This is a genomic window from Pseudomonas sp. MPB23, assembly GCF_046605395.1.
GTDB lineage: Bacteria > Pseudomonadota > Gammaproteobacteria > Pseudomonadales > Pseudomonadaceae > Aquipseudomonas.
This window is the reverse complement of the sequence record NZ_CP176771.1, coordinates 2,733,559-2,846,612: the sequence shown is the minus strand read 5'-3', so window position 1 is coordinate 2,846,612 and position 113,054 is coordinate 2,733,559. Positions and strand designations below refer to the sequence as shown.

Genomic DNA, 113,054 nt, shown 5'->3' with positions numbered 1-113,054 from the left:
CTATCGCCTGGCGGTGAACGCTGACGTTCAGGACATCGCCGTCAGCGTGCTGGAGAACGATTGCCTGCACGCCAACGGCCTCGACATCAGCCACCTCGCCACCGACGGTCGCTGGGCCACGCGGGTGATCAATGGCATTCGTCGGCGCATCGCTTATCACCTTGAAGGCACCCAGTTGTGGTTGCCCGGCGTGACGGTGATCAACTGCACCCAGTCAGTCGCCGCGCGCCAGGCCGACGTCGGCAGCGGCACCGTCAAGGCGCCGATGGACGGCGCGATCGTCGACGTGCGGGTCAGTACCGGTGACCGTGTCACCCAAGGCCAACTGCTGTTGGTGCTCGAAGCGATGAAAATGGAGCATCCGCTGAAGGCCGGCATGGACGGTGTGGTCAAGGGCGTGCAGGTCATTACGGGCGACCAGGTGCGAAATCGCCAGGTTTTGCTGGAGATCGAATAACCGCCTGGGCGGAACTACGCGGCCGGGCTACGCTCTATCCCCAACAGAAAAGGAAGAGTACGGGAACCTGCGCGATGCCTCATTGGCTGATTATTGACCTTGAAGCCACCACGGATGACGGCGGCTGGCCCGTAACGGAGATGGAAGTCATCGAGATCGGCGCCAGTCTGGTGAACCGCGAAGGCCGCGAACTGGATCACTTCCAGCGCTTTGTACGGCCGCTGCGCCGTCCGCTGCTGACGCCTTTTTGTCGCAAGCTGACGCACATCACCCAGGCGAATATGGACGGCGCCGCGCCCTTCACCGAAGTGTGGCCGCTGTTCGAGCGCTGGCTGGGCCAGCACCAGCCGCGCCTGGAAGGCTGGGCCAGTTGGGGCGACTATGACCGCCATCAGTTGGAGCTGGAGTGGCAGCGCCACGGCCTGGCCAGCGCCCTCGCCCACACGCCCCATGTGAACCTCAAGCAACGCTTCGCCAAGGCGCGGCGCCTGGACAAGCCCCCGGGGCTCAATGGCGCGCTGCAATTGGCAGGGATGCAGTTCCAAGGCCAGCAACACCGGGCGCTGGAAGATGCGCGCAACACCGCGCGCCTGCTGCCGCTGATTTTGCCGGTCTAGGCAGCTTCTCTTCGCTTGGGCATACTGACCGACCTTTTTCCGTAGTTCTTCCTGTAGGAGCGAGCAAGCTCGCTCCTACAGGAAGCCTCAACCCTTTTCCGAGGAATCGCCCATGTTTAAAGTCAACGAGTACTTCGACGGCACCGTCAAGTCGATCGCTTTCGGCACCGCAGAAGGTCCGGCGACCATCGGCGTGATGGCCCCGGGTGAATACGAATTCGGCACCGCCCAGCGCGAAATCATGCACGTGGTGTCCGGCGCCCTGAGCGTCAAGCTGCCCGATGCCAACGCCTGGGAAACCTTCGCCGCCGGCAGCCAGTTCAACGTACCGGCCAACAGCAAGTTCCAGCTCAAGGTCGCCGTGGACACCGCTTACCTGTGCGAATACCGCGGCTGATCCACGCTGCGCAAAAAAATGCCCGTCTCGCAGGAGACGGGCATTTTTATGGGCGTGTGCATTATTCGAGGATCGTCACCGGCATGCCCACCTCAAGGTGGCCGACGCCATCGTTGACCAGGTTCTGGCCAAAAATCGCCCCCTCTTGCGTCTTACGATAAGCCTCGAGGGTTACGAACGGCTCGCGGTCGGCACTGCGTTCGCCGGTTTGCGGGTCGATGGTGGTGAGGATGCAGCGTGAACACGGCTTGACCGCACGAAACTCCACATCACCGATGCGCAAGCGCTTCCAGCCGTCCTCGGCAAAGGGCTCGCCCCCTTCGATGACAAGGTTGGGCCGAAAACGCAGCATCTCCATGGGACGGCCGATGCGTTGGGAAAGGTCGTCCAGGGACGCCTGACCGATCACCAGCAATGGATAACCGTCGGCAAATGCCACCTGATCGTCATCCTTGCCGAAACCGGCCTGGGTCGTGCGGGCGCGCTCCAGGGGCATCTGCACGAGCCGCGTGGGCTTGCCGATAAATTCACTGACCCAGGCGGCGGCCTCGTCGCCAGCGTCCGGTACGCGCAAGGTGTCGCGCCAGATGGTCACCCCGCGCAACTCGGCGTCGCTGCCTGGCAGCGCCACCTCGAGCGGTGTGTAGCCGGGCGCGCTCAAGGTCAGCCCGCCGCTGCTGTTCCACAGCGCCGACAACTGGCTCATCTTCGCCACGGCACGCTGCGTGAGAAAACGCCCGCTGGCCTCGTCCACCAGCATCCAGCGTCGATCCCCGTCCAGGCCGAGTTTATCCAGGCCGATTCGCTGAAGCACTTCGGCCTTGCCGGACTTCAAGGGGTAACGGTACAGCGCGCTGAGACGAAGCATGGGCCTGCATTCCTGAGGGGGCAAAGATGCCACCCTAAAGTCAAGCCGGCACTTCGTCCAGCATCAGTCGCTCACGCACCACATCCACCAGCTTGTCGGGCTGGAACTTGGACAGGAAATTGTCGCACCCGACTTTCTTCACCATCGACTCGTTGAAGCTGCCCGACAGCGAGGTGTGCAGCACCACATACAGTTTGCGCAGGCGCGGGTCGTTGCGGATCTCGGTGGTCAGGCGGTAGCCGTCCATTTCGGGCATTTCGGCGTCGGTGAAGATCATCAGCAGCTTGTCGGTCATCACCTGGCCGCTGTCGGCCCAGGCTTTGAGCATGTTCAGGGCTTTGAGGCCATCGCTGGCGATATGCATCTTGACCCCCAACTGGCCCAGCGTGTCGCGCAACTGCGACAACGCCACGTTGGAGTCATCCACCAGCAGCACTTCGCGGCCACGGGCACGTTCCAGCACCGGGTCGTCGAGTTTTTCGCGGGAAACCTTGGCGTTGTACGGCACGATCTCGGCCAAGACTTTTTCCACATCGATGATTTCCACCAACTGGTCGTCGACCTTGCTGATGGCGGTGAGGTAATGCTGGCGCCCGGCGCTGGTCGGTGGCGGCAGGATCGCTTCCCAGTTCATGTTGACGATACGGTCCACGCCGCCCACCAGGAACGCCTGCACCGAACGGTTGTACTCGGTGACGATAATCGTGCTGTTGGGACCCGGTACCAATGGGCGCATGCCGATGGCCTGGGACAGGTCGATCACCGGCAGCGTCTGGCCGCGCAGGTTGACGACGCCGCACACAAAGGGGTGACGCTGGGGCATCAAGGTCAACTTGGGCAATTGCAGGACTTCCTGCACCTTGAACACGTTGATCGCGAACAATTGGCGCCCGGCCAGGCGAAACATGAGGATCTCCAGGCGATTCTCACCCACCAGTTGTGTGCGTTGATCTACCGTGTCGAGAATGCCGGCCATTGAGAGCTCCTGTTTTGCGCTGGAAAGTGTTGCGCGAAGGTTTGTTCACTTAAGCCAGTTATCGGCGGCGAATGCCAGATCTTGACCCTTGTAAAATGCCATGCAAATCCATTGATGTCACACTGACATCATGCTTTACTGGGTTGGCCTCTTCAGACGGCGGTGAAGCGACGTTGCGCGACATTCAAATCGACGCAAGGTTCCGCCACATAAGGGATTCCCCTATGCACAATCAGGCAAAACCTGATATTCGCAATATCTAATAGCCATTAATGTGATGCCATTCTCATTGCATGAATGGAGTCAGGCTTTTGTTTGCCATCCCAAGCCCTCGGTCCACGGGCCTTCCGGACCTACACGTCGCGGCAACCAAAGGTGTGCAACTGACCTCGCTCATGAGGGCTACGCACCGTCGTCGCCGTCATTTAAATAAACGTCCTACTGAACACTCAGAAGCGACCTACAGACTTCAGTCAAATTTCAGCGCTAGTTTTAAGCCATTCACCCGGTGCGACATCTCATCACCCGACCTTATGTTGCGGAGGCTTGCATGATGAACGACGGTAACGAGTGGCAAATGGCACTTCCAGAGTTCTTGCGCCAGGCTGAAAAGCTGCTGGTCAAGTCCGAAGAATGCCTCAGTCATCTGCATCTGATTCGCAATGACAGCGACGCGATCGACTGCATGAAGATCAGCTTGATCAACCTCGCCGAAAAAGCCGACGCCCTGGCGTTGCAGGCGATCAGCGAATTCTCGCGGCATATCCAATACTTGATCGCCAATGCCGAAAACCCTTTGCAACTGCATGACCAGGCCCTGGATGCCTTGCACGATTGCCTGACCTTGCTGGCCTGGCAGTTGGAGCTGATCGACATAAAGACAGGCCAGTTGGCACTGGATGAAACCGAACAAACCACGTTGATTGCCACGGTGGCCCTGCAGATTCCGCAAAAGGACTTCAGTGCCAAACCGCAGCAACACCTGCATCATGCGTCCTGAGCCACTGTCCGGTCGCATTCACTCGATGGGTTATCTAGAAACGACAAAAACAAATATCAAATAGCCACTAAGGGGCACACTGATACAACCAACTTAGATAATACAATTTCCCATTCTTCAAACTCTGAGACTCTCTTCAGGGTATTGACGCGGGTAATGGCGCGGCGATGCAAAGTGTCAGGCGACCAACGGTTACAGGGGTGCTACTATGTGCCTCGCTCGAAGTAACTCAACTTCATCATGTTTAAAAACGATTTGGCCACGCACTTCACACAAAGCCCCGTCAGCTGCCGTGACCGGTCTTCCCGCAGCGAACCCTCATTGGCTCCATCCGCTATGTACGCCAACTTCAAGTCACTCCTCGCCAGGTCCGTGTCCCGCAGCCATGCACGCCGCTTGATATTTGCCCTGTGCCTGGTCTCGTTGCTGCTCAGCCTGCTCGCGTATGCCAGCGCAAAGCCCTTGCCCCTGGCGGTGTTGCTGCTCAACCTGGTGACGCTGGCGTTGGTTGGCCTGCAACAGTGGCGTTCACGCAAATCCATCAAGTTTCAGCCCCAGGAACTGGCCGAGCGTCTGCTGCAAGTGCAGGAAAACGAACGCCACCGCCTCAGCCGCGAGTTGCATGACGATATCGGCCAATTGCTGACCGCCGCCAAGCTGCAAGGCGAATGGCTCAAGCGCCGCCTGCCGCAAGACCTGCAAGGCCAATGCACGGTGCTGTGCAACACGCTCGATGAAACCCTGGCCAAGGTGCGCGACGTCTCTGCCATCCTCAACCCTCGCCAGTTGGCCAGCCTGGGCCTGGAAGCCAGTCTGCGCGCGCATTTGATCAAGACCCTGGAAAACACACCGATTCACTGGAGCCTGGAATGCCAGCAACGGCTGACCGGAATTCCCGAAGAAATGGCCGTGGCGGCCTTTCGCATCACCCAGGAAGCCGTGACCAACATGCTCCGCCACGCCCAGGCACACAACTTGCTTATACGTCTTCAACGCGTGCCCGATGGCCTGTCGCTGAGTATCAGCGATGACGGCCAGGGCTTTTCGCCTGCCATCGACCCCGGCCTGGAAGGTCAACGGGGCATGGCCGGCATGTTCGAGCGGATTGATCAACTGGGGGGCACCTTGTCCGTCAGCAGCCAGCCAGGCAAAGGGACACGGATCGAAGCGCTTTTCCCCTGGGCGCCCCGCGCCCTCGAACGGGCCAGTTCCCCTAAGGTTTTCGAGTGACCTGCAAATTACTCCTAGTGGATGACCATGCACTGATTAGGGCCGGCGTACGTGCGCTGGTCCAGGACATACCCGGCTACACGGTAATCGGCGAAGCCACTGATGGCGCGCAGTTGCTGGAGCAGTTTTGCGCCCTGCAACCCGATATCGTGCTGCTGGACCTGTCGATGAAGCACACCGGCGGCCTGGATGCATTGCAACAACTGCGCCGCGCCTACCCCAAGAGCAAGGTGCTGATCCTGTCGATGCACACCGACCCGGAACTGATCATGTGCGCGCTGGAGTCCGGCGCCCACGGTTACCTGCTCAAGGACACCACCGCCACCGAGCTGGAGCACGCGCTGCTGGCGTTGCGCAACAACGAACGCTACCTGAGCCCGGCGATCGCCCACACCGTGATCAACCAGGCGCTGGTGCGCGGCCAGAGCCCGACCACCCCGGCCGGCCACAGTCATAACCTCACGGCCCGCCAGCTCGAGATCCTGCGCCTGATCGTACGCGGCAAGTCCACTCGGGAAATCGCCCACGGGCTGGGCCTTAGCGTCAAGACCGTGGAAGCGCACCGCTCGCAGATCATGAAGCGCCTGCAGATTTTCGACGTGGCAGGCCTGGTGTTATTCGCCGTGCGCGAGCAGATCATCAGCCTGGACGACTAGGGGCGAATTCACCGGCAGGTGCACGCGCAAGGCCTTGGGCAAGGCTTTGAAGTGCAGGTCGTCGCCCTCCAGCGGCTCGCCATCCAGATTGATATACAGGCCCTGCGCGACCTTGATGTCGACCCACGGCAGGCGGGCGCGCACAAACATGGCGTCCAGGCCCCAGCCATTGTTCATCAGCTCAAGCAAGGTACCGACCACCTCCTGGGGCGCCGGCAGGATGCTGACATCCAGCAGGCCGTCATCGGCCAACGCCTCCGGGCACAGCACATGCCCGCCGCCGGCCTGGCGCCCGTTGCCGATCCCCAGCGCGAGCAACTCACCCTTCCAATGGAAATCCGGCCCTTCCAACTCACCGTAGGCAGCCTTCAATTCGCTGAAACGCGTCAAGCCGGTGAACAGATAGGCGGCGCCGCCCAGGACCTTCTTCAGCTCCTCGGAAGTGTTCGCGGTGACCTGGCTGCCGAAGCCGCCGGTGGCCATGTTGAGGAAGATTTGCCCACCCACCTGGCCGAGGTCGATAGCCTTGGGCGGCACGTCCAGCAACGCCAGGGCCTGCGCCGGCTCCATCGGCACACCGGCGGCCTTGGCAAAGTCGTTGGCGGTGCCCAGCGGCATCAGCACCAGGCTGGCGTCGGTCTTGGCCAGCGCCATCGCCTCGGCCACATCGCGCAACGTGCCGTCGCCGCCGCCGGCAATGAGATGCGTGTACCCGTCGTCCAGCGCCTCGTGTACCAGGCGCTGAGCATCACCGCCCTCCCACGTCACCCGCACCGCCAGTTCCCAGCCCAGTGCACGCCGGGCCTGCACGGCCGAGCGTACGTCCTCGTTGAGGGCTTGCTTGCCGTGGAGGATCAACAGTGCCTTAGGGATGGTCATCGGGGGGGAATCTCCTGGGTTCAAAGGTGCTTGAAGGATGTTGACCTTTGGGGAGGAGAAAAAAGCCATGAGCTTGGAAATTATTTGAGGACGGGGGAAAACTGCAATCAGCGGGGTGCAACGCTTGCCCCGCGCCATCCGCGCACATGGCAAAAAGTTGCACAGTAAAAAGCTAAAAAGCCACCCCTAAATCCTCTACAGCCTTTGGTTTACAAGGGCTTCAGCCAAGTGCGCAAGAAGTTGCACAGCACTGTGCAACTTCTTGCGCACTTTTTCCCCGTTTCGCCTCCAAAAAAGCTGTTCTGCCCGCCTACTCGTCACTAAGCCACTGTTTTATATAGAAATTATTTAATTGGCATGCGGTTTGAATCGAAGACGCCCCCCAACGGTGCACTTCGCCCTCTGGGCGCCTTCATTTTTCAAGCAAGAACGGGCCGAAAGCCTGCCAAGGAACCCGGTATGAAAAAAAACCCCAACCACGTCAATGCAAGCCGCGACGACGCCAAAAGCTCCATGGCCACCTGCCCGCTGATGAAAAGTACGATGCAGTTGGTGCCCCTGAGCTATGGCCTGGTCGATGACCCAGCCCTGGACCCTTCGAGTGAAATTCCCGTCCCTTACCCACTCGCCACTCGCCCGCTCGGCATTCGTCTGCTGCGCAATGGTTGGCTCTATGTGATCGACGCGCAAAAGGGCGAACTCTCGGAATACCGCGTCCTCGATGGCGTGGTCAGCGCGATGCTCTGGCAGGGCACGGACGTCCACAGTGATCGGCGCGAAACGCCCATCAACAAACCGGTGTTGATCTATCCCGCGCGCGCTGAGCTGTATGTCTGCTACTCCGAAATACCGTGGACCGCAAAAAAGTGCCGCCAGGTCCTCAACAGCCCATCCGAGCGCGACTACTTCATGCAGGCCGTCGATCTGGGGCAGGCCGATTGTGAAACCGGCGGGCCCGGTTTATTAACGCCCTACCAGGCCGAACGCTGGTTGGCCGAGGTCGCCTCCAGCGGCGATGACGACGCCGATTCCGACAATGAACACACCCCGTATGCGTGGGAAATGCCTGCACGTTTTCGTGAAATTTCGATGCGCCACCTCAGCAATTGCGTCGAGGCGGGGTACCACTATGACGTCATGTATGTGCTGGTGAAGGATGATATTGGCGTGCTGCGCGACCTCGCCAACTACCAGGATCAGGTCGCCGAGTGGATCGACGCGTGGGCCAACGGCGGATCGCAAGCACGCGGCAACGAACGTGACTACCTGCTGGCCTGCTATATCGAATCGCTGACCCAATTGACCCAGGCGGATATCGGCGGACTGGCCGATGCCAGTAACCACCCGGCCATCAAGCGCATGCTCGGCGACCTGGAGGCCATGCCGGCGCCGCAGCAAGGTACGACGCGCCAGGCTCTGGTCGACTACCTCAACAAAGGCGGATTGCCTACACCGCCGAAGGGCAGTCCCGTGCCGCGAGAACTGGCGCGCTTGCACAAGGAGGCCCTGGAAGACGCGCTGTACATGGTCCGTTACCAGGGGGCCTCTGCAGACTACGCCGCCGCGACTCACGACATCGAAGACACGGATCGGCGCTATTACACCCGGGAACACTTCAAGACGTCGCCCCAGGACTTCGTCGAGGAACATTTCGAGGCCCTGATCAAGCTTGGTAAAGAGCAGGACCGCCGCATCAAGGAGGCCCTCAATGGCGCAAAGATGGGCCAACGCGGCATCAATGACCTGATCGACCGTGAGGCGATGGACAACGCACTGCTCGCTCACCGCCAATCGCTCAAGCGTTGGCACACCCTGCTCGACCACATCACGGCGGATCGCACGACGCTGTTTTGCGCCGGACTTTTCCATAAAAGCGCGTGGTACTACGACCCCCAGGATGACAGACAGATCGGCCAGGGTTTTACGACCGAATACGCCTGCCTGAAGGACATTTGCCGAAGCGACGAAGCCTGCGAGCGGGTGCTCACGTACCTGGAGAAAGAGCCGCAATTCAGCCGCCCCCTGTTTTACACGCTGCCCTACAGCGAACAGACCACGCTGTGGGCGCAGTATGCATTCGTGCCGGCGGCGGGCATGACGCTGTTCAACAACATGCCCGAGCTTTTGAAAAAACTTCAGGACCTCGAGAACAACCGGTTACCGGCCCTCGACAGGCTCCCGGACGACACCCGCGCGGTTGCCGACGCCACCCAACAGACCATGACCCCGGCGCTCAATCGCGGCCTGGAAAAAGCCCTGGCGGACTTTGATCAGGTGTTCAAGGGCCAGCCGATGCCGACGCTCGATCAGCTCTTCAGTCGCTTGCCCAAGGCCTTGCTGATCCGCATTCTGGACGCGGCGAAGCACGAGGGCGTGACCTTTACCTTTGCATCGGCGGACGAGAAGGACTCACTCCGGCGCGAACTCCGGGACTGGTTCAGAGAACAGGACTATCTGCAAAGGCTCAAGCGTGAGCGGGTCTGGTCAAAACAGACGGCGGGTCACAAATCGCCCAGAGCGCGAGAGCTTCAGGTTGAAATCGCGAACACCCGCTATCGACTGGGCATCGCCGAAGCGCGCCTGGCCAATGCACTCAGCCCGATTGGCGACTTGCCGGGCAACCACGTCCAGTTTTTCGGGGCCACGCCCGCGCGGGCGGGGATAACGGTGGTCTTTGCGCCGGCGGGCCGGCAGGAAATAGCCGAGTTGATGGGGAGCTTTCGGCAGGGTGTAAAGGCCGCGCCGATACCGAATCTGGTGGGGGATGGGGCGGCGTTGTTGGTGTTTGTGGTGCAGGCGTTGAATCTTTGGCAAGTGGTGATAGAGACTTCAGCGACAAGTAATACCCCACCGACTTTGCGACCTCTTTTTAGTGCTTTGATGGCGACGGGCGCCGCCGGTTTTGCTGCGGCGCAAGGTGTATTCGATACGGCGCTGACTGCTCGCAGCGCAGTGTTGGCCAAAGGGTTGCAGAATCACGCCGTCGCCCATGTGCACGTGCAAATGGGCAAGTTGCACATAGGTCTGGGAGGGATGACTTATGTGTTGGGGGCAATCGCTGCTAGTACCAGCCTCTACAGTTATCAAAGCAACTGGGAGCAAGCCGTCCGCAGCGGCAGCGGCGGGGCTCAGGCCGGGGCAATCATGTCGATGGCCGGTTCAGGCGGTTTGCTGGCAAGCAATCTGTATGGCCTGAGCAGTACGGTCTCCGCGGCCTATGCCGTCCTTATGGCTGAGCATGGGGCCGCCAGAACCGCCGCATGGGCCGCCGCTGGTGTGCGGCTCTCAAGCGTTTTTTTCCGTGTAAACCTGGCTGGCGCGCTGTTTACGGCGTTGGAGTTGGGCGGCAACTATCTCTACAACCACTACAACACCAGTGCCCATGACCAATGGCTACAAAGCACGCCGTGGGGACGGGACGCGAGCAAACGCAAATCCTCGAGCCTGGCTGACTACCAGAACGCCTTGATCGCGATCATGCAGGCACCCTCCGTGCAGGTCGGCCCTGTCGAACACGACACCTGGTGGAAAAACCTGCTGCTGGAAGCCAAGGTCGGCGATATGCATTTGCTGTTGCCCGGGCTGGATATCGGCGCATTTACGGCGCCGATGGGCGGCAGGCCCAGCCATCAGTTAAGCATCGCTGCGTACCGCATCAGCACGATTCGCAAGGAAAGAGGGCTACCCCACGAACGCTGGGAAATACTCAGCGAGGCCGTCGAGGCCCGGCTACGTCGCGTCGATGGCCATCAGATGATTCTCTGCATCGGCTACCCCGTGCCCGATGAACTGATACCAAACAGGTCCCGCGAAGAGCTAATGCTGGTGGTGGTCATTCAAAGCCCCAACGCCAACGGGCAGCCGCATCAGCGAACGTACTCTCTCCGCTTTGAGCCAAGGGGTAGCGGCGCCTTCCCGCCAGTTGATCAGGAACCCCTTCTCCCCAACGCACCGCTGCTGCAGATAGAGCCCCTGATGCTGGAGTTGATCTCGCATGACTAAACCCATTGATACCCCCTCGACCGATCCGGCGGCAATGAAGGTATACCGAGCCGGAGACATCGAATCGTTTGCTTCTGGCTACACGACGTACCTGGCACCGCTACCGCTGCCGACAGAGGCATCGCCCTACAGCCCCTACGTTAGCGATCTCAACGACACGTACTTGGACTTTGGCGGCGGTAAGCCCCAAGTATTTTCATGGCAGATGACATTGGGTCTTCCTTTTACCGGTGCGGTCTTAGCGCTTTTGGGTGGCCCCGTTGTCGGCGCTCTTATGTTTGCAACCCTCGGTCATGATTGGGATTATCTGTGGAATGCGATGCTAGGCATCTTTCTAGCGGGTTATGAAATTGTCTTCTGGGTATCTTTGTGCAACCTCGGCGTATGCCTCGCAGCATGGCTCAAAGCCCACAGCCTATACACAGAAGTCATCCCCACCCGCTTCAACCGCCAACGCCGCGAAGTCTGCTTCATGCCCAGGGGTGCGACAGTTCCTCTGTTCGTCCCCTGGGAATCCCTCTGCGCCTGGGTCGTCCAGGCGCAAGGCGGCTCACAGTATGGCGTGACTCGCCAGTACGGCATGGGCATGGGCTTTTATCACGAAGGGGAACTGGTCCGCGTTGAGTTCATGTGCGCCGGGATGCCACTGGCGATTGCCCACTGGGAAGCCGTGCGCGCCTACATGGAATACGAAGTCCACGACCTCAAAAGCATCCAGGACCCGCTGGACCTGCAAGGCCCAAACGATCCGCCCCATGAAGGCCTGCACACCTTCCGCAACGCCCGCGCCCGTCTGCACCGGCGGATTCGCGAAAAGGAAGTCGGCTGGGTGTATGGGTTTTTCTGGTACCTCTACCACGTCATGACCTTCTGGACCTTGCCCAACCGCCTCGTCGAATGGGAAGTCAAACGCATCGCCAAGGTCGGTCGCAAAAAATTGCCGGATGCCATGCGAGCCTGGTCGGAGGCGATTCCTGAGGAGCAGTGGGCCAAGCCCAGTGAGGCGTTGATTCGGTTGGGACAGCGCGTCAAAGAACTCAAGCAACGCAGACCGCAGCGCTCGATCACCGACATTTTTGCCGAGGTTTACCGACGCGAACATGAGCCGGTGGGTGGCTCTGAACGCACGTTCAAGCGGTGGCGTAAATGATGCTGGAGTTGATTTCGCATGACTAGACCCATTGATACCCCCTCGACCGATCCGGCGGCAATGAAGGTATACCGAGCCGGAGACATCGAATCGTTTGCTTCTGGCTACACGACGTACCTGGCACCGCTACCGCTGCCGACAGAGGCATCGCCCTACAGCCCCTACGTGAGCGATCTCAATGACACGTACTTGGACTTTGGCGGCGGTAAGCCCCAAGTATTTTCATGGCAGATGACATTGGGTCTTCCTTTTACCGGCGCCGTCTTCGCACTTTTGGGCAGCCCGATTGTTCTTGCTTTGTTTGGCGTAGGCTTCGGATATGGATGGGTTGATATCTGGGACGCGATGCAAGGCGTATTTTTAGAGGCTTATGAAATTGTCTTCTGGGTATCTTTGTGCAACCTAGGCGTCTGCCTCGCAGCATGGCTCAAAGCCCACAGCCTATACACAGAAGTCATCCCCACCCGCTTCAACCGCCAACGCCGCGAAGTCTGCTTCATGCCCCAGGGCGCACAAGCCCCCCTGTTCGTCCCCTGGGAATCCCTCTGCGCCTGGGTCGTCCAGGCGCAAGGCGGCTCACAGTATGGCGTGACTCGCCAGTACGGCATGGGCATGGGCTTTTATCACGAAGGGGAACTGGTCCGCGTTGAGTTCATGTGCGCCGGGATGCCGCTGGCGATTGCCCACTGGGAAGCCGTGCGCGCCTACATGGAATACGAAGTCCACGACCTCAAAAGCATCCAGGACCCGATGGACCTGCAAGGCCCAAACGATCCGCCCCATGAAGGCCTGCACACCTTCCGCAACGCCCGCGCCCGTCTGCACCGGCGGATTCGCGAAAAGGAAGTCGGCTGGGTGTATGGGTTTTTCTGGTACCTCTACCACGTCATGACCTTCTGGACCTTGCCCAACCGCCTGGTCGAATGGGAGGTGAAACGCATCGCCAAGGTCGGTCGCAAAAAATTGCCGGAGGCCATGCAAGCCTGGTCGGAGGCGATTCCTGAGGAGCAGTGGGCCAAGCCCAGTGAGGCGTTGATTCGGCTGGGACAGCGCGTCAAAGAACTCAGGCAACGCAGACCGCAGCGCTCGATCACCGACATTTTTGCCGAGGTTTACCGACGCGAACATGAGCCAGAGGGTGGCTCTGAACGCACGTTCAAGCGGTGGCGCACTTAGGTGCTTCGCGAGCACGCTTGCGCCTGGCGAGGGCTGCTGTCAGGCCGCCCACGATCAGCTCTTGTGCAACTTACTCATCAACTGCGCCTCAGCCTGGGTCAAGCCGCACGACTGGGTCAACTCATCCACCGTCGCGCCCATGCCCACCAGCTTCGCCGCCTGGGCGAAGGACAGGCTGGAGGGATCACGCTGCTCCAGCTGCGTCAGCTTGTCCGGCAGCGGTGCGAGGATCGCGCGCAGTTCATGCACCTCATCCCCGACCCTTACCGCGCTTTGCTGGAAATGATCCACCCGCTTGACCAGCTCCAGGACGCGCCGGTCGCGCAATGCGTCCTGCTCGGCCTGTTGCAACGCCAATTCGCGCTGCTGGCGCACATGGCGCAGCAGCAATGCCAACATCCCGGCCCATAACAGGGCCAGGACAATCACTGCGGCCTCGAGGAACAATCAGATGCTCTCCAGTTCCGACCATTCTTCTTCGCTCATCATCTTGTCCAGCTCAACCAGAATCAGCAGTTCGCCGTTCTTGTTGCACACGCCCTGGATGAACTTGGCCGACTCTTCGTTACCCACGTTGGGTGCGGTTTCCACTTCCGATTGGCGCAGGTAAACCACTTCCGCCACGCTGTCGACCATGATCCCGACCACTTGCTTGTCGGCTTCGATGATGACGATACGCGTGTTGTCGTTGACCTCGGTCGGCACCAGGCCGAAACGCTGGCGGGTGTCGATCACCGTCACCACATTGCCGCGCAGGTTGATGATGCCCAGCACGTAGCTCGGCGCGCCCGGTACCGGGGCGATTTCGGTGTAGCGCAACACTTCCTGTACGCGCATGACGTTGATGCCATAGGACTCGTTGTCCAGTTTGAAGGTAACCCATTGCAGGATCGGATCATCCAAACCTTGTGCGGACGCTGACTTATTCATACCCCTGACCCCTTCAAATGCCGTTGGACACGGCGTGCGTGCTTCTATGGCCGCACAACCGTGCGACCCTTGTTGTTCAATCAATTTCGGGTGTTGGCCGGCATCGTCTTGACGGCACCGCTGGCGATCAACTCAGCCAGTTCGGCGACGTCGAGCAACGCGCACATATGTTCGATCACGGTGCCCGCCAGCCAAGGCCGTTGGCCCCGGTGGCTGCGCCATTTGATTTCATTCGGGTCCAGGCGCAACGAGCGGCTGACCTGATGCACCGCCAGCCCCCACTCGTAGCCCTGCACCGATATCACGTACTGCAAACCCTGGCGGAAATCGTCGCGGTAGCGGTCGGGCATGACCCAGCGCGCGGTGTCCAGCACCTTGAGGTTACCGGCCTGGCTGGGCAGGATGCCGAGGAACCATTCCGGTTGCCCGAACAGCGGCGTCAGCTCCTGGCCCTCCAGCGAGTAGATCGAGCCCAGGCACACCAGCGGCACCGCCAGGGTCAAGCCGGCGACGTCGAACAGCAGGCATTCGAACGGCTCGGCAGCCCAGGCCGGGCGACCGTCACCGGTCTGCGGCGGTGGCGTGATGCTTGGGGGCAGGTGCACGTCCACCACCGGCTCGACCACGACCGGTGCCACCACCACGGGCGCCACCACGGCCGGAGTGATCGGCACGGCGACGGGGGCGGCGACAAGCTTTGCATCACGGGCCTGTTCTTCCAGGACGGCCAACTGGAACTCATCCAGCGTGCTTTCTGGCGCCAGGGCCGGTTCCAATACGAGTATCGGTTGTTCTTCCTCGGTCGCATCCTGCAGCAAGGCATCCAGGTAGGATTCCAGCGCCAGTTGCGGCCTTGTCTTGACCTTCAGTTCGACGGGACGGTTCATCACGCCACCTGCGCCAACTGTTGGGACAACAGGTGCTTGAGCAACGCGCGGTAGGCCAGTACGCCTCGACTTTTCGGGTCGAACTGCGACGGCGCCAGGCCTGCGCGACTGGCATCGCGCAGGCGCGTATCCACCGGAATGTAGCCATTCCAGATCGTCTCCGGGTAGGCATCGCGCAACACGCGTAACGTCCCCAGCGACGCCTGGGTGCGGCGGTCGAACAAGGTCGGCACGATGCTGTAAGGCAGCGCCTGTTTGCGCGAGCGGTTGATCATTGCCAGGGTGCTGACCATGCGTTCCAGGCCCTTGACCGCCAGGTGCTCGGTCTGCACCGGAATCACCAGTTGCTGGCTGGCCGCCAAGGCGTTGACCATCAGCACACCGAGCAACGGCGGGCTGTCGATGATCGCGTAGTCGAAGTCCTGCCACAGCTGCGCCAGGGTCTTGGCGATCACCAGGCCCAGGCCGCTCTGCCCCGGCGACTGGCGCTCAAGGGTGGCGAGGGCGGTGCTGGATGGCAGCAGGGAAATGCTTTCGTTGCTGGTGGGCAGCAGCAGTTGCCCAGGCAGATCGCTCGGCACGCTGCCCTTGTGCAGGAACAGGTCGTAGCTGCTGTGCTCCAGCGCGTCCGGATCGTAGCCGAAATAGCTGGTCATCGAGCCGTGGGGGTCCAGGTCGACCACGACCACGCGCTTGCCCGCCTCGGCCAGCAAGCCGGCTAAGGCGATGGAGGTGGTGGTCTTGCCGACTCCACCTTTTTGATTGGCAACTGCCCAGACTCTCATTCGGTTGGTTCCTCCCGGCGGGCATTGGCGCGACCGAGACATTGCATGGGGTTATTGAGCCGGCGACGGAGAATTGACGGCACTCTGACGCACCGGCGGCTTTGCAGGGGACGGTGCAGTTTGTGTGCCAGCCCGCTTCAAGGCCGCGTCCGGTGTTGCATTGGCGGTGCCGGTACCGGTCAGGCTACGGCGCACATCCAGGTTGCGCGACACCACCAGCACCACCCGACGATTGCGCGCGCGGCCTTCCACCGTGGCGTTATTGGCCACTGGCTGGAACTCGCCATAACCCACCGACGCCAGGCGTCCGGGGTTCACGCCCTGCATCGCCAGCATGCGCACGATGCTCGCCGCCCGCGCCGACGACAGCTCCCAGTTGGTCGGGTACTGCGCGGTGCTGATCGGCACGTTGTCGGTAAAGCCTTCCACGTGGATCGGGTTCTCGAACGGTCTGAGGATCGCCGCCACCTTGTCGATGATGGTGAACGCCTGGTCGCTGGGCATCGCATCGGCGCTGGCGAACAGCAGGCTGGAGTTGAGTTCGATCTCCACCCATAACTCGTTGCCGCGCACAGTCATCTGGTTGGAGCTGATCAGGTCGCCAAACGCGGCGCTGATGTCGTCGGCGATGCTTTTCAGTGGGTCGCTGGTACCGCCCACGCCGGCGGCGGTTTCGTCGCTGTCGTTGACCAACGGCTTGGCCGGGGTCACGGTCCTGGGCCGCTCTTCACCGATGGGGATCGGCTTGAGAGAGCGGTCGGCATCGTTGAACACACCGATCAACGCCTGGGAAATGACTTTGTACTTGCCTTCGTTGATCGACGAGATCGAGTACATCACCACGAAAAACGCGAACAGCAAGGTGATGAAGTCCGCGTAGGACACCAGCCAGCGTTCGTGGTTGACATGTTCTTCAGGCTCGCGACGGCGACGGCTCACAACCAATACCTCCCATCAGTCCATGAAGCCCTGGAGCTTCAATTCGATGGAGCGCGGGTTCTCACCCTCGGCAATCGACAGAATGCCTTCAAGCAGCATCTCGCGATAACGCGACTGGCGCAGGGCGACCGACTTGAGCTTGCTGGCCACCGGCAACAGCACCAGGTTGGCACTGGCCACACCGTAGATGGTGGCGACGAACGCCACGGCAATGCCGCTGCCCAACTGCGAAGGATCGGCGAGGTTGCCCATCACGTGGATCAGGCCCATCACCGCACCGATGATGCCGATGGTCGGCGCGTAGCCGCCCATGCTTTCAAAGACTTTGGCGGCGTTGATATCGCGGCTTTCCTGGGTGTAGAAGTCCACCTCCAGGATGCTGCGGATCGCTTCCGGCTCGGCGCCATCCACCAGCAATTGCAGGCCTTTGCGCGCGTAGTCGTCAGGCTCGGCATCGGCCACGCCTTCCAGGCCCAGCAGGCCTTCCTTGCGCGCCGTGAGGCTCCAATTGACCACGCGATCGATGCCGCCGGCCAGGTCGACACGCGGTGGGAAAATGATCCAGATCAGAATCTGCATGGCGCGTTTGAACGAACTCAGCGGCGACTGCAGCAATGCCGCCCCCACCGTACCGCCAATCACGATCAGCGCCGCCGGACCATTGGCCAGCGCGCCGAGGTGGCCGCCTTCGAGGTAGTTGCCGCCGATGATCGCGACAAACGCCATGGTGATGCCGATCAGACTCAGTACATCCATCAGAGGCAGGCCTCCACCAGATGCTTGCCGATGTCATCCAGGCTGTAGACGGCGTCGGCCAGGTCAGCCTTGACGATGGCCATGGGCATGCCATAGATCACGCAACTGGCTTCGTCCTGCGCCCAGATCGAGCTGCCGCCCTGCTTGAGCAGGCGCGCGCCTTCACGGCCGTCGGCGCCCATGCCGGTGAGGACCACCGCCAGAACTTTGTCGCCGTAGGACTTGGCCGCCGAACCGAAGGTGATATCCACACACGGCTTGTAGTTCAGGCGCTCATCGCCGGGCAGGATTTTGATCGCGCCACGGCCGTCAACCATCATCTGCTTGCCGCCAGGGGCCAGCAGCGCCAGGCCGGGGCGCAGGATGTCGCCATCCTCGGCTTCCTTGACGCTGATGCGGCACAGTTTGTCCAGGCGTTCGGCAAAGGCCTTGGTGAACGCGGCCGGCATGTGCTGGATCAGCACGATCGGTGCCGGAAAGTTGGCCGGCAATTGGGTCAACACGCGCTGCAGGGCGACCGGGCCGCCGGTGGAAGTACCGATGGCCACCAGTTTGTAGGCCTTGCGCTTGGGCGCCGGCGAATGGGCTGCGGCGGGTGCAGGCGTACGTACCGGCGGCGCCGCAGGCCGTGCAACCGGCGCAGGCGCCTGGCGCCCGAACGAAGAACCGGCAGGCGCAGCGGGTGCGGGTGTGGTAGCAGGCGCCGGGGCACTGAACAGGCTGCGACGGTTACTGCGGGAAATGCTGTGGACTTTCTCGCACAGCATCTGCTTGACCTTCTCGGGGTTGCGCGAGATGTCTTCGAAATTCTTCGGCAGGAAATCCACCGCGCCGGCGTCCAGCGCATCGAGGGTCACTCGAGCGCCTTCGTGGGTCAGCGAGGAGAACATCAACACCGGAGTCGGGCAGCGCTGCATGATGTGGCGGACTGCGGTGATGCCATCCATCATCGGCATCTCGTAGTCCATGGTGATCACGTCCGGCTTCAACGCAATGGCTTGATCAATCGCCTCTTTACCGTTGGTGGCCGTGCCGACCACCTGGATCGTTGGATCGGCGGAAAGAATTTCCGAGACGCGGCGGCGGAAGAAACCCGAATCGTCCACCACCAGGACCTTGACTACCATAAACACTCCGTTAGACGGGGCAGGCATTACCGCCCTGCCCCACCAGAATCAAATACGCCGAGCGGCGTAACGCTTGAGCATGCTCGGAACATCGAGAATCAGCGCGATCCGACCGTCACCGGTAATGGTCGCACCCGACATGCCCGGGGTTCCCTGCAGCATTTTGCCCAAAGGCTTGATGACCACTTCTTCCTGGCCCACCAGTTGATCGACCACGAAGCCGATACGCTGGGTGCCCACGGAGAGAATCACCACATGACCTTCGCGCTGCTCTTCATAGGCAGCCGAGGCGACCAGCCAGCGCTTGAGGTAGAACAGGGGCAACGCCTTGTCACGCACGATCACCACTTCCTGGCCGTCCACCACGTTGGTGCGCGACAGGTCGAGGTGGAAGATTTCGTTGACGTTGACCAACGGGAAGGCGAAGGCCTGGTTGCCCAGCATCACCATCAGGGTCGGCATGATCGCCAGGGTCAACGGCACCTTGATGACGATCTTCGAACCCAAGCCCTTGGTCGAGTAGATATTGATCGAACCATTGAGCTGGCTGATCTTGGTCTTCACCACGTCCATGCCCACGCCACGGCCCGACACGTCGGAAATCTCGGTCTTGGTCGAGAAGCCCGGGGCGAAGATCAGGTTGTAGCACTCGGTGTCGGTCAGGCGGTCGGCGGCGTCCTTGTCCATCACGCCACGCTTGACCGCAATACCGCGCAGGATCGCCGGGTCCATGCCCTTGCCGTCATCGCTGATCGACAGCAGGATGTGGTCGCCTTCCTGTTCCGCCGCCAGAATCACCTTGCCGTTCCGGGACTTGCCCGCGGCTTCGCGTTCTTCCGGGGTTTCGACGCCATGGTCGACGGCGTTGCGCACCAAGTGGACCAGCGGGTCGGCCAGGGCCTCGACAAGGTTTTTGTCGAGGTCGGTTTCTTCACCCACCAGTTCCAGGTTGATCTCTTTCTTGAGCTGGCGTGCCAGGTCGCGAACCAGGCGCGGGAAACGGCCGAAGACTTTCTTGATCGGCTGCATCCGGGTTTTCATCACCGCGGTTTGCAGGTCGGCGGTGACCACGTCGAGGTTCGACACCGCCTTTTGCATGGTTTCATCGCCGCTGCTCAGGCCCAGGCGCACCAGGCGGTTACGCACCAGCACCAGTTCACCGACCATGTTCATGATGTCGTCCAGACGCGCGGTGTCGACCCGCACGGTGGTTTCCGCTTCGCTGGCCGGTTTGTCGGCAGCCGCCGGCGCGGCGGCACGCGCTGGAGCAGCGGCAGCAGGTGCCGGTGCCGGTGCCGCTTTGGCGGCGGGAGCAGCGGCCTTGGCGGCTTTGGCGGCCACCGGTGCTGCCGTGGCGGTCGCTGCGCTCGCACCCACCTCGGTGAACTTGCCCTTGCCGTGTAACTCATCCAGCAGGGACTCGAACTCGTGATCGGTGATCAGCCCATCGGCGCCAGGTTTTTCCGCGGCGGCGGCGGCGGGGGTGGCGGTCGCGGCAGCCGTAGCGGCGACTTCCGGCAAGGCATCGGCCGCAAAGGTCCCTTTGCCATGCAGTTGGTCCAGCAGCGACTCGAATTCGTCGTCGGTGATGTCAGTGCTGGCGGTGGCTTCCGGCGCTGGCGGCGCAGCCGTTGGCGGGACGGCGTCGGCGGCGAACTGGCCTTTGCCGTGCAACTGATCGAGCAGGGATTCGAATTCTGCGTCGGTAATATCTTCGCTGGTCGGCGCGGCGGGCGCGGCGACTGCTTGTGGCGCTTCGGCCTCGGCCTTGACCGCATTGAGGGAGTCGAGCAGTTGCTCGAACTCGCTGTCGGTGACATCCGCTTCCGGCTCCGCTACAGGCTCCGGCGCGGCCTCAACCACCGGCGCCGCCGAGGTGTCGGCAGGCTCTGCCAGACGCGCCAGGGCGGCCAGCAGTTCCGGGGTCGCCGGGGTGATCGGGGCACGTTCGCGCACTTCGCTGAACATGCCGTTGACCGCATCCAGCGCTTCGAGAATCACGTCCATTAATTCCGAGTCAACGTGACGCTCACCCTTGCGCAGGATGTCGAACACGTTCTCGGCGATGTGACAGCACTCCACCAGCTCATGGAGCTGGAGGAAGCCGGCGCCCCCTTTTACAGTGTGAAAACCGCGAAAAATTGCATTGAGCAGGTTCGCATCATCCGGTCGGCTTTCCAGCTCGACCAGTTGCTCGGACAGTTGCTCTAAAATTTCGCCGGCCTCTACAAGGAAATCCTGAAGGATTTCTTCATCGGCGCCGAAGCTCATGGGTGTGCTCCTTAGAAGCCTAAACTGGATAACAGGTCATCTACGTCATCCTGACCTGACATAACGTCTTCACGTTTATCGGCATGAATCTGCGGACCTTCACCCTTGGCGAGATGTTTTTGTGGATCTTTTTCCGAGAGGATCGCTTCGCGGTCATGTTCGATGCCGGCGAAACGATCGACTTGGCCTGCCATAAGCACCAATTTGAGCAAGTTGCTTTCCACTTCGGTGACCAATTGGGTCACGCGCTTGATCACCTGACCAGTGAGGTCCTGGTAGTCCTGGGCCAGCAGAATGTCGTTGAGGTTGCTGGACACCGTGTGGTTGTCCTGCTCGCTGCGCGACAGAAACCCGTCGACCCGACGTGCCAGCTCGCGAAACTCTTCGGCACCGACTTCCCGACGCATGAAGCGGCCCCAGTCGTGGCTGAGGGCCTGGGCTTCGGTGGCCATGCCGTTGACCAGAGGCGTGGCGTTTTCCACCAGATCCATGGTGCGATTGGCCGCCGCCTCAGTCAGCCTGACCACATAGGACAGGCGTTCGGTGGCATCGGTGATTTGCGAGATTTCTTCGGCCTGGGGCATGTGTGGGTCAATCTGGAAATTGACGATCGCGCTGTGCAGCTCGCGTGTGAGCTTGCCCACTTCCTGGTACAGGCCTCGGTCACGGGTCTGGTTGAGCTCATGGATTAACTGCACCGCGTCGCCGAAATGACCTTTTTCAAGGCTGTCGACCAACTGGTGAGCATGCTTTTTCAGGGTCGACTCAAAGTCGCCCTGTGACTTTTCTTTATGCTCCATAGCTCCCCCGCGATGGCATTAGCCGTGGATGCGTTCGAAGATTTTTTCAATCTTCTCTTTCAAGGCTTGTGCAGTGAAAGGCTTGACCACGTAACCGTTAACCCCAGCCTGAGCGGCTTCGATGATCTGCTCACGCTTGGCCTCGGCGGTCACCATCAACACCGGAAGGCTGCGCAGTTTTTCATCGGCGCGCACGTGACGCAGCAAGTCGATACCGGTCATGCCAGGCATGTTCCAATCCGTCACCAGAAAGTCGATGCTGCCGCTATTGAGGATCGGAATCGCCGTAAGGCCATCATCCGCCTCGACCGTGTTTGTGAACCCAAGGTCACGCAACAGGTTTTTTATGATCCGCCGCATCGTTGAGAAGTCATCAACGATGAGGATTTTCATGTTCTTGTCCAATTCGACCTCCAAGCAGTCTTAAACGCGCCCAGCACCTGGACGCGCCATTTCAATCAACAGGCATTACACAAAAAGGACTGCAGGACGCACCACGGGTCGACCCCGCGAAGGACAACTGCCCTCGCGGCCTCGTACTGCAGTGCTCCCCACACTGCCTGTCAGCGCGCTCGCCACTCTCCCAAACGCCCCCGCAAGCGGGCTGCGCACTGGCTATGCAACTGGCTGACCCGCGATTCGCTGACCCCCAGGACCTCACCGATTTCCTTGAGGTTCAGCTCTTCGTCGTAGTACAGCGCCAGCACCAGTCGTTCACGCTCCGGCAAATTGGCAATCGCGTCCGCCAACGCGCCCTGGAAGCGTTCATCTTCCAGGTCCCGCGAAGGCTCCATATGAGCACTCGCGCCGTCCTCGTGCAGCCCTTCGTGTTCGCCGTCCTGCAACAGGTCGTCGAAACTGAACAGGCGGCTGCCCAAGGTGTCGTTCAAAATCCCGTAATAATCGTCGAGACTCAATTGGAGTTCGGCCGCAACCTCGTGATCTTTAGCGTCGCGGCCGGTTTTTGCTTCAATTGCACGAATTGCGTCGCTGACCATGCGTGTATTGCGATGCACCGACCGCGGCGCCCAGTCACCCTTGCGCACTTCATCGAGCATCGCGCCACGGATACGGATACCCGCATACGTCTCGAAACTCGCGCCCTTGCTCGCGTCGTATTTGGTCGACACTTCGAGCAGGCCGATCATGCCGGCCTGGATCAAGTCCTCGACCTGGACGCTGGCGGGCAGGCGTGCCAGCAAGTGGTAGGCGATGCGTTTGACCAGGGGCGCGTAGCGCTCGATCAAGTCGCCTTGGCTGTCACGTGCCGACTTCTTGTAAAGGTTGTAGCCGCTGGCTGTCATAGCACTGGTCCTGCGCTCGTCTGATGCACCAATCGCTCGACGAAAAACTCCAGATGCCCCCGCGGGTTGGCAGGCAACGGCCAGGTATCGACCTTCTGGGCAATAGCCTTGAACGCCAATGCACATTTGGAACGAGGGAACGCTTCATAGACTGCACGCTGCTTTTGCACAGCCTTGCGCACGCACTCGTCGTAGGGAACTGCGCCGACGTATTGTAAGGCGACATCGAGAAAACGATCTGTGACCTTGGTCAACTTGGCGAACAGGTTGCGCCCTTCCTGCGGGCTCTGGGCCATGTTCGCCAGCACGCGGAAGCGATTCATCCCGTAGTCGCGGTTAAGCAGTTTGATCAGGGCGTAGGCGTCGGTGATCGAGGTGGGTTCATCGCAGACCACCAGCAGCACTTCCTGCGCGGCGCGCACGAAGCTGACCACGGACTCGCCAATCCCGGCGGCGGTGTCGATCACCAGCACGTCGAGGTTGTCGCCGATATCGCTGAACGCCTGGATCAGGCCGGCATGCTGCGCCGGGCTCAGGTGCACCATGCTCTGGGTGCCGGAGGCGGCCGGCACGATGCGGATGCCTCCAGGGCCCTGCAGCAGCACATCGCGCAACTCGCAACGGCCCTCGATCACATCGGCAAGGGTATGTTTGGGCGTCAACCCCAGCAGAACGTCGACGTTCGCCAGCCCCAGGTCAGCATCCAGCAGCATGACGCGACGGCCAAGCTCTGCCAGGGCCAGGGACAAATTCACTGACACGTTAGTTTTCCCGACGCCACCTTTGCCGCCGGTCACCGCGATCACCTGTACGGGATGCATGCTGCCCATTTTATTTCTTTACCTTGTCTTGCTTAGACGCAGGCTACATGGCTTGGCCGCGGGAATCGCTTGCAGACCATCGATGTAGGTACATTTCACGGTGTTCATCCTGCCCTCAACCCACCCGCTTCGCGGGGGTGTGGTAGAGGTCGGCGAACATATCGGCCATCGCTTCCTCGCTAGGCTCTTCTTGCATTTGCACGCTGACCGCACGGCTGACCAACTGATGACGGCGCGGTAGATGCAGATCATCTGGAATCCGCGGCCCGTCGGTCAGGTAGGCGACCGGCAATTCATGGCTGATGGCCAGGCTCAGCACTTCGCCCAGGCTCGCAGTTTCATCGAGCTTGGTGAGGATGCAGCCAGCCAGGCCGCAGCGCTTGTAGCTATGGTACGCAGCGGTAAGCACTTGTTTTTGACTGGTGGTTGCCAGCACCAGGTAGTTTTTTGACTTGATACCGCGCCCGGCAAGGCTTTCCAGTTGCATGCGCAACGCCGGGTCGCTGGCTTGCAGGCCGGCGGTGTCGATCAGCACTACACGCTTGCGCAACAACGGGTCGAGGGCGTTGGCCAGGGACTGGCCCGGGTCGACGTGGGTCACCGACACATTGAGGATGCGCCCCAAGGTCTTGAGTTGCTCCTGGGCGCCGATGCGGTAGCTGTCCATGCTCACCAGCGCGATGTTCTGCGCGCCGTACTTGAGCACGTAGCGGGCCGCGAGCTTGGCCAGGGTGGTGGTCTTGCCCATGCCGGCAGGGCCGACCATAGCAATGACGCCGCCCTCTTCCAGGGGTTCGATTTCCGGGGTCACGATCATCCGCGCCAAATGGGCCAGCAACATGCGCCAGGCCTGGCGGGGTTCTTCGATTTCCGTGGTCAACGCCAGCAGATCGCGGGACAACGGACCGGACAGGCCGATGCGTTGCAGACGCCGCCAGAGGTTGGCCTGTTGCGGCTTGCTGCCTTGTAGCTGGGTCCAGGCCAGCGAGCCCAGTTGCACTTCCAGCAGCTCGCGCAGGCCGTTGAGTTCAAAGCGCATCGAGTCGAACACACGCTGGTCGATGGCTTGGGCCTGGGCCGGCGCGGCAGGACGAGGCGGCTCAACGAACGTTGGCTCGAACAGCGGCTCGGCGGCCGTCAGCGGCAAACCGGCGAACAGTTGGCGATTGGTCGTGGTGTCGCTGTCGCCACGCATGCCCAGTTCGGCCTGGGCCGAGACAATGCGCGAAGCGGTCTTGCGCAGCTCGTCTTCGAGCTCCATGTTCGGCACACGCGGCGCCAAGGCCTGCGGGGTGTAATCCAGGGCAGCCGTCAGCTCGACACCGCCGGCAATGCGACGGTTACCGATAATCGCGGCGTCGGCGCCCAACTCATCACGAACCAGTTTCATGGCCTGACGCATATCGGCGGCGAAAAAACGCTTCACTTGCATAACCCACTACCCTCAGCCGTTGGGCCCTACTGTCGCGACGATGGTCACTTGCTTATTGTCAGGAATTTCCTGATAAGCCAAAACGTGCAAATTCGGCACTGCCAGACGTCCAAACCGCGACAACATCGCCCGGACCGGGCCTGCCACCAGCAAAATCACCGGTTGCCCCTGCATCTCCTGACGCTGTGCGGCTTCAATCAACGAACGCTGCAGTTTTTCAGCCATGCTTGGCTCCAGCAGAACGCCCTCTTCCTGGCCTTGTCCTGCCTTCTGAATACTGTTGAGCAATATTTGTTCCAACCTGGGTTCCAAGGTGATCACAGGCAGCTCGGAGTCAAGCCCCACAATGCTTTGCACGATTGCACGAGACAACCCGACGCGCACCGCAGCCACCAGAGCGGCGGTATCTTGACTCTTGGCGGCATTGTTGGCGATAGCCTCGGCAATGCTGCGAATATCGCGCACTGGCACCTGTTCGGCCAGCAGCGCCTGCAACACTTTGAGCAGTTGCGACAGCGACAGTACGCCGGGCACCAGCTCTTCGGCCAGTTTTGGCGAGGCCTTGCCCAGCAATCCCATCAGTTGCTGAACTTCTTCGTGGCCAATCAGCTCGTGGGAGTGCTTGTAGAGAATCTGGTTGAGGTGAGTCGCGACCACCGTGCTGGCGTCCACCACGGTATAGCCGAGGGATTGCGCCTGGCTGCGCTGACTGACCTCGATCCATACCGCCTCCAGGCCGAAAGCCGGATCTTTGGCGGTAATCCCGTTGAGGCTGCCGAACACCTGCCCTGGGTTGATCGCCAGTTCGCGATCGGGGTAGATCTCCGCTTCGGCGAGGATCACGCCCATGAGGGTCAGGCGGTAAGCGCTGGGAGCCAGGTCGAGGTTGTCGCGGATATGCACGGTGGGCATCAAAAAGCCCAGGTCCTGGGACAGCTTCTTGCGCACGCCCTTGATCCGCGCGAGCAGTTGGCCACCCTGGTTGCGGTCCACCAGCGGAATCAGGCGGTAGCCGACTTCCAGGCCGATCATGTCGATCGGGGTCACGTCGTCCCAGCCCAACTCCTTGGTTTCCTGGGCGCGGGCCGGTGACGGCAGCAACTCCTGCTGGCGGGCGATCTCTTGCTGGGCCTGCACCTTGACCGCGTTCTGCTTTTTCCAGAACAGGTAGGCACCGCCCCCCGCCATGGCTGCCATGCTCAGAAACGACACGTGCGGCATGCCCGGCACGAGCCCCATGATCGCCATGATGCCCGCCGCCACGGCCAGGGCCTTGGGCGAAGCGAACATCTGCCGGCTGATCTGCTTGCCCATGTCTTCGGAGCCCGAAGCACGGGTCACCATGATCGCCGCAGCTGTGGATAACAACAGTGATGGCAATTGCGCCACTAAACCGTCACCAATGGTCAGCAAGGCGTAGACCTTGCCCGCATCGCTGAAGCTCATGCCGTGCTGGAACATGCCCACGGCCACGCCGCCGATCAGGTTGATGAACAGGATCAACAGGCCGGCGATGGCGTCACCGCGCACGAATTTGCTCGCACCGTCCATGGAGCCGTAGAACTCGGCTTCCTGGGCCACTTCCAGACGGCGGGACTTGGCCTGGTTCTGGTCGATCAGGCCGGCGTTGAGGTCGGCGTCGATGGCCATCTGTTTGCCGGGCATCGCATCGAGGGTGAAGCGCGCGCTCACCTCGGAAATCCGCCCGGCACCTTTGGTCACCACGACGAAGTTGATGATCATCAGGATCGCGAACACCACGATACCGACCACGTAGTTCCCGCCGATGACCACCTCACCGAAGGCCTGGATCACCTTACCGGCGGCGGCGTGACCGTCCTGGCCGTGGAGCATCACCACCCGCGTCGACGCCACGTTGAGCGCCAGGCGCAACAGGGTCGCCACCAGCAGAATCGTCGGGAACACCGCGAAATCCAAAGGCCGCAGCGCATACACGCACACCAGCAAGACCACGACGGACAGGGCGATGTTGAAGGTGAAGAACACGTCCAGCAGGAACGGTGGCATCGGCAACATCATCATTGCCAGCATCACCAGCAACAACAACGGCACACCCAGATTGCCCCGCGAGAGGTCAGTCAGGGTGCTACGGGCCGTGCTGAGCAGTTGAGAACGTTCCACCGATATCCCTCGTAACCTTGAAGCAAACTTTTGACGCCAGTCGGCGTCCTGAAGGCGGTATTGCAAGAAGCCTTCCAACTTTTGCTTTCAACTTCATATCGTTGGCGCATGGGTCTGCGGCGGCTTGCCAGGCGCCAACGCTCATCAGGGATGCCTGCGAGAGGGAAGCGATAGTTACAGGGGACAGACGTTTTCGGCCTGCGGCCCTTTTTTACCTTCGGTGATATCGAATTGGACTTTTTTTCCCTCCTCGAGGGTTTTGAATCCGTCAGTCTTGATCGCCGAAAAATGCACGAAAACATCGGCACCGCCGTCGTCCTGCGTGATGAAACCAAAGCCCTTCTCCGCGTTGAACCACTTCACCTTACCCGTTGCCATGGCCGTTCTCCGTACACGTCAATTAACTACCTGCACACGTGCTGTCACATCAGCGAGATATCGCAGGCGTAGATGCCATCTGGTCGATGGATCTTGCGAAACACCACTTTTTGCCCTTCCGTCAGCAGCACTCCCCCCGAACCGAGCAGATCCACCGCCACGTCCTCCCCGCCACTGTCCGGCACAATAAAGCCCTCTCCGGTCTGTTGGTCATAGGATTTAACCCGGCCTGTAAATAGCTGCATCGTCCCACCCCCTGCATCTTGCTGCGCAGTACCTGAGGCAATAGAACCGCGAGAACGCGACACTGCCTACTGTCAAAGTTGACAGGTAGACAGCGGTTGGCGACGAGTGGTAGGGGTCGTTGACGGTTCAAGCGAGATAAGCGCGCTAGCGCTTTGCGGGCCGCGAATGCGGTCAGGCGTCGCGGCGCAATTCCGGCGGAATCGGCAGGTCCTTGAGCGGCTCCGGGCGTTTGCCCTTGCCGGCGCGGTATTGGCGAATCTGATAGACATACGCCAACACCTGGGCCACGGCCAGGTAAAGCCCGGCAGGGATTTCCTGATCGAGATCGGTGGAGTAGAAGATCGACCGCGCCAGCTCCGGCGATTCCAGCAGCAGGATGTCGTGAGCCACGGCGATTTCGCGGATTTTCAAGGCCGTGAAGTCGCTGCCCTTGGCCAGCAGCATCGGCGCCCCGCCTTTTTCCGGGTCGTATTTGAGGGCCACGGCGTAGTGGGTCGGGTTGGTGATGACCACGTCGGCGTCGGGCACCGAAGCCATCATCTTGCGCTGGGACATTTCCCGCTGCAGCTGACGAATACGCTGCTTGACCTCGGGCCGGCCTTCCTGGTCCTTGTGCTCGTCGCGCACTTCCTGCTTGGTCATCAGCAGCTTCTTGTGGCTTTCCCACAGCTGGATCGGCGCATCCACCGCCGCAATGATGATCAGCCCGGCCGCCATCCATAAAGCGCTCCACCCCACCACCTGCACGCTGTGGATGATCGCCGACTCCACCGGCTCATGGGCGATGCGCAGCAGGTCGTCGATGTCGGCCGACAACACCATCAGCGCCACGAATAAAATCAGGATGAACTTGGCCAGAGCCTTGAGCAGCTCCACCAGGGCCTTGGGCGAAAACATACGCTTGAGTCCGGCGGCGGGGTTCATGCGGCTGAATTTAGGCGCCATGCTACCGGCGGCGAACAGCCAGCCGCCCAGGGCGACCGGGCCGATCAGTGCCGCCAGGAGCAAGGTGATCAGGATCGGCTGCACCGCCAGGATCGCGATTTTCCCCGAGTGCAGCAGGTACTGCCCCATGGCACCGGGGCTGAGCAGCACCTCGCGGGGCAAGCTGAAGTTGAGTTTCATCAGCTCCATGAGGTCCAGCGCCAAGCCACCGCCGTAGATCAACAGGGCGCCGGCGCCGGCCATCATGGTGGCAACGGTGTTGAGCTCCTTGGAGCGCGCGATCTCGCCCTTTTCCCTGGAGTCCTTTTTACGTTTCTCCGTGGGGTCTTCTGTTTTGTCCTGACCACTCTCGCTCTCGGCCATGGCTCAGCGCGCCCGTGCCAGATCACGCAAGAACTGCAGGGCGTCAGTCGCCAGCGGTTGATACTGATTGAGAATGTCGGCCAGGCCGATCCAGAAAATCCCCATGCCCAACACCAGGGTAAGGGGGAAACCAATGGAGAAGATGTTCAATTGGGGCGCCGCGCGAGTCATGACGCCAAAGGCGATGTTAACCACCAGCAAGGCAGTAATCGCCGGCAACACCAGCAACAGTGAGGCACCGAGCACCCAACTGAGGCGCCCCACCAATTCCCAGAAGTGATTGACCACCAGGCCCGAGCCCACCGGCAAGGTGGTGAAGCTTTCGGTCAGCACCTCGAACACCACCAGGTGGCCATTCATCGCCAGGAACAGCAAGGTCACCAACATGGTCAGGAACTGCCCGATCACCGCCGCCGACACACCGTTGGTGGGGTCGACCATGGACGCGAAGCCCATGCCCATCTGGATCGAAATGATTTGCCCGGCGATCACAAAGGCCTGGAAGAACAGTTGCAGGGAAAAGCCCAGCAGCGAGCCGATCAGGATCTGCTCGGCGATCAGCATCAAGGCACTGAGGTCCAGCGCATTGACCGGCGGCATCGGCGGCAAGCCGGGGACAAGCACCACCGTGATCGCCACCGCGAAGTACAGGCGCACACGCCGCGGCACCAGGGTCGTGCCGAACACCGGCATGCTCATCAGCACCGCCGTCACGCGAAACAGCGGCAGGATGAAGGAAGCCACCCAGGTGCTGATCTGGGTGTCGGTCAATGCCAGCAAAGACTGCATCGGGTCAGCCGATCACATGCGGAATACTGCCGTACAACTGCAGGATGTATTCCATGAAGGTCTGCACCAGCCACGGGCCGGCGACGATCAGCGTAATCAGCATCACCAGCAGGCGCGGCAGGAAGCTCAGGGTTTGTTCGTTGATCTGTGTCGCGGCCTGGAACATCGCCACCAGCAGGCCCACCAACAGGCTCGGCACCACCAGCACAGCCACCATCATGGTGGTCAGCCACAGCGCTTCACGGAACAGGTCGACGGCGACTTCTGGCGTCATGGCGCTATACCCCTCCGAAGCTGCCGGCCAGGGTGCCGATAATCAGCGCCCAGCCGTCCACGAGTACAAACAGCATGATCTTGAACGGCAACGAGATGATCAGAGGCGACAGCATCATCATCCCCATGGCCATCAGCACGCTCGCCACCACCAGGTCGATGATCAGGAACGGGATAAAGATCATGAAGCCGATCTGGAACGCAGTCTTCAGTTCCGAGGTCACGAACGCCGGCACCAGGATGGTCAGCGGTGCCTGGTCCGGGCTGGCGATATCGGTGCGCTTGGACAGGCGCACGAACAGCTCGAGGTCGCTGGAGCGGGTCTGCGACAGCATGAAGTCCTTGATCGGGCCCTGGGCCTTGTCGATCGCATCCTGGGCAGTCATTTTCTCGGCGAGGTAGGGTTGCAGCGCTTGCTGGTTCACCTTGTCGAACACCGGCGCCATGATAAACAGGGTCAGGAACAGCGCCATGCCGGTCAGGATCTGGTTCGACGGCGTCTGCTGCAGGCCCAGGGCCTGGCGCAGGATCGAGAACACAATGATGATCCGCGTGAAGCTGGTCATCAGCATGACGAACGCCGGGATAAAACTCAGCGCGGTCATGATCAGCAGGATCTGCAGGCTGACCGAATACTCCTGGGCCCCGGCGGCGTTGGTACCCAGCGTAATGGCCGGGATCGTCAACGGGTCGGCGGCAAATGCCATGGGCGCCGCGAGCAACAGCATGAGCGTCAATAAAACGCGCATTACTTCTTATCCTTCTGATCCTTGCCCAGCAACTCCATCAGGCGCTGGGCGAATTCCGGCGTAGCGGTCTGGGTCTGGGCGACGTTCACGGGCGTCTTGAGCACATGCAGCGGGGTGATGCGACCGGGGGTGATGCCCAGCAGAATCTGTTCCTCACCCACCTGCACCAGCACCAGCCGATCACGCGTACCCAAGGCACGGGAACCGATCATCTCGATGACCTGGCCGTTGCCCGGTCCCACGCGCTGCACGCGGCGCATCAGCCAGGCGAGCACGAAGATCAGGCCCACCACCAGCAACAGGCCCAGTACCAACTGAGTCAATTGCCCGCCAAGACTGCTGCCCACCGGCGCGGCGGCCACCGCCTGCGCCACCGGTTCCGCCGCCAGGGCGTGCAAGGGCAGCGCGACTAACAGTCCCACCATCCGCCGCTTCATATCAGCGCAACTTCCTGATGCGCTCGCTCGGGCTGATCACGTCTGTCAGGCGGATACCGAACTTTTCGTTGACCACGACCACTTCGCCATGGGCGATCAGCGTGCCGTTGACCAATACGTCCAAAGGCTCGCCGGCCAGGCGGTCCAGCTCGATCACCGAACCCTGGTTGAGTTGCAGCAGGTTGCGGATGTTGATGTCGGTGCTGCCCACTTCCATGGAGATCGACACCGGAATATCGAGGATCACGTCCAGGTTCGGCCCATCGAGGCTCACCGGTTCGTGGTTCTTCGGCACACTGCCGAATTCTTCCATCGGCAGGCGACTGCCCACCGGCGCAGTGGCCGCATCGGCAGCCAGCAGCGCGTCGATATCGTCCTGGCCGACATCGCCGGTTTCTTCCAGGGCAGCCGCCCATTCGTCAGCCAGGGCCTGGTCGTCGGCAGCAGTGTTTTCGTGTTCGGTAGCCATTACATGTCCTCGGCGAAGCAAACATTCATAAAAAGAGAGGGTGGATCAGCGCCGGTTGATCGGCTCGACCACCTGCAATGCCAGGTTGCCCTTGTGGGACCCCAGCTTGACCTTGAACGATGGCACGCCGTTGGCGCGCATGATCATTTCGTCCGGCAACTCCACAGGGATCACGTCCCCCGGCTGCATGTGCAAAATATCGCGCAGGCGCAGTTGGCGCCGCGCCACGGTGGCGCTCAAAGGAACATCAACGTCCAACAGGTCTTCGCGCAGGGCCTTGACCCAGCGTTCGTCCTGGTCGTCGAGATCGGACTGGAAGCCGGCGTCGAGCATCTCGCGCACCGGTTCGATCATCGAGTACGGCATGGTCACGTGCAGGTCGCCGCCGCCGCCATCGAGCTCGATGTGGAAGGTGGACACCACAACGGCTTCGCTGGGGCCGACGATGTTGGCCATCGCCGGGTTCACTTCCGAGTTGATGTACTCGAAATTGACTTGCATGATCGCCTGCCAGGCCTCCTTCAGATCGATGAACGCCTGCTCCAGCACCATGCGCACCACGCGCAATTCGGTGGGGGTGAATTCACGTCCTTCGATCTTGGCGTGACGGCCGTCGCCGCCGAAGAAGTTGTCCACCAGTTTGAACACCAGTTTGGCGTCGAGGATGAACAGCGCGGTACCGCGCAGCGGCTTGATCTTGACCAGGTTGAGGCTGGTGGGTACGTACAGCGAGTGCACGTATTCACCGAACTTCATCACCTGCACGCCGCCCACCGCCACGTCCGCCGAACGGCGCAGCATGTTGAACATGCTGATACGGGTATAGCGGGCGAAGCGCTCGTTGATCATTTCCAGGGTCGGCATGCGTCCACGGACGATGCGATCCTGGCTGGTGAGGTCATAACTTTTGACGCTGCCGGGCTCGGCAGGCAATTCGGTCTGTACCAAACCATCGTCGACACCATGCAGCAGTGCGTCGATTTCATCCTGGGACAGCAGGTCTTGCACGGCCATGTCGTGATCCTACTGCAATACGAAGTTAGTGAAGAGCGCCTGCTCGACCACGACTTTGCCGAGCTCTTTCTGGGCCACTTCCTGCACGCTGGCAGTGACCTTCTGGCGCAGCATTTCCTGGCCCACCGGCGTGGCCAGGGAGTCGAAGCTCTGCCCGGAGAACAGCATCACCAGGTTGTTGCGGATCACCGGCATATGCACCTTGAGGGCATCCAGGTCCGACTGGTTACGCGCCAGCAAGGTGATGCTCACCTGCAGGTAGCGTTGACGACCGTTCTGATTGAAGTTGGCGACAAAGGCCGGAAGCATCGGCTCGAAGATTGCCGGTTGCTTGACGTTGGTGGCGGTTTCGGCCGCGGGGGCCGGTTTGCTGGCACCGCTGTGCATGATGTACCAAGTGCCGCCCACCGAAGCGCCGATGGCCAGGAGCAGGCCCACGACTATCATCAGGATAAGCTTGAGCTTGCCTTTGCCTTTGCCAGTGTTTGCTGCTGCGTCGTCGCTCTTCGCCATGCCAATAATCCGTCACTATTCGGGGATTCATAGATCTACGGAAAGGCAAGAGCAAGTGTTATGCCAGAGTTGTCTGCAACCGCAAGAGCCGGCTTGCCGGCGATGGCGTCCTCGAGGGCCTCATCGCCGGCAAGCCGGCTCCTACAGGGGGTCAGGCGTAGTAGTCGACGGCGCTGGAGCCGATCACGGTGGCGGTCACCGGCGCCACGGCTTCAGCTACGTCGACATGGCCGCCACTGTCGCCGCCGTCACTGCGCCCGCCGCTGCCACTGACGCCACGGGTCTGGGCCTGCTGTTGTTGCTGCTCCTGGCCACGGGACTGATCGGAGACGTTGACGTCCACCTGTCCCATGCCCTGCTGGGCAAACATCTCTCGCAGCCGGCCGGACTGGCTTTCCAGGGCTTCACGCACGACCGGGTGGGCGCTCATGAAGTTGACCTGGGCCTGCTGGTCGGCCGTCATGTTGACTTTGATATCCAGGCGTCCGAGCTCGGCCGGTTGCAGCTGGATTTCCGCCGACTTGAGATTGCCGCTGGACAGGTACATCACCCGATTGACGATCTCGTCCGTCCAGCCACTCTGATGCATGGCCAGCGGTGCGTTCGCGACCGGCGGCAGGGCGTTCGCGGTTTTCGGTGTAGCGGCCTGGGTCAGTGCGGCCAGGCGGTTGGCGAAGTCATCGACGCGGGTGTCGCTACTGGCATCCTTCAGGTCCTTGAGGCCGCCTTCGATCAACCCGCCGAAGGCCTTGTCACCACCTGGATCGCTGCTGTCCTTGGAAGCCTGCTGGTCAACCATAATGGCCATCCCGGCGGCGAAGTTCTGGGCAGCGGTCGGCTGGTCCTGCGTCGGCGCGGCAGTGGTTTTTGCCGGTGCCTGGCTGCTGGCCGACACATGCCCGCCCTGCTCCATCGCCAGGCGCACGGCCGGCATGGCATCCAGTGGGTCGGCTTCAGGGTCGAAGGCCGGCTTGGCCGCCTCGGTGGCGGCAATGGGTGCAGCCGCCACCGGCTGGGCTTTGTCATCCTGGGTGGCGGCAGCGGGTGCCGGGGTTTCCACCGGCGTGACCACCGGCGTGACCGTGGCCATCAACGCCGGATCAACGACCGGGTCCACCGGCGGCTGCTGCGCCAGCGTCGGATCGGCCGGCGCTTGGTCGCCCTGGCTGGCGCTGTCATCGGTTTTCGCCGGCGGGTCGGCAGGCAAGGTATTGCCGCTATCGGCAACCGCTGGCGCACTGGCGGAAGGTTTGCTACTACCGGCGGACGGCTTGTCGTTACCGGCGGCGGGCTTGGCACTGGCGTCGGTCGGCTTGTCCCGCGCGGGCTTGGCCGTGTTGTCGTCGGCCTTGACGGAGGGCTTGGCGCCCTGGCTGGCGAACACCTGTGCGAAGCCAGGGCCCTTGTCCCGTGGGTCCGCAGCCACTGCCGGTTGATTGGCGGCGGGCGCCTGAGGCTTGGCCGCGGGGGCAGCCTGAAGAAGCGAATTCGGGGCGACGGGCATAGGTAAAAGTCTCCACTGCATGGGGATCGGGGATGCAGTACCAGGAGATATAGCAAGAGTCGGGCCAAGTTTTGCGGCAATCGCCAGCGGCGGTTAAAAAGCGATCTGAGTGAGACTGACGTGACAGCACCGACTCAAAGACTGAAGCGCTGGCGCTCCGACTCGTACAGCGGCTTGACCAGCGTAAATTCATGGTCGATCTGATCGACCAGCGCCCCAAGGTCCGCCGCGGCCTGGGCCGACTCGGATTCCAGCCGCTGACACAACTGCGCCAACCGCACCGCCCCAAGGTTGCCGCTGCTGCCCTTGAAGCTGTGGGCAATCCGCCCCAGCGCCTTGGCGTCGTCCCGCGCCATGCGCAGCGCTTCGACACGTTTTTGCGAATCGTCGAGGAAGGTGTCGAGCAACTTGGGATACTCGCCTTCCATGACTTCCTGCAAACCCGATAACACTTGCGGGTCCAGATGAATATCAACCACCACTTGCTCGCTCCTTGATCAAGAATCGGCGGATTATGCCAGAGCCCCCCAGGAAAACTCTACGCAGACACTCCGCCCGCCGTCGGACCAGCGTACCGCGCTGCTCAACTGGCGCACCAGGCTCAGGCCCCGACCAGACAGACGGTCGATATCCAGTGGCCGGGCCAGCACCTGCTCCACGTCGAACCCGGCCCCGCTGTCTTCCAGGCACAGGGTCATTTTGCCGCCCGCCTCGGTGGGCACCACCTGCACATGCACCCGCACGCAACCGCTGCTCAACTGCGCCAGCCGGTCGCCGCGCTGACGATAATATTCGGCAAAACCCTGGGCATCGCGCTTGAGCTGCGAATCCAGACCCAGCACGCCGTGCTCCAGGGCGTTGGAGTACAACTCGGCCATGACGCTGTAGAGCGCGCCGCTCTGCTCACGCAGGCCCTGGACCTCCAGCAGCAGTTGCAGCAAGTACGGCAAGGGGTTGTAGCGTTTGAGGGTCTCGGCGCGGAACTCGAAACTCACCGACCAATCCAGCGGGCACGACTGGCCGCTGTCGGCATGCAACGGTCCGGTCGCGCGCAGTGACTGGCCGGGTTGCAGGGTGATTTCCACCATGCTCACGTCATCGCGCGCCACCCCCCGAAACGCCGCCAGGGCCTGCTCGAGCTCCTCGAACAATCGATCGGGCTCACGGTTGGCGGCGAAGACCTGCTGCAAACGCTCGGCACCGAACAGTTGGTCGTTGGCATCGGAGGTATCCAGCACGCCATCGGACAGCAGGAACACGCGGTCGCCCAGCGCCAGGGGCCAGACGTCGGTGCGATCATCAAAAGCGTCCGCCGACAGTACGCCCAACGGCAAATGCCGTGACTGCAACGGCGTACGCTTGCCGCTGGCGACGTCATGCACATAACCATCGGGCATGCCGCCGTTCCACACCTCCACCATTCGCCGCTGTGCGCTCAGGCATAACAAGGCCGCGCAGCAAAACATGTCCACCGGCAGGATGCGCTTGAGCTTGGCATTCATCTCGCGAAGGATCTGCGCCAGCCCGTAGCCCTTGGCGGTCATGCCGTAAAACACCTCGGCCAACGGCATGGCGCCTACCGCCGCCGGCAACCCATGACCGGTGAAGTCACCGAGCAGCACATGCATGTCACCGGAAGGCGTATAGGCCGCCAGCAGCAAATCACCGTTGAACAGCGCATAGGGCGACTGCAAGTAGCGGATGTTCGGCGCGGCATTGATACAGCCCGAATGGGCCACCTTGTCGAACACCGCCTTGGCCACTCGTTGTTCATGCAACAGGTAGTCATGGTGCTTGGCGATCAGGTCGCGCTGCTGCAACACCGTGGCGTGCAAGCGGCGCAGGCGGTCCATGGCGTTGATCTTCGCGGCGAGGATCACCTGGTTGTAGGGCTTGGGCAAAAAATCGTCACCGCCGGCATCCAGGCACTGGGCCAGGGCTTCGCTCTCGCGCAGGGAGGTGAGAAAGATGATGGGGACCAGTGCCTCTCCGGCAAGCTGCTTGATCCGTCGCGCCGCTTCAAAGCCGTCCATCACCGGCATCAGCGCATCCATCAACACCAGTTGCGGACGCGCGCGCGCGAACACCTGCACCGCTTCCTCGCCGTGGCTGGCGGTGAGCACCTGGTGCCCCTGGCGTCGCACGATAGTCGACAGCAACAGCAGGTCGGCGGCGCTGTCTTCGGCGATCAGGATCGTCAGGGGCTCAAGGACCGGGGCCAAGGCGCTCAACTGATGTCGAACAGTTTGTCGAAGTTGGAAATGGCGAGGATCTTGCGCACGTCACTGTTGCTGTTGATCACCTGGACTTGTGCCCGCTCACCGCCGGCATGATCCCTGAGCAGCAAGAGCATGCCCAGGGCGGAGCTGTCCATGTACGTGGCGTCTTTCAGATCGACGACATACACCTGGGATTTTTTGTAGTGACGCTCGTAGGTTTCACGAAAGGTCTGGTGACTGCCGAAATCGAATCGGCCTTTGATGGTGATCGTCAACGTTTTCCCGTCCTGGGATACTTCTGACTCAATTGACATACGACGGCTTCCTTGTCATGGACAGTACACACAAGGTGTAGCAGGTGATGGAGCCCTGGGCAACATTTAGAATTGCCCTTGACGCGGCAGCCGCTGAGACAACTCATCCAGCAGCTTCTGCTCGCGCTTGTCCTCTATCGCCCGCGCCTCATCAATGTAGCGCTGCACCAGCTTGCGCAAGCCTTCGACACGGGCGAAGGCTTGCTGCCAGCTCTCACGGGCCTTGTCGAGGTTGTTCTGGTGCCAGGCCAGGCTTTGGCGCTGCTGGCCGACGGCGGTTTCGAGTTGGTTGAGAAAGCCCTGGTAGCCCATCAACCACTGGCCCGACACGCCCTTCGTCCCCCGCTCGATCCACTGCTGCTGGTACTCGCCACGAAAGCGCTCCAGGTCGCCCAGTTTGCTTTCCGCCAGGCGCACCTGGCCCTGGAAATACCCCAGACGCTGGACGGCGGTTTTTTCGGCTTTCTCGGCCATGTCCACCACCGGGGCCAGGCGCGCGGCGCGGCTGTTGGCCATGGCTTAACCGCCCGGCGCGGGAGCGAAGATCGAGCCCAGGTGCGCTTCGCTTTCACCCATGCTGATCTTGTCGTTGAGACCTTGGCGCAGGTAGGTCACCAGTTGCGGTTGCAGGGCAATCGCCAGGTCGGTCTCACGGTCGCCACCGGCGACATAGGCGCCGACGCTGATCAGGTCGCGGCTCTGTTGATAGCGCGACCACAGCTGCTTGAACTGTTGCGCACGGGCCAAATGCTCGGGCGTGACCACCGACGGCATTACCCGGCTGATGGAGGCTTCGATGTCGATGGCCGGGTAGTGCCCCTCCTCCGCCAAACGCCGCGACAGCACGATATGGCCATCGAGCACGCCCCGCGCCGAGTCGGCAATCGGGTCCTGCTGGTCGTCGCCTTCGGACAATACGGTGTAGAACGCGGTGATCGAACCACCGCCGGCCTCGGCGTTACCGGCGCGTTCCACCAGCTTGGGCAGCTTGGCGAACACCGACGGCGGATAGCCTTTGGTGGCCGGCGGCTCGCCGATGGCCAGGGCGATTTCCCGCTGGGCCTGGGCGAAACGCGTGAGCGAATCCATCAGCAACAGGACGTTCTTGCCCTTGTCGCGAAAATATTCGGCGATGCGCGTGCAATACATGGCCGCGCGCAAGCGCATAAGTGGCGCATCGTCGGCGGGCGACGCGACCACCACCGAGCGCTTGAGACCTTCAGCGCCCAGGCTGTGCTCGATGAACTCCTTGACCTCGCGGCCCCGTTCACCGATCAGCCCCACCACGATGATGTCGGCCTCGGTAAAGCGGGTCATCATGCCCAGCAACACCGACTTACCCACGCCGGTACCGGCGAACAGGCCCAGACGCTGGCCGCGACCGACCGTCAATAATCCGTTGATGCAACGAATGCCCACGTCCAGCGGCTGGCTGATGGGGTTGCGCTTGAGCGGGTTGATCGTGGGGCCGTCCATCGGCACCCAGTCTTCGGCCTTCATGCCGCCCTTGCCGTCCAATGCACGACCGGCGCCGTCGAGCACGCGGCCGAGCATGCTCATACCCATGGGCAGGCGACCAGTATCGGCCAGCGGCACCACGCGGGCGCCGGGGGCGATGCCGGCCAGGCTACCGACGGGCATGAGGAAAATCTTGTTGCCGGAAAAGCCCATCACTTCGGCTTCGACCTGCACCGGGTGATAGCTGTCGTCGTTGATCACCAGGCAGCGACTGCCCATGGCCGCGCGCAGACCTTCGGCTTCGAGGGTCAGGCCGACCATGCGCAGCAGGCGCCCTTCGAGGATCGGCTGGCCGGGCAATTCGGTGGCTTCGACATAGCCGCCCAGGCGCTTGGCGAAACTGGTGCGATCAAGGCGCATCGGCGGTGTCCAGGTCCACGCTCAGGTCCGGCTCGGCCGGATTCAGCGCCTGCTCGTGCTGTTGGTCCAGCAACTGGGCCATGATCTGGCTGATGCGGGTTTCCACCGTGGCGTCGATGCGGCTGAATTCGGTCTCGACGCGGCAACCACCGGGCTGCAACTCGGCATCTTCGACGATGCGCCAGGTTTCTTCATGGCGCTCGCGCAGGGCTTTGACCTGTTCAAAATCCTGCGGATTGATGTGCAGCCGCACGTTGCCGACGCCCAGGGGCAGCAGCTTGAGGGCTTCGCGCATGACGCTTTCGATCTGGCTGGAGTCCAGCATCAGTTCACGCTGGATCACCTGCCGGGCGATGTGCTCGACCAGCCCGACCATGGCTTTTTCAATCTGCGAATCCTGCTCGGCGATCGGCTCGAACAGGCCCTTCATCAAGCGCTCCAGACTGGCCAGCTTGACGCCGAGCGCGACCTCGGCCTCCTGGCGCACCTTGAGGGTGGCGCTGCGAAAACCGTCTTTTTCACCGGCCACCAAGCCTTCGTTGTAGGCCTCCTGGCGAATGCTTTCCAACTCTTCCAGGGTCAGCGGCTGGACTTCATCCAGCGGCACTTCCTCCATTTCCGCCGGTGGCTCTTCCACGGGTTCCGGCTCAGGCTCCGGCACATGGGGGTCGAAGCTGGGCAACGACCAGATGTCGAACCCGCCGACATCCCGTGCGCGAATCAGATCGCTGGGAGCCTCATCTTTGTTCGACATGAGTGGCGCCTTAGATCATTTCTTCGCCGCCCTTCCCGCCGAGAACGATTTCTCCGGCTTCGGCCATACGGCGGGCAATGGTGAGGATTTCTTTCTGCGCGGTTTCCACATCGCTGACGCGCACCGGGCCTTTGGCTTCCAGGTCGTCGCGCAACAGTTCGGAGGCACGCTTGGACATGTTCTTGAAGATCTTTTCCTTGACGCCTTCGTCCGACCCCTTGAGGGCCAGCACCAGCACGTCGGAGGACACTTCGCGCAGCAACGCCTGGATGCCACGGTCGTCGACATCGGAGAGGTTGTTGAACACGAACATAAGGTCTTCGATCTGGCCGGACAGGGTGTCGTCGATCTCGCGGATCGAGTCCATCAACTGGCCTTCGACCGAGCTGTCGAGGAAGTTCATGATGTCGGCCGCGCGCTTGATACCGCCCAGGGTGGTACGCGAAGCGTTCGAGTTGCCGGAGAATTGCTTCTCGAGAATCGTATTGAGTTCTTTCAAGGCCGCTGGTTGCACGGTGTTCAGCGACGACACGCGCAGGATGATGTCCAGGCGCACTTTATGGTCGAAATGGCCGAGCACTTCGCCAGCCTGGTCGGGGTCGAGGTATGCCACCACGATGGCCTGGATCTGCGGGTGCTCGAAACGGATCACGTCGGCCACGGCGCGCGGCTCCATCCACTTGAGGCTGTCCAGGCCGCTGGTGTTGCCGCCCAGCAGGATGCGGTCGATCAGGCCGTTGGCTTTGTCTTCGCCCAGGGCCGAGGTGAGCATCTTGCGGATGTAACTGTCGGAGCCGACGCCCAGGCTGGTCTGGTCGCCGACGATCTCGACGAACTCGCTCATCACCTGTTCGACTTGCTCACGGTGCACATTGCGCATTTGCGCCATGGCCACGCCGACCCGTTGAACCTCTTTGGGACCCATGTGACGCAGCACTTGGGCGGCGTCGGTTTCACCCAGCGACAGCAGCAGGACTGCGGCTTTGTCGACCTTGGTGAGTTTGGCAACAGCGGCTCGATTATCACTCATCTGCGTTAATCCACTCTTTCACGACCTGGGCCACACGGCCCGGGTCTTCTGCCACCAGACTCTTGATTGCATTCAGCTGAGCGTCATAGCCTTCGCTCGGGCTTGGCAACAGGATGCTTTGCGGACCGCCGAGGCTGACGCGGTCGTTGGCCAGTTCGCCGTCCAGGCCGCCCATGCCACCCAACTCCACGTCGCCACCGGCCAGGGCCAGTTGTTTCTTGCCATTGCCGGTGATGTTGTTGAGCACCGGACGCAGCACGCCGAACACCAGCACCAGGATGAACAACACACCCAGCACTTGCTTGACGATGTCCCAGAACCACGGTTGCGAGTAGAACGCCGGTTCGGCGAACACTTCCCCACGCTCGGCGGAGAACGGCATGTTGATCACGCTGACGCTGTCGCCACGGCTGGCGTCGAAACCGACCGCGTCCTGTACCAGGCGAGTGAAGCGCGCCAATTCGTCGGCGCTCCACGGGGCACGGGTCACCGCGCCGTCAGCCGCATTGACCTTGACCTGGTCATCGACCACCACCGACACCGACAGGCGATTGATACGGCCTTGCTGCTGCTTGGTGTGGCTGATGGAACGGTCGAGTTCGAAGTTCTTGGTGGACTGGTTACGTTTGTCCGCCGGGTAAGGGGCGAGCATCGGCTGGCCGGTGGCCGGGTCCATGATCTGCTGGCCGTTGGCGTCCAACAGTGGCTGCCCAGGAGCGATGGCGCCCGCGGTCGCGGCAGCGCCACCGGTGGTTTGCGGCGCCGAGGCCGGGGCCGGCGGCTGGTTGCTCAGGGCGCCCGGCACACCTTGCGGGCCGTTGCTGGCAGTGCGCTGTTCACTGGTGGACTGCTCGCTGCGCAGGGCCGGCTGGTCCGGGTTGAATTGCTCGGAGGTCGACTCGACGGCACTGAAATCCACATCGGCGGACACTTCAGCCTTGTAGCGATCGTTGCCCAGTACCGGTTGCAGGATGTTGTGGACACGCTGGGTCAGCATGCTTTCCATGCGGCGGCTGTAGTCGAACTGCTTGCCGGCCTGGGTCAGCGAGGAGTTCTCGGCCTGGTCGGACAGAAGGTTGCCCTTCTGGTCCACCACGGTGATTTGCGACTTGCTCAATTCGGGAACGCTGGTGGCCACCAGATTGATGATCGCCAACACTTGGCCAGGCTCCAGGGAGCGGCCGGAAAACAGTTCCACCAATACCGAAGCGCTGGGCTTGCGTTCGTCGCGCACGAACACCGAGCTTTTCGGAATGGCCAGGTGCACGCGGGCACCCTTGACGTTGTTCAAGCTGGAGATGGTGCGTGCCAGTTCTCCTTCCAGGCCACGACGGTAGCGGGTGGCTTCCATGAACTGGCTGGTCCCCAGGCCCTGGTCCTTGTCGAGGATTTCAAAACCGATGTTGCTGTCGGACGGGGTCACACCGGCTGCCGCGAGCTTCATGCGCGCACGGGCGACATCGTCAGCCTTGACCAACAGCGCGCCGGAGTTAGGCTCCACGGTGTAGGCGATGTCGGCGGCGGCGAGGGTTTCCATGATCTGCTTGGAGTCCATGCCCGCCAGGCTGCCGTACAGCGGCCGATAGTCGGGTTGCTGCGACCACAGCACCACGGCAAATCCAATCGCCACGCTGGCAGCCAGGCCGACCATCAGGCCCACCTGACGCAACATGGTCATTTCCGAGAGGTTTTCCAGGAACGACAGGCCAAACAGCGGCGGCTTGCCGTCTGCCTTGGCGGGTAGGTTGTCGGAGACTGCTTCTGCCATGACTTAAATCTCGCCCTTAAACCGGCATCTGCATGATGTCTTGATAGGCCTGAACCAGCTTGTTACGCACTTGGGTCAGGGCCTGGAACGACACGCTGGCCTTTTGCGAGGCGACCATCACATCGGTGAGGTCCACGCCGCTTTTACCGATCTCGAACGCATTGGCCAGTTGGTTGGAGGCTTGCTGAGTGTCGCTGACTTTGTTGATGGCCTGGCCGAGCATGTCGGCGAAATTGCTTTGGCCCAATTCCGGCGCTGGCGCGACGGATTTCGGTTGAGCCATGGCATCCATTTGCATGGAGCGCATATCCAACATCAACCGATTGAACTCGATACCCTGGCTCATGACCTTCTCTCTCCGGCGACTCGCAATTTTTTGACACTACGTAGCGATTACTAGGGGAGGTAGCAACAAGGGTGCCAGCTCTGTATCAACTCGTAAGAAAAGGCGACAAACCTTGTCGACCTTGTTACCGGTCAGGTAGCAAACAGATACGCTTCCACGTCCATCCCCGCGTCACGCATCTGCGCCAATTTGTAGCGCAGGGTGCGTGGGCTGATGCCCAGGCGTTCGGCCGCTTCCTTGCGGCGGCCCCGTTCGGCGCGCAGCGTGTCGATGATCATCTGGAATTCGCGGCGACGCAGATCGTCGCCCAGCGCCCCGGCGGCCTGCGCCTCGACGGCCACCGGCGCGGGCGCGGGCGCCAGTGTCGGCAACGGCGCGGCACCGTTGCCCATGGCCAGGCAGAAATCCTGGGGCTGGATCAGCCCGCCCTGCTGCAGGATCAGCGCGCGCTGGATGGCGTTGTCCAATTCGCGGACATTGCCGGGCCACGGATAGCCGATCAGGCAGGCCTGCGCCTCGGCCGACAGCCGCGCCTGGGCGTGCTTCATTTTTTTGACGTGGTTGCCAAGCAGGCGCTCGGCCAATGGAATGATATCCGCCGGACGCTCGCGCAACGGGCGCCAAGCCAGGGGGAACACCGAGAGCCGGTAGAACAGGTCCTCACGAAAGCGCCCCGCCGCGACTTCGCCGGCCAGGTCGCGGTTGGTGGTGGCCACCACGCGAATATCCAGCTGGATCGGCTTGCGTGCGCCCACGCGCTCCACTTCACGCTCCTGCAGCACACGCAGCAATTTGGCCTGCAGGCCCAGGGGCATTTCCGAGATTTCATCGAGCAGAATAGTGCCGCCGTCGGCCTGCTCGAACTTGCCGGCCTGGGCCGCGATGGCGCCGGTGAACGAGCCTTTTTCGTGACCGAACAGGGTGGCCTCGAGCATGTTGTCGGGGATCGCCGCGCAGTTGATGGCGATAAAGGGTTGCTCGGCACGGGTGGACTGCTGGTGGATATAGCGCGCCAGCACCTCCTTGCCGGTACCGGACTCACCGGAAATCAACACGGTGGAATCACTGCGCGCCACGCGAGCGGCCAACTCCAGCAATTGGGCACTGGCCGGCTCGAAGGCAATCGGGCCCTGGCTCTCCCCGCTCGGGACCACGCCCAGGGCATGCCGCGCCACCAGCTCGATCAGCGCCTTGGGCTCGAAAGGCTTGACCAGGTAATCCGCCGCGCCCTGGCGCATGGCATCCACCGCACGCTCGACGGCGCCGTGGGCGGTCATCAGCAAGACCGGCAATTGCGGCTGACGCGCACGCAACAGGCCGAGCAACTGATGGCCGTCCATGCCCGGCATGTTCACATCGCTGACCACCAGGCTGAAGGGCTCCTGCTCCACGGCTTCCAAGGCGTCCTCGGCAGAACCGACCGCCCGATAGTCATGGCCCGCCAGCAGCAGCGTGTCAGCCAATGCTTCCCGCAGGGCGCGGTCGTCTTCCACCAACAGAACCTTGATAGCCATTACGTCTTACTCCGTGTCTGCCGCGCACAAAAACAGCGGCAAAGTCATCAATGCACAGGTGCCGCGCCCCAACCGGGAATGCAGCTGCAGCTCGCCCTGATGAGCGCGCGCCACGGCCTTGACCACGGTGAGGCCCAGGCCGGTGCCATTGGTCTTGGTGGTGAAAAAAGGCTCGCCCAGGCGACGCAACACCGCAGGGTCAATCCCGCTGCCGCTGTCGCTGATGCACAGGCGCAGGGTTTGCTCGCGGTTGTACAGGTGCACTTTGAGCCGCGCGTCCGGGCCGCTGGCCTGGATGGCGTTCTCGATCAGATTGAGCAGTGCGCCCACCAGGGTGTCGCGATTGCACAGCAGCTCGCCGAGGCGACTGTCGCATTGCCAGCGCACCTGGGTGTCCTGAATATGGGTGGCCGCAGCGGCTTGCAGCGCCTGCATCAGCTCGGCCGGCGTAAGGCGGTCGGTCATCGGCAACTCGCCGCGGGCAAACACCAGCATGTCGCGCACCTGGTGCTCCAACTCGTGCAGGCGCTCCTTGAGCCGACCGGCGAATCGTTGCTGGGTGGCGGCAGGCAATTGCTCATCAGTCAAATGACTGGCGTAAATCAGCGCAGCCGACAACGGGGTGCGGATCTGATGCGCCAAAGAAGCGACCATCCGCCCGAGGGACGACAAACGCTCATGGCGCGCCAACTGGTCTTGCAGGTGACGGGTTTCAGTCAGGTCGTTGAGCAGCACCAACTGGCCAGGCTCCGCATCCAGGGAACGGGTGGCGATGGACAAGCGGCGCCCGTCTTTCAGGGAGATCTCGTGACCGTCATCTTCACGCGGCGCAAAGCAACGGCTGATGACATGGCGCCACAGCTCGCCTTCCAGCGGCAGGCCAAGCAGGTCGCAGGCGGCCGGGTTGGCTTCGCGCACGCGGCCCTGGTCGTCGATGACGATCACGCCACCGGGCAGCAGCGACAGCAGGTTTTGCAGGCGGTTGGCCAAACGCTCTTTTTCGGCCAACTCCTCCATGCGCTGGGCGCTGACCACGGCCAGCTCGCCCTTGAGCTCGGACACCCGGGCTTCCAGCAGGCTGTAGGAGTCGGTCAATTGGCTCGACATCTGACTGAACAACGAAAAGGCCTGTTCCAGGCCATTACGGCTGATCTGTTCTACAGTCGGGGCAGGTCCCTGGAGATCAGGGACCGGAGATAGTTGGGCGGCGTGGGGCATCATGCTCTCTCGCTTGGCTGACCGTCAGTTAAACGGAACGTTGCGAGGGTTGTAGCAATACCCGTGCCTAAAAAAATAGGCTTGTTTTTCAGTCAGTTAGAAAACAGGCGTCAATCATCCGCCTGTTCATCACCTTCACGACGGCTCATACCGTACTTGCGCATCTTCTCCACCAGGGTGGTGCGGCGGATGCGCAGACGCTCGGCGGCACGGGCGACGATGCCATTGGCGTCGTCCAGGGCTTGTTGGATCAAGCCTTGTTCGAGGTTGCCGAGGTAATCCTTCAAGTCCAGACCTTCGGGCGGCAGCATCGCGGTGGAACCGAAGTCCGGGGTATGGCCGTTGATGGCCACCCGTTCTTCCAGATCGCTGCGCAGGCTGTCCACCAATTGCTCGTCGTCATCGTCGACGTAGCGGAATTTCTTCGGCAACTCGACCACACCGATCACGCCGTAGGGGTGCATGATCGCCATGCGCTCGACCAGGTTGGCCAGCTCGCGGACGTTGCCCGGCCAGCCGTGACGGCACAGGGACATGATCGCGGCCGAGTTGAAGCGAATCGAGCCGCGCTTTTCGTGCTCCATGCGCGAGATCAGTTCGTTCATCAGCAGCGGGATGTCTTCCACGCGTTCACGCAGCGGAGCCATCTCGATGGGGAATACGTTGAGGCGGTAGTACAGGTCTTCGCGGAAGCTGCCGACCTCGATCATGCTCTCGAGGTTTTTGTGGGTAGCGGCGATGATGCGCACGTCGACGCTCTGGGTCTTGTTGCTGCCCACGCGCTCGAAGGTGCGCTCCTGCAGGACGCGCAACAGCTTGACCTGCATCGGCAGCGGCATGTCGCCGATTTCGTCGAGGAACAGGGTGCCGCCGTTGGCCAGTTCGAAACGCCCGGCACGGCTGGTGATCGCCCCGGTAAAGGCGCCCTTCTCGTGACCGAACAGTTCGCTTTCCAGCAGTTCTGCCGGGATCGCCCCGCAGTTGACCGGCACAAATGGCCCGTCGCGACGCTTGGAGTGGTAATGCAAGTTGCGCGCAACCACTTCCTTACCGGTACCCGATTCGCCGAGGATCAGCACGCTGGCGTCGGTATCGGCCACTTGCTGCATCATCTGGCGCACGTGCTGGATGGCGCGGCTGGTGCCGACCAGGCTGCGGAACAGATTGGGTTCGCGGTGACGGCCGCGCTCGCGGGCCTGGTCGTACATCTCGCGATAGACCTGGGCACGGTGCAGGGAGTCGAGCAATTTGCTGTAGCTGGGGGGCATTTCCAGGGTGGAAAGCACGCGACGGCGCTGGTCTTCCGGCAGATCGAGCGAAGAAATATCGCCCATCAGCAAAACAGGAAGGAACTCATCCCAGGTAGACAGTGTCTTTAACAAGCCCAGAACTGCACCAGGAGCGTTTACCGTCCCGATCAGCACACAAATGACTTCACGGCTCGATGACAACGAGCTGACCGCCTGCTGCCAATCATGGCTGCCGCAGGGCAGATTTTCTTCGCCGAGAAAATTCAAAATCACCGCTAAATCGCGGCGGCGGACGCTATCGTCATCAATCAGCAGAATTTTGGTTTCACGCCACATGCAATAGCAACTTCCCTAGTAAAACTTCCTGCCCCAGAGCGAGGGCGATCGAGACGGCTGTAGGACTTCTTACTCTATAGACGTCTGAAATCTGAAAACAGCACTAGTTAAGTCAAAAATGCTGGCACAGTCAAATATATGACGCGCCGGTCGGATTAACTGCGCCCGTTCAACCGAACAGATGGTAAACCTTTGACGCACTTTTCGCTTGGTTGATCTGCGACATCTCTTCGAAAATCGCCTGGCGCTCGCCCGTCGTCACTTCGAGCAATTGCTGATAAACCACCAGCAGGCTCTCCAACTTTTCACGCAACGCATCTTCATCCACCGGCGCCTCATTGAGCACCTGCTCGATCACGTCGCGACAGCCCATATCGAGTTCGCCAATGGCATCCCAGTTACGGTCTGCCAACGCGCCCATCAGCGCCTCACGGGTTTCATCAATGCGTTGCAGTGCATGGCTCATGACATATTCCTCAGGGCCGTCAGGCCCTTCTCTGCTGCGCCTTATTCGGTGACAGCTTGTGGCGCGGCGATAGCATCCCAGCCTTCTTTCACGGTAATCAGCAAACGAGCGACTTCGTCGATCATGTCGGCATCGTTGTGCAGGTTCGCTTCCATCAGACGGTTGGTCATGTATGCATACAGGCTTTCCAACTGCTGGACATAAGCCGGGTTATCGCTCTTTTGCGCATCCAGGCCGTCACGCAAGCCGATCACGATGTCGATGGCCTTGCCGAGCATCAAGCCCTTCTGGGCGATGTCGCCACGCGCCAGTGCGCCCTTGGCTTGGGCCATACGGTCAAGCCCGCCCTCCATCAGCATCTGCACCAGACGATGTGGGCTGGCTTCGGAGATCTGAGCATGGGAATTGACCTTCTGATATTGGCGAAGGGCTCTCATGGGATTCATGTTTCTACCTCGTGACAGGCGACAGCAAAAAGGATTTCAGTAACCAATATGTCGACTGGGTCGCAAAAAGCTTTAGCCCCAGTCATCCCGCGATAAAAAAGCCAGGCAGGTTGCCTGGCCCTTTCTATCACATAGGGATCAACTATCGGACTTGACGTTGTTCAACGCATTGAGCGTGGTCATGACACTGGTGCTTTGCTGGCGCAATTGAGCGACCAGAGTATCCATGGCGTTGTATTTGGCCGACAGGCTATTGGTGAGCAGAGTCATGCGCTCATCCAGGGAAGACTGTTGCTTGGTCAGGTCCTTCAACGTGTCGGACAGCGTGGTGGAACGCGTCGCCAGAATACCGGTGCTCGCCTTGGCGTAATCATCAGTGGCGTTTTTCATGCGCGCCAATATGCCCTTGTCACCGGTAAACATGCTGTTGATATCGGCCGAGTTGGTTTTGACCGCGGCATCCCACTTCTTGTCATTGATCGACAGCAGACCGGTGGAGGAGTCGGTGGTGACACCAAACTGAGCAAGGGACTTGAATGTGCCGGTACCCGACAGGGCGTTGAACTCATTACGGATCGCGCTTTGCAGCGAACGCATAGTCGAGTCACTGGTCAGTGCCGCCGCAGTGATGGAGCCGTCAGCGTTGGTCGTTACCTTTGTCTCGGCGTTCATCGCAGTGATCAAGGCGTTGTAGGTGTCGACAAACCCCTTCACGCCCGACTTGAGCGCGGTGTTGTTGGTACTGACCGTAATGAGCGTGGCGCTTCTCTCGGGGTTGGTGCTGGTATCGCCAGCCGTCTTGAGCGCCGAGACCGATACCAGCTTGATATCTACACCACTGAGGGCGCCGGTAATCGTGTTGGACTTGGAGACCGCAGCAATACCGTCGATGCTGTATTTCGCATCCTGAGGCGTGTCGACCACCGTGGCGCCGACATCCAGCCCGGACGTACCCGATAGCGTCAAGTCGGAGCCTACGCCCATCGTGGTGGACGTCAGAATCAAACGCGAGCCATTGGAGTCGGTCAGGATGTTGGCGCTGAGCCCGGAGGTTGAAAACTGCGTGTTGATCGAATCACGCACCTGCTGCAGCGTCGCGCCGGAAGGAATGCTTACATCGTAGTTCTTGCCGGACTGACTGATGGTCAGCGTGGTGGGCTTGTCCGTGGTATTCACCACGGTCGACGTGCCACCCGCGAACGTTGCGCTCGATAACTTCGACGGTTGGGCCAATTGGTTGACCACCAGACGGAAGCTGCCATTGGAAGCCGTGTTACTGGCGGTCATGGTGGCGACTTTTTCATCCGAAGACGAACCGGTGAGACCGGTGAAACTGCTGTCTGCGGACATACTGTCCAGCGCGCCGCGAAAGGCATCCAGCGCCGCCTGAATCTTGCCGATCGAAGACAGCGTGGTGGTCGCCTTCTGGGACGCGGTATTGATCTGCGTTTGCTTGGGCACCTTCTCGGCGTTGACCAAGGATGTCACGATCGATTGCGTATCGATGTTTGAACCGATACCACTTACCGTTGAACCCGCCATCATCTATCTCCTGTTCGGTGGCTGCCGTTATCTTGACTGGTTACGCTTCAAGTCATGACAGCAACAAGTTTCATGCCAGCTCAGGCCTTGTCGTCAAACAATACGTGACTTGCGCTGGATAGGCTCTGAGCCAGTTTCAATGCCGTTTCCGACGGAATCTGGCGAATCACTTCACCATTGTCGGTATTGATGACCTTGACCACCACGCGATGGGTGGAGTCATCAATGGAAAAATCCAGGCTGCGCTGGGCAGCTTGTACGAATTCGCGAATATCGGTTACCGCTTTTTCCAGGTCCGCACGCTCAGGCTGCTTGCCTATGGCCGGGGTTTCCTGGACTTTGGTGGCGCTTTTGTCGGTCGCCACTTGAGCAGGTGCGCTTTGAGGTGCAACCGGCGGATAAGACTGGTTCAGCTTTACACTCAGGTCCATGTCCAATCTCCTCGAAACCGAAAAACGGAAGGGCACGTAAACGCGCCCTTCCGTTAGTTACCAAGCGCGCTGATTACTGAAGCAGTTTCAGTACAGCGGATGGCAGTTGGTTAGCCTGCGACAGGATCGCAGTGGAAGCCGACTGCAGGGTTTGTTGCTTGGTCAGTTCGGCGGTTTCGGAAGCGAAGTCGACGTCCTGAACGGTGGAACGTGCAGCGGTGGAGTTCTTCTGAATGTTCTGCAGGTTGTCTGCAGTGGTAGTCAGACGGTTCTGGGTAGCACCCAGGCCCGAACGAACGCCGTCGATGGTACCGATGGCCTTGTCGATGACAGCCAGCGCGTTTTGGGCGTTGGTCGCGTCGGTGACGTCAGTGTCGGAGATAGCGGTTTTCTTCGACGATACCGATGCAGCGCCAAACAGTTGAGTAACACCGTCAGCGGTACCAGCACCCAGGGAGTAGCCCTTGGCGGAGTCCAGGGAGATCTGACCGGTAACAACCATGGTGTCAGCGATGCTGGTTGCGCTGCCAGCATAGGCGCCAGCACCATCTTTAACGTCAACACCGATCGCAGCTTGTGCACCGGCGTCAGTACCGGAGAACACCAGGTTTTCACCCGAGTCGGATTTCACTTCCAGGGTGTTGTTGACTTCGTCGTAGTTGACGCTGATGCCCAGCTTCGCGGAGTTGGACTTCAGTTGGTCAGCCAGGCTGGCGGTGTCAGTCACACCAACAAACTTGACGGCGGAACCGCCACCTACAGCCAGGGAGAAGTTGGCTGGAGTGGTCGCAGCAGCGGCAGCAACCGAGAACTTCACTTCGGTGCTTGCGGTAGCAGTCAGACCACCTACGGCGCCGTTCAGCTGGCTGGCGATATCCTTGGCCGAAGCACCAGCTGCGTAAGAAACGCTTTTGGTCTGACCGTTACCGGTAACAGTGATGTCACCCGCAGCAAGACCCAAGGCAGCTGGAGTTACAGCAGTGCTCTTGATTTGCTGCGAGCCGATTTTATTGGCTGCAACGTTTTCCAAGCTCAGGTTGATGGTTTCGTTGGCGTTGGCGCCAACCTGGATAGCTTTGGTACCGTACGAACCGTCCAGCAGCTTCTGGCCACCGAAAGTAGTGGTTTGCGAGATACGGGTCAATTCCGAAGTCAGAGCCTGGTATTCGTCGTTGTTCGACTTACGGTCGTCAGCGCTGAGGGAACCGGTAGCGGAAGACAGAGCCAGGGTACGCATTTTTTGCAGGATGTCGGTCGAAGCCTGCATCGCGCCTTCAGCGGTCTGAGCGATGGAGATACCGTCGTTCACGTTCTTGACTGCTTGGCCCAGGCCGTTGATTTGGCTGGTCAGGCGGTTGGCGATCTGCAGGCCAGCAGCGTCGTCTTTAGCGCTGTTGATACGCAGGCCGGAAGACAGGCGCTGCATGGAAGTGGCCAGGGCGCCGCCGGCTTTGTTCAGGTTGCCCTGAGTAGTGATCGAAGCAATGTTGGTGTTTACTGTTAAAGCCATGACGAAATCCTCGTTGGATGGATACTGCGGCTTCCGGCCCTGGCAACCGCCGGGTGTGGCCTGAGAACCTACGTAATAGTTATCGTCGTGGTCGCCGGTTGCTTGAGGATTTTTTTTGATTTTTTTAATGGCGCCGTGCCACCCCTTGGATTTCAAGGGTTTGCGGCACCGTAAAGGCTTGTTTTTTTGGGGAGAGCGGCAGAAGGTCGCCGCGCAGTCCAACGCGAGGGCAAGCCCGCTCTCCACAATGCAAAACGCCGGTGATCGTTCGATCATCGGCGTTTTGTTTTGCTGGCTATCGAAGCGTCACGGGCGATAGAGAATCGCCGATCCCCAAGACAGCCCCACACCGAAGCCGCTGATGGCCACACGAGTCCAGGCGGTGCCCATCACGTGCTTTTCCAGTAGCAACGGAATGCTCGACGACACGGTGTTGCCGGTCTCGACCATGTCCTTGAGAAACTTGTCCACCGGCGCGTCTTCGAAACGACGGGCCACGGCATCGACAATCGCCGCACTGCCCTGGTGGATGCAAAACGCGTCGATATCGTCGGCGTTGAGATCCGACTCATTGAGCAGTTCGTGCAAATGCGCCGGCACCTTGAGCAAGGCGAAGTTGAACACCTGACGACCGTTCATAAAGAACACACCGTTGCTGACCTTCAGGTGCGGCGCGCCGGAACCATCGGTGCCAAACTTGGATTTACCCAGCAACCACGATGCGTCCTCACCCATCCAGGTGGCTGTGGCGGCGTCGCCGAACAGCATAGTGGTGTTGCGGTCTTCCGGATCGACGATCTTTGAATACGGGTCGGCGGTGACCAGCAGACCGTTCTTCAGGCCGGTGGCTTCCATGAAGCCCTTCATCGCGTAGATGCCGTAGACGTAACCGGAGCAACCCAGCGAAATATCGAACGCCGCCACATGGGTAGGCAGACCCAGTTTGTCCTGGACGATCGCGGCGGTGTGGGGCAAACCCTCTTCATCGCCGTTCTGGGTGACGACGATCAGCGCGTCGATGGATTCGCGCTTCAAGTCCGGGTTGTTGGCAAACAAAGCGTTGACCGCCTCGACACACAAATCGGAAGTTTCCTGCGCGGCTTCCTTGCGCGGCAGGAACGCCGAACCGATCTTGCCAATGATGAATTCTTCATCCTTGGCGAATTTGGCACCCTGGGCGTAGTTATCGATCCCGTCTGCCGGCACGTAACTGGCGATGCTTTTTATGCCAATCATTGTGGCTTCCCAATACTAAATAGCTGGAGAACACCCTGCGGACAACGCCCGGGGTGCTGACAATAAAGGGGATAACCCCATAAAAATCTCGCTGAAAGCCGCCCCGCAAGGACCCTGTGACGACTTATCCTTTTCACACGATACAGTGAAGATGCGCTTTATGACTCACAGGTCACCTAATTTTGTGTGCTTTGTGCAAAACCTTCAAACAATTAAGCCCCAGAAACGACAACGGCCCAGCCTGTTTCCAGGATGGGCCGCTTGACACCAGGCCGCTTACATCTTGTTGAACAGGCTCAACTGCGAGACTTTCACGAACGCCAACTGTGAGGCTTCCAGCATGGTTTGCTGCAAGGTCAGGTTGATCGCCGCCTCGCCCATGTCGATGTTTGCCAGGGCGCTCATGGTGCTGGTGTTGGCCAGACCGACACTGGTGTTTTCGCTCTCCTGCACTTCCAGAGCGTTCTGCCGCGCACCGATGGAGCCACGTACATTGTCGACCTGGGTCAGCGAGTTGGTGAGGTTGCTGACTGCCGCGTTCAGGGCGTCCTGAAGCTTGCCCCGTGCGCCCGGAATACCGTCGGCCGGCTGCTCCAGGGCTTGGCGCAGTTGACTCAAGGTGTCGAGGGCGTTCTGGGTTTTCTGGGTCGTGTTGCCAACCGAAAACTGATCGCCGACTTGCGGAGTGCCACTCAGTTCAAAAGTAACCCCCGCTGCGGTGATCGTGTTCGGCGTGGTGCTGCTGTCGATCACGCCATTGTCGACAATCGGCTTGCTATTGGCGGTATACGGCTGGGCGTACACCTTGTAAGCCGTCGGGTCGGTGTCGTCGAACTTGATCAATATCCCGCTGTTGCCCGGAAAGGTGCTGACATAGTCGGCTGAGCTACTGACCTGAGCATTGGTCAATTGCGCCGTCGATGTGTTGCTCGCAGTTCGGGAAACATTGAACGAGTCCGGCTTGGTGGTCAGGTTGAACTCGCGCCCCTTGACCAGCGCATCGGCGTCAGGCCCGGTGGCGGTGTTGGTGAGGTCGACCGTGATATCGAACTTGACCCCGCGCAGGTTGACGCTGGCGCTGCCCTCCTTGGTGGAATCGAACGTCCCGTTACCTGCAATTTCCGAGGTGATGTCGTTGTTGTTTTTATCCGTCACGACGTACTGGGTGCTGCTGGTGAAGGTCAGCTTGTACGGCTGGCCATCGGAAAACTGCTTGGTGTAATCGGTGCCCGAGGTCACGAGGCCGGCCGAGACGGCGACCTTGTTGTCATCGACCAGCGGTGGAGAGATCGCAGGCGGCACAGGCGCAACTGTCGGCGCGATATAGGTCGACTGGGTACGGCTGGTGTTGACCGCACCTTCCAGGATGCTCTTGGCCGTATCGCCGGCACTGACGTTCAGTGTTTCGGACACCTGCAGGCTCAGGGCATTTTCGTCACCCTGGTAGCTGTAAGTGCCATCGCTGTTGCGCGAATACGGTGGCGTCTGGGTCTTGGAGCCGGAGAACAAATAGTTGCCTGCCGCATCCTTGCTGTTGAGCAGCCCCATTAATTGCTCCTCAAGAGCGCCGACCTCGACCGCGATGGACTTGCGGTCGGCATCGCTGGTCACACCACCGGCGCGCAACGCCAACTGACTGCCGGCCTGCACCGCCGCACTGATCGATTGCAGAATGCTTTCTTCGTTGGTCAGCGAGCTTTTCAGGCTGGTGATGTTGCCACTGTACTGGGACAGCATGTCTTTCTGCTGTTGCAGCATCAGCAAACGCTGTGCGGCCACAGGATCATCGGCGGCGGTCTGTACACGCACACCGGAACTGGCCTGCTGCTGGGCCTGTACCACGCTGGAATAGTTGCTCTGATACTTGCTGGAGCTGGTGTCGAAATATTGCTGTGTAGAAATGCGCATCGGCCCAGACTCCCTTAAAGACTATTGATCAGCGTACTGAAGGTTTCTTGCGCAGCCTTGATGATCTGCGACGACGCGGTGTAGTACTGCTGGAACTTGATCATGTCGCCCGCCTCTTCATCCAGATTGACCTGGGACACCGAGTTGCGCGCGTTCTTGTTGGCCGTCAACAGCGCGTTGGTGGCCGTGGTGTCGGTCGTGGCCGCAGCGGCCTTGGCGCCGACGGTCGAGACCAGCTTGCTGTTGGCCCCGACCAGGCTGGTGCCGCCCGTGCCGTCTGAAGCCACGCCCACGGTTGCCTTGGTCTGCAGGCTCAGCAGTTGCTGGGCGTTACGGTTGTCGGACACGCCGGTGGCATTGAACGAAAACGAGGTGCTGTCGCCATCGGATGGCGAACCCGCCACCGTGGTGTCGAAGCTGAAGCTCTTGGCCGGAACCACCAGCGCACCGCTGGCATCGCGCATCGGCACATTGATGGTGATCTTGTTGTCCTGCCCCGGGATGATGCTGCCAGAACCGAGCGACTCACCCTTGGCATTATTGAGGGTGTAGGTCTGGGTACCATCGGCCGCTGGCGCGCCAAACACCATTTTCACCGGCAAGGAGTTCTGAATCCCGGCACGCAGTTGGGCGGTGTCGGCGCCGCCCTGGATATCGATGGGCACCGTCAAGGTCGGCGGCGTGAACGTACCGGTCCCCTGATTGGTCTTGCCGGCTTCGCCCTGCAATGGCGCGGCGAAGGCGACCTTGCTCGGGTCAGTGAGCACGGTGCCGATCTCTTTGGCGCCGTTGGCGGTCGGGCTGACCTTGAAGCTGTCCCCCGCCTGCATCGGGCCGCCAGTGAGGGCCAGGCTGAAACCGTCGATCACCGACGGCGGCGTGGCCGTGATGTCGAAGGTGCCCATGGCCTTACCGTCGGAACGCAGCACGGTCACTTTGCTCGGGTCGGTGGCGTCGCTGAAGGTCACCTTGTAATCGAAGTTGGTCAGTTGGCTGCTGTCCTCGATCGTCACTCCCAGGCTGCCGGTGCCCTGGTTGCCCTGTGCGGCCACGCTGCGCAGCGCGACGGAAGCTGCACTGTTGATGTCCTTGAACATCGAGGCACCGAACTCGCCGTTCAGGTCGATACCCTGACCCAACTGACTGTTGATCGTGTCGGCGGTGACAATGGCAATGCGCCCCAAATCGTTGATCGCCGGCGTCAATACATCGCTGCGATAACGCAACAGCCCACCGATGCTGCCACCGCTGACCACATTGCCGATGTCCACCGCGGTGTTGCCGGGCATGTTGATCTGGATGGTGTACTGGCTGGTGTCGGCCTTGCTCGGCACAGCGGAAATAGTGTTGGACTGATCACCCAGCACCAGGGATTGACCGGTACCGGTGCTGACGCTGAACACGCCGTTTTTCTTGACGGCGGTCACACCGATCAACTCGTTGAGCGAGCGCACGGCTTCGGCACGCGAGTCCAGCAGGTTGGCCGGGGTGGTGTTGGTGGAACCCTGCACCTGGGCAATCTGCTTGTTGAGGGATGCAATCGACGAGGTCAGTTGGTTGACCTGATCGCTCATGGAGGTCAACTGGCTGTTGATGGTTTCTTTCTGCTGGCTCAACTGCGTGGAGATCGCATTGAACCGGTTACTCAACGTCTGGGCGCTGGTGAGCAGGATCTGGCGAGCCGACGTGTCGCTCGGCGTGGCCGACGCGGTCTGCACGGCGGCGAAAAACGAACTGAGTACAGCCGACATGCCGGTGGTCTTATCCGACAGGGTCTTGTCGACGGCGCTGACCTGGTCCAGATACGCCGCCGCATCGCTGTTGAGCGAGGTGCTGTTCTGGTAAGCCGTGTCCAGGTACTCGTTGTACACCCGGCGCACATCGGCCAGCGTCGTGCCGCTGCCAATGAACACGCCGCCGTACTGGTTCGACGCGTTCGCGCTCTGAGTGGTCTGCTGACGCGAATAGCCCGCGGTATTGGCGTTGGCAATGTTGTTACTCAGGACAGACAACGATCCTTGAGCGGCGTTGAGCCCCGACATCCCGATATTGAGCAAACTCATGGTTCAGACCTTATAAATGAGTGGTCGCGCCCGCGACAGCGTAGTTCTGGTAACTGTTCATCGTTTTTGCGATCTGCGAAATCTTGCTGGCGTAGTCCGGGTCGGTTGCATACCCGGCTTTTTGCAACTCGCGTACAAACTGTTCCGGGTTGTCGGCTGACTTCACGACTTCTTTATAGCGATCATTGCTTTGCAGCAGCGTGACCAGGTCGTGGAAGCTGTCCTGGTACGAATCGTAGGAACGGAATTGCGCGGTTTCCTTGACCATCGTACCGTCACGGAACTCGCTGGTGATCGCGCGGGCCTGGCCACCCTGCCAGCTCTGGCCAGCCTTGATCCCGAACAGGTTGTGGCTGCTGCTGCCATCCTCGGCACGCATCACCGATTTACCCCAACCGGTTTCCAGGGCGGCCTGGGCCACCAGGTATTTGGGGTCGACACCGATACGCGCGGCAGCCGCCTTGGCCATCGGCAACATGGTGGCGACAAATTCGTCCTGGGAGCCGAAGGCCTTCTTCGCCGGCGCCAAGGGGGGCTGGGCCACGGCGCGGCCGTAGACCTGCATGCGGCCGCTCGGCACGGCAAACGTGCGAGCGCTGCTGTTGACCACATTGTCGGCCGCGGCGCTGTTACGCAGCGGCGCGGCCTTGGCCAGCGTCGTGGCATCGGTGCTCGGCACGATGCCGGTCAGCAGACGGTCGGTCAGCTTGCTGGGCAAGGCGAGGCGACGCTGGTTCATCAACGCCATATCGTTGGCGTGCGCACTCGCGCCTTCGGGGGCCGCCACGCGGTAAGCCCAGAGTGGGCGCTGGCCATTGGAGCGACCCAGCGGGCCTTCGGCCTGGGTGCCGGCGGCAATCTGCGTCGGCACATCGGCTTTCTTCACCGGCTCGGCGGCCGCCGGGCCTTGCAAGGTGGCCGCCTGAGCGTCCACCGGTTTGTTCTTCGCCATCTGGCGCATCAGCACGTCAGCCAGGCCGATGCCGCCGCCTTCGCGAGACATCGAGACCGCCAGTTGCTGGTCGTACATTTCCTGGTACTGCTTGGCCGCCGGCGTGTTCAGCGGGTTGTCCTTGCCCAGGGCCTCGGTGGCCGAGCGCATGGACTTGAGCATCTCGCTCAAGAACAGCGACTCGAACTCCTGCGCCACCTTGCGCATGTTGCCTTCGCTGTTCTTGTCGCCAACCTTCAACTGGTTCAGGCGGTTCAAGTCAGAATACGAACCCGAATCCGCCGTGCTGGTCAGGCCACTGTTGCGCATGTCCATAGCCATGGCCTTAAATCACGATCAGGTCGGCTTGCAACGCGCCGGCCTGCTTCAACGCTTCAAGGATCGCCATCAAATCGCCTGGCGCCGCCCCCACCTGGTTCACCGCACGCACGATCTCATCCAGGGTAGTGCCAGGGCCGAATTTGAACATCGGCTTGGCTTCCTGCTGGGCATTCACGCGCGAACGGGGAACCACCGCCGTCTGGCCATTGGACAACGGCCCCGGCTGGCTGACGATCGGGTCTTCGGTGATGGTCACGGTCAGGCTGCCGTGGGTCACGGCGGCCGGCGAGACCTTGACGTTCTGGCCGATCACGATGGTACCGGTGCGCGAGTTGATGATGACCTTGGCCACGGCCTGGCCCGGGTCGACCTCAAGGTTTTCCAGGATCGACAAGTAGTCGACGCGCTGGCTTGGGTCCAGTGGCGCCGTCACGCGGATCGAGCCGCCGTCGATGGCCTGGGCCACGCCAGGGCCGAGCATGTCATTGATCTTGTCGACCACGCGCTTGGCGGTGGTGAAGTCGGAGCGGTTGAGGTTCAGGGTCAGGCTGTTGCCCTGGTTGAAACCGCTCGGCACCGTGCGCTCCACCGTGGCACCACCGGGAATACGGCCGGCCGACGGCACGTTGACGGTGATCTTCGAGCCGTCGCGACCTTCGGCGTCAAACCCGCCGACCACCAGATTGCCCTGGGCGATGGCGTAGACGTTGCCGTCGATACCCTTGAGGGGCGTCATCAGCAAAGTGCCGCCGCGCAGGCTTTTGGAGTTACCGATGGACGACACGGTGATGTCCACCACCTGGCCCGGCTTGGAAAACGCCGGCAAGTCGGCACTGATGGACACGGCGGCGACGTTTTTGAGCTGCACGTTGCCCGAACCCGCCGGCACCTTGATGCCGAACTGCGAGAGCATGTTGTTGAAGGTCTGCAGGGTGAACGGGGTCTGGGTGGTCTGGTCACCCGTACCGTTGAGCCCCACCACCAGGCCATAGCCGATCAACTGGTTGGAACGCACGCCGGAAATGCTGGCGATGTCTTTCAGGCGCTCGGCTTGGGCGACAGCGCTTAAGGAAAGCAAGAGCGCCGCCGCCATCAGCTGTTTGAATTTCAAAGTGGCCACCTAGAAAGGGAACAGCGGGCTAAGGAAGAAACGGTCGAACCAGCCCGGCTGACTGGCATCAGCGAACGAACCCGTACCCGAGTAGGTGATGCGTGCATCGGCAATGCGCGTCGACGGCACCGTGTTGTCAGTGGAAATATCATCGGCGCGGACCATGCCGGCAATGCGCACCAGTTCGTCACCGGTGTTGAGGGTCATCCACTTCTCGCCGCGCACGGCGATGATGCCGTTGGGCAGCACGTCGGCCACGGTCACGGTGATCGAACCGGTCAGGCTGTTGCCCTGCCCTGCCGAGCTCTTGCCATTGGTGGCACGGTCGCCGCTGTAGCCGGCGCTCAGGCTCAAGTCGCCACTGCCCAGGGGGTTGTTGGTGTTCGGTATGGCGCCAAACAACGAGGTCAGGCCAATGCCGGTCTTGCTGGTCTTGTCCACCTGGGAGTTGGCGTTCTTGCTGGCCGTGGTCTTCTCGTTGAGGGTGATGGTGATGATGTCACCGACCCGGAACGCCTTGCGGTCGCTGTACAGGTTCTGCTCGAAACCGGCCTGGTAGATCGAGCCATTGTTGGCCGCCGCCGGCAGCGGCGTGCGTGGCAACACCGGCGCGTAGTACGGGTCATTGGGTTTTGGCGTCGGGGCGACACAGCCCGCAAGCACGGCAATCCCACTCAATGCCAGAACGGAAACATAGCGATTCATGACCCTTACCTCACGGTGCTGCAGGCGCCCTCAAGGACGCCCCATAGACTTGATTACAGATTCTGCGTTACGAACGAAAGCATCTGGTCGGCGGTGGAAATCACCTTCGAGTTCATCTCGTAGGCACGCTGAGTGGTGATCATGTTGACCATCTCTTCCACGGTGCTGACGTTGGAGGTTTCCAGGGTGCTTTGCAGCGTGGTGCCGAAGCCGTTCAGGCCTGGCGTGCCGATTTGCGGCGCACCGCTGGAGGCGGTTTCCAGGAACAGGTTGTTACCCACGGCCTGCAGGCCGGCCGGGTTGATGAAGTCGGCGGTTTGCAGGTTGCCGATCACTTGGGACGCCGGATTGCCGGCAATGGTGATGGACACAGTGCCATCGTTGCCCACAGTGAAGGTCTGAGCGTTGTTGGGCACGACGATAGCCGGCTCCAGAGAGAAGCCGTTGGCCGTCACGATCTGGCCGTTGGAGTCCAAGTGGAACGTACCGTCACGGGTGTAGGAAGTGGTCCCGTCCGGTTGCAGGATCTGGAAAAAACCCTTGCCGTTGATGGCCATGTCCAAGGGCTGGCCGGTTTGCTGCAGGTTACCGGCGTTGAAGTTCTTCTGGGTGCCGACGATCTGCACACCGGTACCCAGTTGCAGGCCCGACGGCAGTTCGCTGTCCTGGGTCGACTGGGCGCCTGGCTGGCGTTTGATCTGGTAGAGCAAGTCCTGGAACTCGGCACGGTCACGTTTGAAGCCCGTGGTCGATACGTTGGCCAAGTTGTTGGAAATGGTGGTCAGGTTGGTGTCCTGGGCGGACAAACCTGTTTTGGCAACCCATAGAGCCGGAAGCATAGTGTTCTCCTTCGTGCGCCTGTTTGTTGGCGCTGCGCCGCAAAATTAGTAGTCAGTGAAACCGCAATCAGCTCATCGCCATAACGCGCGTCATGGCCTGGTCGTCTTCTTTAGCGCTGTTCATCATCTTGATGTGCAGCTCGAACTGCTTGGAAAGCGCCAGCACCGCGGTCATTTCCTCCACGGCATTGACGTTGCTCGCCTGCAGGAAACCCGACGTCAGCGTCACCTTTGCATCGGCCTGGGCTGGCTGGCCATCCTTGGTGTGGATGGTGCCGTCCAGGCCTTTATTCATGTTCTTCGGGTCAGGCTGGACCAGCTTGATGCGGTCCACTTGAGCCATTACCCGTGGGCCTTCGCCCATGCCGCGGATGCTGATGGTGCCGTCGGAGCCCACTTCGATTTTTTGCTGGGGCGGCACGGCGATCGGGCCACCGTTGCCCATGATCGGCATGCCGTTGCCGGCGCGCAGCACGCCCAGCGCATCGACGTTCATGCTGGCGCTGCGCACGTAGGCCTCGCTGCCGTCCGGGGTTTGCACCGCCATCCAGCCGTCGCCGTTGACGGCGACGTCCAGGTCACGACCGGTCTCGATCATCGCGCCGGGGCTGAAGTCGGTGGCTGGACGCTCGGTCATGGCAAAGGCCCGCGCCGGAAAGCTGTCACCGAACACCGGCATCGAACGCGCCTGTTCCAGGTCACGTTGGAAACCGTTGGTGGAAATGTTCGCCAGGTTGTTGGCATGGGCCTTCTGCGCCAGAGCATTCTGGCTGGCGCCGGTCATTGCCACATAAAGGTACTTGTCCACGCTCTTTCCTCTTTCTGACGGACGCTTGCCGCCCACCGCTGTACTGATGAGGCTTAAGCAATTTGCGAACCAACTTTCAAAAATGGAGAAAAGCCCAGGCGGAGCAAGGGTTTGCGGCGGACGCGCGAAAAACGAGGCTGAGACGATAGTCGAAAAAACGGCGGACTTATGCCGCTTACGGCAACGCCACCGACCCACAGGAGGGAAGGAACTTGTGTGGGAGGGGGCTTGCTCCCGATAGCGGCTTATCAGTCGATGCATATGTGACTGAACCGCCGCAATCGGGAGCAAGCCCCACATCGGTCATTTGTCGGTCTTGAGGATTGCGTAATCGCGCAGTTTATTGGCGATGGTGGTGTGGGACACGCCCAGGCGCTTGCCCAATTGCCGGCTGCTCGGGTGCCCGGCATAGAGGCTTTCCAGCACCGCCTTCTCGAAGCGCCCGACGATCTCGTCCAAACCGCCCTCCAGGGAAAATTCGCCAAGCGGCTGACGCACCCCATAGTCCGGCAAGCGGATATGTTCCGCCTTGACCGTTCCGCCCTCACACAGCGATACCGCCTGGAACAGCACGTTCTCCAACTGGCGCACGTTGCCGGGCCAGCGGTAGTGGCTCAGGCGCTCCATCGCGGCGGGGGCCAACCTGGGCAGCGGGCAGCCGATCTGCCGACTGGCCTGATCGAGAAAATGCTCGACCAGCGGCGCAAGGCCGTCGAGGCATTCGCGCAACGGCGGAATATGCAGCGACAGCACATTGAGGCGGTGATAGAGGTCCTGGCGAAACTCGCCACGGGCGCACAGCTCGGACAAGTCCACCTGGGTCGCGCAGATTACCCGCACATCCAGGTACACCTCCTCATCGCTGCCGACGCGGCGGAAACAACCGTCCTGCAGGAAGCGCAGCAATTTCGCCTGCAACCGCGCGCTCATTTCCCCGACACCATCGAGAAACAGCGTACCGCCCGCCGTCAGCTCCAGCAGCCCCAGCTTGCCCTCGGCCCGCGCCCCTTCAAACGCACCCGGGCCATAACCGAACAACTCGGTCTCGGCCATCGACTCGGGCAAACCGGCGCAGTTAAGCGCCATCAGCGGCGATTGCCCACGCGGACTGGCCAGGTGGCAGGCACGCGCAAGCAGCTCTTTGCCGGTGCCGGTTTCGCCTTCTATTAATAGCGGCGCATCCAGCGGTGCCATGCGCCGGGCTTCACGGACCACTGCGGCCATGACTTTAGAACTCTGGAAAATACTGTCGAAGCCGCGCAGCTCCTGCTTGCGCACATTGTAGATACGCTCGCCCACGCGGTCGGCGCGGTGCAGCGTCAACACGGCGCCGGCCATGGCCTCGCTGTCGTCGTGTTCAGAGGATTGCAGCGGCGCGATATCCGCCAGAAACACGTCGCCCTTGACCTTGACCCGCAAGCCATTGATCCGCGATTTACTCGCGCGCACCAACGCCGGCAAATCGAAATCCTCGGCGTAGCGCGACAACGGAATGCCTGGCACCTCATCCACCCGCACCCCAAGCAACTGCGCCGCCGCACGGTTGGCGGCGACGATGGAACCGCCCATGTCGATCGACAGCACCGGGAACTCCAGGGCGCCGAGCAGCGCATTGAGTTCCATATGCCGCCGTTCGCTGGGCATCAGCCCGACCCGTTTCACGCCGAACACCCCGGCGATCGCTTCGAACTGCGGGCGCAACGCCTGGAACTGCATGTTCACCAGGTTCGGGCAGAACAGGTAGATGGCGTTGCCATGCTCGCCGCCGACCTCACCCTTGGCGACGTTGACGCCGTATTCCACCAGCAGGTTGAGAATGTCCCGCAGGATGCCGATGCGGTTCTGACAATGCACTTTGATACGCATGAAAACGCCCGAAAGGTGGGTAGGCGCCGCGTCTTTTTGTCGCTGGGCGCAGATAGTCGTCAAGATTATGTGACAGTCATCGGCGTTTTCACAGCCAGCCGTCGCCACCGACCGCACAATCGTAACGAATACTTTACAAGAAGCTGTAATTTTTCCTACAGCGCCCCTCGCAGGTAGATGGCATCTCCACCAGGCCGGGGGTATCAATAAGGTCATCGCAGGACATAACAAGAACGAATGCCTAGCAGGAGAGCCGTATGAAGCAGACGCACTACGTGGCCCGCGAGCCCGATGCGCAGGGTTTTATCCACTACCCGCCGCAAGAACATGCGGTGTGGAACACCCTGATCACGCGCCAGTTGAAGGTGATCGAAGGCCGCGCCTGCCAGGAATACCTGGACGGCATCGACAAGCTCGGCCTACCCCTGGATCGCATCCCGCAGTTGGGCGAAATCAATCGAGTGCTCGCCGCAACCACCGGCTGGCAAGTCGCTCGGGTGCCGGCGCTGATCCCTTTCCAGACCTTCTTTGAATTGCTCGCCAACAAGCAGTTTCCGGTAGCGACCTTTATTCGTAGCCGCGAAGAACTGGACTACCTGCAAGAGCCGGATATTTTCCACGAGATCTTCGGCCACTGCCCGCTACTGACCAATCCCTGGTTCGCCGAATTCACCCACACCTACGGCAAGCTCGGCCTGGCGGCCACCAAGGAGCAACGGGTGTACCTGGCGCGCCTGTACTGGATGACCATTGAGTTCGGCCTGGTGAACACGCCGCAAGGCCTGCGCATCTACGGTGGCGGTATTTTGTCGTCGCCCAAGGAGACGGTGTACAGCCTGTCGTCGGAGCCTGAGCATCAAGCCTTTGACCCGCTGGAAGCCATGCGCACGCCCTATCGCATCGACATCCTGCAACCGCTGTACTTCGTCCTGCCCGACCTCAAGCGTCTGTTTGAGGTGGCCCAGGAAGACCTCATGAGCATGGTCGAGCGCGGCATGCAGTTGGGCTTGCACGCGCCAAAATTTCCGCCAAAGCCCAAAGCGGCGTGAGCCTTCACTACACCTTAGGTTTTGAGGCCAGGTGAGTCTGTTCCCTGGCCCCGCGTTGCTTTAGGGTGACGCCACTGACGACCGTTTCCAAACACTCGAATTCAGGACACCCCACATGACCACCTTGAACCAAGCCCACTGCGAAGCCTGCCGTGCCGATGCCCCGCAAGTCAGCGACGACGAACTGCCAGTGCTGCTCAAGCAGATCCCCGACTGGAACATCGAAGTGCGCGACGGCGTGATGCAGCTGGAAAAGGTTTTCCTGTTCAAGAACTTCAAATTCGCCCTGGCCTTCACGAACGCCATGGGTGAAATCTCCGAAGCCGAAGGCCATCACCCCGGCCTGCTCACCGAATGGGGCAAGGTCACCGTGACCTGGTGGAGCCACTCCATCAAAGGCCTGCACCGCAACGACTTCATCATGGCCGCACGCACCGACGAAGTGGCCAAGAGCGCCGAGGGCCGCAAATGATGCATTTCGATGCCATTGGTCGCGTACCCGGCGACCCGATCCTCGGCCTGATGGACCTGTATACCCAGGACCCCAACCCGAACAAGTTCGACCTCGGCGTGGGCGTCTATAAGGACGACCAGGGCCTGACGCCGATTCCCCACTCGGTGAAGCGCGCAGAGCAACGCCTGGTCGACACCCAGACCACCAAGACCTACATCGGCGGCCACGGCGATGCCGCCTTCGGCCGGTTGATCAGCGAACTGGTGCTGGGCGCCGATTCCGCGCTCATCCGCGAACGCCGCGCCGGCGCGACCCAAACCCCGGGCGGCACCGGTGCCCTGCGCCTGAGCGCCGACTTCATCGCCCACTGCCTGCCGGGGCGCGGCGTGTGGCTGAGCAACCCGACCTGGCCGATCCACGAAACCATCTTTGCCAAGGCCGGGCTCAAGGTCAGCCATTACCCGTACGTCGGTGCCGACAACCGCCTGGACGTGCCGGCGATGTTGGCAACCCTGTCCAGCGTGCCACACGGCGACGTAGTGCTGCTGCACGCCTGCTGCCATAACCCGACCGGTTTCGACCTGTCCCATGACGACTGGCGCCAGGTGCTGCAGATCGTACGCGAGCGCCGGTTGCTGCCACTGATCGACTTCGCCTACCAGGGCTTCGGCGATGGGCTGGAACAGGATGCCTGGGCGGTGCGGCTGTTTGCCGCCGAGCTACCAGAGGTGCTGATCACCAGTTCCTGCTCGAAGAACTTCGGCCTGTACCGCGACCGTGTCGGCGCGCTGATCGTGTGTGCGGCCGACGCCGAGAAGCTGACCGATGTGCGCAGCCAATTGGCCAATATCGCCCGTAACCTGTGGTCGACGCCGCCGGACCATGGCGCGGCGGTGGTCGCGACCATCCTCGGCGATGCCGAGCTGAAACAGCAGTGGAGCGCGGAAGTCGAAGCCATGCGCTCGCGCATCGCGCAGTTGCGTTCCGGGCTGGTGGAGGCGTTGGCGCCCCACGGCTTATCGGCGCGGTTCGCGCACATTGGTGCGCAACGCGGGATGTTTTCCTACACCGGTTTGAGTGCCGAGCAGGTGAAGCAACTGCGCGAGAAGCACAGCGTGTATATGGTCAGCTCGGGGCGGGCCAACGTCGCGGGTATTGACGCGACGCGGCTGACGGTGCTTGCGCAAGCCATCGCCGACGTTTCCCACGCCTGACCCTCTCCCATCGGAGCCCGGCTTGCCGGCGATGAGGCCCGTGAGGCTGCCATCGCCGGCAAGCCGGACTCCTACCGTCAGGAGCGTTTCAGCCGGCGACCATCTCAGCCTTGAGTTGCGCCTGTTTCGCCTGGGCATCCGCCAACCGATACAACTCGATACTGCCATCCCAGTGCTCGATCAACGCCGTGCACGACTCCACCCAATCCCCGCAGTTGAGGTAATCCACCTCGCCCACCTTGCGAATTTCCGCGTGGTGGATATGCCCACAGACCACCCCATGCAATTCGCGCTTGGTCACTTCGTGGGCGATGGCTTCTTCGAAATCGCTGATGAAACTCACGGCCGTCTTGACCTTGTGCTTCAGGTACGCCGACAGCGACCAGTAGCCATAGCCATAACGCGCACGCCAATGATTGAGCCAGCGGTTCAAGGTGAGGGTGAATTCATAGGCCGAATCGCCCAGGAACGCCAGCCAGCGGTGATAACGGGTGATCACGTCGAATTGGTCACCGTGGATCACCAGCAAGTGGCGGCCATCGGCAGTGATGTGCACGGCTTCGTCCACCAACTGGATATTGCCCAGGACCAGCTTGGAATAGCGCCGCAGGAATTCGTCATGGTTGCCGGTGACGTAGATGACTTCGGTGCCGCGCTTGGCCATGGTCAGCAGGCGACGGATCACGTTGGTGTGGGCCTGGGGCCAATACATGCCGCCGCGCATTTTCCAGCCGTCGATGATGTCGCCCACCAGGTACACCTTGTCGGCGTGGTAGCTCTTGAGAAACTGCGACAAATGTTCGGCCTGGCAATCCCGGGTGCCCAGGTGCACGTCGGAAATCCACAAGGTACGTACCCGCTGCTTGCGGCTGGGCTGGGTGAATTCGGCGCTGGTCATGGGCATCCCCCGTCGGTGTTTTCGCGAGCTTGCGCCCCGGCGATTAATAGCCCATGACAGTCATGAGTCCGTCTGATGACAGCGCCCACCGGCCGCCAGGCGTTGTAGACTGGCGCACTGCTGCCCTGGAGACCGCGATGAGACCCGCCCTCACGCTACGCCACTACCTCGAAGCGCCCCTCGCCCACAGCCATGACCATGCGCAGTTGGTGTTCGGCCTGTCCGGGCACCTGGACCTGGAAGTCGATGGCAGCCGCTGCCTGGTGCAATGGCTGGCGCGTTGCGGCGCTCGACCTAGGAAGAGCCCTGCGCTAAAAATCGCGAGACCGGCGACAGACGCTACAGCCACCACCCTCTAGACTGCGCTTTCGTCAGCTCGTTGGTTCAAGGATCGCAATGACTCCCCGTTCAGCCCTCGGCGCCCTGCACATCGGCGCATTGATGTTTGGCCTCACCGGCGTTTTCGGCAAGCTGGCGGCCGCCTCGCCGGCCATCATCGTGTTTGGTCGCGCAGCCTTTGCCGTGCTTGCCCTTGCAGTGTTCGCACGGTTTGCCAGTAACACCGCCTGGAAGGCACTGGAGCTGCGCGATTGGCGTCGGCTGGCGGTCAGCGGTGTCTTGCTGGCGGCGCATTGGGTGACGTTCTTCATGGCGGTCAAGGTGGCCGGTGTGGCGGTGGCGACCCTGGGGTTCACCGCGTTCCCGGCGTTTACCGTGATCCTCGAAGGGCTGATCTTCCGCGAGCGCATTCGCGCCAATGAGGTGCTGTTGGTCGCGCTGGTCAGCGTTGGCCTGGTGCTGGTGACGCCGGACTTCAACCTCGCCAGCGAAGCCACTGGCGGCCTGCTCTGGGGCATCGCCTCTGGGTTGCTGTTCTCGCTGCTGTCGCTGAACAACCGCGCCAGTTCCGGGCGGATTCCAGCGGTGCAGGCGGCGCTGTGCCAGAACGTGGTGGTTGCGCTGTGCCTGCTGCCGGTGGCGGCGCCGGGGCTGGCGGATGTGCGCGCCCTTGACTGGCTGTGGATCGGGCTACTCGGCGTGTTCTGCACCGGCCTGGCCCACAGCCTGTTTGTCGCCAGCCTGGCAGTGATCAAGGCGCGCACCGCCTCGGTGGTGTTCGCCATGGAGCCGGTCTACGGCATCACCGTCGCCTGGCTGCTGTTTGCCGAAACCCCGACCTTGCGCATGCTGCTGGGCGGTGCGCTGATTATCGTCGCCATCGTCCTGTCCGGGCTGATGGGCAGCGCCAGCCAGGCCAAACAGCCCGCGGCAACGGCCTGATCTATACTTGCCCCATCCGCAACAGTCTGTCGTCGTTCAACGGATAGAGACTCCTCGACGACAGCCATGATCCCTGAAGTTGCTGCATGCGAGTGGTCACGCCATTAACGCTATGCAGAGGTTCGATCATGGAAATGCTCATCAACTTGCTGGTGCAGATCATCAGCGGCGCCGTCGGCGGCAACCTGGCCGGCATGACCAAACAGAGCCTGGGCACCGGGCTCAATACCTTTCTCGGCGGTATCGGCGGCCTGGTGCTGGGCCAGATTGTCACGGCGCTCACCGGCACCTCCGGGGGTGAAGCGCTGGAGGTGGCGGCGGTCGGCAGCAATATCGTCGGCGGTGGCGTCGGCGGCCTGGTGCTGACGTGGGTCGTGGGCTTCATCAAGAACAAAATGGCTGCCAAGTAGCCGTGCGTCCACGGGTCACCGTGCTCCAGAGGCGGTGACCTTCACGGCGTACGATCGTTGTGGCCCAGGTCACGCTGCGGGTCGATCTGGTCACGCACCCGCTGCTTGAGCACCTTGGCCTCGGGGAAGCCGCCATCGGCCTTGCGCTCCCAGATCTGCACGCCATCGCAGGTGATGCGAAACGTACCGCCCGTGGCCGGCGCCAGCGACACTTTGCCCAGGTCGTCGGCAAAGGTACTCAACAGCTCCTGGGCCAACCATGCGGCGCGCAGCAGCCACTGGCATTGGGTGCAATAGGTGATGACGATCTCGGGTTTGCTCGCAGACATAATTTGAGAGGTTCCTGGCGTAACGGGCTCGGAGGATCGGGTGGCTATAATACCGGCCTTTATCGCCCTGCCTCGAGATTCATGATGCGCCGCCTGCTGTCCTGCCTGTTGCTGTGCCTGCTGCCCCTGCTCGTCCACGCCGCCGAACCCCCTCGTCCGAAAATCGGCCTGGTGCTGTCCGGCGGTGCGGCCCATGGCCTGGCGCATATCGGCGTGCTCAAGGCCCTTGAAGAACAGGGTATCCACATCGATGCGATCGCCGGCACCAGCATGGGCGCGGTCATCGGCGGTTTGTACGCATCGGGCTACAAGATCGACGAGCTGGAAAAGCTCGCACTGGGTATCGACTGGCAACGAGCCCTATCGGACGCACCGCCTCGGGAAGACGTACCGTTTCGACGCAAGCAGGATGACCGGGATTTCCTGGTCAAGCAGAAACTCAGCTTCCGCGACGACGGCAGCCTCGGCCTGCCCCTGGGCGTGATCCAGGGCCAGAACCTGGCGCTGCTGCTGGAAAGCATGTTTGCCCACAGCAGCAACATACGTAACTTCGACAAGCTGCCCATCCCTTTCCGTGCGGTGGCCACCGACATCACCACCGGCGAAAAAGTGGTGTTCAGCAAAGGCCACCTGCCCCAGGTGATCCGCGCCAGCATGTCGATCCCAGCAGTATTCGCCCCGGTGGAACTGGACGGCCGGCTGCTGGTGGACGGCGGCATGACCGATAACATCCCGCTGGACGTGGCGCGGGAGATGGGCGTCGATATCGCCATCGTGGTGGACATCGGCACCCCGCTGCGTTCGCGCAAGCAACTGGCCACGGTGGTCGATGTACTCAACCAGTCCATCACCCTGATGACCCGGCGCAACTCCGAAGAACAACTCAAGGACCTGCATCCCAAGGATGTGCTGATCCAGCCGCCCCTGGCCGCCTACGGCGTGACGGACTTCGGCCACGCCAAGGACATGATCGACGCCGGCTACCGCGCCACCCGCGCCCTCGACATCCGCCTGGCGCATTTGCGTCCCGCCGAACCGATCGACGCGCAACTGCTCGCCGCCCGCACCCCTGGCGAACGTACGCCGGTGATCACCGCCATCAACGTGGAAAACGACTCGAAGGTCAGCGACGACGTTATCCGCTACTACATCCGTCAACCCTTGGGCGAGCCGCTGAACCTGGAGCGCCTGCAAACCGACATGGGCACCCTGTACGGCCTGGATTACTTCGAGCAGGTGCAATATCGCGTAATCAAAAAAGGCCACGACAACACCCTGGTGATCAGCGCCCGCGGCAAACGCAGCGGCACCGACTACCTGCGCCTGGGCCTGAACCTGTCGGATGACATGCGTGGCGACAGTGCCTTCAACCTGGGCGCCAGCTACCGCATGAACGGCATCAACCGCCTCGGCGCCGAATGGCTGACGCGCGTACAGATCGGTGATCGCCAGGAGCTGTACAGCGAGTTCTACCAGCCGATGGACACCGGCTCGCGGTACTTCGTCGCACCCTATCTGAGTGCCCAGGCCCAGAACGTCGAGCTGATCCTGGACAACGACCCCATCTCCGAATATCGCCTGGAACGCTATGGTTTCGGCCTGAACGTGGGGCGGCAGATCGGCAACAGCGGCGAAATCCGCTTCGGCGTCGGCGAAGCCTGGGGCAAGGCAGACGTGCGCATCGGCGATCGGGATTTGCCAAGCGTCAGTTTCAGCGAGGGGTTCTATGAACTGAAGTACTCCTTCGACTCCCTCGACAATGTGTACTTCCCCCACACCGGCGAAGACATCGGCCTGGCCTTCCGTGAATTCGAACCGGGGCTGGGCTCGGACCAGCGCTACCGTCAATGGGAGTTCAAGCTGGACAAGGCCATGAGCCATGGCCCGGACACCCTGGTGCTGGGGGGACGCTACGGACGTACCCTGGATGATTCGGACGTGGTGGTTTCCAGCTTCCTGCTGGGCGGCGCGCGGCAATTGTCGGGCTTTCGCCAGGATGCGATTTCCGGACAGAACATCAGCCTGATGCGCGCGGTGTACTACCGCCGACTGACGCCGCGCTCGTACCTGCCGCTGGACTTCCCGTTGTACCTGGGAGCATCACTGGAGCGGGGCCGGGCGTGGAACAACGACAATGAATTCGACAGCGGCTATATCAACGCTGCGAGTATTTTCCTGGGGTTTGATACGCCATTGGGGCCGCTGAATTTCAGCTATGGGTTCAATGATGACAATCAGAAGGCGGTGTACCTGAACCTCGGCCAGACGTTTTGACCCATCAACCGGAGGCGCTGATATGTCGTGGCGGGAGCAAGCGCCCCGCCCCAACAAACCCCCTCGCCGAGCCGTGGGATCAGGACTTTTCCAGGTTCGCCAGAATGTGCCCATGCACGCGCATGCACACGCGCAGATCCGCTTCATCCACGCCTTCAAACAGTTCATGGCGCAAGGCGGTGGCAATGGTTTCGATCTGCTCGATCAACGGCCGGGCGGTGTCACACAGCAGGATGCGTTTGGCACGCCGGTCTTCCAATACGGCCTGGCGTTGCACCAACCCCTGGGTTTCGAGGCTGTCGAGCAACCGCGCGAGTGTCGGGCCTTCCACGCCGACACTCTGGGCCAGTTCACGTTGAGTCGGTGCTTCTTCGAAACGGGCCAGGTGCAACAGCACCAGCCAGCGCGCCTGGGACAGACCCAGCCCGGCCAAACGGCGGTCGAGCTCGGCGCGCCAACCTCGGGACATTTGCGCCAACTGCATGCCAAAACGGTGTTGATCGGTTAACGGCATAAAAAACTCATAATTTAGACTGAAAAAAAAGTGTGGCTAATTATTAGTCAGCTAAGCATGAGCCATGCCCCTAGGCAAGGAATGCTATGTACTGATTCGTTACATTGCCGCAATTGACACGCTAAATTTCGAACTCAGACTGCAACGCGGCCCGCACGCAGTACAAAACGCCCTCGGGCACCCGCCCGGTAAACAGCGGTGCGATCTCCGCAACCGATGGCAATTCGCCTTCGCCGTCCAGGAAGGCATCCTGGATTTCACCCAGCAAATCCTCTGGTAAATCAAGGGCCTGCTCCAACGACAACTGCTGCTTACCGATGGATTCGGCCAGCAGCGTGTAGACGTTTTTCTCCGTGCATTGCAGTTGGCCGGCGATCTGGATCGGCGTCATGCCGGCACGCGCCAGGCTGATCAGTTCGTGGCGAATATCGGCCACTTCCTTCGGCGCTTCGGCCTGGCCGCCGAGCACTTCGAGGAAAGCCTGGCCATACCGCTCCAGCTTGCGCGCGCCCACACCACTGACCCTGGCCATTTCGGCCAGGGTTGTGGGTTGCTCGCGCAGCATCTCCAGCAGGGTGGAGTCGGGGAAAATAACGTAAGGCGGCACGCTGTGTTCCTGCGCCAGTTTGCGCCGCAGGCTGCGCAAGGCTTCCCACTGTTCGCGCTCCTCTCCCCGGACAAGCTGGCTGGCCTGGCTGGTGCTGCTCTTGGCGGTGGTCTGCGGCTTGAGGTCGCGGCGCAGCTCCAAGCTGACCTCACCCTTGAGCAAGGGGCGGCAACTGTCGTTAAGACGCAGCCCGCCATAGCCTTCGAGGTCAATATCCACCAGCCCGCGCGCGACCATCTGCCGGAACAGCGAACGCCACTCGCCCTCGGCGCGGGCCTTGCCGACGCCATAGACTGAAAGTTTTTCGTGGCCGAAGCTGCGCACCTTCTCGTTGTCCTTGCCCAGCAACACATCCACCAGATGGCCGACGCCGTAACGCTGGCCGGTGCGGTAGATGGCCGACAACGCCTGGCGCGCCGGCTCGGTGGCGTCCCAGGTCTGCACGCCGTCGACACAGTTGTCGCAATGGCCGCAGGGCTCAGGCATGTCTTCGTCGAAGTACGCCAGCAGCGTCTGACGGCGGCAGCGGGTCTCTTCACACAGCGAGAGCATGGCGTCGAGCTTGTGCTGCTCCAGGCGCTTGTGGCGCTCGTCGCCTTCGGAGTTCTGCAGCATCTGCTTGAGCATCACCACATCCTGCAGGCCGTAGACCATCCAGGCATCGGCCGGCAGGCCATCGCGGCCGGCACGCCCGGTTTCCTGGTAGTACGCCTCGAGAGACTTGGGCAAATCCATGTGGGCGACGAAGCGCACGTTGGATTTGTCGATGCCCATGCCGAACGCGATGGTGGCCACCATGATCAGGCCTTCCTCGTTGAGGAAGCGCTTCTGGTGCGCAGAGCGCGTTTCATTGGGCAAGCCCGCGTGGTAAGGCAGCGCCGGGTAGCCTTGCTCGCAGAGGAACGCGGCCACTTCATCAACCTTTTTGCGCGACAGGCAATACACGATGCCCGCATCGCTGCGCCGCTCGGACAGGAACGCCAGCAACTGCTTGCGCGGCTGCTCCTTGGGCACGATGCGGTAGAAGATGTTCGGGCGGTCGAAACTCGAGAGGAAACGCTCGGCGTTCTGCAAATGCAGGCGCTCGACGATTTCTTCGCGGGTACGTTTGTCGGCGGTGGCGGTCAGGGCGATGCGCGGCACATCGGGGAACAGTTCCGCCAATTGCCCCAGTTGCAGATACTCGCGGCGGAAATCGTGACCCCATTGCGATACGCAGTGGGCTTCGTCGATGGCGAACAGGGCGATTTCCAGGCCCTGCAAAAAAGCCAGCATGCGCGGCTGTACCAGGCGCTCGGGGGCCAGGTAGAGCATCTTCACTTCACCGCGCTTGATGCGTGCGGCCAGGTCGCGCTGCTGTTCGGCGCTGAGGGTGGAATTCAAGGACGCCGCCGCGACGCCCAGTTCCTCCAGGGTCGCGACCTGGTCGTCCATCAGCGCAATCAGCGGCGACACCACCACGGCCAACCCATTGCGCAACAAGGCCGGGACCTGGAAGCACAACGACTTGCCACCACCGGTAGGCATCAGTACCAGTGCGTCACCGCCACTGGCCACGCGCTCAATGATCGCACCCTGGCGGCCACGAAAACTGTCGTAGCCGAAGATGTCCTTGAGGACGCGTTGAGCCTGCTCGAGCATGTAAAACTCCAAAAAAGTGCCGAAATCCCTCTGTACAGGCTGGCCGAAAAAACGCGGGGACACGGGAAATAATCCGTAAGCGAAGTTTTCTCGGTATGGCGCTCGGCCTGCAGGGGCATCGCAAAACGCGGCAGTATACCCGAGCGTCATCCGGCAAAGGGCGCCACTGACGAATAGCCGTCCCTCGCTAAAACCCGGCAAATATGCCTTGCGGCTGGCCTGGGCGCTCAAGAAAGCCTAGAATTCAGCATCGTTTATTCCCAAGGTAGTCCTTCAATGTCCTTCGCTGAGCAACTAACCCGCCTGCAAGCCTTCCTCGACGCCGATGAGCTGCATGACGAGGCGCTGGACTATGTCGCCGCCCATGGCTACCTGACCGCCCTGTCGATCTGTTCCGAACCCGTGCCGGACCGCGAGTGGATCGACGCTCTGTTCGCCGAAGAACCTCACTACGCCGACGCTGCCCAGCGCGAAGAAATCGAATCCACCCTGCTGGCCCTCAAGGCCCACATCGGTCGCCAACTGGCCTCCGATGAGGAATTCGAGCTGCCGTGTGACCTGGACCTGGGCGAAGACCCGGACGACTCCGACCTGCGCGGCTGGTGCATCGGCTTCATGGAAGGCGTGTTCCTGCGCGAAGCCGCCTGGTTCGAAACCGCCGAGGAAGAAGTCAGCGAGATGCTGCTGCCGATCATGGTCGGTTCGGGCCTGTTCGACGACCAGCCGGAGTTCTCCGACATCGCCGCCGACGCCAACCTGATGGACGACATGATCGTACAGATCCCGGAAGCCCTCACCGCCCTGTACCTGCTGTGCAACGCTCCAGACGAAAAACCGGCGATCCTCAAGCCACGTCACCACTGAGTCGCTTGCCCGTGACACCCATGGGCAATCGCTCGTTGCTCCTGCGTTACGTACTGCTGTCCATCGGCTGGGTAAGCGTAGCGTTGGGAGTGATCGGCATTTTCCTGCCGGTATTGCCGACCACCCCCTTCCTGTTGCTCGCCGCAGCCTGCTTCGCCCGAAGCTCCCCGCGGTTCTACCACTGGCTGGTGCAACACCCGCGCCTGGGGCCCTGGATTCGTGACTACCTGGACGGCAATGGCATCCCGCTCAAGGGCAAGGTCTACGCCATCGGCCTGATGTGGCTGAGCATCGGCGTTTCCTGCTACCTGGTGCCATTGCCGTGGGCACGTGGTTTCATGTTGACCAGTGCGGTATTTGTGACAATTTATATCCTGCGCCAGAAAACCCTGCCGCCGCGCTAAGCCTTTTAATACCGGCCCCTGCGACATTGATGCTCACGCGACCTTGGTCGACACTGACTAATCCCCGGGCATCATGCGAGACTGTCCAACCGGGCCTGAAATGCCTGGGCGTGTTTATGTCCGGAGTTACCATGACGCTGTCCAGCGGGCTGATCGCCGCCGTTGCCTTGGCCTATATGGCCACTATGTTTTCCATCGCCTTTTACGGTGACCGCCGCCATGCGCCGCTGCCGCCACGTATGCGTGCGTGGGTGTACAGCCTCTCGTTGGCGGTTTATTGCACCAGCTGGACCTTCTTCGGCGCTGTAGGGCAGGCGGCCGAACAACTGTGGGCTTTTATACCGATCTACCTGGGACCGGTGCTATTGCTGGTCTTGGCCCCCTGGGTCCTGCAAAAGATGATTCTGATCAGCAAGCAGGAAAACATCACCTCCATCGCTGACTTTATCGCCGCACGCTACGGCAAATCCCAGTCGCTGGCCGTGGTGGTGGCGCTGATCTGCATGGTGGGCGTATTGCCTTACATTGCCCTGCAACTCAAGGGCATCGTGCTGGGGGTAAACCTGCTGATCGGCGCCGGCGCCGATGCCGCCGGCACCCGAGCCCAGGACACTGCGTTGATCGTGTCGCTGGTGCTGGCGCTGTTCACCATTGTCTTCGGTACGCGCAACCTCGACGCCACCGAACACCACCGCGGCATGGTGCTGGCGATTGCCTTTGAATCGCTGGTCAAGCTGTTTGCGTTTCTCGCCGTCGGCGCGTTCGTGACCTACGGCCTCTATGACGGTTTCGGCGACCTGTTCAGCCAGGCGATGCTCGCGCCACGCCTGGAGGAATACTGGAAGGAAACCGTCAACTGGCCGTCGATGGTGGTACAGACCGGTGTCGCGATGATGGCGATCATCTGCCTGCCCCGGCAGTTTCACGTCACCGTCGTGGAAAACATCGACCCCCAGGATTTGCGCGTGGCCAAATGGGTCTTCCCCGCGTACCTGATCCTCGCGGCGCTGTTTGTCGTCCCGATCGCCCTCGGCGGCAAAATGCTGTTACCCGGTTCGGTGCCGCCCGATTCCTACGTAATCAGCCTGCCCTTGGCCGAAGCCCATCCGGCCCTAGCCTTGTTGGCGTTCATCGGTGGTGCGTCGGCTGCCACCGGCATGGTGATTGTGGCAAGCATTGCGTTGTCGACCATGGTGTCCAACGACATGCTGCTGCCCTGGCTGTTGCGCCGCTCCAGCGCGGAGCGGCCGTTTGAAGTCTTCCGTCACTGGATGCTGTCGGTACGCCGCGTCAGCATTGTGCTGATCCTGCTGCTGGCGTATGTCAGCTATCGACTGCTGGGCTCCAGCGCGAGCCTGGCGACGATCGGCCAGATTGCCTTCGCCGCCGTGACCCAACTGGCACCCGCCATGCTCGGCGCGCTGTATTGGAAACAGGCGAATCGACGCGGCGTGTTTGCCGGTTTGGCGGCGGGCACGTTCCTGTGGTTCTACACCTTGGTCCTACCGGTTACAGCGAGAAGCCTGGGCTGGTCGCTCAGTCTTTTCCCCGGCCTGACCTGGCTGCATTCCCACCCGCTCGGCTTGCCCCTCACCTCACTGACCCTGGGCACCGTGTTCTCCCTGGCGGGCAACTTCACGCTGTTCGTCTGGGTCTCGATGCTCTCGCGTACCCGGGTGTCCGAGCACTGGCAGGCCGGGCGCTTCATCGGCCAGGAAACCAGCCAACGCGCCAGCACTCGCTCGATGTTGTCGGTGCAGATCAGCGACCTGCTCAGCCTGGCTGCGCGCTTTGTCGGCGAAGAACGCGCCCAGCAGAGCTTTATCCGCTTCGCTTATCGCCAGGGCAAAGGCTTCAACCCCAACCAGAACGCCGATAACGATTGGATTGCGCATACCGAACGCCTGCTGGCGGGCGTACTCGGCGCCTCGTCGACTCGTGCTGTCGTAAAGGCCGCGATTGAAGGTCGGGAAATGCAGTTGGAGGACGTCGTACGGATCGCCGACGAAGCCTCCGAAGTGCTGCAATTCAATCGGGCCCTGCTGCAAGGCGCCATCGAGAACATCACCCAGGGCATCAGCGTGGTGGACCAGTCCCTCAAGTTGGTGGCCTGGAACCGCCGCTACCTGGAGCTGTTCAACTACCCCGAAGGCTTGATCAGCGTGGGTCGGCCGATTGCCGACATCATTCGCTACAACGCCGAGCGCGGCCTGTGCGGACCGGGTGAAGCCGAAGTGCATGTGGCGCGCCGGCTGCACTGGATGCGCCAGGGCCGCGCGCACACTTCCGAGCGTCTGTTCCCCAATGGGCGGGTGATCGAGCTGATCGGCAACCCAATGCCCGGCGGCGGCTTTGTCATGAGCTTCACCGACATTACCGCGTTCCGCGAAGCCGAGCAGGCGCTCACCGAAGCGAATGAAGGCCTTGAACGACGGGTGACCGAGCGCACCCATGAACTGTCGCAGCTCAACGTGGCACTCACCGACGCCAAGGGCGTGGCCGAATCCGCCAGCCAGTCGAAGACCCGTTTCCTCGCGGCAGTCAGTCATGACTTGATGCAACCGCTGAACGCCGCACGCCTGTTCTCCGCCGCCCTCTCCCACCAGAATGACGGCCTGTCCAGCGAAGCCCGGCAACTGGTGCAGCATTTGGACAGCTCCCTGCGCTCGGCCGAAGACCTGATCAGCGACCTGCTGGACATCTCGCGCCTGGAAAACGGCAAGATCAATCCGCAGCGTCAACCGTTTGTGCTCAACGAACTGTTCGACACCCTGGGCGCCGAATTCAAGGCCCTGGCCCAGGAGCAGGGCTTGCGCTTCCGTGTGCGTGGCAGTCGATTGCGCGTCGACAGCGACATCAAGTTGCTACGGCGAATCATGCAGAATTTTCTGACCAACGCTTTCCGCTATGCCGACGGCCCGGTCCTGCTTGGTGTACGTCGACGCAAAGGCGAACTGTGCCTGGAAGTGTGGGACCGCGGCCCTGGCATCCCGCAGGATAAGCAGAAGGTGATCTTCGAGGAGTTCAAGCGCCTGGACAGCCACCAGACCCGCGCGGAAAAAGGCCTGGGCCTGGGCCTGGCGATCGCGGACGGTCTGTGCCGCGTGCTGGACCATCGCCTGAGCGTGCGCTCCTGGCCGGGCAAGGGCAGCGTGTTCAGCGTACGTGTGCCGCTGGCGCGCAACCAGGCCGTTGCGCAGGTCAAGACCCCGCAGGAAACCGGCCTGCCACTGAGCGGGGCGCAGGTGCTGTGTGTGGATAACGAAGAAAGCATTCTGATCGGCATGCGCAGCCTGCTGACGCGCTGGGGCTGTGAGGTGTGGACCGCCACCGACCAGGCGCAATGCGCCGCATTGCTGGCAGATGGCATACGCCCGCAAGTGGCGCTGGTGGATTACCACTTGGACCACGGCGAAACCGGCACCGAGCTGATGGGCTGGCTGCGCGCACAACTGGCGGAACCGATTCCGGGGGTGGTGATCAGCGCCGACGGCAGACCGGAAATGGTCGCCGAGGTGCATGCGGCGGGGCTGGATTACCTGGCCAAGCCGGTGAAGCCGGCGGCATTGCGGGCGCTGCTGAGCAGGCATCTGCCTCTGTAAAGATCGTCAGGACACCGCGTTGCGCCAGGTTATCCGTGTCATCGTTGACGTTTTTCGCGAGCAAGCTCGCTCCTATAACGGGCTCTGCTCTTCAGGCAGGTGCGCCACACCATCGGCATCGGTCATTGCCCGCTCCAGCAGATCGGCCGGCAGGCTTTTACTGGCGCGGGCGCCGAGCAACCTCAATTGTTCGGTGCGACTGACCAGATTTCCGCGTCCATCTGTCAGCTTGTTCCGCGCTGAGCTGTAAGCCTTATCCAACTGCTGTAAGCGATTACCCACTTCATCCAAGTCCTGGATAAACAGCACGAACTTGTCGTACAGCCAACCGGCGCGCTCGGCGATTTCCCGAGCGTTCTGGCTCTGGCGCTCCTGCTTCCACAGGCTATCAATCACTCTCAGGGTGGCGAGCAACGTGGTGGGGCTGACGATGACGATATGGCGGTCGAACGCTTCCTGGAACAGATTGGGTTCGGCCTGCAACGCCGCAGAAAACGCCGCTTCGATCGGCACGAACAGCAAGACGAAATCCAGGCTGTGCAGGCCTTCCAGGCGTTTGTAATCCTTGCTGGCCAAGCCTTTGACGTGATTACGCAGCGACAGCACATGCTGCTTCAGCGCGACCTGGCCGATCACCTCATCGTCCGCCACGACATACTGCTGGTAGGCCGTCAGGCTGACCTTGGAATCCACCACCACCTGCTTGTCGCCGGGCAACATGATCAACACATCCGGCTGGAAGCGCTCACCGTCCGGCCCCTTGAGGCTGACCTGGGTCTGGTACTCGCGGCCTTTCTCCAGGCCGGCATGTTCCAGCACGCGTTCGAGGATCAGTTCACCCCAGTTGCCCTGGGTTTTCTGCCCCTTGAGGGCGCGGGTGAGGTTGGTGGCTTCGTCCGACAGACGCAGGTTCAGTTGCTGCAGGCGTTCGAGCTCCTTGGCCAGGGAAAAACGCTCGCGGGCTTCATTCTGATAGCTTTCTTCCACGCGTTTTTCAAACGACTGGATGCGCTCCTTCAGCGGGTCAAGCAACTGCCCGAGGCGCTCCTGACTGGTTTCGGCAAACCGCTGCTCGCGCTCGTCGAAAATCTTGCCGGCCAGTTCGGCGAACTGTGCGCGCAACTCATCCCGCGAACCCTGCAGGTCGGCGAGGCGCTGTTGATGGCTGTCCTGTTGCTCACGCAATTCGGCGCGCAAGGCGGCAGACAACGCATCGAGACGGCGTAATTCGGCTTCCTTGGCACTGCGGTCGAGGTTCCAGGCATGGGCGGCGTCGCGGGCGTTGTCGCGGTCGATCTGCAGCAGCTCGACTTCACGGCGCATGGCAGCCAGATCGGCCTGCTTGGCAGCGTTGGCTTGGCTCAGATCGCTGATCTCGTCACGGCTGGCATCCAACTGCGCCGCCAGGCCTTCCTGGGCCATTTGCGCGATGGCCAAACGCTCTTCGAGCAGTTCCCTGCCGGCCACGCGCGCAGTCAGCCGCCGTTGAATCTGCCAGCACAGCGCCAATAACGGCACTGCAGCGCCAGCCAGGCCCAGGGCAATACTGGTCCAATCGAAAACCATAGCCATTTCTGCCATCACCGAAAAGCAGCAAGGTTAACCAAGCACAGGGCTGGAGGACAGCTCAGTCTTCGACCTGGCCGAGTTCGCGCTGGGCGCAGCGGTCGCCGGCCCGCGCGGCCAGGCGCAGCAAGTCGTGACCGATGCGACGGTCGCGGGCATTGCCGCACTCACGGCACATCAATTGACCCAGGCGACTCTGTGCGGCGACCACGCCCTCACGGGCCGGCTGCTTGAGCAAGCGCCCGGCGAAGTGCTTGACGCTGGTGCTGTGGCCCAGGCGCGGGCTGTCGAGCAACCACAGGGCAACTTTCATGGAGAAGCGCTTGGGCGCGGTAACAGCCTGAGGGGCGTCGGTAACAGTAGGTGATACTGAGCGAAACTTCATAAAACACTGTGGGACAGATCGGAGGGCGCGCCACTCTACTCTTTTTTTCACACAGGTAAAGCTGAAAAAACGCTGCACGCCCGTCCTAGAGCAAGCGCTTGGGACAATCCACAGAAGCTGTGGATAACTCAGTGGACAACCCCCCTTTAACTCGCGCAAAGCCCCATGGAATGGGGGCCGCAGTCAAACTGACGATTTTTTCACCAATAAAAAAAAGCCAGATTTTTCATTGACTTAAATTTCCATTGCAGGCAAACGGCGGTTCTTCCGGGAGAGTGACAGCACGGTTACACACGCCGCACACAATGTGCACAAGTACCGATTCGATGGTTATATCGCCGGCCTTTTTTGAAGCGATACGTTTCGCAAATGTTACCGAAGGCAAAGACCGGGGGACTTTTCAAATGCTCAAAGGCTCGCCACACTGCCCGCCCTACAGGGCAACGATGGTGGGTCGATGAAAGGAATTCTGTTATTCGCCGTGTTATTGCTGGCCATCTGCGCGATCGCCCTGGGGATCAATGCCGTACTGCCGTCGCCTGATGGTGCGCTGTTTGCTATCGCAATCCTGCTGTCGGCAGCCTTTACCGCCGCATGCTTGTGCATCGAGCTGGGCGAAGGTCGGATCAACGACATGGCCGATGTGATGAAAGTCGTCGAGACCGGCCAGTCCCTGCGCCTGACCCTCGCGAGCTATGCGCTGGGCTGCTCGCTGGCAGCGACTATCACAGTGCTGGTCTATCGCGGCCTTCTGGACGGCTGAATGAAGTTTTTGGGTGGGTGCACTTCCCTTCCCTGTTTCAATCCGTTACTATCCGCGGCGTTAGTACCAAGCTGAAAGTCAATTCTGGTCGAGCAACTCCCCTGAACAACACGGGACCGACCACCTCGATGGTTTCCAGGTATCACTTGTGACGACACTGCCTTTGAAGAATCAAAGGGTGTCACGAAGTCTCAATACTCTGACCGAACCAACCTGCAAATTGATCAGGATCTTCACCCCGGGCCCAGAACCTTTGCCCTTGTCGTGTTGCCTGCCCTCCTAAGTACCTACCTGCCAGCCCAAGCGCGCCTAACTTATTAGCGCTTCAAACTGGCTGCTTTGTTCCAGTCGGGTTCTTCGTTCGATCAATGGTGATCAACGTCACTGGAACGTTTTAACGTTGCACGGTTCTTAACCGTGTCATTTGTAGGAACACCCATAATATGTCCGCTATCCATACTCAGGATGCCATTCGCACCCTCACCAACGCTTTTGCTCCAATGAACTGCCTGATCATGGCCGCTCGCAAAGGCTGCTTCAGCTTCACCCTGGTCAACGAACACGGCATCGCTCGTCACAGCGAACGCCTGTACCCCGATCAATACTCCAGCGCAGAACCGCTGCAGGCCGTGATCGAGCGTACCCGTCAGGCACTGGTTGCCTGATCGACCCGAGTCGCTGAAACACAAAAAACCCTGTTTAAAAAACAGGGTTTTTTATTGCCTGGAATTCGTCTTTGGAGTTTTTACACTAAGCTCAAATAGACATAACCGTTATAACTGAATGGCAAAGATGTTTTAAAAACAGAACTTTACATCACAAATATGACACTACACTTCAACTCAAGCGGCATGATCCGCTTCCGGCGAGCCTGAGATCCGATTCACAGCTGCCAAGCCCCTACCCTTCTCAGGCTCGTCGACCACTTTCACGGATTGAGGCGAGTATGGGTATCGCTGCCAGCGAATTGTGTCGCTATGTGATCCGGCCGACATTGATGTACCTGGGCCGTCACAATCAGACCGCTGAGTCCCTGCTGCTGGGCATCGCGGCGAGCCAGTCAGAACTGGGTTCCGCGCTGCACGACCGACGCGGTCATGGCCTGTATAGCATCACCGAATCCCGCCACCGCGCCTTATGGGACGACTACCTGGCGCTGGATCCTGATCGCGCCAGCCTGGTACGCGGCCTGGCCAGCCAACACGCCTTCCTCAGCGCGCCCCAACTTGAACTCACGGTCAACCTGCGTTACGCCACGGCCATTGCCTGGTTGCTGGTGGAGCAACATAACCCCGCCCTGCCATCTCCCGGTGACGTTTTAGCCATGGCACGTATCTGGAAAGAAATTTTTCATCCACAAGGACGGCTGCGGGATTTCACTCAAGCCTGGCAAACCTGTGTTTCACCCATGATTCCTGCGGTTTGCTGACCGAGCCCTTTGCAAGAGTCGGCAAAAAACCCTGATTTTGGTCTGATTGTCCTACAAAACCGCTCTATCTCCTGCATTCCAGCCTATAGCGCGATTACAAATTTGTTGTTACTTTCCGCAGCGGTGATCACACGGAGTTCTAATAATGAAAAAAGTAATGCTCAAGACCACACTTAGCCTCGCCGTTGCCATGGCCTCTTCCCACGTCTTTGCAAGTGGCTTTGCCCTTAACGAACAAGACGTCGCTGGAATGGGGACGGGTTTCGCAGGACGTTCTTCTACTGCCGAAAATGCAAGCACCGTTTATGGCAACCCTGCCGGTATGGCACGCCTGGAAGGTCAGCAAATCACCGGTGGCTTTGCAGTCATCGACGCCTCGACCAATATCAAAGATGCTGGCGGGCGCTCTTCGGGCAGCAACAAAGGCGACATGGTGCCTTTCACCGGGGTTCCATTTGGCTTCTACACCAACAAACTCAATGATCAGTGGGCCATCGGCTTCGGTGTCTACGCGCCGTTCGGCCTGAAGACCGACTACGAAAGTGGTTTCCAGGGGCGTGGGTTTGGCAGCAAAAGCGAAGTGTCGGTTATCACCTTCCAGCCGACGGTCAGCTACGCCTTCAATGACAAGGTCTCGATTGGTTTTGGTCCAACGATCAACCGTATCGACGGCACCCTGGAGTCACAGCCAAACCTGGCGGCGTTAGGGTTTGCTGGCGACAACAAGGTCAAAGTCAAAGGCGATGATACGGCCCTGGGCTTCAATGCCGGTATTCTGGTGCAAGCCACCGATACCACCCGCGTTGGCCTGACCTACCACTCGAAAGTGAAGTACAAGCTCGAAGGCCACACCGAAGTCACCAAAGCGGCTACGGTTCCATCCGTCGTATTGGCCAACAACCGCTACGATGCATCGTTGAAAGTCGACACGCCTGAATCCTGGGACCTGTCGGTTACCCAGGAGCTCAACGACGCCTGGAAGCTGTACGCAGGTGCGACCTGGACTCGCTGGAGTCGCCTGAAAGACATCACCATCAACAACGAAGGTGTGACAACGGCCAGCGGTGGCATAGCTGCACCTAGCCTTGTCAGCACGATCACCGAGCCACAGAACTGGCACAACACCTGGGCCTACGCGCTGGGTACCTCCTACCAGCTCACCAAGCAAGTGGTACTGCGCACCGGTCTAAGCTTCGACCAGTCGCCAACCAACAACACCGATCGTTCACCACGCATCCCTACCGGTGACCGGACCATCTTCAGTGTTGGCCTGGGCTACGCGGTGATGGATAACATGACCGTGGACGTGGCTTACTCCTACCTCAAGGAAGAGCCGGTTAAAGTTAATAAATCCAACTCACTGGGTTCCTACAGCTCCAAGTACGAAAACAGCGCCAACGGTTTCGGCCTGGGCGTGACATACAAGTTCTGATCCCAGCCGTATAAAAAAGCCCCGCTCTCCTGCAAAGGAGGCGGGGCTTTTCAGTGGTCGCCAATCAGGGCTTGGAGGCCAGCGCCTGCTCTACTGCTTCGATCAAATCGGGGCTGTCCGGCTTGGTCAGACTGGAGAAACTGGCGATCACCTTGCCCTGGCGATCCACCACATATTTGTAGAAATTCCACTTCGGCGCGTTGGTTTGTTCCGCCAGCACCTTGAACAGGTGCACCGCATCCGGGCCCTTGACCGTCTGCGGCTCGGTCATGGTGAAGGTCACGCCGTAATTCACATAACAGACCTTGGCGGTTTCCTCGCCGGTCTTGGCTTCCTGCTTGAAGTCATCGGACGGTACGCCGATCACTTCCAGCCCTTGGCCCTTGTAGCGTTGATACAAGGCCTCAAGGCCTTTGAACTGCGGCGCGAACCCGCAAAAGCTCGCGGTATTGACGATGACCAACGGTTTGCCAGCAAAGCGCTGGCACAGGTCGATGGACTCCTTCGCACGCAGCTTGGGTAATTGCCCTTCGAGCAAGGGCGGGCAATCGGCGGCCAACGCGACGCCGCCAAAAGCGGCCATCAGCACAGGAACTGCAAGCCAGCGCATCTGCATGTCGACATGTCCTTTAAAGAGTTCAGGGATCGAACTTAACAGATCGACATACCCAGTTGCATCAACGCCAGCCCGCCGCGCTGCCATCCCCACCAGGCCAGGACCAACAAAAGCACGATCGCTGCGACACCACCGAACAGGTACCAGGTTGAATTCATGCCGCCTCCATCTGCGCCTGCAGTCGCGCCACCGGCCGCTCGCGTACCGGCCAGTTCAGGGCTGCGGCGAGCAGGCTCAACAAAATGGCCACCTGCCAGATCAAATCGTAGTTGCCGGTTCGATCATAGACCACCCCGCCCAACCAACCGCCAAGGAACGAACCGAGCTGGTGAAACAGGAACACGATCCCACCGAGCATGGAGAGGTTTCGCACACCAAATAGCGTGGCGACGGTGCCGTTGGTCAGCGGTACGGTAGACAGCCACAGGAACCCCATAGCCATGCCGAACAGGTAGGCCGAGACTTCGGTGACCGGCGCCCACAGAAACAGCACGATCACCACCGCCCGCAGCAGGTACAAGCCCGTCAGCAAACGCGGCTTGGACATGCGCCCACCGAGCCAACCGGCGGTGTAGGTGCCAAAGATATTGAACAACCCGATCAGCGCCAACACGGTGGTGCCTATGGTGGCCGGCAAGTGCTGGTCCACCAGGTAAGCCGGCAGATGCACACCGATAAACACCACCTGGAAACCGCAGACGAAAAAACCAAACGCCAGCAGCCAGAACCCGGAGTGAGAGCAGGCCTCCTTGAGCGCCTCGCGCAAGGTTTGCTGGCCGGCCATCACCGGCAACGGCCGATCCTTGAGCATCGCAACCAGCGGCAAGATCAGCGCCACCATCAAGCCCAGCGCGAGCAAGGCGGCGGACCAGCCCAGCCAACTGATCAGGCCCAAGGTGCCCGGCACCATGGCGAACTGACCGAAGGAGCCGGCGGCGCTGGCAATCCCCATGGCCATGCTGCGCTTTTCCGGCGCCACGGCGCGGCCGACCACGCCGAGAATGACCGAGAACGAGGTGCCGGACAGGCCGATCCCAATCAGCAGGCCGGCACTGAGCGACAACGACCACGCCGAGTCGGACATGCCCATCAACATCAGGCCCGCCGCGTACAGCACCCCACCGACAAACACCGCCTTGGTCGCGCCGAAACGGTCGGCCAAGGCCCCGGTAAATGGCTGCGCCAGACCCCAGATCAGGTTCTGCAGGGCGATGGCGAAGGCAAAGGTCTCACGCCCCCAACCGAATTCGCTGCTCATCGGCGCCAGGAACAGGCCGAAACCATGCCGCACACCCAATGACAACGCCAGGATCAGCGCACTTCCCACAAGCACCCAGCCACTGGTGCGCCACATCGAGGTCATTTCTTATTCTCCATTCGCGGGTATATACCCGCTTGTATTTGAACAAACCCGCGTTCAGGCGAGTTCGTCCAGCAAGGCCAACAGGGTTTCGCGTTTTTCCGCGCCCAGTCGATCAATCAGTTTCTGTTGCGCCGCTTCCCAGGCAGGTAATGCTGCCGCCAGTCGCTCTTCGCCGGCGGTGGTGGTCAACACCACCAGGCGATTGCGCAGATCATCGCCCTCGACCAACTGCACCAGGCCCTCGCCTTCCAGCACCCGCAGGTTGCGCCCCAAGGTGCTGCGATCCAGGCCCATGGCTTCGGCCAGGCTGGAAATGCTCGGCTGGTCGAGACGCTGCAGATTGCACAGCAACGAATACTGGGCGACGTTGATCCCGAAGCCGTCGAGAGCGCCGTCGTAGTGCCTGCTGACGCCACGGGCGGCACGTCGCAGGTTGGTGCATAAACATTGGGAGGCAAGCATGGAGCGTGTATATACCCGCGATTAAGGAAATGCAAGAAAGTGTTACAGCGCCAGGCCGACCAACACCGCGACCTCCAGCAGCTCCAGCAGTGCGCCAGCGGTGTCGCCCGTGGTGCCGCCGAGGCGATTGATCATCAGTTGGCGCAGGCCCATAAAGCACAGCGCAGCGAGCAACACCGCGATCCCACCACTGAAGCCGCCGATCAAAATACACGCCAGACCGCTGAGGATCAGTACCTGTTGGCCGACGATCCGCGGTAAATGATCCGACAACGCCTGGCCCAGCCCTCCGGCACGCACATAGCGCGTGGTCAGAAACAACGCCAGCATCGACGCTCGCCCGATCAACGGTGCCAGGATCAATGCCGCGCCGTTGTGCTGCTCGATCAATGCCACCAACGCGGTGAACTTGAGCAGCAACACCAGCCCCAGCGTGACCACCGCGATCGGCCCGCTGCGCGGGTCCTTCATGATGCTGAGGGTGCGTTCACGATCGCCAAAGCCACCGAGCCAGGCATCGGCGCTGTCCGCCAGGCCATCCAGGTGCAGGCCGCCACTGAGCAACACCCAGGCGGTCAGCAACAGCGCGGCGTGCAGCAACAACGGCGCGCCCATCAACGCAGCGTTCAGGCCCCACAGCAGCACGCCGAACAACACGCCGACCACCGGATAAAACAGCAGCGAACGCCCCAACTCCTGGGGCTGCGGCATGCCCGGCAGACGAATCGGCAGGCTGCTGAGAAATTGCAGGGCGATCCAGAATGGCAGCATGCTTAGCCCACTTCCTTCAACAGACGATCAGCCGCGACCTGCAGGCTGAATAATCCAGCGTGACCAACCTCGACATTCAGCAGTTGCTCCCGAGGTAAACCGCGAGCATGGGCCAACAACAGGCGCATCACACCACCATGGCTGATCAACAGCACGCGCCGGCCTGCGTAGGCCTGATGCATGCGTGAGACCGCGCTGAAAACCCGCTCGGAAAAGTCGCTGACCGGTTCGCCGTCTGGCGGGGTAAAACCATAGGGATCGGCCCAGAACCGCCCCAACCCTTCAGCATCGGTTTCCATCAGCGCCGCCGCGCTCTGCCCTTCCCAGGCGCCGAAATGCAGCTCTTGCAGATTTGTTTCCAGGACTACTGGCAAATTGAGCCGCGCCCCCAATTCATCGGCAAACCGCGCGCAGCGTTGCAAAGGCGAGCTGACCAAAAGATCCCACGGCCCACGCGCCACCACGGCAGTGCGCATCTGCTCCCAGCCCTTGGCCGTCAGTGCGTCGTCCAGGCTGCCGCGCAGGCCGCCGCCCCGTTCGGTTTCGCCGTGACGCAACAGGTCCAGGTACAAGGTCATGCGGGGCGGTCCGCCACGGCGGCTTCGGCGAAGGTCGCCATCTGCCCGTGCAGCGCGCACGCCAGGCGCAGCAGCGGTACGGCGAGTGCCGCGCCACTGCCTTCGCCCAAACGCAGGCCCAGTTCCAGCAGCGGTTGCGCGTCGAGACAGTGCAACACGTGACGATGGCCAGGCTCGGCGCCACGATGGCCGAACACCAGCCACGGGCGACAGGCCGGATTCAAGCGTGACGCGACCAGGGCGGCGACGGTGCAGATGAACCCATCCACCAACACCACGATGCCTTCCTGGGCGCAGGCCAGATAGGCCCCCACCAATGCCGCGATCTCAAAGCCGCCGAGGTTGAACAGGGTGTGCAACGCGTCACCGCGCTGCGCGGCATGTAACGCCAACGCGCGCTCGATCACCGCCACCTTGTGGCTGACCCCTTGGGCATCCAACCCGGTGCCCGGACCGGTCAGGTCACTGACCGGGCAATCGAGCAAGGCACACGCCAGCGCGCTGGCGGCGGTGGTGTTGCCGATGCCCATCTCGCCGCCGATGAACAATTGCGCACCGCTCTCGCGGGCGCGCAGCACGCTGTCCCGCCCGGCCTGCAAGGCCAATCGCCCCTGGGCCGCGGTCATCGCCGCGCCCTTGGCGAAGTTGGCGGTGCCCGCGCCGATATGCAGATGACGCACACCGGGCAAATCCAGGGACAGGTTAACGGTGCCGAGGTCGACCACTTCCAACTGCGCGCCCAACTGACGCGCCAACACGCTGATGGCCGCGCCGCCGCTGACGAAGTTCTGCAGCATCTGGCCGGTGACTTCCTGGGGATAGGCCGACACCCCTTCCGCGACCACACCGTGATCGCCGGCAAAAATGGCGATCCACAGCCGCTCCACCGACGGTTTGACCTCGCCCTGCAAGCCGGCCAATTGCACCGCCAGCGCTTCCAGCCGACCCAGGGAACCGGTGGGCTTGGTCAATTGCTGCTGACGCGCCAGGGCTTGTTCGTACGCGTGGGCGTCAATGGCCTTACAGGGATTGAGCCACCAGGTGTCCGTCATAACGCAGTACCTTTCAAAGTCAGGGGCAGGCCGGCAACCGTCAGGACAACGCGCTGACACCGCTCGGCCAAGGCTTGATGCAGCCAACCGGCTTCATCCACATAGCGGCGAGTCAATTCGCCCAGCGGCACGACACCCAGACCGGTCTCGTTGCTGACAAAAATAATTTCCCCCGGCAGCGAAGCCAGGGTTTCCAGCAATTGATCGCGCTCAAAGGCCAGGCGCGCGGCGTCTTCGAGCATCAGCAGATTGGTCAGCCACAGGGTCAGGCAATCCACCAGCAGGCAGCGACCGGGCGCGGCATGTTCGCGCAGCACCCGCGCCAGTTCGACCGGCTCTTCGATCAACCCCCAATGATCGGGGCGGCGCTGGCGATGCAGGGCGACACGCGCGTTCATTTCACCGTCCAGCGGCTGGCTGGTGGCGATATAAATGACGGGCAAAGCGCTGTCGCCGGCGAGCTTTTCGGCGAGGCGGCTTTTGCCGGAACGGGCGCCGCCGAGGATCAGTTGGTGCATGGCGCGACCCCACACAATGCGCGTAACAGATCGGTGTCCAGATGCTGTTCCACCAGGTCTGCCAAACGTTCGATATCGCGCTCGCGCAGGGCGTGGTAGTCCACGGCCTGCACGTCCTGCAACCCGGCCCAGCGCAGCAGCGCACTGCAAGCTGCCGGAGTCTCGAACAGACCGTGCAGATACGTTCCGAGGATCTGCCCGTCCAGGCTCCGGGCGCCGTCATGACGACCGTCGTCAAGGCGCACGGCGGGGTTCGACAGGGCGTCGCCGCACGTCACGCCCGCATGGATCTCATACCCACTGACCTCGACATCCTCCGGCAGCAAACGCCCGCGCACAGTGCGCAATTGCTTCTCTTCTTCCAGGGTCGTACTGAACGCCAGCAACCCCAGGCCCGCGCTGGAGCCGGCCGGACCTTCCAGGCCAAGCGGGTCGTGGACCTGCTCGCCGAGCATCTGCAAACCGCCGCAAATCCCCAGCACCTTGCCGCCGTAGCGCAAATGCCGCGCCACGGCAGTGTCCCAGCCATTGGCGCGCAGGTAGGCGAGGTCGGCGCGCACGCTTTTCGAGCCTGGCAGGATGATCAGGTCGGCGGCCGGTATCGGCTGGCCCGGCCCGATGAATTGCACATCCACCTGCGGGTGCAGGCGCAGCGGATCGAAATCCGTGTGGTTGCTGATGCGCGGCAACACCGGCACCACCACCTTGAGCACGTCGGTCGCCTTGTCGATCTGGCGCCGGTCGATGCCGTCTTCGGCTTCCAGGTGCAGGTCCATCACATAGGGCAGCACGCCCACCACCGGTTTGCCGGTGCGCGCCTGCAGCCAATCCAGCCCCGGCTGCAATAGCGCGATATCGCCGCGAAAACGGTTGATGATAAAGCCTTGACCCGCGCCTGTTCGCTGGGTGACAGCAATTCCAGGGTGCCAACCAGATGGGCGAACACGCCGCCGCGATTGATATCGGCGATCAGCAGCACCGGGCAGTCCACCGCTTCGGCGAAGCCCATATTGGCGATGTCATTGGCGCGCAGGTTGATCTCCGCCGGGGAGCCCGCGCCTTCCACCATCACCACCGGGAAACTTTCACTCAAGCGCGCATGGGAAGCCAGTACCGCCTGCATCGCGATGGCTTTGTAGTCGTGATAGGCCACCGCGTTCATGCTGGTCACGGCGCGCCCGTGGATGATCACTTGGGAACCGGTGTCGCTGTTGGGTTTGAGCAGCACCGGGTTCATGTCGGTATGGGGCGCCAGGTTGGCCGCCTGAGCCTGCACGGCCTGGGCGCGGCCGATTTCGCCACCGTCGGCGGTGACGGCACTGTTGAGCGCCATGTTCTGCGGCTTGAACGGCACCACCGCCACGCCCTGGCGCACCAGCCAGCGGCACAGCGCGGTCACCAAGGTACTTTTGCCGGCGTCGGAAGTGGTGCCCTGCACCATCAATGTACTCATGAAGCGTCCCTGTAGGCGCCCAAGGCGTCGTCGAGCCGCTGCCAGTGCGCCTCGGTGTCGGGCAGGCCAAACCGCAGGCTGCTGTCGTGAACGAACAGGCGCAGCAGAATGCCGCGCTGGGCCATGAAGGCGTGCAGGCGTTCGGCGTGCGGCGTGATCAGCCACTGGAACAGCGCGCAGCCGCCCTGGGGTTGAAAGCCATGGTGTTCGAGCAACGCATGCAAGCGTTGACCGGCTTCGATGCAACGCGCACGTTGCCGCGCCTGCCCCACGGTGTCGCGCAGGCACGCTTGCCCCACCACGCGCGTCGGCCCGCTGACCGCCCACGGCCCGACCTGTTCGGCCAGCAATTTGAGCAACCTGCGTTCGGCCAGCACAAAGCCCAGCCGCACACCGGCCAGGCCGAAGAACTTGCCGAACGAACGCAACACAATCAAGCCGACCTGATGGGCCTGGCCCGCCAGACTCAAGTGCGGGGTCGCGTCCATAAAGGCTTCATCCACCACCAGCCAGCCACCGCGCTGGGCCAGCCGCGCGTGCCAGTCCAGCAGACGTTGCGGGGTCAGGCTCAAACCGGTGGGGTTGTTGGGATTGACCACCACCAGCACGTCAAGGCTGTCGAGGAAGAAGTCGACTTCCTGTTCCTGTACTTCGCGCACCACGTAACCGGCGCGGCGCCAGGCTTCGGCGTGCTCGGCATAGCACGGCGAGAGTACGCCGACCTTGCCGGCACGGCGCAAACGCGGCAATAGCTGGATGGCTGCCTGGGAACCGGCCACCGGCAACAGATGCGCGGCACCGTAATACTCGCTGGCGGCCTGTTCCAGGCCATCGTCGACTTCCGGCAAGCGCGCCCAGGCCCGCAGCGCAATCTCGGGAACCGGCCAGGGCCATGGCGCCAGGCCGCTGGACAAGTCCAGCCAGTCGGCCTCGGCAATCCCATACTGAATCGACGCTTTGCGCAGTCGGCCGCCATGTTCAAGCATAAAATTGCCCCCCGATGCATAGGATCAGCAGCCACAACCATACGCCGCGCTGCACCAGTTGCCAGCCTCGGTCGATGGCGTCGGCGTCCGCTGCCGGGCCTTCACCCAGTAGTGGGCGATGGTGTACTTCGCCGTGATAAATCGCCGCGCCGCCCAGTTCCACCCCCAGGGCGCCGGCACCAGCCGCCATCACGGGACCGGCGTTGGGACTGTCCCAAGTCGGACCCTGAGTACGCCAGCACCTGAGGGCCAGTCGGGTTTTACCCAATACTGCGTAGGTCAAGGCCACCAGGCGTGCGGGAATGTAGTTCAGCACATCGTCGATCTTTGCCGCGGCCCAGCCGAAGCGTTCAAAGCGTTCGTTGCGATAGCCCCACATGGCATCGAGGGTGTTGCTCAGCCGGTAGAGCACCACGCCCGGCACGCCAGCGACGACAAACCAGAACAACGCGGCAAACACCGCATCGCTGCCGTTTTCCAGCACCGACTCGGTGGCGGCGCGGGCGACTTCGGTGCGGTCCAGCTCGCTGGTCTGGCGGCTGACCAGGTAGCTCACGCGCTGACGCGCGCCGTCCAGGTCATCGCGACGCAGCGCTTGGGCCACCGGAATCACATGTTCGCCAAGGCTGCGCAGGCCGAGGGCGCAGTACAACGCCAGAATCTCCAACACCCAGCCGATATACGGCGCCCACGACAAGGCCGTGGCCAACAGGGTCAACGGCACCACCGCGATAAACCACGCGGTCACGCCATGGCTGCGCCAGCCACGGCCACCGCTGTTGAAACGCTGCTCGATGCGCCCGGCGAAATTGCCGAACGCCACCAGCGGATGCCAGCGCCTGGGTTCGCCCAGCAACGCATCCAGCGCCACCCCGGCGACACACAGCAAGGCCACACTCATTGACTCACTCCCCACACATTTTCATACAGCATGTCACTCAACGGCCGGGGTTCGGTCCAGCCCTCGAGCTGCAACATCGGTGCCGGGTAAAATTCCGTCACCGGCCCCAGGCACAGCACGGCCAGGGGTTTGGCGCCGGGCGGCAAGCCCAGCAGATCGGCCAGGGCCTGGGGTTCGAACAGCGAGACCCAGCCCATGCCCAGCCCCTCGACACGGGCGGCCAGCCACAGATTCTGGATCGCACAGGACAACGACGCGATGTCCATTTCCGGCAAGGTGCGCCGCCCGAAGATATGTCGCTCGCGATCGTCCATCAGCGCCGCCACTAGGACTTCGGCGCAGTCGTGGATACCTTCGACCTTGAGCTTCATGAACGTATCGGAACGCTCGCCCAAGGCTTCGGCGGTGCGCACGCGCTCCTCCTCCACCAATTGCTGGATGCGGCCGCGCAGCGGGCGGTCGCTGATGCGGATAAAACGCCAGGGCTGCATCAAGCCGACACTCGGCGCCTGGTGCGCGGCCTGGAGCAGACGCTGGAGCAATTCGGGGGCGACGCTGCCGCCGCTGAAGTGACGCATGTCGCGGCGTTCGGCGATAGCGCGGTAGACCGCGTCGCGGTCAGCCTGGGGGAAAGCGTTGTCACTCATGGGGCTGTGCTGACTCAAGGTCGGGCGCAAACAACGCGGCAACCGCTCGGGGATTGGACGGGAAATAGAAGTGCACGTAGGACGCGGTCATCCGCCCCTGCCGATACACTGCTTCGGCCCCGCGCCCGCCATTGGGGCTCAGGCCGCGGGCAATCGGCTGCCAGTCGGTGCGGGTCAGGGAATGGTGATAGGTGTGCCCGCGCAGGACGCCTTCGGGCAACTCGACGCTTTGCAGGGCCAGGGCCGCCAGTTTCTTTTGCATCACCGCGTCGCCCTGCAGCAGGCCGACCAGCTCGGCGCGGGTGCCGTCGACATCGGTGAGTGAATCGAGCAGATAGAGCATGCCGCCACATTCGGCGAGCAAGGGCTTGCCGGCCGCGTGATGGGCGCGGATGGCATCGAGCATCGGCGTGTTTTGCGCCAGCGCCTGGTGGTGCAATTCCGGGTAACCGCCGGGCAGGTAGAGACTGTCTGCTTCAGGCAATTGGCGATCGTGGATCGGCGAGAAGAAGCGCAACTCGGCGCCCATCGCCCGCAACAGATCAAGGCTGGCACCGTAGGTGAAGGCAAACGCTTCATCGCGAGCCACGGCAATGCGCACCCCGGCCAGTAACGGCTCGGCCTCGATCACTGCGGGCGCGGCAAAGGTCACCGGCGGCGGCAACGCGACTTCACAGCTGCTGCCCAGGGCTTGGGCGGCGGCATCCAGGCGCACATCGAGGTCGTTCAGTTCACTGGCTTGCACCAGCCCCAAATGACGGCTGGGCAGCTCGATCCCAGTCTCGCGGGACAGCGCGCCGTACCAGCGCAGGCCTTCGGTGAGGCTGCCTTCGAGCAATTGCGCATGCCGCAAGGTGCCGACGCGATTGGCCAGCACGCCGGCGAACGGCAAGTCCGGCTGGTAGCGCGCCAGGCCCAGGGCCAGGGCACCGAAGGTCTGGGCCATGGCGGTGCCGTCGATCACGCCCAACACCGGCACACCAAAGTGTCGCGCCAGATCAGCGCTGGAAGGCGTGCCGTCGAACAGGCCCATCACGCCTTCGATCAGGATCAGGTCGGCTTCCCCCGCCGCTTCCCACAGCAAGCGGCGACTTTCCTGCTCGCCCACCATCCACATGTCCAATTGATACACCGGCGCACCGCTGGCGCGCTCGTGGATCATCGGGTCGAGAAAATCCGGACCGCATTTGAACACGCGCACCTTGCGCCCCAGGTTGCGGTGCAAACGGGCCAGCGCGGCGGTGACGGTGGTTTTGCCCTGGCCGGACGCCGGAGCGGCGATCAGCACAGCCGGGCAATGACGGGGCAGATTCAAAGTTCGACGCCCTTCTGTGCCTTGATACCGGCCTGGAATGCGTGCTTGAGCATGCCCATCTCGGTGACGGTGTCGCCCATTTCGATCAATTCAGGCTTGGCGCCACGGCCGGTGACCACCACGTGTTGCATCGGCGGGCGCGCTTGCAGGTCGCTGAGCACCTGGTCCAAATCAAGGTAGCCGTGCTTGAGGGCGATGTTCAGCTCATCCAGCACCACCAGGCCGATGTTTGGGTCTTGCAGCAATCGGCGGGACACCGCCCAGGCGGCTTCGGCGGCGGCGATATCGCGCTGGCGGTTCTGGGTTTCCCAGGTGAAGCCTTCGCCCATGACGTGAAAGCGCACTTGTTCGGGGAAGCGGCGGAAGAACAACTCTTCGCCAGTGCTGTTACGCCCCTTGATGAACTGCACCACACCGCACTGCATGCCGTGGCCCATGGCGCGGGCGAGCATGCCGAACGCCGAGCTGCTCTTGCCTTTGCCGTTGCCGGTCAGCACCAGCAGCAGGCCGCATTCGTTGGGGGAATTGGCAATACGCTCGTCGATCACGGCTTTTTTGCGCAGCATACGCGCCAGGTGGCGTTCGTCGCGGTCGGGGGAATCGGTCATGGCAGCTCTCCGTTGGGGCTGGACAAAAACGGCGGGCAGGAAAAAGAAAAAAACAGACAGCCAAGCATCGCCCACCGTGATGCTGTTGGATGATCCAGGCCGGTCTCCGGACTCATGAGTGGCGTGCGGGCGCTTATAGAGCGCGCGAACAGACCGACGATGCGCCTTCCCATATCGCGGACGATACAGTGGCAAAAGGCAGCGTCTTGACTCATTTACCGTTGCGGGGGCAGCGCCGGAATCGCGGCAGCACTGTGTCTAAGTGCGCTCACTCACCGGCTTCCCTGTTTCACTCTGTCGACCCACGGCCACAGAGCACCTGAAACAAGCCGCGAAGGTTAGTGGGTTGGGGGTGGAGCGTCAATTAAAGCTGGCCCCGGACTTGAACCATCGCACCGCTGATCGCCTCTACCCTTACAGGTATCAAGGAGAACACCATGCACAAAACCAGACTCGCCCTGCTCATCATGCTCGCCGGCACCCTCGCCGCCTGCGGTGAAACCTCTACGCTACAAGTCTCCGACGGCACCGGGCCGACGCCGAAACTGCCGGAGCCGAACAAGACGCTGATCCCCACCGTCAACATCGCTCCCGCCATTGGCTGGCCGGACGGCGTGAAGCCCACGGCCGCCGCCGGCACTCAAGTGGCAGCGTTCGCCGAAGGCCTGGACCATCCCCGCTGGCTGTATGTGTTGCCCAACGGCGATGTGCTGGTAGCGGAAACCAACGCGCCGCCCAAACCCGATGACTCCAAGGGCGTTCGCGGCTGGGTCATGGAGAAGGTCATGGGCCGGGCCGGTGCCGGTGTGCCGAGCCCGAACCGCATCACGTTGCTGCGTGACGCCGACCACGACGGTGTCGCCGAGACCCGCACGGTGTTCCTGGAAAACCTCAATTCGCCGTTCGGCATGACCCTGGTCGGCAACGACTTATATGTGGCGGACTCGGACAAGCTGCTGCGCTTCGCCTATCAGCCGGGTGAAACCGCGATCAAATCCCCGGGCACTAAGGTCGTCGATTTGCCCGGCGGCCCGTTGAACCACCACTGGACCAAAAACGTGGTGGCCAGCCAGGACGGCAGCAAGCTGTATGTCAGCGTCGGCTCCAACAGTAACGTCGGCGAAAACGGCCTGGAGGCAGAACAGGGTCGAGCCGCGATCTGGGAAGTCGATCGCGCGAGCGGACAGCACCGCATCTTCGCCTCCGGCCTGCGCAACCCCAACGGCATGGCCTGGGAACCCCAGAGCGGCAAGCTGTGGACGGCCGTGAACGAACGCGACGAGATCGGCAGCGACCTGGTGCCGGACTACATCACCTCGGTCAAGGATGGCGCGTTCTATGGCTGGCCCTTCAGCTATTACGGGCAGCATGTGGATGTACGCGTTACACCGCAGAACCTGGATCTGGTAGCCAAAGCGATTGCGCCGGATTACGCCGTAGGCCCGCACACCGCCTCGCTGGGCCTGACCTTCGCCGAGGGCAGCAAACTACCGGCGCCCTTCACCCACGGCGCATTCATCGGCCAGCACGGCTCGTGGAACCGCAAGCCGCACAGTGGCTACAAGGTGATTTTCGTACCGTTCGAGGGTGGCCAGCCTAAAGGCCAGCCGGTGGACGTGCTGACCGGGTTCCTCAACGGCGATGAAAAAGCCATGGGCCGGCCGGTGGGCGTGGTCATCGACAAGCAGGGCGATTTGCTGGTGGCGGATGATGTGGGGAATAAGGTGTGGCGAGTTTCTGCGGCTAAGTAACCGCTCCCAAGATCGCCACAAAACCAATGTGGAAGGGGCTTGCTCCCTCCCACGTTGGGATCCTGGGTTGACTCAGGGGTTGCGGGCCAAGTGCTCAGCCGGCAACACGCGCTTGGCGCTCAGGTAGGCATTCTGCCAATAGGCCTTGGACAAGGTATCCAGCTTCACCGTACCGCCGGTTTGCGGCGCATGCACAAAACGCCCTTCGCCCACATAGATCCCGGCGTGGCTGACCTGCGAGCCGCCACCGGTGGCGAAGAACAGCAGATCGCCGGTTTGCAGGTTCTGCTCGCTCACGTCCTGGGCGCGCATGACGATGAGTTCACGGGTGGTACGCGGCAGGGAGATGCCAGCCGCGTCACGGAAGACAAAACCGATCAGGCCGCTGCAATCAAACCCCGAGTCCGGTGTATTGCCGCCCCAACGATAAGGCGTACCGACCAGGCCCAACGCACGGAACAACACATCTTCGGCAGCAGGCGAAAAACTTTGGTTGGAATAGCTGAACACCGGCCTGGGCTTCACCGCTACGTAAGCGGAGGGCGGTGTGCGACTTGCGCAGGCGCTGAGCAGCGCGGCGCAAAGGATTAGAATCAGGCGGGCCGAGGTCGACATGTGCAGAACAATCCTGGTCTGGATGCGGCTTTCGCTGCCGAACGCTGAAAACCAGAACGCGCAAGCAAAGCTTGCGCGAACGGATTACAACAATGTCCAGGGATTCTAGCGCTTACACGTCAAACTTCAAGTATCACTTTAAGTTTACTTGCTAGCGGTAATCGTCGTCGGGGCCATGGCAAGTGCACGCTTGGCTTCGATGAAGGTTTTGCTCCAGTAGCTATCACCCAGGCTGTCGACTCGAACACCGCCACTGCGACGGCTGCTGGAGTGGATAAACTGGTTGTCACCCAGGTAGATACCCGCGTGGCTTACGCGACCACGGCCACTGGTACTAAAGAAAAGCAGATCACCGGGCTTGAGGTTATTGCGTGCGACCAACGGTGCATTCACGTTGATCATTTCGCGCGTCGAACGTGGCAGGTTCATGCCAGCTTCTTCACGAAACAGGTAGCCGATGAAACCGCTGCAGTCGAAACCGGCTTCGGAGGTACCGCCGAAACGGTAACGGGTACCGATCAGGGACATGCCGCGTTCGAGGATGCTGTCGGCCAGAACTGGAAGCTGATAAGGCTTGTTGCCGGCGAAGTCGGCCAGTTCTTTTTCCGTCGCCAATTCTTCTTCGTAAACAGTAGAAGATTGAGCCGCGACGAATTTGGCGTGATTTTGAACCTGCGACTTGTGCTGCTCTGCCACTTGTTGGGTGTGAGAAGCGCAACCAAACAACAGGGTAACGAGTGCGAGAGGCACGAGGGGTGCGAAGCGATTTAGCATGGGCACGACCGTGGCTGATGTGTAAAGAAGTCGAGACTATGCCTTCTCTCACATCGATTTGCAAATTCAATCGTGATCTTTGTGACTTAGTGTTTGGACTATGGCATCTAAGCCCTAATCCCCCTTATTGATTGAAATGCGCGGCCCGCCAGGCTGAAAGCGCAGTTTTTCTGACGCCTGTAAATTGCCGGACGGTTGAAAATCAACGAGTTACCAACCCAAAGTTTCCTTCAAAAAAGGAATCGTCAATTTTCTTTGGGCTTGCAAAGACGCCTGATCGAGCTGCTCAAGCAAATCGAACAGCGCACTCATGCTGCGGGTGCCACGGGTCAGAATAAAGTGCCCGACCTCGTCGGTCAGGTGCAGACCACGACGGGACGCACGCAATTGCAGAGCACGCAATTTGTCTTCGTCGGAAAGGGGGCGCATCTGGAAGATCAGCGCCAGGGTCAGGCGCGATTTTAGGTCAGCCAGCTTGATCGGCAGCTCACGCGGCGAGGTGGAGGCGGCGATCAGCAGGCGTCTGCCACTGTCACGCAAGCGGTTGAACAGATGAAACAGCGCCTCTTCCCAATCCGCCTTGCCCGCGATCGCCTGCAGATCGTCCAGGCATACCAGCTCATATTGCTCAAGATGATCGAAAATGCCGGTACCGCGGTCCATCAATTCGGCCAAAGGCAGATAAACCGCCGGCTCGCCCATCTGCTCGAAACGCAGGCACGCGGCCTGCAACAGGTGAGTCCGCCCTACGCCTTGCTTGCCCCACAGATAGATCAGGCTTTCGGTCCACCCGGCGTCGGCTTCGCAAAGCCGCTCGACATAGCCGAGTGCAGCGGCATTGGCGCCTGGGTAGTAATTGATAAAGGTGGCATCGTCACGCAGACGCACACCTAGGGGCAGCTGAATCGGTTTCATGCTGACTGAACGGCTCCAATACGAACCGTTAGTGGCCTCTGTGTAAAGTTTGCAAAGTTTATACCCGTGACGCCGGGCGCACAATGCAGCAGACCACAAGCAAAATCAAAGGTTTGCGTTAACTTGGCGGATTTGCGTGGAATGTTTGACACCTTCTGTGCATAAACCGCAAACCCGGCCGGGTGCTGGGTTTGCAACGACATGGTTATAGGTCGGGGTCTTCAATGCCCGTGTAGACATCCGAATCCTTGTACAGATCATGCACATGGCGCACCAGCACCATGATCACCGCCGCCACCGGCAGTGCCAGCAGGATACCGGTAAAGCCGAACAGCTCACCGCCCGCCAGGATCGCAAAGATCACCGCTACCGGGTGCAGACCAATCCGGTCGCCCACCAGCAACGGCGTAAGCACCATGCCTTCCAGGGCCTGCCCCACCATGAACACCGCGACAATCCCCAGCATCGGGTACAGATCGCCGCCAAACTGGAACAACCCGGCCACCAGCGCCGCACCGATACCGATCACGAAGCCCATGTACGGCACGATCGCGGCGAGGCCGGCGATCAGACCGATCAACAGGCCCAATTCCAGGCCGATCGCCATCAAGCCCGCCGCGTAGATGATCCCCAATGCCAGCATCACCAGCAACTGACCACGCACGAACGCGCCAAGTACCTCATGACACTCTTCAGCCAGGGATACGATGCGTTCCTCGCGGTTACGCGGGAGCAGGCTGCGGATCTTGGCCATCATGATGTCCCAGTCCCGCAACAGGTAGAACGCCACCACCGGGATCAGCACCAGGTTGGTCAGCCAGCCGATCAGCGCCAGGCTGGACGCTGTCGCCTGGCTGAGAATGACCCCGACGATATCGGTGGTCTGGCCCATGTGTTCACTGATCGCCGCCTTGACCTTATCGAACTTCCAGAAGCCGTCCGCCAAGCCCAGCTTGGCCTGGGCCCATGGCATCGCCGTGTGCTGCAGCCAGTCGAGCATCTGTGGCGCCAGCTCATAGAGGCGAAACAGTTGCTTGGCCAGCATCGGCACCAGCACCAGCACCAACGCGGTGATGATCAACGTGAACAGGGCAAACACCGTCACTACGCCCAGGGTCCGCGAGAGGCCGGCTTTCTCCAGGCGATCCACCACCGGATCGAACAGATAGGCGAGCAGCAACGCCACCAGGAACGGCGTCAGGATCGAATGCAGCAAGAACACAAAAACGCACAGCAGGACGATCCCACCCAACCACACCCAACGACGCGTATCCGCCATAAACCACTCCATCATTTGCTTCTATCTATATAGGAAGGACATTTACCAACGAAAACGCAGTTGCGCCTGAGGCTCGGGTGCCGCAACCGCTTGCGTGCCGTCCACAGGGGGTTGCGCAGCCGGCGCCTCACCGGCCGGGATCTCCTGCAACTTGGCCAGGCTCAACTGGGTACGCAACTGATCGGCACTGCCGTTGACGCGATACACGATGCGATTGCCATCCACCCGCACAGGATTGCCGCCAAAGGGTTCCAGCAGATGCCCCAAGATCGCATAGCGCTCCAGATTCATACCCTGCACTTCCAACAGTTGCTCAGTGCTCACCCCCGGCTTGACGGCAAAGCGCGGCGCGAGCTTCTGACTGACCGCCAGCATCACCGCATCGGCCACCGTGTCGGTGTCGGCACCTTGCACGGTGCCCTGCTCGCTCTTGTCACCCAGCCACAGGCGCCATTTGGCCTGCCACTGGCTGCCTGCCTGACGCGCGTGCACGGCGAGCAGGGCGTCGGCTCCGTAACGCTCGGAGGCGGCGCGCAATGGCGTGGCATCGGTACTTTCAAGATTCGGCGCGGTGGCGACGACCTGTTCATCCAGGTCGCCCAATGGCAGACGCAACGGCAAGCCACGGTGCTGCGCGGCACGGCGCAACGCCTGGGCGCCGGTCTGGCCATCGCCCACCAGGCTGCTGCCTTCAGTGGAGTCGCTCAACCACCAGCCGAGGATCGACGGCCGGTTGCTGCCCCAAATCGACAAGCCCGCGTCACGCAGGGCGCGATCGGTGCTGACCGGGTCGAAATCCACTTGCAGGCTTTCCGGCGGGCCGGCGTCGTACCCGTATTGACTGATGATTTGCTGCGGGTCCTTGCGAATCGCCGCCAGGCCCGGGCCATCGGCGGCCTTGGCATCGCCGGTGAGGCGGATCACCAGGGTCTGCACGGCGCGCTGGGTCGCCTGGTCGCGCTCTTGCGGGGATTGGCTGCTGACCGGTTCAAGCACTTGATAAAGACCATTGAGGGTTTCGGCATGACTCGCCAGGCTGACCAAGGACAAGCAGCCTACAAAAAAGAATTTACACAGACGCATGGAAGATTCCCGAACGACAAATTTAGCGGCTGGAACAGACCGCGTGAAATCGGCATCGCCAGGCTGTGACCACAGCGGCAACTAAAACATTCACGGGGTCTCGGTAAGTTTTCGCAATGTCATAACGATAGCGGGTTAAAGGCTATACCTTAATACGTGCCGTCGCAGAGCCTATTAGCATTTTTTTAACCCCATATGCCCCTGCCCGTCGGCCCGAGGATGGCCGCTGCCCCTCAAGCCTGATAAAATCGCGCGCCTTCGCAGACCGTCAACGGCTGGGCCTCTTCATGAAAGCCTTCGCCAACTCGGTCGTTACCCCTGAATCCCCCCTAAAGGCCTGGATCATGAGCAAGCAACCCTCCCTGAGCTACAAGGACGCCGGTGTAGACATCGACGCCGGTGAAGCATTGGTCGAACGCATCAAGAGCGTCGCCAAGCGCACTGCGCGCCCCGAAGTCATGGGCGGCCTGGGCGGTTTTGGCGCCCTCTGCGAAATCCCGGCCGGCTACAAACAGCCTGTACTGGTTTCCGGCACCGACGGCGTGGGCACCAAGCTGCGCCTGGCACTGAACCTGAACAAGCACGACACCATCGGCATCGATCTGGTCGCCATGTGCGTCAACGACCTGGTGGTGTGCGGCGCCGAGCCGCTGTTCTTCCTCGACTACTACGCCACCGGCAAGTTGAACGTGGACACCGCTGCACAAGTGGTGACCGGTATCGGCGCTGGCTGCGAACTGTCGGGTTGCTCCCTGGTCGGCGGCGAAACCGCTGAAATGCCAGGCATGTACGAAGGCGAAGACTACGACCTGGCCGGTTTCTGCGTCGGCGTGGTAGAGAAAGCCGAGATCATCGACGGTTCCAAAGTCGCTGCCGGCGACGCCCTGCTCGCCCTGCCGTCGTCCGGCCCGCATTCGAACGGCTACTCGCTGATCCGCAAGATCATCGAAGTGTCCGGTGCCGACATCGAAAACACCCAGCTCGACGGCAAGCCACTGACCGATCTGCTGATGGCCCCGACGCGCATCTACGTCAAGCCACTGCTCAAGCTGATCAAGGACACCGGCGCGGTCAAAGCCATGGCCCACATCACCGGCGGCGGCCTGCTGGACAACATCCCGCGCGTACTGCCAAAAGGCGCCCAGGCAATCGTCGACGTGGCCAGTTGGCAGCGTCCTGCGGTATTCGACTGGCTGCAAGAAAAAGGCAACGTCAACGAAACCGAAATGCACCGCGTGCTGAACTGCGGCGTGGGCATGGTCATCTGCGTCGCTCAAGAGCACGTCGAAACCGCGCTGAACGTCCTGCGCGAAGCCGGCGAGCAGCCTTGGGTCATCGGTGAGATCGCCACCGCTGCCGAAGGCGCGGCCCAGGTTGAACTGAAGAACCTCAAGGCTCATTGATGTCCCAGACCTGTGATGTCGTGGTGCTGCTCTCCGGCACTGGCAGTAATTTGCAGGCCCTGATCGACAGCACGCGCACCGGCGACAGCCCGGTGCGCATCGCTGCGGTGATCTCCAACCGCAGCGACGCCTATGGCCTGCAACGCGCCAGGGATGCGGGCATCGAAACCCGTTCACTGGATCACAAGGCGTTCGAGGGCCGCGAGGCGTTCGACAGAGCCTTGGTCGAGCTGATCGACGCATTCAATCCCCAACTCGTGGTGCTGGCCGGTTTCATGCGCATCCTCAGCGCAGACTTCGTGCGGCACTATGAAGGGCGCTTGCTGAATATCCACCCTTCCCTACTGCCCAAGTACAAAGGCATGCACACCCACCAGCGCGCCCTTGACGCCGGTGATCGCGAGCATGGCTGCAGCGTGCACTTCGTCACCGAGGAACTCGATGGCGGGCCTCTGGTCGTACAGGCAGTGGTTCCGGTAGAGTCTGACGACTCGGCGCAGACGCTTGCGCAACGGGTCCACACCCAGGAACACAGGATTTATCCACTGGCTGTTCGCTGGTTTGCCGAGGGACGGTTGATTCTCGGTGACCAGGGTGCATTATTGGACGGTCAGTTACTTGCGGCCAGCGGCCACTTGATTCGAACCTAGGAGATTTTATGCGTCGCGCCTTGCTCTTCGCTGTTGCGCTATTCGCCTTGCCTGCCGCGCAAGCAGCAGACTTACACCCTTTCTCCGCGAGCTACACCGCCGACTGGAAACAGTTGCCCATGAGCGGTTCGGCTGAACGCAGCCTGACCAAGAATGGCGACGGCTCCTGGACCTTGAACTTCAAGGCTTCCATGATGATCGCCAGCCTGACCGAAACCAGCGTGATCCTGTTTGACAAGGACACCCTGCAACCGAAGAGCTACACCTTCGAACGCGGCGGCCTGGGCAAAGCCAAGAAGGTCAACCTGGACTTCGACCAGGCGACCAAAAAGGTCACCGGGTTTGAGAACAAAGACCCGGTCAACGTTGCCCTGCAAAGCGGCATGCTCGACAAGTCGACCTACCAGTTGGCCCTGCAGCGCGATGTCGCGGCTGGCAAGAAGAGCATGAGCTACAACGTGGTTGAAGGCACCGATGTCGATACCTACGACTTCCGCGTGATCGGCCCGGAAAAGGTCCAGACCAAGGCCGGCTCCATCGACGCGATCAAGGTCGAGCGCGTACGTGATCCGACTCAAAGCAAGCGCATCACCCAGATGTGGTTTGCCAAGAGCTGGGGCGGCATTCTGGTTGCGCTGCGTCAGGTGGAAAACGACGGCAAGGAATACAACATCATGCTCAAAGACGGCACCGTTGACGGGAACTCTGTCAAAGGTAGCTGATCGGCAACTGAGCCAGAAAGCCTCGCGAATGCGGGGCTTTTTTTCGTCTGGCTTTTGAGGTGTGACGGCACTTGGATCCACAAGCTCAACCTGACTCAAAGATGAAGCTTTTGTCATAAAACCCAGCACCCCGCAACGCAATGCCACGGTTTAGGCGGGCTGCGTGACTGTTGCAGTTTTCACAACAAACTGTTGCGCGGAAAATCGGTTTACTTAGCAAGCTACCAAAACATATAACAAAAGCCTGCGGCGACTTGTCGCAGATCAACCAGAAATGGGAGCAGGCAGATGACTGTAAAAGTAACTGAACGCGACGACGAACATATGTCCCACGAAGCACTGGGCCATGGGATTCACATCTGGGATGTACACCAACAAGACCTGCTGGTCGGCATGTTTCACAACGAGAGCGACGCTCATAACTATAAGAACGAGCTTGAAGCTCTTGAGATGAGATGCCAGGCAGAAAGCTCCTGACAGGCTGAATTGGGTAGGTACCGTTTACCGCAAGGCCACCCCGCACAGGCAAACCCCGCCTTTTGAGCGGGGTTTGGGGGGCGCTTCGCGCCCCAACGAGGAACGAGCCCCCTCACCACGACAAGCCCTTCCCTCATTGCGACAACAACGTCTGTTGCCACAAGAAGGCCGCCAGCCGCCCTTTTCTAGGGCTTTACCACATCAGATCATCCGGGATCTGGTAGGCGGCATATGGATCATCCTCATCCGGCACTTGGCTTTCAGTGAGGATGTTGAGCTGCACGATGCGCTCCGGTGCGCGCTCCTGGATCTTCAGCGCCGCTTCACGCGGGATCACCTCGTAACCGCCACCATGGTGCACGATCGCCAGGGAGCCGTTGCTCAGTTTGTTACGCATCAACGTGTTGACCGACAGGCGCTTGACCTTCTTGTCGTCCACGAAGTTGTAGTAATCCTCGGTGGTCAGCTTGGGCAGGCGCGAGGTTTCGATCAGTTGCTTGACCTGCGCCGCACGGGCCTTGGCCTCGGCTTTTTCCTGCTGCTGGCGGTTCAGTTCCTGGTCGCGCCTGACCTTCTCGGCCTGCGCCTCCTGGGCCAGGCGTGCCTGGGTGTCATCCGCCTCGGCCTGGCCTTTGTGGACCAGACGCTGGTGTTTCTGTTTCTCTTTGCCGACCTGCTTGGCCTGCTTTTGGTTGACCAGACCTGCTTTGAGCAACTGGTCGCGAAGGGAAAGGCTCATGGTGCTTACTCACTTAGGCAACTGCTCAACCGCAGCTGGACACGTTCTTTTCCTGACGTTTGGCTTCGCCCCATAGGGCGTCCAACTCTTCGAGGGTGCAATCTTCCATGGATTGGCGCGTATCGCGCAATGCCTGTTCGATAAATCGGAAGCGTCGCTCGAACTTGGCATTGGCGCCGCGCAGCGCGGTTTCCGGGTCGATCTTGAGATGACGGGCCAGGTTGACCGTGGCAAACAGCAGGTCGCCAACCTCATCGGCAATCGCTGCCGGGTCGTTATCAGCCATGGCTTCGAGCACTTCATCCAGCTCTTCGCGAACGTTATCCACCACGGGTAAGGCGGACGGCCAGTCGAAACCGACCTGGCTGGCGCGCTTTTGCAATTTGGCGGCACGGGACAAGGCCGGCAAGGCGGTAGGCACATCGTCCAGCAGGGAAAGTTGCAGCGGCGCGTCGGATTTTTCCGCTCGCTCCTCGGCCTTGATTTGCTCCCAGCGCACCTTGACCTGCTCTTCGCTCAGTTGAGGAATATCCAGGGGCGCATACAGGTCGCCGGTGGGGAACACATGGGGATGGCGGCGGATCAGCTTACGGGTGATGCTGTCGATCACCCCGGCAAATTCGAAGCGCCCGTCTTCCCGTGCGAGCTGGCTGTAATACACCACCTGGAACAGCAGGTCGCCCAACTCACCCTGCAGGTGATCGAAGTCACCGCGCTCAATGGCGTCGGCAACCTCGTAGGCTTCCTCCAGGGTGTGCGGGACGATGGTCGCGTAGGTTTGCTTGATGTCCCACGGGCACCCGTATTTCGGGTCCCGCAGGCGATTCATCAAGTGCAGCAGATCGTCGAGCGCATACATCGGAGTCATGGGGTACGGTTACGCCGTGTTTCGATGATATTCGGCAACTGGGAAATCCGCCCCAGCAACCGCCCCAGCGCATCCAGCCCCGGGATCTCGATGGTCAGGGACATCAACGCGGTGTTGTCCTCCTTGTTCGAGCGGGTGTTGACCGCCAGCACGTTGATGCGCTCATTGAGCAGCACTTGCGACACGTCGCGCAGCAGACCGGATCGGTCGTAGGCACGGATGATGATGTCCACCGGGTAGGTGAGCACCGGCACCGGGCCCCAACTGACCTGGATGATCCGCTCCGGCTCGCGGCCGCCCAACTGCAGCACCGAGGCGCAGTCCTGACGGTGAATGCTCACGCCGCGGCCCTGGGTGATGTAGCCGACGATGGCGTCGCCCGGCAACGGCTGGCAGCAGCCGGCCATTTGCGTCATCAGGTTGCCCACGCCCTGGATCTGGATATCGCCGCGCTTGCCGGGCTTGTAGCTGGTGGCCTTGCGCGGGATCAGTTCCAGCTGTTCGTTGCCGCGCTCCGGCTCGACCAGTTGCTGGGCCAGGTTGACCAGTTGCGCCAGACGCAGGTCGCCGGCACCGAGGGCGGCGTACATGTCTTCGGCGATCTTCATGTTGGCCTTTTCGGCCAGCTTGTCGAAATCTACCTGGGGCAGGCCCAGGCGCGCCAGTTCACGTTCGAGCAGGGTTTTGCCGGCGGCCACGTTCTGGTCGCGCGCCTGCAGTTTGAACCAGTGGACAATCTTCGCCCGCGCCCGCGACGTGGTGATGTAACCCAGGTTCGGGTTCAGCCAGTCGCGGCTCGGGGTGCCGTGCTTGCTGGTGATGATTTCGACCTGTTCACCGGTTTGCAGGCTGTAGTTGAGCGGCACGATGCGCCCGTTGATCTTGGCGCCCCGGCAGTTGTGGCCGATTTCGGTGTGCACGCGGTAGGCAAAGTCCAGCGGCGTGGCGCCCTTCGGCAGGTCGATGGCGTGACCGTCGGGGGTGAAAATGTAAACCCGGTCGGGCTCGATATCCACACGTAGCTGTTCGGCCAGGCCGCCGATGTCGCCGAGTTCTTCGTGCCATTCCAGCACTTGGCGCAGCCAGGAGATTTTCTCTTCGTACTGGTTGGACCCGGCCTTGACGTCGGTGCCCTTGTAGCGCCAGTGCGCGCATACCCCCAGTTCCGCCTCTTCGTGCATGGCGTGGGTGCGGATCTGCACTTCCAGCACCTTGCCCTCGGGGCCGATCACCGCCGTGTGCAGCGAGCGATAGCCGTTTTCCTTGGGGTTGGCGATGTAGTCGTCGAACTCCTTGGGGATGTGCCGCCACAGGGTGTGGACGATGCCCAGCGCGGTGTAGCAGTCACGTATTTCCGGGACCAGCACGCGCACGGCGCGCACGTCGTAGATCTGGCTGAAGGCCAGGCCCTTGCGCTGCATTTTGCGCCAGATGGAATAGATGTGCTTGGCACGGCCGCTGATGTCGGCGTCGACGCCGGTGGCCTGCAACTCGGCACGCAACTGGCCCATCACGTCGGTGATGAAACGCTCACGGTCGAGCCGCCGCTCATGCAGCAGCGTGGCGATCTGTTTGTATTGGTCGGGCTCGAGGTAACGGAAGGACAAGTCTTCCAGTTCCCACTTGATATGGCCGATCCCGAGGCGGTGGGCGAGCGGCGCGTAGATGTCGAAGACTTCGCGGGCCACGCGGTTGCGCTTCTCGTCGTCGGCGGTCTTCACCGCACGGATCGCGCAGGTGCGTTCGGCCAGCTTGATCAGGGCGACGCGCACGTCGTCGACCATCGCCACCAGCATCTTGCGCAGGTTCTCGACCTGGCCCTGGGTGCCCAGCACCATGGACTGACGGGGGCTGAGGCTGGCACTGATGGCCGCCATGCGCAGCACGCCGTCGATCAGTTTGGCCACCACGGAGCCAAAGCGCTGGCCGACGGTGGCCAACGGAATATGCCCTTCACGCACGCCGCGATAGAGCACGGCGGCGATCAGCGAATCCTGGTCCAGCTTGAGATCGGCGAGGATCTCGGCGATTTCCAAGCCGGTGCGAAAGCTCGAAGTGCCTTCAGCCCACAGGTTCTTGGCCGCATTGTCTTGTTGTTCAGACTCACGAGCGAACTCGCAGGCTGCTTTCAAGGCTTCACGGTCCAGTGCCGGATCGACACTGATGGCATGATCCAGCCATGCCTCGAGATTGATACTGCCGTCGGTGTTGATCGGCTGGTGTGCTCTCACCTGTACCATCTTGCTTACCTTCCCTACGACGCACCTTCGATGCGCCAAAAATCATCGCCGACCTGCTTTATCACTAAAGCTTACACACTCTCCCTGGCAGGTCACGGCCTTGGAGAATGCAGGCCAGTCGGATTAAACGGGCATCCTAGCCCGCTTCAAATAACGCCATCGCCTCGACATGCGCGGTTTGCGGAAACATATCGAGGATTCCGGCACGTTTTAGCCGGTAGCCCTGCTTGACCAACTCTACCGTGTCCCGCGCCAGCGTCGCCGGATTGCAGGACACGTACACCAAACGCTTGGCCCCCAGAGTGGCGAGCTTGCGCACGACCTCCAGGGCACCATCGCGAGGTGGGTCCAAGAGTACCGCAGAAAAGCCCTGTTTGGCCCATTCTGCGTCAGTCAAAGGCTGAGACAAATCGGCCTGAAAAAACTGCACATTATGCAAATTGTTGCTTACGGCGTTGGCTGCCGCCCGGTCCACCATGGCCTGTACGCCTTCCACCGCCACCACGTCGCGCACCTGGCGTGCGAGGGGTAAAGCAAAGTTGCCCAGGCCGCAAAACAGGTCCAGCACCCGCTCATCGGGTTGCGGCGCCAACCATGCCAGGGCCTGGGCAACCATTGCCGCGTTGACCCCGGCGTTGACCTGCACAAAATCGCCCGGCCGATAAGCCAGTTCCAGATCCCATGCCTCCAACCGGAAGCCGAGGGCCTGGCCAGGCTCCACCGGTTCCGGCTGGCCCTCCCCCTGCAGCCACAGTTGTGCGTCATGGAACGTACAAAATTCTTTCAATATGTGCAGGTCCGCTTCGGACAACGGCGCCATATGGCGCAGCAACACGGCGATGGACGAACCGCTGAACAGTTCCACATGTCCCAACGCCTGAGGCTTGCTCAGGCGACGCAGCATGCTCGGCAAACGCTGCATGATCGGTTGCAAGGCCTGTACCAGCACCGGGCAATCATCAATGGCGACGATGTCCTGGCTGGCCACGGCACGGAAACCCACGTCGAGTTTTTTCGCCTTGGCGTCCCAGCGCACGGCCACACGGGCTCTGCGACGGTAGCCGAACTCAGGCCCGCTCAACGCTGCCGCCCATTCTTGCGGTTCGACCCCCGCCACGCGAGACAATTGCTCGGCGAGCATGCGCTGTTTCAGGGCGAGTTGTTCGTCATGGGGCAAGTGCTGCACGCTGCAACCGCCGCAGCGGCCAACGTGCGCACACGGCGCCGGACGACGCAGTTCGCTGGCCTTGAACACCCGCTCGGTGCGGGCCTCGACCACTTTGCCGTGGGCGCCCAACACCCGCGCTTCGACGTCTTCGCCGGCCAGCGCGCCATTCACAAACCAGGTGCGCCCCTCAAAAAACACGATGCCCCGGCCATCGTTGGCCAGGCGCTCGATGCTCAGGCGCTGCTTCTTGCCCACGGGAATCTGTGGGGCCCGGCTGCCGCCCGTCGGTTGGAAGCGCAGGCCTTTCTCGTGCTTGGCCATCAGTTGGGCGCGTCGAAGATGCCGGTCGACAAGTAGCGGTCGCCTCGGTCACAGATGATCGCCACGATCACCGCGTTTTCCACTTCCTGGGACAAGCGCAACATACCGGCCACGGCACCGCCGGAGGACACGCCGCAGAAGATGCCTTCTTCACGGGCCAGGCGACGGGTGGTGTCTTCGGCTTCACGCTGGGCCATGTCGATGATGCGGTCCACGCGTGTCGCGTTGTAGATCTTCGGCAGGTACTCTTCGGGCCAGCGGCGGATGCCGGGAATGGCCGAGCCTTCCATCGGCTGCAGGCCGATGATCTGGATCTCGGGATTCTGCTCCTTGAGGTAGCGCGAATTGCCCATGATGGTGCCGGTAGTGCCCATGGAGCTGACGAAATGGGTGATGGTGCCCTGGGTCTGGCGCCAGATTTCCGGACCGGTAGTGGTGTAGTGCGCCTCGGGATTGTCGCCGTTGGCGAACTGGTCCAGCACCAGCCCACGGCCTTCGGCGGCCATCCGCTCGGCGAGGTCACGCGCGCCTTCCATGCCTTCTTCCTGGGTCACCAGGATCAGCTCGGCACCGTAGGCGGTCATCGCCGCTTTGCGCTCGGCGCTGCCGTTGTCCGGCATGATCAGGATCATCTTGTAGCCCTTGATCGCGGCGGCCATGGCCAGGGCGATCCCGGTATTACCGGAGGTGGCTTCGATCAGGGTATCGCCTGGCTTGATCTGCCCACGCAACTCGGCGCGGGTGATCATCGACAGCGCCGGACGGTCTTTCACGGACCCGGCCGGGTTGTTCCCTTCGAGCTTGAGCAACAGGATATTGCTGGTTTCACCCGCCATGCGTTGCAAGCGGACCAGGGGTGTATTGCCGACGCAATCGGCGATTGTTGGGTACTGCAAGGTCATGGCGTATTCGCAATCCAGACTGCGGGGGCGAACATCATACCGGGAAAGCCTGGCGCGCCATATCACGCAAAGTGCGGTGCTTATGGCTTATGGGAATAAGCGAGAAATGTGGAGACTGTATGGACGTCATCGATACCCGACTAGCCCAGCCGCCCGTCACCATGATTTCTCTGAAACACCTCGTCGCCCATCGCCGCAATCTGTCCCTCGATCAGTGCCTCAAAGGGTTTGAGCAAGGGCTCGAACAATAGAGGCGCTTCCAACACCTGCAATGCCTGCACGATCGCTTCCACCGTCGACAACGCGCCCGGTCCCGGGGCTTTGCGCAGTCGATAGCGCGACACGCCGCCGTCGGCCAATGTCACCCGTGGCAACGCCGCCAGCAACGGATTGAGGTGCAGCAGCTTGCGCGCCTTGCGCCAGGTGCCATCGGGCACCACCAGCAACAGTGGCTGATCGCCGGGGGTATAGGCGTGCAGCGGCAGGGCGTCGTCAGCGGGAAACAGCAGCCGCGCCTGGTAGCCGGGCGGGTTCAATAAGGTCGGCAGATCATCGAAGACCTCTCCCACCACCAACTGCGCGTTGTTCAAGCCCAACGCCGCCAACCGCGCGGTATTGAGCGCATGGTTGACTTCGCTCGGGTGCTGC

At 61.3% G+C, this 113,054-nt stretch carries 111 protein-coding genes, 2 pseudogenes and 1 riboswitch (2 of these 114 only partly in view); of the genes and pseudogenes, 28 read left to right on the top strand and 85 right to left on the bottom strand.

All coding sequences use genetic code 11. The annotated features are described in order from the left end of the window. The 3 genes from ACLH0J_RS13215 to ACLH0J_RS13205 form a co-directional block, all read left to right on the top strand. Window positions 1–457: the 3' portion of an acetyl/propionyl/methylcrotonyl-CoA carboxylase subunit alpha gene (locus tag ACLH0J_RS13215; RefSeq protein WP_411392306.1), read on the top strand. 1,466 nt of this gene lie to the left of the window's left edge; only the last 457 of its 1,923 coding nucleotides appear in the window; its start codon lies off the left edge, out of view; its stop codon occupies window positions 455–457. A gap of 74 nt (window positions 458–531) precedes the next feature. After that, window positions 532–1,074 (top strand): exonuclease domain-containing protein, encoded by a 543-nt coding sequence (locus ACLH0J_RS13210; RefSeq protein ID WP_411392305.1) that lies wholly within the window; start codon window positions 532–534, stop codon window positions 1,072–1,074. Between the two features lie 112 nt (window positions 1,075–1,186). Next, window positions 1,187–1,471 (top strand): pyrimidine/purine nucleoside phosphorylase, encoded by a 285-nt coding sequence (locus ACLH0J_RS13205; protein WP_010566373.1) that lies wholly within the window; start codon window positions 1,187–1,189, stop codon window positions 1,469–1,471. Between the two features lie 61 nt (window positions 1,472–1,532). Here ACLH0J_RS13205 and ACLH0J_RS13200 read toward each other — a convergent pair whose 3' ends face one another. Beyond that, window positions 1,533–2,339 carry an MOSC domain-containing protein gene (locus ACLH0J_RS13200; protein WP_411392304.1) on the bottom strand — a complete coding sequence of 269 codons (807 nt, stop codon included), beginning with the start codon at window positions 2,337–2,339 and terminating at the stop codon, window positions 1,533–1,535. A gap of 40 nt (window positions 2,340–2,379) precedes the next feature. Then, a complete protein-coding gene (locus tag ACLH0J_RS13195) occupies window positions 2,380–3,315 on the bottom strand; it encodes a chemotaxis protein CheV (RefSeq protein WP_321144603.1) in 936 nt (311 codons plus the stop codon). Between the two features lie 550 nt (window positions 3,316–3,865). Here ACLH0J_RS13195 and ACLH0J_RS13190 point away from each other — a divergent pair. From ACLH0J_RS13190 to ACLH0J_RS13180, 3 genes are all read left to right on the top strand, one after another. Further along, a complete protein-coding gene (locus ACLH0J_RS13190; RefSeq protein WP_411392303.1) occupies window positions 3,866–4,315 on the top strand; it encodes a hypothetical protein in 450 nt (149 codons plus the stop codon). Window positions 4,316–4,651: 336 nt separating this feature from the next. Beyond that, the gene (locus tag ACLH0J_RS13185; protein WP_411392819.1) at window positions 4,652–5,545 is read left to right on the top strand and encodes a sensor histidine kinase; all 894 of its coding nucleotides are present in this window, start codon (window positions 4,652–4,654) and stop codon (window positions 5,543–5,545) included. Then, window positions 5,542–6,201 carry a response regulator transcription factor gene (locus ACLH0J_RS13180; RefSeq protein ID WP_411392302.1) on the top strand — a complete coding sequence of 220 codons (660 nt, stop codon included), beginning with the start codon at window positions 5,542–5,544 and terminating at the stop codon, window positions 6,199–6,201. Before ACLH0J_RS13185 ends, ACLH0J_RS13180 begins: the two co-directional genes overlap by 4 nt. On the opposite strand, the gene yegS is transcribed toward ACLH0J_RS13180, so the two are convergent. Then, a complete protein-coding gene (yegS, locus tag ACLH0J_RS13175; RefSeq protein ID WP_411392301.1) occupies window positions 6,160–7,080 on the bottom strand; it encodes a lipid kinase YegS in 921 nt (306 codons plus the stop codon). The genes ACLH0J_RS13180 and yegS overlap by 42 nt on opposite strands. A gap of 459 nt (window positions 7,081–7,539) precedes the next feature. On the opposite strand from yegS, the gene ACLH0J_RS13170 reads away from it, so the two are divergent. Genes ACLH0J_RS13170 through ACLH0J_RS13160 form a run of 3 tightly spaced genes read left to right on the top strand, consistent with a single transcriptional unit; the run spans window position 7,540 to window position 13,408 of the window. Further along, window positions 7,540–11,082, top strand: coding sequence for a toxin VasX (locus tag ACLH0J_RS13170; protein ID WP_411392300.1), 3,543 nt, complete (start codon window positions 7,540–7,542; stop codon window positions 11,080–11,082). Then, a complete protein-coding gene (locus tag ACLH0J_RS13165) occupies window positions 11,075–12,232 on the top strand; it encodes a hypothetical protein (RefSeq protein ID WP_411392299.1) in 1,158 nt (385 codons plus the stop codon). Before ACLH0J_RS13170 ends, ACLH0J_RS13165 begins: the two co-directional genes overlap by 8 nt. Window positions 12,233–12,250: 18 nt before the next feature. After that, complete coding sequence (locus ACLH0J_RS13160) at window positions 12,251–13,408, top strand: hypothetical protein (RefSeq protein ID WP_411392298.1); 1,158 nt, start codon at window positions 12,251–12,253, stop codon at window positions 13,406–13,408. A gap of 54 nt (window positions 13,409–13,462) precedes the next feature. Here the strand turns inward: ACLH0J_RS13160 and ACLH0J_RS13155 are convergent, their stop codons facing one another. From ACLH0J_RS13155 to ACLH0J_RS12905, 51 genes are all read right to left on the bottom strand, one after another. Then, window positions 13,463–13,855 (bottom strand): DUF2802 domain-containing protein, encoded by a 393-nt coding sequence (locus ACLH0J_RS13155; RefSeq protein WP_411392297.1) that lies wholly within the window; start codon window positions 13,853–13,855, stop codon window positions 13,463–13,465. Then, window positions 13,856–14,338 (bottom strand): chemotaxis protein CheW, encoded by a 483-nt coding sequence (locus ACLH0J_RS13150; protein ID WP_010564003.1) that lies wholly within the window; start codon window positions 14,336–14,338, stop codon window positions 13,856–13,858. 80 nt (window positions 14,339–14,418) lie between these two features. Then, the gene (locus ACLH0J_RS13145) at window positions 14,419–15,225 is read right to left on the bottom strand and encodes a CheW domain-containing protein (protein WP_411392296.1); all 807 of its coding nucleotides are present in this window, start codon (window positions 15,223–15,225) and stop codon (window positions 14,419–14,421) included. Further along, window positions 15,225–16,010, bottom strand: a complete 786-nt coding sequence (locus ACLH0J_RS13140; protein ID WP_411392295.1) for a ParA family protein — start codon at window positions 16,008–16,010, stop codon at window positions 15,225–15,227. The genes ACLH0J_RS13145 and ACLH0J_RS13140 overlap by 1 nt, the downstream gene beginning before the upstream one ends. 51 nt (window positions 16,011–16,061) lie before the next feature. Next, entirely contained in the window at window positions 16,062–16,949 is an 888-nt protein-coding gene (gene motD / locus ACLH0J_RS13135; RefSeq protein ID WP_411392294.1) for a flagellar motor protein MotD, read from the bottom strand. A 15-nt stretch (window positions 16,950–16,964) separates the two neighbouring features. Next, entirely contained in the window at window positions 16,965–17,705 is a 741-nt protein-coding gene (locus ACLH0J_RS13130; protein ID WP_010563999.1) for a flagellar motor protein, read from the bottom strand. Next, entirely contained in the window at window positions 17,705–18,832 is a 1,128-nt protein-coding gene (locus tag ACLH0J_RS13125; RefSeq protein WP_411392293.1) for a protein-glutamate methylesterase/protein-glutamine glutaminase, read from the bottom strand. The genes ACLH0J_RS13130 and ACLH0J_RS13125 overlap by 1 nt, the downstream gene beginning before the upstream one ends. 48 nt (window positions 18,833–18,880) lie before the next feature. Further along, window positions 18,881–21,103: a chemotaxis protein CheA gene (locus tag ACLH0J_RS13120; RefSeq protein WP_411392292.1), complete on the bottom strand. Its 2,223-nt coding sequence runs from the start codon at window positions 21,101–21,103 to the stop codon at window positions 18,881–18,883. An 11-nt stretch (window positions 21,104–21,114) separates the two neighbouring features. Further along, window positions 21,115–21,903 carry a protein phosphatase CheZ gene (locus ACLH0J_RS13115; protein WP_411392291.1) on the bottom strand — a complete coding sequence of 263 codons (789 nt, stop codon included), beginning with the start codon at window positions 21,901–21,903 and terminating at the stop codon, window positions 21,115–21,117. A gap of 18 nt (window positions 21,904–21,921) precedes the next feature. Then, window positions 21,922–22,296 carry a chemotaxis response regulator CheY gene (locus ACLH0J_RS13110; RefSeq protein WP_160385018.1) on the bottom strand — a complete coding sequence of 125 codons (375 nt, stop codon included), beginning with the start codon at window positions 22,294–22,296 and terminating at the stop codon, window positions 21,922–21,924. A gap of 170 nt (window positions 22,297–22,466) precedes the next feature. Then, complete coding sequence (gene fliA, locus ACLH0J_RS13105; RefSeq protein ID WP_010563995.1) at window positions 22,467–23,207, bottom strand: RNA polymerase sigma factor FliA; 741 nt, start codon at window positions 23,205–23,207, stop codon at window positions 22,467–22,469. Beyond that, the gene (gene fleN / locus ACLH0J_RS13100) at window positions 23,204–24,037 is read right to left on the bottom strand and encodes a flagellar synthesis regulator FleN (RefSeq protein ID WP_003192912.1); all 834 of its coding nucleotides are present in this window, start codon (window positions 24,035–24,037) and stop codon (window positions 23,204–23,206) included. The genes fliA and fleN overlap by 4 nt, the downstream gene beginning before the upstream one ends. Before the next feature lie 106 nt (window positions 24,038–24,143). Then, entirely contained in the window at window positions 24,144–25,460 is a 1,317-nt protein-coding gene (gene flhF, locus ACLH0J_RS13095; RefSeq protein ID WP_411392290.1) for a flagellar biosynthesis protein FlhF, read from the bottom strand. Between the two features lie 12 nt (window positions 25,461–25,472). Then, window positions 25,473–27,602, bottom strand: coding sequence for a flagellar biosynthesis protein FlhA (flhA, locus tag ACLH0J_RS13090; protein WP_411392289.1), 2,130 nt, complete (start codon window positions 27,600–27,602; stop codon window positions 25,473–25,475). Between the two features lie 174 nt (window positions 27,603–27,776). Continuing rightward, a complete protein-coding gene (locus ACLH0J_RS13085; RefSeq protein WP_411392288.1) occupies window positions 27,777–27,980 on the bottom strand; it encodes a cold-shock protein in 204 nt (67 codons plus the stop codon). Between the two features lie 44 nt (window positions 27,981–28,024). Next, window positions 28,025–28,225, bottom strand: coding sequence for a cold-shock protein (locus tag ACLH0J_RS13080; protein ID WP_411392287.1), 201 nt, complete (start codon window positions 28,223–28,225; stop codon window positions 28,025–28,027). A gap of 172 nt (window positions 28,226–28,397) precedes the next feature. Continuing rightward, window positions 28,398–29,534, bottom strand: coding sequence for a flagellar biosynthesis protein FlhB (gene flhB / locus ACLH0J_RS13075; protein ID WP_411392286.1), 1,137 nt, complete (start codon window positions 29,532–29,534; stop codon window positions 28,398–28,400). A 3-nt stretch (window positions 29,535–29,537) separates the two neighbouring features. Then, window positions 29,538–30,323 (bottom strand): flagellar biosynthetic protein FliR, encoded by a 786-nt coding sequence (gene fliR / locus ACLH0J_RS13070; protein ID WP_411392285.1) that lies wholly within the window; start codon window positions 30,321–30,323, stop codon window positions 29,538–29,540. Between the two features lie 4 nt (window positions 30,324–30,327). Next, window positions 30,328–30,597: a flagellar biosynthesis protein FliQ gene (gene fliQ / locus ACLH0J_RS13065; protein ID WP_010563988.1), complete on the bottom strand. Its 270-nt coding sequence runs from the start codon at window positions 30,595–30,597 to the stop codon at window positions 30,328–30,330. A 4-nt stretch (window positions 30,598–30,601) separates the two neighbouring features. Beyond that, window positions 30,602–31,345 (bottom strand): flagellar type III secretion system pore protein FliP, encoded by a 744-nt coding sequence (fliP, locus tag ACLH0J_RS13060; protein ID WP_010563987.1) that lies wholly within the window; start codon window positions 31,343–31,345, stop codon window positions 30,602–30,604. Beyond that, entirely contained in the window at window positions 31,345–31,782 is a 438-nt protein-coding gene (fliO, locus tag ACLH0J_RS13055; RefSeq protein WP_411392284.1) for a flagellar biosynthetic protein FliO, read from the bottom strand. The genes fliP and fliO overlap by 1 nt, the downstream gene beginning before the upstream one ends. Before the next feature lies 1 nt (window position 31,783). Continuing rightward, window positions 31,784–32,251: a flagellar motor switch protein FliN gene (gene fliN, locus ACLH0J_RS13050; protein WP_411392283.1), complete on the bottom strand. Its 468-nt coding sequence runs from the start codon at window positions 32,249–32,251 to the stop codon at window positions 31,784–31,786. 45 nt (window positions 32,252–32,296) lie between these two features. Beyond that, complete coding sequence (gene fliM, locus ACLH0J_RS13045; RefSeq protein WP_411392282.1) at window positions 32,297–33,265, bottom strand: flagellar motor switch protein FliM; 969 nt, start codon at window positions 33,263–33,265, stop codon at window positions 32,297–32,299. Between the two features lie 9 nt (window positions 33,266–33,274). Next, complete coding sequence (gene fliL / locus ACLH0J_RS13040; RefSeq protein ID WP_411392281.1) at window positions 33,275–33,778, bottom strand: flagellar basal body-associated protein FliL; 504 nt, start codon at window positions 33,776–33,778, stop codon at window positions 33,275–33,277. A gap of 151 nt (window positions 33,779–33,929) precedes the next feature. Beyond that, on the bottom strand, window positions 33,930–35,282 hold the full coding sequence (locus ACLH0J_RS13035; protein ID WP_411392280.1) for a flagellar hook-length control protein FliK: 1,353 nt from the start codon (window positions 35,280–35,282) through the stop codon (window positions 33,930–33,932). Window positions 35,283–35,416: 134 nt separating this feature from the next. Beyond that, window positions 35,417–35,761: an Hpt domain-containing protein gene (locus ACLH0J_RS13030; protein WP_411392818.1), complete on the bottom strand. Its 345-nt coding sequence runs from the start codon at window positions 35,759–35,761 to the stop codon at window positions 35,417–35,419. A gap of 33 nt (window positions 35,762–35,794) precedes the next feature. Then, window positions 35,795–37,513 carry a SpoIIE family protein phosphatase gene (locus ACLH0J_RS13025; RefSeq protein WP_411392279.1) on the bottom strand — a complete coding sequence of 573 codons (1,719 nt, stop codon included), beginning with the start codon at window positions 37,511–37,513 and terminating at the stop codon, window positions 35,795–35,797. Then, window positions 37,510–37,815 carry an STAS domain-containing protein gene (locus ACLH0J_RS13020; RefSeq protein WP_411392278.1) on the bottom strand — a complete coding sequence of 102 codons (306 nt, stop codon included), beginning with the start codon at window positions 37,813–37,815 and terminating at the stop codon, window positions 37,510–37,512. The genes ACLH0J_RS13025 and ACLH0J_RS13020 overlap by 4 nt, the downstream gene beginning before the upstream one ends. A 66-nt stretch (window positions 37,816–37,881) precedes the next feature. Next, window positions 37,882–38,331, bottom strand: a complete 450-nt coding sequence (fliJ, locus tag ACLH0J_RS13015; RefSeq protein WP_411392277.1) for a flagellar export protein FliJ — start codon at window positions 38,329–38,331, stop codon at window positions 37,882–37,884. Between the two features lie 3 nt (window positions 38,332–38,334). Further along, window positions 38,335–39,693: a flagellar protein export ATPase FliI gene (fliI, locus tag ACLH0J_RS13010; protein ID WP_411392276.1), complete on the bottom strand. Its 1,359-nt coding sequence runs from the start codon at window positions 39,691–39,693 to the stop codon at window positions 38,335–38,337. Further along, the gene (gene fliH / locus ACLH0J_RS13005; protein ID WP_411392275.1) at window positions 39,683–40,447 is read right to left on the bottom strand and encodes a flagellar assembly protein FliH; all 765 of its coding nucleotides are present in this window, start codon (window positions 40,445–40,447) and stop codon (window positions 39,683–39,685) included. The genes fliI and fliH overlap by 11 nt, the downstream gene beginning before the upstream one ends. A gap of 10 nt (window positions 40,448–40,457) precedes the next feature. After that, window positions 40,458–41,477, bottom strand: a complete 1,020-nt coding sequence (fliG, locus tag ACLH0J_RS13000) for a flagellar motor switch protein FliG (protein ID WP_411392274.1) — start codon at window positions 41,475–41,477, stop codon at window positions 40,458–40,460. Continuing rightward, window positions 41,470–43,245, bottom strand: a complete 1,776-nt coding sequence (gene fliF, locus ACLH0J_RS12995) for a flagellar basal-body MS-ring/collar protein FliF (protein ID WP_411392273.1) — start codon at window positions 43,243–43,245, stop codon at window positions 41,470–41,472. Before fliF ends, fliG begins: the two co-directional genes overlap by 8 nt. Before the next feature lie 16 nt (window positions 43,246–43,261). Continuing rightward, window positions 43,262–43,591: a flagellar hook-basal body complex protein FliE gene (gene fliE / locus ACLH0J_RS12990; protein ID WP_078734109.1), complete on the bottom strand. Its 330-nt coding sequence runs from the start codon at window positions 43,589–43,591 to the stop codon at window positions 43,262–43,264. Window positions 43,592–43,722: 131 nt separating this feature from the next. Further along, on the bottom strand, window positions 43,723–45,105 hold the full coding sequence (locus tag ACLH0J_RS12985) for a sigma-54-dependent transcriptional regulator (protein ID WP_411392272.1): 1,383 nt from the start codon (window positions 45,103–45,105) through the stop codon (window positions 43,723–43,725). Between the two features lie 6 nt (window positions 45,106–45,111). After that, window positions 45,112–46,323: a sensor histidine kinase gene (locus ACLH0J_RS12980; protein ID WP_411392817.1), complete on the bottom strand. Its 1,212-nt coding sequence runs from the start codon at window positions 46,321–46,323 to the stop codon at window positions 45,112–45,114. A 110-nt stretch (window positions 46,324–46,433) separates the two neighbouring features. Continuing rightward, entirely contained in the window at window positions 46,434–47,909 is a 1,476-nt protein-coding gene (locus tag ACLH0J_RS12975; RefSeq protein WP_010563970.1) for a sigma-54 dependent transcriptional regulator, read from the bottom strand. A 169-nt stretch (window positions 47,910–48,078) separates the two neighbouring features. After that, complete coding sequence (gene fliT, locus ACLH0J_RS12970; protein ID WP_076963045.1) at window positions 48,079–48,375, bottom strand: flagellar protein FliT; 297 nt, start codon at window positions 48,373–48,375, stop codon at window positions 48,079–48,081. A gap of 41 nt (window positions 48,376–48,416) precedes the next feature. Further along, the gene (gene fliS / locus ACLH0J_RS12965; RefSeq protein ID WP_076963044.1) at window positions 48,417–48,821 is read right to left on the bottom strand and encodes a flagellar export chaperone FliS; all 405 of its coding nucleotides are present in this window, start codon (window positions 48,819–48,821) and stop codon (window positions 48,417–48,419) included. A 138-nt stretch (window positions 48,822–48,959) separates the two neighbouring features. Beyond that, window positions 48,960–50,363: a flagellar filament capping protein FliD gene (gene fliD / locus ACLH0J_RS12960; RefSeq protein WP_411392271.1), complete on the bottom strand. Its 1,404-nt coding sequence runs from the start codon at window positions 50,361–50,363 to the stop codon at window positions 48,960–48,962. Between the two features lie 80 nt (window positions 50,364–50,443). Then, the gene (locus tag ACLH0J_RS12955; RefSeq protein WP_076963042.1) at window positions 50,444–50,794 is read right to left on the bottom strand and encodes a flagellar protein FlaG; all 351 of its coding nucleotides are present in this window, start codon (window positions 50,792–50,794) and stop codon (window positions 50,444–50,446) included. Window positions 50,795–50,867: 73 nt separating this feature from the next. Beyond that, window positions 50,868–52,304: a flagellin gene (locus ACLH0J_RS12950; protein ID WP_411392816.1), complete on the bottom strand. Its 1,437-nt coding sequence runs from the start codon at window positions 52,302–52,304 to the stop codon at window positions 50,868–50,870. 306 nt (window positions 52,305–52,610) lie between these two features. Continuing rightward, window positions 52,611–53,540, bottom strand: coding sequence for a ketoacyl-ACP synthase III (locus tag ACLH0J_RS12945; RefSeq protein ID WP_076963040.1), 930 nt, complete (start codon window positions 53,538–53,540; stop codon window positions 52,611–52,613). A gap of 276 nt (window positions 53,541–53,816) precedes the next feature. Continuing rightward, a complete protein-coding gene (locus ACLH0J_RS12940) occupies window positions 53,817–55,448 on the bottom strand; it encodes a flagellar hook-associated protein 3 (RefSeq protein WP_411392270.1) in 1,632 nt (543 codons plus the stop codon). Window positions 55,449–55,462: 14 nt separating this feature from the next. Further along, on the bottom strand, window positions 55,463–57,511 hold the full coding sequence (gene flgK / locus ACLH0J_RS12935; RefSeq protein WP_411392269.1) for a flagellar hook-associated protein FlgK: 2,049 nt from the start codon (window positions 57,509–57,511) through the stop codon (window positions 55,463–55,465). Window positions 57,512–57,521: 10 nt separating this feature from the next. Beyond that, window positions 57,522–58,784 (bottom strand): flagellar assembly peptidoglycan hydrolase FlgJ, encoded by a 1,263-nt coding sequence (flgJ, locus tag ACLH0J_RS12930; RefSeq protein WP_411392268.1) that lies wholly within the window; start codon window positions 58,782–58,784, stop codon window positions 57,522–57,524. A 4-nt stretch (window positions 58,785–58,788) separates the two neighbouring features. Beyond that, on the bottom strand, window positions 58,789–59,877 hold the full coding sequence (locus ACLH0J_RS12925) for a flagellar basal body P-ring protein FlgI (protein ID WP_033901075.1): 1,089 nt from the start codon (window positions 59,875–59,877) through the stop codon (window positions 58,789–58,791). A 27-nt stretch (window positions 59,878–59,904) separates the two neighbouring features. Continuing rightward, window positions 59,905–60,600 (bottom strand): flagellar basal body L-ring protein FlgH, encoded by a 696-nt coding sequence (gene flgH, locus ACLH0J_RS12920; protein WP_411392267.1) that lies wholly within the window; start codon window positions 60,598–60,600, stop codon window positions 59,905–59,907. A 53-nt stretch (window positions 60,601–60,653) separates the two neighbouring features. Beyond that, entirely contained in the window at window positions 60,654–61,439 is a 786-nt protein-coding gene (gene flgG / locus ACLH0J_RS12915; protein ID WP_411392266.1) for a flagellar basal-body rod protein FlgG, read from the bottom strand. 67 nt (window positions 61,440–61,506) lie between these two features. Continuing rightward, window positions 61,507–62,247, bottom strand: a complete 741-nt coding sequence (locus ACLH0J_RS12910; protein WP_411392265.1) for a flagellar basal body rod protein FlgF — start codon at window positions 62,245–62,247, stop codon at window positions 61,507–61,509. A 303-nt stretch (window positions 62,248–62,550) separates the two neighbouring features. Beyond that, a complete protein-coding gene (locus ACLH0J_RS12905) occupies window positions 62,551–64,113 on the bottom strand; it encodes a sigma-54-dependent transcriptional regulator (protein WP_411392264.1) in 1,563 nt (520 codons plus the stop codon). 257 nt (window positions 64,114–64,370) lie between these two features. Here ACLH0J_RS12905 and phhA point away from each other — a divergent pair, with 257 nt between their 5' ends. The 3 genes from phhA (at window position 64,371) to ACLH0J_RS12890 (ending at window position 66,830) form a co-directional block, all read left to right on the top strand. Further along, entirely contained in the window at window positions 64,371–65,162 is a 792-nt protein-coding gene (gene phhA / locus ACLH0J_RS12900; RefSeq protein WP_411392263.1) for a phenylalanine 4-monooxygenase, read from the top strand. 115 nt (window positions 65,163–65,277) lie between these two features. Continuing rightward, window positions 65,278–65,634 carry a 4a-hydroxytetrahydrobiopterin dehydratase gene (locus ACLH0J_RS12895; RefSeq protein ID WP_411392262.1) on the top strand — a complete coding sequence of 119 codons (357 nt, stop codon included), beginning with the start codon at window positions 65,278–65,280 and terminating at the stop codon, window positions 65,632–65,634. Then, window positions 65,634–66,830: an amino acid aminotransferase gene (locus ACLH0J_RS12890; RefSeq protein WP_411392815.1), complete on the top strand. Its 1,197-nt coding sequence runs from the start codon at window positions 65,634–65,636 to the stop codon at window positions 66,828–66,830. Before ACLH0J_RS12895 ends, ACLH0J_RS12890 begins: the two co-directional genes overlap by 1 nt. An 88-nt stretch (window positions 66,831–66,918) precedes the next feature. Here the strand turns inward: ACLH0J_RS12890 and ACLH0J_RS12885 are convergent, their stop codons facing one another. Next, complete coding sequence (locus ACLH0J_RS12885) at window positions 66,919–67,728, bottom strand: UDP-2,3-diacylglucosamine diphosphatase (protein WP_411392261.1); 810 nt, start codon at window positions 67,726–67,728, stop codon at window positions 66,919–66,921. 137 nt (window positions 67,729–67,865) lie between these two features. On the opposite strand from ACLH0J_RS12885, the pseudogene ACLH0J_RS12880 reads away from it, so the two are divergent. The 3 genes and pseudogenes from ACLH0J_RS12880 to ACLH0J_RS12870 all read left to right on the top strand — a co-directional run. Further along, window positions 67,866–67,979 (top strand): annotated as a pseudogene (locus ACLH0J_RS12880) (AraC family transcriptional regulator); the annotation flags it as partial. Window positions 67,980–68,124: 145 nt separating this feature from the next. Continuing rightward, the gene (locus ACLH0J_RS12875) at window positions 68,125–69,009 is read left to right on the top strand and encodes a DMT family transporter (protein WP_411392260.1); all 885 of its coding nucleotides are present in this window, start codon (window positions 68,125–68,127) and stop codon (window positions 69,007–69,009) included. Between the two features lie 128 nt (window positions 69,010–69,137). Next, the gene (locus ACLH0J_RS12870) at window positions 69,138–69,419 is read left to right on the top strand and encodes a hypothetical protein (RefSeq protein WP_411392259.1); all 282 of its coding nucleotides are present in this window, start codon (window positions 69,138–69,140) and stop codon (window positions 69,417–69,419) included. Window positions 69,420–69,460: 41 nt separating this feature from the next. Here the strand turns inward: ACLH0J_RS12870 and ACLH0J_RS12865 are convergent, their stop codons facing one another. After that, a complete protein-coding gene (locus ACLH0J_RS12865) occupies window positions 69,461–69,748 on the bottom strand; it encodes a SelT/SelW/SelH family protein (protein WP_411392258.1) in 288 nt (95 codons plus the stop codon). 84 nt (window positions 69,749–69,832) lie between these two features. On the opposite strand from ACLH0J_RS12865, the gene ACLH0J_RS12860 reads away from it, so the two are divergent. Next, complete coding sequence (locus ACLH0J_RS12860; protein WP_411392257.1) at window positions 69,833–72,022, top strand: patatin-like phospholipase family protein; 2,190 nt, start codon at window positions 69,833–69,835, stop codon at window positions 72,020–72,022. A gap of 79 nt (window positions 72,023–72,101) precedes the next feature. Here the strand turns inward: ACLH0J_RS12860 and ACLH0J_RS12855 are convergent, their stop codons facing one another. Next, the gene (locus tag ACLH0J_RS12855) at window positions 72,102–72,536 is read right to left on the bottom strand and encodes a MarR family transcriptional regulator (protein WP_411392256.1); all 435 of its coding nucleotides are present in this window, start codon (window positions 72,534–72,536) and stop codon (window positions 72,102–72,104) included. Window positions 72,537–72,657: 121 nt separating this feature from the next. Further along, window positions 72,658–74,784 (bottom strand): DNA helicase RecQ, encoded by a 2,127-nt coding sequence (recQ, locus tag ACLH0J_RS12850; protein ID WP_411392255.1) that lies wholly within the window; start codon window positions 74,782–74,784, stop codon window positions 72,658–72,660. Between the two features lie 276 nt (window positions 74,785–75,060). Between recQ and ACLH0J_RS12845 the strand changes: the two genes are divergently transcribed. The 3 genes from ACLH0J_RS12845 to ACLH0J_RS12835 all read left to right on the top strand — a co-directional run bounded on the left by ACLH0J_RS12845 (window position 75,061) and on the right by ACLH0J_RS12835 (window position 79,654). Further along, window positions 75,061–75,648 carry a YecA family protein gene (locus ACLH0J_RS12845; RefSeq protein ID WP_010563945.1) on the top strand — a complete coding sequence of 196 codons (588 nt, stop codon included), beginning with the start codon at window positions 75,061–75,063 and terminating at the stop codon, window positions 75,646–75,648. Between the two features lie 20 nt (window positions 75,649–75,668). Next, entirely contained in the window at window positions 75,669–76,052 is a 384-nt protein-coding gene (locus ACLH0J_RS12840) for a YbaN family protein (protein WP_411392254.1), read from the top strand. A gap of 131 nt (window positions 76,053–76,183) precedes the next feature. Continuing rightward, on the top strand, window positions 76,184–79,654 hold the full coding sequence (locus ACLH0J_RS12835; RefSeq protein WP_411392253.1) for a NahK/ErcS family hybrid sensor histidine kinase/response regulator: 3,471 nt from the start codon (window positions 76,184–76,186) through the stop codon (window positions 79,652–79,654). A gap of 72 nt (window positions 79,655–79,726) precedes the next feature. Here ACLH0J_RS12835 and rmuC read toward each other — a convergent pair whose 3' ends face one another. Next, a complete protein-coding gene (rmuC, locus tag ACLH0J_RS12830; RefSeq protein WP_411392814.1) occupies window positions 79,727–81,106 on the bottom strand; it encodes a DNA recombination protein RmuC in 1,380 nt (459 codons plus the stop codon). Window positions 81,107–81,281: 175 nt separating this feature from the next. Then, window positions 81,282–81,605 (bottom strand): sel1 repeat family protein, encoded by a 324-nt coding sequence (locus ACLH0J_RS12825; RefSeq protein ID WP_411392252.1) that lies wholly within the window; start codon window positions 81,603–81,605, stop codon window positions 81,282–81,284. A gap of 457 nt (window positions 81,606–82,062) precedes the next feature. On the opposite strand from ACLH0J_RS12825, the gene ACLH0J_RS12820 reads away from it, so the two are divergent. From ACLH0J_RS12820 to ACLH0J_RS12805, 4 genes are all read left to right on the top strand, one after another. Next, complete coding sequence (locus ACLH0J_RS12820; RefSeq protein ID WP_411392251.1) at window positions 82,063–82,368, top strand: hypothetical protein; 306 nt, start codon at window positions 82,063–82,065, stop codon at window positions 82,366–82,368. Window positions 82,369–82,811: 443 nt separating this feature from the next. After that, window positions 82,812–83,033, top strand: a complete 222-nt coding sequence (locus ACLH0J_RS12815; RefSeq protein WP_010563939.1) for a hypothetical protein — start codon at window positions 82,812–82,814, stop codon at window positions 83,031–83,033. A gap of 281 nt (window positions 83,034–83,314) precedes the next feature. Then, on the top strand, window positions 83,315–83,797 hold the full coding sequence (locus ACLH0J_RS12810) for a hypothetical protein (RefSeq protein ID WP_411392250.1): 483 nt from the start codon (window positions 83,315–83,317) through the stop codon (window positions 83,795–83,797). 145 nt (window positions 83,798–83,942) lie between these two features. Next, on the top strand, window positions 83,943–85,229 hold the full coding sequence (locus ACLH0J_RS12805; protein ID WP_411392249.1) for an OmpP1/FadL family transporter: 1,287 nt from the start codon (window positions 83,943–83,945) through the stop codon (window positions 85,227–85,229). Window positions 85,230–85,293: 64 nt separating this feature from the next. Here the strand turns inward: ACLH0J_RS12805 and ACLH0J_RS12800 are convergent, their stop codons facing one another. From ACLH0J_RS12800 to cobO, 14 genes and pseudogenes are all read right to left on the bottom strand, one after another. Continuing rightward, entirely contained in the window at window positions 85,294–85,845 is a 552-nt protein-coding gene (locus ACLH0J_RS12800) for a glutathione peroxidase (RefSeq protein ID WP_411392248.1), read from the bottom strand. Window positions 85,846–85,880: 35 nt separating this feature from the next. Next, entirely contained in the window at window positions 85,881–86,003 is a 123-nt protein-coding gene (locus tag ACLH0J_RS12795) for a hypothetical protein (RefSeq protein ID WP_411392247.1), read from the bottom strand. Then, window positions 86,000–87,208: an MFS transporter gene (locus ACLH0J_RS12790; RefSeq protein ID WP_411392246.1), complete on the bottom strand. Its 1,209-nt coding sequence runs from the start codon at window positions 87,206–87,208 to the stop codon at window positions 86,000–86,002. Before ACLH0J_RS12790 ends, ACLH0J_RS12795 begins: the two co-directional genes overlap by 4 nt. Window positions 87,209–87,262: 54 nt before the next feature. Then, the gene (locus tag ACLH0J_RS12785) at window positions 87,263–87,670 is read right to left on the bottom strand and encodes a MarR family winged helix-turn-helix transcriptional regulator (protein ID WP_411392245.1); all 408 of its coding nucleotides are present in this window, start codon (window positions 87,668–87,670) and stop codon (window positions 87,263–87,265) included. Between the two features lie 42 nt (window positions 87,671–87,712). Beyond that, window positions 87,713–88,441, bottom strand: coding sequence for an adenosylcobinamide-GDP ribazoletransferase (locus ACLH0J_RS12780; protein WP_411392244.1), 729 nt, complete (start codon window positions 88,439–88,441; stop codon window positions 87,713–87,715). 2 nt (window positions 88,442–88,443) lie between these two features. Continuing rightward, window positions 88,444–89,019 carry an alpha-ribazole phosphatase family protein gene (gene cobC, locus ACLH0J_RS12775; RefSeq protein ID WP_411392243.1) on the bottom strand — a complete coding sequence of 192 codons (576 nt, stop codon included), beginning with the start codon at window positions 89,017–89,019 and terminating at the stop codon, window positions 88,444–88,446. Beyond that, window positions 89,016–90,071, bottom strand: a complete 1,056-nt coding sequence (cobT, locus tag ACLH0J_RS12770; RefSeq protein WP_411392242.1) for a nicotinate-nucleotide--dimethylbenzimidazole phosphoribosyltransferase — start codon at window positions 90,069–90,071, stop codon at window positions 89,016–89,018. The genes cobC and cobT overlap by 4 nt, the downstream gene beginning before the upstream one ends. Beyond that, window positions 90,068–90,589, bottom strand: coding sequence for a bifunctional adenosylcobinamide kinase/adenosylcobinamide-phosphate guanylyltransferase (gene cobU / locus ACLH0J_RS12765; protein ID WP_411392241.1), 522 nt, complete (start codon window positions 90,587–90,589; stop codon window positions 90,068–90,070). Before cobU ends, cobT begins: the two co-directional genes overlap by 4 nt. Then, a pseudogene (locus ACLH0J_RS12760) lies at window positions 90,577–92,042 on the bottom strand (cobyric acid synthase). Before ACLH0J_RS12760 ends, cobU begins: the two are co-directional and overlap by 13 nt. Further along, window positions 92,039–93,028 carry a threonine-phosphate decarboxylase CobD gene (gene cobD, locus ACLH0J_RS12755; RefSeq protein WP_411392240.1) on the bottom strand — a complete coding sequence of 330 codons (990 nt, stop codon included), beginning with the start codon at window positions 93,026–93,028 and terminating at the stop codon, window positions 92,039–92,041. Before cobD ends, ACLH0J_RS12760 begins: the two are co-directional and overlap by 4 nt. Continuing rightward, entirely contained in the window at window positions 93,021–93,929 is a 909-nt protein-coding gene (gene cbiB, locus ACLH0J_RS12750) for an adenosylcobinamide-phosphate synthase CbiB (RefSeq protein WP_411392239.1), read from the bottom strand. The genes cobD and cbiB overlap by 8 nt, the downstream gene beginning before the upstream one ends. Continuing rightward, complete coding sequence (gene bluB, locus ACLH0J_RS12745) at window positions 93,926–94,576, bottom strand: 5,6-dimethylbenzimidazole synthase (RefSeq protein WP_411392238.1); 651 nt, start codon at window positions 94,574–94,576, stop codon at window positions 93,926–93,928. Before bluB ends, cbiB begins: the two co-directional genes overlap by 4 nt. Next, a complete protein-coding gene (locus tag ACLH0J_RS12740) occupies window positions 94,569–95,891 on the bottom strand; it encodes a cobyrinate a,c-diamide synthase (protein WP_411392237.1) in 1,323 nt (440 codons plus the stop codon). Before ACLH0J_RS12740 ends, bluB begins: the two co-directional genes overlap by 8 nt. After that, complete coding sequence (gene cobO / locus ACLH0J_RS12735) at window positions 95,888–96,499, bottom strand: cob(I)yrinic acid a,c-diamide adenosyltransferase (RefSeq protein ID WP_411392236.1); 612 nt, start codon at window positions 96,497–96,499, stop codon at window positions 95,888–95,890. The genes ACLH0J_RS12740 and cobO overlap by 4 nt, the downstream gene beginning before the upstream one ends. Before the next feature lie 79 nt (window positions 96,500–96,578). Then, window positions 96,579–96,837, bottom strand: a riboswitch (cobalamin riboswitch). Window positions 96,838–96,936: 99 nt separating this feature from the next. Here cobO and ACLH0J_RS12730 point away from each other — a divergent pair. Then, window positions 96,937–98,250, top strand: coding sequence for a PQQ-dependent sugar dehydrogenase (locus tag ACLH0J_RS12730; RefSeq protein WP_411392235.1), 1,314 nt, complete (start codon window positions 96,937–96,939; stop codon window positions 98,248–98,250). A 72-nt stretch (window positions 98,251–98,322) separates the two neighbouring features. Here the strand turns inward: ACLH0J_RS12730 and ACLH0J_RS12725 are convergent, their stop codons facing one another. The 5 genes from ACLH0J_RS12725 to ACLH0J_RS12705 all read right to left on the bottom strand — a co-directional run bounded on the left by ACLH0J_RS12725 (window position 98,323) and on the right by ACLH0J_RS12705 (window position 102,916). Further along, window positions 98,323–98,865, bottom strand: a complete 543-nt coding sequence (locus ACLH0J_RS12725; protein ID WP_411392234.1) for a C40 family peptidase — start codon at window positions 98,863–98,865, stop codon at window positions 98,323–98,325. A gap of 144 nt (window positions 98,866–99,009) precedes the next feature. Further along, the gene (locus ACLH0J_RS12720; protein WP_042946571.1) at window positions 99,010–99,639 is read right to left on the bottom strand and encodes a C40 family peptidase; all 630 of its coding nucleotides are present in this window, start codon (window positions 99,637–99,639) and stop codon (window positions 99,010–99,012) included. Between the two features lie 210 nt (window positions 99,640–99,849). Continuing rightward, window positions 99,850–100,554: a DnaA regulatory inactivator Hda gene (gene hda, locus ACLH0J_RS12715; RefSeq protein ID WP_411392233.1), complete on the bottom strand. Its 705-nt coding sequence runs from the start codon at window positions 100,552–100,554 to the stop codon at window positions 99,850–99,852. Between the two features lie 205 nt (window positions 100,555–100,759). Next, on the bottom strand, window positions 100,760–101,833 hold the full coding sequence (locus ACLH0J_RS12710; protein WP_411392232.1) for an AI-2E family transporter: 1,074 nt from the start codon (window positions 101,831–101,833) through the stop codon (window positions 100,760–100,762). 42 nt (window positions 101,834–101,875) lie between these two features. Continuing rightward, window positions 101,876–102,916, bottom strand: coding sequence for a DUF2066 domain-containing protein (locus ACLH0J_RS12705; protein WP_411392231.1), 1,041 nt, complete (start codon window positions 102,914–102,916; stop codon window positions 101,876–101,878). A gap of 344 nt (window positions 102,917–103,260) precedes the next feature. On the opposite strand from ACLH0J_RS12705, the gene purM reads away from it, so the two are divergent. The 4 genes from purM to ACLH0J_RS12685 all read left to right on the top strand — a co-directional run bounded on the left by purM (window position 103,261) and on the right by ACLH0J_RS12685 (window position 106,168). Continuing rightward, window positions 103,261–104,319 (top strand): phosphoribosylformylglycinamidine cyclo-ligase, encoded by a 1,059-nt coding sequence (gene purM, locus ACLH0J_RS12700; RefSeq protein ID WP_411392230.1) that lies wholly within the window; start codon window positions 103,261–103,263, stop codon window positions 104,317–104,319. Beyond that, window positions 104,319–104,969 (top strand): phosphoribosylglycinamide formyltransferase, encoded by a 651-nt coding sequence (gene purN, locus ACLH0J_RS12695; protein ID WP_411392229.1) that lies wholly within the window; start codon window positions 104,319–104,321, stop codon window positions 104,967–104,969. The genes purM and purN overlap by 1 nt, the downstream gene beginning before the upstream one ends. A gap of 8 nt (window positions 104,970–104,977) precedes the next feature. Then, a complete protein-coding gene (locus ACLH0J_RS12690; RefSeq protein ID WP_411392228.1) occupies window positions 104,978–105,691 on the top strand; it encodes a DUF3108 domain-containing protein in 714 nt (237 codons plus the stop codon). Between the two features lie 288 nt (window positions 105,692–105,979). Further along, window positions 105,980–106,168, top strand: a complete 189-nt coding sequence (locus tag ACLH0J_RS12685) for a hypothetical protein (protein ID WP_411392227.1) — start codon at window positions 105,980–105,982, stop codon at window positions 106,166–106,168. A 193-nt stretch (window positions 106,169–106,361) separates the two neighbouring features. Here the strand turns inward: ACLH0J_RS12685 and ACLH0J_RS12680 are convergent, their stop codons facing one another. From ACLH0J_RS12680 to ACLH0J_RS12655, 6 genes are all read right to left on the bottom strand, one after another. After that, window positions 106,362–106,907 (bottom strand): DUF2058 domain-containing protein, encoded by a 546-nt coding sequence (locus ACLH0J_RS12680; RefSeq protein WP_411392226.1) that lies wholly within the window; start codon window positions 106,905–106,907, stop codon window positions 106,362–106,364. A 25-nt stretch (window positions 106,908–106,932) separates the two neighbouring features. Further along, on the bottom strand, window positions 106,933–107,766 hold the full coding sequence (mazG, locus tag ACLH0J_RS12675; protein WP_411392813.1) for a nucleoside triphosphate pyrophosphohydrolase: 834 nt from the start codon (window positions 107,764–107,766) through the stop codon (window positions 106,933–106,935). Between the two features lie 5 nt (window positions 107,767–107,771). After that, entirely contained in the window at window positions 107,772–110,015 is a 2,244-nt protein-coding gene (gene relA, locus ACLH0J_RS12670) for a GTP diphosphokinase (protein ID WP_010563911.1), read from the bottom strand. A 136-nt stretch (window positions 110,016–110,151) separates the two neighbouring features. Continuing rightward, window positions 110,152–111,504, bottom strand: coding sequence for a 23S rRNA (uracil(1939)-C(5))-methyltransferase RlmD (rlmD, locus tag ACLH0J_RS12665; RefSeq protein ID WP_411392225.1), 1,353 nt, complete (start codon window positions 111,502–111,504; stop codon window positions 110,152–110,154). Next, complete coding sequence (gene cysM / locus ACLH0J_RS12660) at window positions 111,504–112,406, bottom strand: cysteine synthase CysM (protein ID WP_411392224.1); 903 nt, start codon at window positions 112,404–112,406, stop codon at window positions 111,504–111,506. Before cysM ends, rlmD begins: the two co-directional genes overlap by 1 nt. A gap of 140 nt (window positions 112,407–112,546) precedes the next feature. Further along, window positions 112,547–113,054: the 3' portion of a tRNA-uridine aminocarboxypropyltransferase gene (locus ACLH0J_RS12655; RefSeq protein ID WP_411392223.1), read on the bottom strand. It continues 98 nt past the right edge of the window; 508 of the gene's 606 nt are visible here — the last part of the coding sequence; its start codon lies beyond the right edge, outside the window — the gene reads right to left on this strand; it ends in the stop codon at window positions 112,547–112,549.

Excerpts from the sequence above, each read along its gene's own strand:
- ACLH0J_RS12840 (WP_411392254.1), top strand. The coding sequence starts at position 75,669 with ATGGGCAATCGCTCGTTGCTCCTGCGTTACGTACTGCTGTCCATCGGC.
- ACLH0J_RS12690 (WP_411392228.1), top strand. The coding sequence starts at position 104,978 with ATGCGTCGCGCCTTGCTCTTCGCTGTTGCGCTATTCGCCTTGCCTGCC.
- mazG (WP_411392813.1), bottom strand. The coding sequence starts at position 107,766 with ATGTATGCGCTCGACGATCTGCTGCACTTGATGAATCGCCTGCGGGAC.
- rlmD (WP_411392225.1), bottom strand. The coding sequence starts at position 111,504 with ATGGCCAAGCACGAGAAAGGCCTGCGCTTCCAACCGACGGGCGGCAGC.
- ACLH0J_RS12785 (WP_411392245.1), bottom strand. The coding sequence starts at position 87,670 with ATGCTTGCCTCCCAATGTTTATGCACCAACCTGCGACGTGCCGCCCGT.
- ACLH0J_RS13195 (WP_321144603.1), bottom strand. The coding sequence starts at position 3,315 with ATGGCCGGCATTCTCGACACGGTAGATCAACGCACACAACTGGTGGGT.
- flgK (WP_411392269.1), bottom strand. The coding sequence starts at position 57,511 with ATGAGTTTGCTCAATATCGGGATGTCGGGGCTCAACGCCGCTCAAGGA.
- ACLH0J_RS12815 (WP_010563939.1), top strand. The coding sequence starts at position 82,812 with ATGTCCGCTATCCATACTCAGGATGCCATTCGCACCCTCACCAACGCT.
- ACLH0J_RS12975 (WP_010563970.1), bottom strand. The coding sequence starts at position 47,909 with ATGTGGCGTGAAACCAAAATTCTGCTGATTGATGACGATAGCGTCCGC.
- ACLH0J_RS13165 (WP_411392299.1), top strand. The coding sequence starts at position 11,075 with ATGACTAAACCCATTGATACCCCCTCGACCGATCCGGCGGCAATGAAG.
- yegS (WP_411392301.1), bottom strand. The coding sequence starts at position 7,080 with ATGACCATCCCTAAGGCACTGTTGATCCTCCACGGCAAGCAAGCCCTC.
- fliJ (WP_411392277.1), bottom strand. The coding sequence starts at position 38,331 with ATGGCCAACAGCCGCGCCGCGCGCCTGGCCCCGGTGGTGGACATGGCC.
- ACLH0J_RS12950 (WP_411392816.1), bottom strand. The coding sequence starts at position 52,304 with ATGGCTTTAACAGTAAACACCAACATTGCTTCGATCACTACTCAGGGC.
- ACLH0J_RS13140 (WP_411392295.1), bottom strand. The coding sequence starts at position 16,010 with ATGAGAGTCTGGGCAGTTGCCAATCAAAAAGGTGGAGTCGGCAAGACC.
- ACLH0J_RS12980 (WP_411392817.1), bottom strand. The coding sequence starts at position 46,323 with ATGCCCCACGCCGCCCAACTATCTCCGGTCCCTGATCTCCAGGGACCT.
- bluB (WP_411392238.1), bottom strand. The coding sequence starts at position 94,576 with ATGAGTGACAACGCTTTCCCCCAGGCTGACCGCGACGCGGTCTACCGC.
- ACLH0J_RS13110 (WP_160385018.1), bottom strand. The coding sequence starts at position 22,296 with ATGAAAATCCTCATCGTTGATGACTTCTCAACGATGCGGCGGATCATA.
- ACLH0J_RS12955 (WP_076963042.1), bottom strand. The coding sequence starts at position 50,794 with ATGGACCTGAGTGTAAAGCTGAACCAGTCTTATCCGCCGGTTGCACCT.
- ACLH0J_RS13170 (WP_411392300.1), top strand. The coding sequence starts at position 7,540 with ATGAAAAAAAACCCCAACCACGTCAATGCAAGCCGCGACGACGCCAAA.
- fliD (WP_411392271.1), bottom strand. The coding sequence starts at position 50,363 with ATGGCGGGTTCAACGGTAAGTGGTATCGGTTCAAACATCGATACGCAA.
- recQ (WP_411392255.1), bottom strand. The coding sequence starts at position 74,784 with ATGCTCGAGCAGGCTCAACGCGTCCTCAAGGACATCTTCGGCTACGAC.
- ACLH0J_RS12885 (WP_411392261.1), bottom strand. The coding sequence starts at position 67,728 with ATGACCAGCGCCGAATTCACCCAGCCCAGCCGCAAGCAGCGGGTACGT.
- ACLH0J_RS12940 (WP_411392270.1), bottom strand. The coding sequence starts at position 55,448 with ATGCGCATTTCTACACAGCAATATTTCGACACCAGCTCCAGCAAGTAT.
- ACLH0J_RS12680 (WP_411392226.1), bottom strand. The coding sequence starts at position 106,907 with ATGAGCCTTTCCCTTCGCGACCAGTTGCTCAAAGCAGGTCTGGTCAAC.
- flgH (WP_411392267.1), bottom strand. The coding sequence starts at position 60,600 with ATGAATCGCTATGTTTCCGTTCTGGCATTGAGTGGGATTGCCGTGCTT.
- fliI (WP_411392276.1), bottom strand. The coding sequence starts at position 39,693 with ATGCGCCTTGATCGCACCAGTTTCGCCAAGCGCCTGGGCGGCTATGTC.
- ACLH0J_RS12800 (WP_411392248.1), bottom strand. The coding sequence starts at position 85,845 with ATGCAGATGCGCTGGCTTGCAGTTCCTGTGCTGATGGCCGCTTTTGGC.
- fliE (WP_078734109.1), bottom strand. The coding sequence starts at position 43,591 with ATGAGCCAGGGTATCGAGTTCAATCGGTTGATGTTGGATATGCGCTCC.
- ACLH0J_RS13080 (WP_411392287.1), bottom strand. The coding sequence starts at position 28,225 with ATGCAGCTATTTACAGGCCGGGTTAAATCCTATGACCAACAGACCGGA.
- cysM (WP_411392224.1), bottom strand. The coding sequence starts at position 112,406 with ATGACCTTGCAGTACCCAACAATCGCCGATTGCGTCGGCAATACACCC.
- ACLH0J_RS13085 (WP_411392288.1), bottom strand. The coding sequence starts at position 27,980 with ATGGCAACGGGTAAGGTGAAGTGGTTCAACGCGGAGAAGGGCTTTGGT.
- ACLH0J_RS13115 (WP_411392291.1), bottom strand. The coding sequence starts at position 21,903 with ATGGAGCATAAAGAAAAGTCACAGGGCGACTTTGAGTCGACCCTGAAA.
- ACLH0J_RS12925 (WP_033901075.1), bottom strand. The coding sequence starts at position 59,877 with ATGGCGGCGGCGCTCTTGCTTTCCTTAAGCGCTGTCGCCCAAGCCGAG.
- ACLH0J_RS13120 (WP_411392292.1), bottom strand. The coding sequence starts at position 21,103 with ATGAGCTTCGGCGCCGATGAAGAAATCCTTCAGGATTTCCTTGTAGAG.
- ACLH0J_RS13150 (WP_010564003.1), bottom strand. The coding sequence starts at position 14,338 with ATGAATAAGTCAGCGTCCGCACAAGGTTTGGATGATCCGATCCTGCAA.
- ACLH0J_RS13185 (WP_411392819.1), top strand. The coding sequence starts at position 4,652 with ATGTACGCCAACTTCAAGTCACTCCTCGCCAGGTCCGTGTCCCGCAGC.
- cobD (WP_411392240.1), bottom strand. The coding sequence starts at position 93,028 with ATGCTTGAACATGGCGGCCGACTGCGCAAAGCGTCGATTCAGTATGGG.
- cobU (WP_411392241.1), bottom strand. The coding sequence starts at position 90,589 with ATGCACCAACTGATCCTCGGCGGCGCCCGTTCCGGCAAAAGCCGCCTC.
- ACLH0J_RS12845 (WP_010563945.1), top strand. The coding sequence starts at position 75,061 with ATGTCCTTCGCTGAGCAACTAACCCGCCTGCAAGCCTTCCTCGACGCC.
- ACLH0J_RS12855 (WP_411392256.1), bottom strand. The coding sequence starts at position 72,536 with ATGCCGTTAACCGATCAACACCGTTTTGGCATGCAGTTGGCGCAAATG.
- ACLH0J_RS12795 (WP_411392247.1), bottom strand. The coding sequence starts at position 86,003 with ATGAATTCAACCTGGTACCTGTTCGGTGGTGTCGCAGCGATCGTGCTT.
- ACLH0J_RS12710 (WP_411392232.1), bottom strand. The coding sequence starts at position 101,833 with ATGGCGGATACGCGTCGTTGGGTGTGGTTGGGTGGGATCGTCCTGCTG.
- ACLH0J_RS12905 (WP_411392264.1), bottom strand. The coding sequence starts at position 64,113 with ATGCGTATCAAAGTGCATTGTCAGAACCGCATCGGCATCCTGCGGGAC.
- ACLH0J_RS13200 (WP_411392304.1), bottom strand. The coding sequence starts at position 2,339 with ATGCTTCGTCTCAGCGCGCTGTACCGTTACCCCTTGAAGTCCGGCAAG.
- fliF (WP_411392273.1), bottom strand. The coding sequence starts at position 43,245 with ATGGCAGAAGCAGTCTCCGACAACCTACCCGCCAAGGCAGACGGCAAG.
- ACLH0J_RS13125 (WP_411392293.1), bottom strand. The coding sequence starts at position 18,832 with ATGGTAGTCAAGGTCCTGGTGGTGGACGATTCGGGTTTCTTCCGCCGC.
- ACLH0J_RS13190 (WP_411392303.1), top strand. The coding sequence starts at position 3,866 with ATGATGAACGACGGTAACGAGTGGCAAATGGCACTTCCAGAGTTCTTG.
- purM (WP_411392230.1), top strand. The coding sequence starts at position 103,261 with ATGAGCAAGCAACCCTCCCTGAGCTACAAGGACGCCGGTGTAGACATC.
- ACLH0J_RS12790 (WP_411392246.1), bottom strand. The coding sequence starts at position 87,208 with ATGACCTCGATGTGGCGCACCAGTGGCTGGGTGCTTGTGGGAAGTGCG.
- ACLH0J_RS12895 (WP_411392262.1), top strand. The coding sequence starts at position 65,278 with ATGACCACCTTGAACCAAGCCCACTGCGAAGCCTGCCGTGCCGATGCC.
- cobC (WP_411392243.1), bottom strand. The coding sequence starts at position 89,019 with ATGACCTTGTACCTGGACCTGTTGCGTCACGGCGAAACCGAACGGGGC.
- fliO (WP_411392284.1), bottom strand. The coding sequence starts at position 31,782 with ATGAAGCGGCGGATGGTGGGACTGTTAGTCGCGCTGCCCTTGCACGCC.
- fliS (WP_076963044.1), bottom strand. The coding sequence starts at position 48,821 with ATGAATCCCATGAGAGCCCTTCGCCAATATCAGAAGGTCAATTCCCAT.
- phhA (WP_411392263.1), top strand. The coding sequence starts at position 64,371 with ATGAAGCAGACGCACTACGTGGCCCGCGAGCCCGATGCGCAGGGTTTT.
- ACLH0J_RS12685 (WP_411392227.1), top strand. The coding sequence starts at position 105,980 with ATGACTGTAAAAGTAACTGAACGCGACGACGAACATATGTCCCACGAA.
- ACLH0J_RS13035 (WP_411392280.1), bottom strand. The coding sequence starts at position 35,282 with ATGCCCGTCGCCCCGAATTCGCTTCTTCAGGCTGCCCCCGCGGCCAAG.
- ACLH0J_RS12890 (WP_411392815.1), top strand. The coding sequence starts at position 65,634 with ATGCATTTCGATGCCATTGGTCGCGTACCCGGCGACCCGATCCTCGGC.
- fliN (WP_411392283.1), bottom strand. The coding sequence starts at position 32,251 with ATGGCTACCGAACACGAAAACACTGCTGCCGACGACCAGGCCCTGGCT.
- fliH (WP_411392275.1), bottom strand. The coding sequence starts at position 40,447 with ATGTCGAACAAAGATGAGGCTCCCAGCGATCTGATTCGCGCACGGGAT.
- ACLH0J_RS12865 (WP_411392258.1), bottom strand. The coding sequence starts at position 69,748 with ATGTCTGCGAGCAAACCCGAGATCGTCATCACCTATTGCACCCAATGC.
- ACLH0J_RS13210 (WP_411392305.1), top strand. The coding sequence starts at position 532 with ATGCCTCATTGGCTGATTATTGACCTTGAAGCCACCACGGATGACGGC.
- ACLH0J_RS12805 (WP_411392249.1), top strand. The coding sequence starts at position 83,943 with ATGAAAAAAGTAATGCTCAAGACCACACTTAGCCTCGCCGTTGCCATG.
- cobO (WP_411392236.1), bottom strand. The coding sequence starts at position 96,499 with ATGACCGATTCCCCCGACCGCGACGAACGCCACCTGGCGCGTATGCTG.
- fliT (WP_076963045.1), bottom strand. The coding sequence starts at position 48,375 with ATGAGCCATGCACTGCAACGCATTGATGAAACCCGTGAGGCGCTGATG.
- ACLH0J_RS12985 (WP_411392272.1), bottom strand. The coding sequence starts at position 45,105 with ATGGCTATCAAGGTTCTGTTGGTGGAAGACGACCGCGCCCTGCGGGAA.
- fliL (WP_411392281.1), bottom strand. The coding sequence starts at position 33,778 with ATGGCGAAGAGCGACGACGCAGCAGCAAACACTGGCAAAGGCAAAGGC.
- flgG (WP_411392266.1), bottom strand. The coding sequence starts at position 61,439 with ATGCTTCCGGCTCTATGGGTTGCCAAAACAGGTTTGTCCGCCCAGGAC.
- ACLH0J_RS12820 (WP_411392251.1), top strand. The coding sequence starts at position 82,063 with ATGAAAGGAATTCTGTTATTCGCCGTGTTATTGCTGGCCATCTGCGCG.
- fliM (WP_411392282.1), bottom strand. The coding sequence starts at position 33,265 with ATGGCCGTGCAAGACCTGCTGTCCCAGGATGAAATCGACGCACTGCTG.
- fliA (WP_010563995.1), bottom strand. The coding sequence starts at position 23,207 with ATGACAGCCAGCGGCTACAACCTTTACAAGAAGTCGGCACGTGACAGC.
- ACLH0J_RS13160 (WP_411392298.1), top strand. The coding sequence starts at position 12,251 with ATGACTAGACCCATTGATACCCCCTCGACCGATCCGGCGGCAATGAAG.
- ACLH0J_RS12705 (WP_411392231.1), bottom strand. The coding sequence starts at position 102,916 with ATGCGTCTGTGTAAATTCTTTTTTGTAGGCTGCTTGTCCTTGGTCAGC.
- fliP (WP_010563987.1), bottom strand. The coding sequence starts at position 31,345 with ATGCGCGTTTTATTGACGCTCATGCTGTTGCTCGCGGCGCCCATGGCA.
- ACLH0J_RS12835 (WP_411392253.1), top strand. The coding sequence starts at position 76,184 with ATGACGCTGTCCAGCGGGCTGATCGCCGCCGTTGCCTTGGCCTATATG.
- ACLH0J_RS12860 (WP_411392257.1), top strand. The coding sequence starts at position 69,833 with ATGCGCCGCCTGCTGTCCTGCCTGTTGCTGTGCCTGCTGCCCCTGCTC.
- ACLH0J_RS12725 (WP_411392234.1), bottom strand. The coding sequence starts at position 98,865 with ATGTCGACCTCGGCCCGCCTGATTCTAATCCTTTGCGCCGCGCTGCTC.
- ACLH0J_RS12945 (WP_076963040.1), bottom strand. The coding sequence starts at position 53,540 with ATGATTGGCATAAAAAGCATCGCCAGTTACGTGCCGGCAGACGGGATC.
- cobT (WP_411392242.1), bottom strand. The coding sequence starts at position 90,071 with ATGACGGACACCTGGTGGCTCAATCCCTGTAAGGCCATTGACGCCCAC.
- ACLH0J_RS12780 (WP_411392244.1), bottom strand. The coding sequence starts at position 88,441 with ATGCTGCCATTCTGGATCGCCCTGCAATTTCTCAGCAGCCTGCCGATT.
- fleN (WP_003192912.1), bottom strand. The coding sequence starts at position 24,037 with ATGGGCAGCATGCATCCCGTACAGGTGATCGCGGTGACCGGCGGCAAA.
- ACLH0J_RS12875 (WP_411392260.1), top strand. The coding sequence starts at position 68,125 with ATGACTCCCCGTTCAGCCCTCGGCGCCCTGCACATCGGCGCATTGATG.
- ACLH0J_RS13205 (WP_010566373.1), top strand. The coding sequence starts at position 1,187 with ATGTTTAAAGTCAACGAGTACTTCGACGGCACCGTCAAGTCGATCGCT.
- ACLH0J_RS12730 (WP_411392235.1), top strand. The coding sequence starts at position 96,937 with ATGCACAAAACCAGACTCGCCCTGCTCATCATGCTCGCCGGCACCCTC.
- flhF (WP_411392290.1), bottom strand. The coding sequence starts at position 25,460 with ATGCAAGTGAAGCGTTTTTTCGCCGCCGATATGCGTCAGGCCATGAAA.
- ACLH0J_RS13020 (WP_411392278.1), bottom strand. The coding sequence starts at position 37,815 with ATGTCAATTGAGTCAGAAGTATCCCAGGACGGGAAAACGTTGACGATC.
- ACLH0J_RS12825 (WP_411392252.1), bottom strand. The coding sequence starts at position 81,605 with ATGAAGTTTCGCTCAGTATCACCTACTGTTACCGACGCCCCTCAGGCT.
- ACLH0J_RS12870 (WP_411392259.1), top strand. The coding sequence starts at position 69,138 with ATGGAAATGCTCATCAACTTGCTGGTGCAGATCATCAGCGGCGCCGTC.
- fliQ (WP_010563988.1), bottom strand. The coding sequence starts at position 30,597 with ATGACGCCAGAAGTCGCCGTCGACCTGTTCCGTGAAGCGCTGTGGCTG.
- ACLH0J_RS13145 (WP_411392296.1), bottom strand. The coding sequence starts at position 15,225 with ATGAACCGTCCCGTCGAACTGAAGGTCAAGACAAGGCCGCAACTGGCG.
- purN (WP_411392229.1), top strand. The coding sequence starts at position 104,319 with ATGTCCCAGACCTGTGATGTCGTGGTGCTGCTCTCCGGCACTGGCAGT.
- fliG (WP_411392274.1), bottom strand. The coding sequence starts at position 41,477 with ATGAGTGATAATCGAGCCGCTGTTGCCAAACTCACCAAGGTCGACAAA.
- cbiB (WP_411392239.1), bottom strand. The coding sequence starts at position 93,929 with ATGAGTGTGGCCTTGCTGTGTGTCGCCGGGGTGGCGCTGGATGCGTTG.
- ACLH0J_RS13130 (WP_010563999.1), bottom strand. The coding sequence starts at position 17,705 with ATGGATGTACTGAGTCTGATCGGCATCACCATGGCGTTTGTCGCGATC.
- ACLH0J_RS12720 (WP_042946571.1), bottom strand. The coding sequence starts at position 99,639 with ATGCTAAATCGCTTCGCACCCCTCGTGCCTCTCGCACTCGTTACCCTG.
- ACLH0J_RS12810 (WP_411392250.1), top strand. The coding sequence starts at position 83,315 with ATGGGTATCGCTGCCAGCGAATTGTGTCGCTATGTGATCCGGCCGACA.
- hda (WP_411392233.1), bottom strand. The coding sequence starts at position 100,554 with ATGAAACCGATTCAGCTGCCCCTAGGTGTGCGTCTGCGTGACGATGCC.
- flgJ (WP_411392268.1), bottom strand. The coding sequence starts at position 58,784 with ATGGCTATGGACATGCGCAACAGTGGCCTGACCAGCACGGCGGATTCG.
- flhB (WP_411392286.1), bottom strand. The coding sequence starts at position 29,534 with ATGGCCGAGAGCGAGAGTGGTCAGGACAAAACAGAAGACCCCACGGAG.
- relA (WP_010563911.1), bottom strand. The coding sequence starts at position 110,015 with ATGGTACAGGTGAGAGCACACCAGCCGATCAACACCGACGGCAGTATC.
- fliR (WP_411392285.1), bottom strand. The coding sequence starts at position 30,323 with ATGCAGTCTTTGCTGGCATTGACCGACACCCAGATCAGCACCTGGGTG.